The 115,343-nt window shown below is 60.1% G+C and carries 105 protein-coding genes and 5 pseudogenes (2 of these 110 running past the window's edge); 51 read left to right on the plus strand and 59 right to left on the minus strand.

What is annotated here, in order from left to right; translation table 11 throughout:
* Nucleotides 1-15, minus strand: the start of a protein-coding gene (locus ACD590_RS25660; RefSeq protein ID WP_032990309.1) for an alpha/beta hydrolase. It extends 864 nt beyond the left edge of the window; 15 of the gene's 879 nt are visible here — the first part of the coding sequence; its start codon is at nt 13-15; its stop codon lies off the left edge, out of view.
* A gap of 200 nt (nt 16-215) precedes the next feature.
* Between ACD590_RS25660 and ACD590_RS25665 the strand changes: the two genes are divergently transcribed.
* Nucleotides 216-1,157: a LysR family transcriptional regulator gene (locus ACD590_RS25665; RefSeq protein WP_018516899.1), complete on the plus strand. Its 942-nt coding sequence runs from the start codon at nt 216-218 to the stop codon at nt 1,155-1,157.
* A gap of 95 nt (nt 1,158-1,252) precedes the next feature.
* Here the strand turns inward: ACD590_RS25665 and ACD590_RS25670 are convergent, their stop codons facing one another.
* The 9 genes from ACD590_RS25670 to ACD590_RS25710 form a co-directional block, all read right to left on the minus strand.
* The gene (locus tag ACD590_RS25670) at nt 1,253-4,279 is read right to left on the minus strand and encodes an alpha-mannosidase (protein WP_018516900.1); all 3,027 of its coding nucleotides are present in this window, start codon (nt 4,277-4,279) and stop codon (nt 1,253-1,255) included.
* Between the two features lie 336 nt (nt 4,280-4,615).
* Entirely contained in the window at nt 4,616-4,960 is a 345-nt protein-coding gene (locus ACD590_RS25675) for a hypothetical protein (RefSeq protein WP_018516901.1), read from the minus strand.
* 22 nt (nt 4,961-4,982) lie between these two features.
* Nucleotides 4,983-5,462, minus strand: a complete 480-nt coding sequence (locus tag ACD590_RS25680) for a hypothetical protein (RefSeq protein WP_018516902.1) — start codon at nt 5,460-5,462, stop codon at nt 4,983-4,985.
* Between the two features lie 15 nt (nt 5,463-5,477).
* On the minus strand, nt 5,478-6,689 hold the full coding sequence (locus ACD590_RS25685; protein ID WP_018516903.1) for a hypothetical protein: 1,212 nt from the start codon (nt 6,687-6,689) through the stop codon (nt 5,478-5,480).
* A 57-nt stretch (nt 6,690-6,746) separates the two neighbouring features.
* Nucleotides 6,747-7,445 carry a TfuA-like protein gene (locus ACD590_RS25690; RefSeq protein ID WP_245275427.1) on the minus strand — a complete coding sequence of 233 codons (699 nt, stop codon included), beginning with the start codon at nt 7,443-7,445 and terminating at the stop codon, nt 6,747-6,749.
* A gap of 52 nt (nt 7,446-7,497) precedes the next feature.
* A complete protein-coding gene (locus ACD590_RS25695) occupies nt 7,498-8,652 on the minus strand; it encodes a YcaO-like family protein (protein ID WP_026242341.1) in 1,155 nt (384 codons plus the stop codon).
* Nucleotides 8,653-8,674: 22 nt separating this feature from the next.
* Nucleotides 8,675-11,665: an ATP-binding protein gene (locus tag ACD590_RS25700; RefSeq protein WP_439003663.1), complete on the minus strand. Its 2,991-nt coding sequence runs from the start codon at nt 11,663-11,665 to the stop codon at nt 8,675-8,677.
* 493 nt (nt 11,666-12,158) lie between these two features.
* Entirely contained in the window at nt 12,159-12,731 is a 573-nt protein-coding gene (locus tag ACD590_RS25705; protein WP_439003664.1) for a GntR family transcriptional regulator, read from the minus strand.
* Between the two features lie 42 nt (nt 12,732-12,773).
* Entirely contained in the window at nt 12,774-13,097 is a 324-nt protein-coding gene (locus ACD590_RS25710) for a hypothetical protein (RefSeq protein ID WP_018516908.1), read from the minus strand.
* 149 nt (nt 13,098-13,246) lie between these two features.
* Between ACD590_RS25710 and ACD590_RS25715 the strand changes: the two genes are divergently transcribed.
* On the plus strand, nt 13,247-14,386 hold the full coding sequence (locus tag ACD590_RS25715) for an ROK family transcriptional regulator (RefSeq protein WP_018516909.1): 1,140 nt from the start codon (nt 13,247-13,249) through the stop codon (nt 14,384-14,386).
* Between the two features lie 8 nt (nt 14,387-14,394).
* Here the strand turns inward: ACD590_RS25715 and ACD590_RS25720 are convergent, their stop codons facing one another.
* Nucleotides 14,395-15,441 carry a Gfo/Idh/MocA family protein gene (locus tag ACD590_RS25720; RefSeq protein WP_018245499.1) on the minus strand — a complete coding sequence of 349 codons (1,047 nt, stop codon included), beginning with the start codon at nt 15,439-15,441 and terminating at the stop codon, nt 14,395-14,397.
* Between the two features lie 394 nt (nt 15,442-15,835).
* Here ACD590_RS25720 and ACD590_RS25725 point away from each other — a divergent pair, with 394 nt between their 5' ends.
* The 6 genes from ACD590_RS25725 (at nt 15,836) to ACD590_RS25750 (ending at nt 22,334) form a co-directional block, all read left to right on the plus strand.
* Nucleotides 15,836-17,134, plus strand: coding sequence for an extracellular solute-binding protein (locus ACD590_RS25725; RefSeq protein WP_026188676.1), 1,299 nt, complete (start codon nt 15,836-15,838; stop codon nt 17,132-17,134).
* Between the two features lie 171 nt (nt 17,135-17,305).
* Nucleotides 17,306-18,235, plus strand: a complete 930-nt coding sequence (locus ACD590_RS25730; RefSeq protein ID WP_018245497.1) for a carbohydrate ABC transporter permease — start codon at nt 17,306-17,308, stop codon at nt 18,233-18,235.
* The gene (locus tag ACD590_RS25735) at nt 18,232-19,074 is read left to right on the plus strand and encodes a carbohydrate ABC transporter permease (RefSeq protein ID WP_018245496.1); all 843 of its coding nucleotides are present in this window, start codon (nt 18,232-18,234) and stop codon (nt 19,072-19,074) included. The genes ACD590_RS25730 and ACD590_RS25735 overlap by 4 nt, the downstream gene beginning before the upstream one ends.
* Before the next feature lie 34 nt (nt 19,075-19,108).
* Nucleotides 19,109-20,347, plus strand: a complete 1,239-nt coding sequence (locus ACD590_RS25740) for an ROK family transcriptional regulator (protein WP_018245495.1) — start codon at nt 19,109-19,111, stop codon at nt 20,345-20,347.
* 48 nt (nt 20,348-20,395) lie between these two features.
* Nucleotides 20,396-21,250 carry a sugar phosphate isomerase/epimerase family protein gene (locus ACD590_RS25745; protein WP_018516912.1) on the plus strand — a complete coding sequence of 285 codons (855 nt, stop codon included), beginning with the start codon at nt 20,396-20,398 and terminating at the stop codon, nt 21,248-21,250.
* Nucleotides 21,251-21,272: 22 nt separating this feature from the next.
* Nucleotides 21,273-22,334 (plus strand): ABC transporter ATP-binding protein, encoded by a 1,062-nt coding sequence (locus ACD590_RS25750; RefSeq protein WP_018516913.1) that lies wholly within the window; start codon nt 21,273-21,275, stop codon nt 22,332-22,334.
* Nucleotides 22,335-22,442: 108 nt separating this feature from the next.
* Here ACD590_RS25750 and ACD590_RS25755 read toward each other — a convergent pair whose 3' ends face one another.
* The 3 genes from ACD590_RS25755 to ACD590_RS25765 all read right to left on the minus strand — a co-directional run bounded on the left by ACD590_RS25755 (nt 22,443) and on the right by ACD590_RS25765 (nt 26,092).
* Nucleotides 22,443-24,248, minus strand: a complete 1,806-nt coding sequence (locus ACD590_RS25755; RefSeq protein ID WP_018245492.1) for a methyl-accepting chemotaxis protein — start codon at nt 24,246-24,248, stop codon at nt 22,443-22,445.
* 10 nt (nt 24,249-24,258) lie between these two features.
* A complete protein-coding gene (locus ACD590_RS25760) occupies nt 24,259-25,245 on the minus strand; it encodes a cytochrome-c peroxidase (protein ID WP_018245491.1) in 987 nt (328 codons plus the stop codon).
* Nucleotides 25,246-25,618: 373 nt separating this feature from the next.
* A complete protein-coding gene (locus ACD590_RS25765) occupies nt 25,619-26,092 on the minus strand; it encodes a ProQ/FINO family protein (RefSeq protein ID WP_018245490.1) in 474 nt (157 codons plus the stop codon).
* 276 nt (nt 26,093-26,368) lie between these two features.
* Here ACD590_RS25765 and panC point away from each other — a divergent pair, with 276 nt between their 5' ends.
* Both panC and panB read left to right on the plus strand, forming a co-directional pair.
* The gene (gene panC, locus ACD590_RS25770; protein WP_018245489.1) at nt 26,369-27,280 is read left to right on the plus strand and encodes a pantoate--beta-alanine ligase; all 912 of its coding nucleotides are present in this window, start codon (nt 26,369-26,371) and stop codon (nt 27,278-27,280) included.
* Nucleotides 27,277-28,098 carry a 3-methyl-2-oxobutanoate hydroxymethyltransferase gene (panB, locus tag ACD590_RS25775; RefSeq protein ID WP_018245488.1) on the plus strand — a complete coding sequence of 274 codons (822 nt, stop codon included), beginning with the start codon at nt 27,277-27,279 and terminating at the stop codon, nt 28,096-28,098. Before panC ends, panB begins: the two co-directional genes overlap by 4 nt.
* A gap of 21 nt (nt 28,099-28,119) precedes the next feature.
* Here panB and ACD590_RS25780 read toward each other — a convergent pair whose 3' ends face one another.
* Nucleotides 28,120-29,034, minus strand: a complete 915-nt coding sequence (locus ACD590_RS25780; protein ID WP_018245487.1) for a hydrogen peroxide-inducible genes activator — start codon at nt 29,032-29,034, stop codon at nt 28,120-28,122.
* Between the two features lie 146 nt (nt 29,035-29,180).
* Here ACD590_RS25780 and katG point away from each other — a divergent pair, with 146 nt between their 5' ends.
* Nucleotides 29,181-31,367 carry a catalase/peroxidase HPI gene (katG, locus tag ACD590_RS25785; RefSeq protein ID WP_018245486.1) on the plus strand — a complete coding sequence of 729 codons (2,187 nt, stop codon included), beginning with the start codon at nt 29,181-29,183 and terminating at the stop codon, nt 31,365-31,367.
* Between the two features lie 65 nt (nt 31,368-31,432).
* Here katG and ACD590_RS25790 read toward each other — a convergent pair whose 3' ends face one another.
* The 4 genes and pseudogenes from ACD590_RS25790 to ACD590_RS25805 all read right to left on the minus strand — a co-directional run bounded on the left by ACD590_RS25790 (nt 31,433) and on the right by ACD590_RS25805 (nt 33,455).
* Nucleotides 31,433-31,843 (minus strand): type II toxin-antitoxin system VapC family toxin, encoded by a 411-nt coding sequence (locus tag ACD590_RS25790; protein WP_112907771.1) that lies wholly within the window; start codon nt 31,841-31,843, stop codon nt 31,433-31,435.
* Nucleotides 31,840-32,088 (minus strand): annotated as a pseudogene (locus ACD590_RS25795) (antitoxin); the annotation flags it as partial. The gene ACD590_RS25790 and the pseudogene ACD590_RS25795, both read right to left, overlap by 4 nt.
* 141 nt (nt 32,089-32,229) lie before the next feature.
* A complete protein-coding gene (locus ACD590_RS25800) occupies nt 32,230-32,787 on the minus strand; it encodes a DUF3299 domain-containing protein (protein ID WP_018516917.1) in 558 nt (185 codons plus the stop codon).
* Nucleotides 32,788-32,996: 209 nt separating this feature from the next.
* Entirely contained in the window at nt 32,997-33,455 is a 459-nt protein-coding gene (locus ACD590_RS25805) for an SgcJ/EcaC family oxidoreductase (RefSeq protein ID WP_018516918.1), read from the minus strand.
* Between the two features lie 192 nt (nt 33,456-33,647).
* On the opposite strand from ACD590_RS25805, the pseudogene ACD590_RS25810 reads away from it, so the two are divergent.
* The 6 genes and pseudogenes from ACD590_RS25810 to ACD590_RS25835 form a co-directional block, all read left to right on the plus strand.
* A pseudogene (locus ACD590_RS25810) lies at nt 33,648-34,568 on the plus strand (sensor histidine kinase); the annotation flags it as partial.
* Nucleotides 34,569-34,684: 116 nt separating this feature from the next.
* The gene (locus ACD590_RS25815) at nt 34,685-35,098 is read left to right on the plus strand and encodes a LuxR C-terminal-related transcriptional regulator (protein ID WP_439003665.1); all 414 of its coding nucleotides are present in this window, start codon (nt 34,685-34,687) and stop codon (nt 35,096-35,098) included.
* Nucleotides 35,095-36,009, plus strand: coding sequence for a CHASE3 domain-containing protein (locus ACD590_RS25820; protein ID WP_439003666.1), 915 nt, complete (start codon nt 35,095-35,097; stop codon nt 36,007-36,009). Before ACD590_RS25815 ends, ACD590_RS25820 begins: the two co-directional genes overlap by 4 nt.
* 12 nt (nt 36,010-36,021) lie before the next feature.
* Nucleotides 36,022-36,285, plus strand: a pseudogene (locus tag ACD590_RS25825) (PAS domain-containing protein); the annotation flags it as partial.
* Nucleotides 36,286-36,294: 9 nt separating this feature from the next.
* Complete coding sequence (locus tag ACD590_RS25830; protein WP_439004046.1) at nt 36,295-37,059, plus strand: sensor histidine kinase; 765 nt, start codon at nt 36,295-36,297, stop codon at nt 37,057-37,059.
* A 66-nt stretch (nt 37,060-37,125) separates the two neighbouring features.
* Complete coding sequence (locus ACD590_RS25835) at nt 37,126-37,593, plus strand: response regulator (protein WP_018245479.1); 468 nt, start codon at nt 37,126-37,128, stop codon at nt 37,591-37,593.
* Nucleotides 37,594-37,755: 162 nt separating this feature from the next.
* Here ACD590_RS25835 and ACD590_RS25840 read toward each other — a convergent pair whose 3' ends face one another.
* Nucleotides 37,756-38,223 (minus strand): nuclear transport factor 2 family protein, encoded by a 468-nt coding sequence (locus ACD590_RS25840; RefSeq protein ID WP_018245478.1) that lies wholly within the window; start codon nt 38,221-38,223, stop codon nt 37,756-37,758.
* A 146-nt stretch (nt 38,224-38,369) separates the two neighbouring features.
* Between ACD590_RS25840 and ACD590_RS25845 the strand changes: the two genes are divergently transcribed.
* Nucleotides 38,370-38,738, plus strand: coding sequence for a winged helix-turn-helix transcriptional regulator (locus ACD590_RS25845; protein ID WP_018245477.1), 369 nt, complete (start codon nt 38,370-38,372; stop codon nt 38,736-38,738).
* 13 nt (nt 38,739-38,751) lie between these two features.
* Here ACD590_RS25845 and ACD590_RS25850 read toward each other — a convergent pair whose 3' ends face one another.
* Nucleotides 38,752-39,726, minus strand: a complete 975-nt coding sequence (locus ACD590_RS25850; RefSeq protein WP_026242343.1) for a zinc-dependent alcohol dehydrogenase family protein — start codon at nt 39,724-39,726, stop codon at nt 38,752-38,754.
* 53 nt (nt 39,727-39,779) lie between these two features.
* On the opposite strand from ACD590_RS25850, the gene ACD590_RS25855 reads away from it, so the two are divergent.
* From ACD590_RS25855 to ACD590_RS25870, 4 genes are all read left to right on the plus strand, one after another.
* A complete protein-coding gene (locus ACD590_RS25855; RefSeq protein ID WP_018516923.1) occupies nt 39,780-40,196 on the plus strand; it encodes an acyl-CoA thioesterase in 417 nt (138 codons plus the stop codon).
* 29 nt (nt 40,197-40,225) lie between these two features.
* The gene (locus ACD590_RS25860) at nt 40,226-41,755 is read left to right on the plus strand and encodes a class I adenylate-forming enzyme family protein (RefSeq protein WP_439003667.1); all 1,530 of its coding nucleotides are present in this window, start codon (nt 40,226-40,228) and stop codon (nt 41,753-41,755) included.
* Entirely contained in the window at nt 41,733-42,935 is a 1,203-nt protein-coding gene (locus ACD590_RS25865; protein WP_018245473.1) for a thiolase family protein, read from the plus strand. The genes ACD590_RS25860 and ACD590_RS25865 overlap by 23 nt, the downstream gene beginning before the upstream one ends.
* Nucleotides 42,936-43,086: 151 nt before the next feature.
* Complete coding sequence (locus ACD590_RS25870; protein ID WP_018245472.1) at nt 43,087-43,836, plus strand: sensor histidine kinase; 750 nt, start codon at nt 43,087-43,089, stop codon at nt 43,834-43,836.
* 75 nt (nt 43,837-43,911) lie between these two features.
* On the opposite strand, the gene ACD590_RS25875 is transcribed toward ACD590_RS25870, so the two are convergent.
* Complete coding sequence (locus ACD590_RS25875) at nt 43,912-44,370, minus strand: carboxymuconolactone decarboxylase family protein (RefSeq protein WP_018245471.1); 459 nt, start codon at nt 44,368-44,370, stop codon at nt 43,912-43,914.
* 359 nt (nt 44,371-44,729) lie between these two features.
* Here ACD590_RS25875 and ACD590_RS25880 point away from each other — a divergent pair, with 359 nt between their 5' ends.
* Together ACD590_RS25880 and ACD590_RS25885 are read left to right on the plus strand one after the other, a co-directional pair.
* The gene (locus ACD590_RS25880; RefSeq protein ID WP_018516925.1) at nt 44,730-45,494 is read left to right on the plus strand and encodes an SDR family oxidoreductase; all 765 of its coding nucleotides are present in this window, start codon (nt 44,730-44,732) and stop codon (nt 45,492-45,494) included.
* A gap of 46 nt (nt 45,495-45,540) precedes the next feature.
* The gene (locus ACD590_RS25885) at nt 45,541-45,954 is read left to right on the plus strand and encodes a cupin domain-containing protein (protein WP_018245469.1); all 414 of its coding nucleotides are present in this window, start codon (nt 45,541-45,543) and stop codon (nt 45,952-45,954) included.
* Nucleotides 45,955-46,003: 49 nt separating this feature from the next.
* On the opposite strand, the gene ACD590_RS25890 is transcribed toward ACD590_RS25885, so the two are convergent.
* From ACD590_RS25890 to oiaX, 17 genes and pseudogenes are all read right to left on the minus strand, one after another.
* A complete protein-coding gene (locus ACD590_RS25890; protein WP_018444596.1) occupies nt 46,004-47,287 on the minus strand; it encodes a cystathionine gamma-synthase family protein in 1,284 nt (427 codons plus the stop codon).
* A gap of 73 nt (nt 47,288-47,360) precedes the next feature.
* Nucleotides 47,361-48,440, minus strand: coding sequence for a YihY/virulence factor BrkB family protein (locus tag ACD590_RS25895; protein WP_018516926.1), 1,080 nt, complete (start codon nt 48,438-48,440; stop codon nt 47,361-47,363).
* A 3,440-nt stretch (nt 48,441-51,880) separates the two neighbouring features.
* Nucleotides 51,881-52,792 carry a protein-L-isoaspartate O-methyltransferase family protein gene (locus ACD590_RS25900; protein ID WP_439003668.1) on the minus strand — a complete coding sequence of 304 codons (912 nt, stop codon included), beginning with the start codon at nt 52,790-52,792 and terminating at the stop codon, nt 51,881-51,883.
* A 282-nt stretch (nt 52,793-53,074) separates the two neighbouring features.
* The gene (locus ACD590_RS25905; protein WP_112907766.1) at nt 53,075-53,584 is read right to left on the minus strand and encodes a GNAT family N-acetyltransferase; all 510 of its coding nucleotides are present in this window, start codon (nt 53,582-53,584) and stop codon (nt 53,075-53,077) included.
* Between the two features lie 297 nt (nt 53,585-53,881).
* Nucleotides 53,882-54,054: pseudogene (locus ACD590_RS25910) on the minus strand (IS5/IS1182 family transposase); the annotation flags it as partial.
* A gap of 46 nt (nt 54,055-54,100) precedes the next feature.
* Nucleotides 54,101-54,868, minus strand: coding sequence for an SDR family NAD(P)-dependent oxidoreductase (locus ACD590_RS25915; protein WP_018245461.1), 768 nt, complete (start codon nt 54,866-54,868; stop codon nt 54,101-54,103).
* Between the two features lie 306 nt (nt 54,869-55,174).
* Nucleotides 55,175-55,819, minus strand: a complete 645-nt coding sequence (gene dhaL / locus ACD590_RS25920; RefSeq protein ID WP_439003669.1) for a dihydroxyacetone kinase subunit DhaL — start codon at nt 55,817-55,819, stop codon at nt 55,175-55,177.
* A 3-nt stretch (nt 55,820-55,822) separates the two neighbouring features.
* Nucleotides 55,823-56,827, minus strand: a complete 1,005-nt coding sequence (locus tag ACD590_RS25925) for a dihydroxyacetone kinase subunit DhaK (RefSeq protein ID WP_018516931.1) — start codon at nt 56,825-56,827, stop codon at nt 55,823-55,825.
* Nucleotides 56,828-56,884: 57 nt separating this feature from the next.
* Nucleotides 56,885-58,768 (minus strand): D-apionate lactonase, encoded by a 1,884-nt coding sequence (gene apnL / locus ACD590_RS25930; protein WP_439003670.1) that lies wholly within the window; start codon nt 58,766-58,768, stop codon nt 56,885-56,887.
* Nucleotides 58,765-59,799, minus strand: a complete 1,035-nt coding sequence (locus ACD590_RS25935; RefSeq protein WP_439003671.1) for a Gfo/Idh/MocA family protein — start codon at nt 59,797-59,799, stop codon at nt 58,765-58,767. Before ACD590_RS25935 ends, apnL begins: the two co-directional genes overlap by 4 nt.
* Nucleotide 59,800: 1 nt before the next feature.
* A complete protein-coding gene (locus ACD590_RS25940) occupies nt 59,801-60,865 on the minus strand; it encodes an ABC transporter permease (RefSeq protein WP_018516933.1) in 1,065 nt (354 codons plus the stop codon).
* Complete coding sequence (locus ACD590_RS25945; RefSeq protein WP_439003672.1) at nt 60,862-62,412, minus strand: sugar ABC transporter ATP-binding protein; 1,551 nt, start codon at nt 62,410-62,412, stop codon at nt 60,862-60,864. The genes ACD590_RS25940 and ACD590_RS25945 overlap by 4 nt, the downstream gene beginning before the upstream one ends.
* Complete coding sequence (locus ACD590_RS25950; RefSeq protein WP_439003673.1) at nt 62,409-63,053, minus strand: DUF2291 family protein; 645 nt, start codon at nt 63,051-63,053, stop codon at nt 62,409-62,411. The genes ACD590_RS25945 and ACD590_RS25950 overlap by 4 nt, the downstream gene beginning before the upstream one ends.
* Nucleotides 63,054-63,126: 73 nt before the next feature.
* Entirely contained in the window at nt 63,127-64,068 is a 942-nt protein-coding gene (locus tag ACD590_RS25955) for a D-ribose ABC transporter substrate-binding protein (RefSeq protein ID WP_439003674.1), read from the minus strand.
* Between the two features lie 100 nt (nt 64,069-64,168).
* Entirely contained in the window at nt 64,169-64,996 is an 828-nt protein-coding gene (locus ACD590_RS25960; RefSeq protein WP_018516936.1) for a phosphogluconate dehydrogenase C-terminal domain-containing protein, read from the minus strand.
* Nucleotides 64,997-65,126: 130 nt separating this feature from the next.
* Nucleotides 65,127-66,464 carry a four-carbon acid sugar kinase family protein gene (locus ACD590_RS25965; RefSeq protein ID WP_439003675.1) on the minus strand — a complete coding sequence of 446 codons (1,338 nt, stop codon included), beginning with the start codon at nt 66,462-66,464 and terminating at the stop codon, nt 65,127-65,129.
* Nucleotides 66,465-66,469: 5 nt separating this feature from the next.
* A complete protein-coding gene (gene oiaX / locus ACD590_RS25970) occupies nt 66,470-67,726 on the minus strand; it encodes a 3-oxo-isoapionate-4-phosphate decarboxylase OiaX (protein ID WP_283186873.1) in 1,257 nt (418 codons plus the stop codon).
* A 176-nt stretch (nt 67,727-67,902) separates the two neighbouring features.
* Here oiaX and ACD590_RS25975 point away from each other — a divergent pair, with 176 nt between their 5' ends.
* From ACD590_RS25975 to ACD590_RS26060, 18 genes are all read left to right on the plus strand, one after another.
* The gene (locus ACD590_RS25975; protein WP_018245449.1) at nt 67,903-68,607 is read left to right on the plus strand and encodes a transcriptional regulator NanR; all 705 of its coding nucleotides are present in this window, start codon (nt 67,903-67,905) and stop codon (nt 68,605-68,607) included.
* Nucleotides 68,608-68,770: 163 nt separating this feature from the next.
* Nucleotides 68,771-69,091, plus strand: a complete 321-nt coding sequence (locus ACD590_RS25980; RefSeq protein WP_018245448.1) for a hypothetical protein — start codon at nt 68,771-68,773, stop codon at nt 69,089-69,091.
* Nucleotides 69,092-69,280: 189 nt separating this feature from the next.
* Nucleotides 69,281-70,039 (plus strand): FadR/GntR family transcriptional regulator, encoded by a 759-nt coding sequence (locus ACD590_RS25985; protein ID WP_018245447.1) that lies wholly within the window; start codon nt 69,281-69,283, stop codon nt 70,037-70,039.
* 23 nt (nt 70,040-70,062) lie between these two features.
* Complete coding sequence (locus ACD590_RS25990) at nt 70,063-71,037, plus strand: sialic acid TRAP transporter substrate-binding protein SiaP (protein ID WP_018245446.1); 975 nt, start codon at nt 70,063-70,065, stop codon at nt 71,035-71,037.
* Nucleotides 71,038-71,154: 117 nt separating this feature from the next.
* Nucleotides 71,155-71,727: a TRAP transporter small permease gene (locus ACD590_RS25995; RefSeq protein WP_018245445.1), complete on the plus strand. Its 573-nt coding sequence runs from the start codon at nt 71,155-71,157 to the stop codon at nt 71,725-71,727.
* Nucleotides 71,728-71,731: 4 nt separating this feature from the next.
* On the plus strand, nt 71,732-73,138 hold the full coding sequence (locus ACD590_RS26000; RefSeq protein ID WP_439020989.1) for a TRAP transporter large permease: 1,407 nt from the start codon (nt 71,732-71,734) through the stop codon (nt 73,136-73,138).
* Between the two features lie 11 nt (nt 73,139-73,149).
* On the plus strand, nt 73,150-74,184 hold the full coding sequence (locus ACD590_RS26005; protein ID WP_439003676.1) for an L-idonate 5-dehydrogenase: 1,035 nt from the start codon (nt 73,150-73,152) through the stop codon (nt 74,182-74,184).
* A gap of 433 nt (nt 74,185-74,617) precedes the next feature.
* Nucleotides 74,618-75,811, plus strand: a complete 1,194-nt coding sequence (locus ACD590_RS26010; protein ID WP_439003677.1) for an ABC transporter substrate-binding protein — start codon at nt 74,618-74,620, stop codon at nt 75,809-75,811.
* Between the two features lie 21 nt (nt 75,812-75,832).
* A complete protein-coding gene (locus ACD590_RS26015; RefSeq protein WP_018245441.1) occupies nt 75,833-76,705 on the plus strand; it encodes a branched-chain amino acid ABC transporter permease in 873 nt (290 codons plus the stop codon).
* Nucleotides 76,706-76,748: 43 nt separating this feature from the next.
* The gene (locus tag ACD590_RS26020; RefSeq protein WP_247265434.1) at nt 76,749-77,735 is read left to right on the plus strand and encodes a branched-chain amino acid ABC transporter permease; all 987 of its coding nucleotides are present in this window, start codon (nt 76,749-76,751) and stop codon (nt 77,733-77,735) included.
* Nucleotides 77,732-78,505 carry an ABC transporter ATP-binding protein gene (locus tag ACD590_RS26025; protein ID WP_439003678.1) on the plus strand — a complete coding sequence of 258 codons (774 nt, stop codon included), beginning with the start codon at nt 77,732-77,734 and terminating at the stop codon, nt 78,503-78,505. Before ACD590_RS26020 ends, ACD590_RS26025 begins: the two co-directional genes overlap by 4 nt.
* Nucleotides 78,495-79,238 (plus strand): branched-chain amino acid ABC transporter ATP-binding protein, encoded by a 744-nt coding sequence (locus ACD590_RS26030; protein ID WP_439003679.1) that lies wholly within the window; start codon nt 78,495-78,497, stop codon nt 79,236-79,238. The genes ACD590_RS26025 and ACD590_RS26030 overlap by 11 nt, the downstream gene beginning before the upstream one ends.
* 34 nt (nt 79,239-79,272) lie before the next feature.
* Nucleotides 79,273-80,481 (plus strand): aspartate transaminase, encoded by a 1,209-nt coding sequence (locus tag ACD590_RS26035; protein WP_439003680.1) that lies wholly within the window; start codon nt 79,273-79,275, stop codon nt 80,479-80,481.
* Between the two features lie 78 nt (nt 80,482-80,559).
* The gene (nac, locus tag ACD590_RS26040) at nt 80,560-81,498 is read left to right on the plus strand and encodes a nitrogen assimilation transcriptional regulator NAC (RefSeq protein ID WP_018444568.1); all 939 of its coding nucleotides are present in this window, start codon (nt 80,560-80,562) and stop codon (nt 81,496-81,498) included.
* Between the two features lie 193 nt (nt 81,499-81,691).
* Nucleotides 81,692-83,755, plus strand: coding sequence for a hydantoinase/oxoprolinase family protein (locus ACD590_RS26045; RefSeq protein WP_439003681.1), 2,064 nt, complete (start codon nt 81,692-81,694; stop codon nt 83,753-83,755).
* A gap of 11 nt (nt 83,756-83,766) precedes the next feature.
* The gene (locus ACD590_RS26050) at nt 83,767-85,443 is read left to right on the plus strand and encodes a hydantoinase B/oxoprolinase family protein (protein WP_439003682.1); all 1,677 of its coding nucleotides are present in this window, start codon (nt 83,767-83,769) and stop codon (nt 85,441-85,443) included.
* 9 nt (nt 85,444-85,452) lie between these two features.
* Nucleotides 85,453-86,256 carry an SDR family oxidoreductase gene (locus ACD590_RS26055; RefSeq protein WP_439003683.1) on the plus strand — a complete coding sequence of 268 codons (804 nt, stop codon included), beginning with the start codon at nt 85,453-85,455 and terminating at the stop codon, nt 86,254-86,256.
* A 16-nt stretch (nt 86,257-86,272) separates the two neighbouring features.
* Nucleotides 86,273-86,974, plus strand: a complete 702-nt coding sequence (locus ACD590_RS26060) for an HpcH/HpaI aldolase family protein (protein ID WP_439003684.1) — start codon at nt 86,273-86,275, stop codon at nt 86,972-86,974.
* Between the two features lie 161 nt (nt 86,975-87,135).
* Here the strand turns inward: ACD590_RS26060 and ACD590_RS26065 are convergent, their stop codons facing one another.
* The 9 genes from ACD590_RS26065 to ACD590_RS26105 all read right to left on the minus strand — a co-directional run bounded on the left by ACD590_RS26065 (nt 87,136) and on the right by ACD590_RS26105 (nt 97,702).
* A complete protein-coding gene (locus tag ACD590_RS26065) occupies nt 87,136-88,791 on the minus strand; it encodes an alpha-keto acid decarboxylase family protein (protein ID WP_439003685.1) in 1,656 nt (551 codons plus the stop codon).
* 35 nt (nt 88,792-88,826) lie between these two features.
* Nucleotides 88,827-89,651 (minus strand): MBL fold metallo-hydrolase, encoded by an 825-nt coding sequence (locus ACD590_RS26070; RefSeq protein WP_439003686.1) that lies wholly within the window; start codon nt 89,649-89,651, stop codon nt 88,827-88,829.
* A 138-nt stretch (nt 89,652-89,789) separates the two neighbouring features.
* On the minus strand, nt 89,790-90,806 hold the full coding sequence (locus ACD590_RS26075; protein ID WP_439003687.1) for a sugar phosphate isomerase/epimerase family protein: 1,017 nt from the start codon (nt 90,804-90,806) through the stop codon (nt 89,790-89,792).
* 129 nt (nt 90,807-90,935) lie between these two features.
* Nucleotides 90,936-91,874 carry a myo-inosose-2 dehydratase gene (iolE, locus tag ACD590_RS26080; RefSeq protein WP_439003688.1) on the minus strand — a complete coding sequence of 313 codons (939 nt, stop codon included), beginning with the start codon at nt 91,872-91,874 and terminating at the stop codon, nt 90,936-90,938.
* Nucleotides 91,875-91,918: 44 nt separating this feature from the next.
* Nucleotides 91,919-92,401, minus strand: a complete 483-nt coding sequence (locus tag ACD590_RS26085; RefSeq protein ID WP_247265095.1) for a hypothetical protein — start codon at nt 92,399-92,401, stop codon at nt 91,919-91,921.
* Nucleotides 92,398-93,516 (minus strand): ferritin-like domain-containing protein, encoded by a 1,119-nt coding sequence (locus ACD590_RS26090; protein WP_439003689.1) that lies wholly within the window; start codon nt 93,514-93,516, stop codon nt 92,398-92,400. The genes ACD590_RS26085 and ACD590_RS26090 overlap by 4 nt, the downstream gene beginning before the upstream one ends.
* Nucleotides 93,517-93,616: 100 nt before the next feature.
* Complete coding sequence (locus ACD590_RS26095) at nt 93,617-95,488, minus strand: GMC oxidoreductase (RefSeq protein WP_439003690.1); 1,872 nt, start codon at nt 95,486-95,488, stop codon at nt 93,617-93,619.
* A 97-nt stretch (nt 95,489-95,585) separates the two neighbouring features.
* A complete protein-coding gene (locus ACD590_RS26100) occupies nt 95,586-97,019 on the minus strand; it encodes a glycoside hydrolase family 15 protein (RefSeq protein WP_439003691.1) in 1,434 nt (477 codons plus the stop codon).
* Between the two features lie 338 nt (nt 97,020-97,357).
* Nucleotides 97,358-97,702: a helix-turn-helix domain-containing protein gene (locus ACD590_RS26105; RefSeq protein WP_018245423.1), complete on the minus strand. Its 345-nt coding sequence runs from the start codon at nt 97,700-97,702 to the stop codon at nt 97,358-97,360.
* A gap of 182 nt (nt 97,703-97,884) precedes the next feature.
* On the opposite strand from ACD590_RS26105, the gene ACD590_RS26110 reads away from it, so the two are divergent.
* Both ACD590_RS26110 and ACD590_RS26115 read left to right on the plus strand, forming a co-directional pair.
* Nucleotides 97,885-98,523 carry an acyl-homoserine-lactone synthase gene (locus tag ACD590_RS26110; protein WP_018245422.1) on the plus strand — a complete coding sequence of 213 codons (639 nt, stop codon included), beginning with the start codon at nt 97,885-97,887 and terminating at the stop codon, nt 98,521-98,523.
* A 163-nt stretch (nt 98,524-98,686) separates the two neighbouring features.
* Entirely contained in the window at nt 98,687-99,412 is a 726-nt protein-coding gene (locus ACD590_RS26115; RefSeq protein ID WP_018245421.1) for a helix-turn-helix transcriptional regulator, read from the plus strand.
* 16 nt (nt 99,413-99,428) lie between these two features.
* On the opposite strand, the gene ACD590_RS26120 is transcribed toward ACD590_RS26115, so the two are convergent.
* Nucleotides 99,429-99,893, minus strand: a complete 465-nt coding sequence (locus ACD590_RS26120; protein WP_003550368.1) for an Lrp/AsnC family transcriptional regulator — start codon at nt 99,891-99,893, stop codon at nt 99,429-99,431.
* Nucleotides 99,894-100,019: 126 nt separating this feature from the next.
* Between ACD590_RS26120 and alr the strand changes: the two genes are divergently transcribed.
* The 3 genes from alr (at nt 100,020) to ACD590_RS26135 (ending at nt 103,536) form a co-directional block, all read left to right on the plus strand.
* Nucleotides 100,020-101,153 (plus strand): alanine racemase, encoded by a 1,134-nt coding sequence (gene alr, locus ACD590_RS26125; RefSeq protein WP_112907754.1) that lies wholly within the window; start codon nt 100,020-100,022, stop codon nt 101,151-101,153.
* Nucleotides 101,154-101,182: 29 nt separating this feature from the next.
* The gene (locus ACD590_RS26130; RefSeq protein WP_112907753.1) at nt 101,183-102,433 is read left to right on the plus strand and encodes a D-amino acid dehydrogenase; all 1,251 of its coding nucleotides are present in this window, start codon (nt 101,183-101,185) and stop codon (nt 102,431-102,433) included.
* Between the two features lie 83 nt (nt 102,434-102,516).
* Complete coding sequence (locus ACD590_RS26135) at nt 102,517-103,536, plus strand: helix-turn-helix transcriptional regulator (protein WP_112907752.1); 1,020 nt, start codon at nt 102,517-102,519, stop codon at nt 103,534-103,536.
* A 21-nt stretch (nt 103,537-103,557) separates the two neighbouring features.
* Here ACD590_RS26135 and ACD590_RS26140 read toward each other — a convergent pair whose 3' ends face one another.
* The 3 genes from ACD590_RS26140 to ACD590_RS26150 are packed head-to-tail and all read right to left on the minus strand — an operon-like array spanning nt 103,558 to nt 107,170.
* Nucleotides 103,558-104,718, minus strand: coding sequence for a M20 aminoacylase family protein (locus ACD590_RS26140; RefSeq protein WP_439003692.1), 1,161 nt, complete (start codon nt 104,716-104,718; stop codon nt 103,558-103,560).
* Nucleotides 104,715-105,962, minus strand: a complete 1,248-nt coding sequence (locus ACD590_RS26145) for a Zn-dependent hydrolase (RefSeq protein WP_439003693.1) — start codon at nt 105,960-105,962, stop codon at nt 104,715-104,717. Before ACD590_RS26145 ends, ACD590_RS26140 begins: the two co-directional genes overlap by 4 nt.
* Entirely contained in the window at nt 105,959-107,170 is a 1,212-nt protein-coding gene (locus ACD590_RS26150; RefSeq protein WP_439003694.1) for a diaminopropionate ammonia-lyase, read from the minus strand. Before ACD590_RS26150 ends, ACD590_RS26145 begins: the two co-directional genes overlap by 4 nt.
* Before the next feature lie 105 nt (nt 107,171-107,275).
* Here ACD590_RS26150 and ACD590_RS26155 point away from each other — a divergent pair, with 105 nt between their 5' ends.
* A complete protein-coding gene (locus ACD590_RS26155) occupies nt 107,276-107,758 on the plus strand; it encodes an Lrp/AsnC family transcriptional regulator (protein WP_283186889.1) in 483 nt (160 codons plus the stop codon).
* Nucleotides 107,759-107,799: 41 nt separating this feature from the next.
* Here ACD590_RS26155 and ACD590_RS26160 read toward each other — a convergent pair whose 3' ends face one another.
* Nucleotides 107,800-109,134, minus strand: a complete 1,335-nt coding sequence (locus tag ACD590_RS26160) for an aspartate aminotransferase family protein (RefSeq protein ID WP_439003695.1) — start codon at nt 109,132-109,134, stop codon at nt 107,800-107,802.
* A 143-nt stretch (nt 109,135-109,277) separates the two neighbouring features.
* Here ACD590_RS26160 and ACD590_RS26165 point away from each other — a divergent pair, with 143 nt between their 5' ends.
* Nucleotides 109,278-109,826 carry a cupin domain-containing protein gene (locus ACD590_RS26165; protein ID WP_018245416.1) on the plus strand — a complete coding sequence of 183 codons (549 nt, stop codon included), beginning with the start codon at nt 109,278-109,280 and terminating at the stop codon, nt 109,824-109,826.
* Here the strand turns inward: ACD590_RS26165 and ACD590_RS26170 are convergent.
* The 5 genes and pseudogenes from ACD590_RS26170 to ACD590_RS26190 all read right to left on the minus strand — a co-directional run.
* A complete protein-coding gene (locus ACD590_RS26170) occupies nt 109,823-110,605 on the minus strand; it encodes a pyrroline-5-carboxylate reductase (RefSeq protein ID WP_439003696.1) in 783 nt (260 codons plus the stop codon). The genes ACD590_RS26165 and ACD590_RS26170 overlap by 4 nt on opposite strands.
* A gap of 216 nt (nt 110,606-110,821) precedes the next feature.
* The gene (locus ACD590_RS26175; RefSeq protein ID WP_018245414.1) at nt 110,822-111,403 is read right to left on the minus strand and encodes a TadE/TadG family type IV pilus assembly protein; all 582 of its coding nucleotides are present in this window, start codon (nt 111,401-111,403) and stop codon (nt 110,822-110,824) included.
* 1 nt (nt 111,404) lies between these two features.
* Nucleotides 111,405-111,935 (minus strand): TadE/TadG family type IV pilus assembly protein, encoded by a 531-nt coding sequence (locus ACD590_RS26180; protein ID WP_018245413.1) that lies wholly within the window; start codon nt 111,933-111,935, stop codon nt 111,405-111,407.
* Entirely contained in the window at nt 111,932-113,293 is a 1,362-nt protein-coding gene (locus tag ACD590_RS26185; protein ID WP_439004047.1) for a TadE/TadG family type IV pilus assembly protein, read from the minus strand. Before ACD590_RS26185 ends, ACD590_RS26180 begins: the two co-directional genes overlap by 4 nt.
* A 320-nt stretch (nt 113,294-113,613) precedes the next feature.
* Nucleotides 113,614-113,798 (minus strand): annotated as a pseudogene (locus ACD590_RS26190) (DUF892 family protein); the annotation flags it as partial.
* 181 nt (nt 113,799-113,979) lie between these two features.
* Between ACD590_RS26190 and ACD590_RS26195 the strand changes: the two are divergent.
* Nucleotides 113,980-114,393, plus strand: coding sequence for a hypothetical protein (locus ACD590_RS26195; protein ID WP_439003697.1), 414 nt, complete (start codon nt 113,980-113,982; stop codon nt 114,391-114,393).
* A gap of 66 nt (nt 114,394-114,459) precedes the next feature.
* Nucleotides 114,460-114,705 carry a hypothetical protein gene (locus ACD590_RS26200; protein WP_018245410.1) on the plus strand — a complete coding sequence of 82 codons (246 nt, stop codon included), beginning with the start codon at nt 114,460-114,462 and terminating at the stop codon, nt 114,703-114,705.
* Nucleotides 114,706-115,040: 335 nt separating this feature from the next.
* On the opposite strand, the gene ACD590_RS26205 is transcribed toward ACD590_RS26200, so the two are convergent.
* Nucleotides 115,041-115,343, minus strand: partial view of a hypothetical protein gene (locus tag ACD590_RS26205; protein ID WP_018245409.1) — the 3' portion only. The gene runs 51 nt beyond the window's last position; the window shows 303 of its 354 coding nt (coding positions 52-354); its start codon lies beyond the right edge, outside the window; the stop codon is at nt 115,041-115,043.

Consider the following 115,343-nt stretch of genomic DNA (forward strand, 5'->3'; position numbering starts at 1 on the left):
TGCATAGTCCCGCATGCGTTCACTCCTTTGATATTGCCAGACGCCGTCCGAATAGGCGGCAATCGAGATCACCCGACCGCTGCGGCTGCAGGCGAAGGATTAGGCCTCGAAAAGCGCCTAGCATCGTGAGACAGAGGATATTTCCTACGCAATATTGATCAATGGTGGCCTGTGGACGTACATAAAGGACAAGATATCTCTAATCGGGTGTTATTGTGGACAGTCTCGCAAGCGTTGTCGCCTTCGTCCACGCCGTCGAACAGCAGAGCTACGTCGCAGCCGCCAGGGTTGGCGGAGTTTCGCCGTCTGCGATCGGAAAGGCAGTGGCGCGTCTCGAAAGCCGGCTGGGCGTGCGGCTCTTCAATCGGACAACGCGCAGTATCAGCCTGACTGAGGAAGGAGCGGTCCTCTACGAGCGCTACAAACGCATCATCGACGACATGGATGACGCAGAGGCCACAATCTCACGAAGCCGGGAACGTCCAAGGGGACGCCTTCGCGTCAGCGTACCGCATATCGTCGGGCATCACCTTCTCATGCCGCTTCTGCCCATTTTTGCCGAGCAATTTCCGGAGATCGAACTGGACATCGATTTCGAAGACAAGGTCACAGACCTGGTCGCAGAGGGCCTGGATGTCGTCGTTCGGAGTGGTGAGCTTGCCGATGCTCGATTGATCGCCCGCCATCTTGGCGACCAGCATTTCGTCGTTTGCGGAAGTCCCGATTATTTCAAGCGCCATGGGCAACCGCAGACGCCTGATGACCTCTCCCAACATGCTTGCATTCACTTCAAATACCCATCCAGCGGCCGGCTCGCGCCGTGGGCATTCCGCTCACCATACGATCGGCTAATTTTGCCAAGAAGCCTTACATTCAACAATACGGACGCAGGGCTGCGGGCAGCACGGGACGCTTTGGGGCTCGCGCATCTGCCTGTCTACGTCGCAGAACCCCATATGCGAACCGGAAGTTTGGTCCCCGTCCTGACCTCCTTCATGGTGCCGTACGGCTCGCTCTCGCTCGTCTGGGCGTCCAATCGTCAGCTTTCACCAAAAGTCCGCGCTTTCGTGGATTTTGTAGTTGCGAACTTTGCCGCCCGACCCGACGCTTTTCGACCGCTGGATGCGGCTGGCGGCTCATCCAATTCTGGGGGATAGCGGCCGCTTTCAGAAGCGCCCGCCAGTTCTTCAAATCATGGCGCGACATGCTTGCCATAGGCCATTTGATTCCCGGCACGTATGGCGGTTAGGCGTCAGGCATATTTCAGCTTCCAGGTCCGGATTTCGAACGGCATGATGTCGGCAGGTCCCTTCCGCTCCATCGGCTCTTCGAGAATGTTCAGCGGTTGCGATGCTGCCCATCCGGAAGGTAGACCGAGGGAGAGGTTGCCGCGCCGGCCAGCTGGTTCGTAAAGGCGCAGGATGAGACCATCGCCTTCTTCCGCCGGCTTCAGGCCTGAGAACGCGACAGGGATGCCGTTGACCACAAGCGGCGCGAAGGTGCCGGTGGAGAGGCCGCTGGCCTCAGCAGCGACGAGCGGTTGATTGAGATCGATCGCCTCGTCGAGGACGCCGCCTTCATGCCAGGTGCCTTCATGCGGCATCAGCGCATAGGTAAAGCTCTGCTCGCCTTCATCGGCCAGCGGATCCGGATAGATCGGACCGCGCACGAGGCTCATGCCGATCACATTGCCGCGGGCGCTATGACCGTATTTGGCATTGTTGAGCAGTGCGACCCCGAAGCCCGGCTCGGTGATATCGACGAAGCGGTGCGCGACGGCCTCGAACATCGCCTGTTCCCAGGACGTATTCGTGTGCGTTGCCCGCTCGACGATGCCGAAGGCGCATTCGAACGTTGCCTTCCGGGCCAATGCGGCGACCGGGTTCAGCGTGCGCAGAAGGGTGCGGCGGTCATGCCAGTCGATCGTCGTTTCGATGTCGAGGCGCCTGGCGTTGGCCGTCAGCACATAGGTCTGCGTGACGCTCGAATTCCGGTAGCGGTAGACGACGCGGATCGCCGCTCGGTGCGGCCCTTCTTCAACGAGCGTGATGCTTTCCGGGGCATCGAGGCGGACGGCCTTTTCGGCATAATCCGCATCGATGTCCCAGGCGTCCCAGTTGCGCGGCTTGTCGCCCGGATAGACCCAGAGCTGATTTGCCGAGCCGTCGACCGCTTCCCGGCCCGTGGCCTTATGGATGAGGCTCACGACCGCCCCGTCCTTGCCGATGGCGACCGAGAGGTGCTCGTTTTCGAGATGGCCGGGGCCGGCCTTCAGCCCACTCGCGGGCTTGAGCGTGCCCTTGTCGAAGACCGCGACGGACAGGGGGGCGACGACATCGGCGGCCGAGACGACCGTGCCGTCGGAGAGCGTTGCGCTGAGCGGTCTGGCCGCAAGAGACGGATTGACGACGACGAGGGCATCGCCAACCCCGCCCTTCGGCAGCTTGGCCGACAGCGCCTGCAATGCCCTCGCCTGCTCGATCTTGGCACGGTCGATGACGCCGCCCAGTTCCTGCTCCGCATCCTGATAGACTTCACGGATGCTCGAGCCCGGCAGAATGTCATGAAATTCGTTCTTCAGCACGACGCGCCAATCGGCTTCGAGGCTCTGGGGCTTGTCTGCTCCAAGCATGTGCCCAAGCGAAGCGATGGCTTCGGCGGTGATCAGCGCACGTTCGGCCTGGCGGTGCTTGCGCTTGACGCCGCTTTGCGACGTCAGCGTGGCGCGGTGCAGTTCGAGATAGATTTCGCCATCCCACACCGGAAGGCTCTTTTCCCCCGCGGTGCGGTGCGCCTGCTCGTAATAGCTTTTGACGGTGCCCCAGCGTGCCTGCGGGATCGCCGGGAAATCGCGCAACTGCACTTCGCGCTCCACCATCTCGGGCGTGACGCCGCCGCCGCCGTCGCCATAACCGACGGCCAGAAGCGAGGTATCGTGCTGCGTCTTGCCGCGGAAATTCTTCCACGTCGGCACGTAGCAATCGGGTTGCACGAAGCCGTTATAACCCTGCATCGGATTGTCGAACGTATGGGTCAGCACCTGGCTGCCGTCGAGGCCCTTCCACCAGAAGAGATCGGAGGGAATATGATTGGTCTCGCTCCAGTTGACCTTGATGGTGAAGAAACTGTCGATACCGCCCTGTCTCAGGATCTGCGGCAGCGCGCCTGAAAAGCCGAAGCAATCCGGCAGCCAGCAGACCGTATGGCGCGTGCCGAAGGTCTTCTCGAAATAGCGCTGGCCATAGAGAACCTGACGGGCGAGACTTTCGCCGGTCGGCATGTTCGTGTCGGGCTCGACCCACATGCCGCCGACGGTTTCCCACTTTCCTTCCGCGACCTTGTTCTTGATGCGCTCGAGAAGGTCCGGGTCTTCCTCTTCCATCTGCGCGTAATAATGGGCGGTCGATTGATTGAAGCGGAAATCGTCGGAGCGCTCCATCAGCGAGAGCGCCGTATTGAAGGTGCGCCGCATTTTCCGACGCGTCTCGCGATAGGGCCAAAGCCAGGCAAGATCGATATGCGCATGGCCCGTCAGCAGCAGTTCTCCGTTCGGCGGAAAGCGCTTCTGCAGCTCCTTCAGCCGCGCCGTCAGAGCCTCGAAGGCCGCGGCTGCCGAAGCGCTTTGCTCTTCCGTGAGGCCTGCCGGATTAGCTTCAAGCTCCGGCAGTTCCCAGATTTTCTGCTGCATGACGGCGCCGGATGTGCGGGAGATATAAGCCGCCGTATCCGACGGCCAATCGAGACTGCGCAGCGCATGCTCGGCGGCATCCATCAGATGCGGAACGACTTCATGTTCACCCAGCGCATCGATTGCCTCGGCAACCTGCTTCAACAGAAGGTGCAGGCGGTGAGCCGGGCCATCGAGCCAGATAAAGCGGGACTTGTTGAGCCGCGGAGCGCGATTGGGTTCGCCGAATGGAAAGCGGGCGACGGTTTCCGTTGCGATCGAAAAGCGGCGACCCCTCAGCGGGAATTCCTGATGATAGGGATCGAGGCCGAATGTTTCGGTCTCACCGCCGGGGTAGCTCAGCGTAATCAGGCTCTCGCCGCCGAGATCGAGCTGCAGGCGAATGTCTGCGAGAGGCCACGCCTCCGGCGCTTCAGCGGTCGCGGCAAAATGCACCACCCCCTGGCGGTGCGGCCAATCCTGCTGAAGCGCGATCGGCTCGCCCTCGAAAGTCCAGCCGTCGATCACAGCACTTTGTCGATCCCGCCAATGAGCCAACTCGGCAATGCGAACTTTGAGACGATCGAGGCGCTGGGCAATGGTCAGAGGCATGGCTTATCCTGTTGAAAATCGACGGCTGACAATTTTGTCGTCATGCTTTGGGGCCGGGGTCATGGTTTGGGGGAGATGAAGATGGCGCGACCGACATCGCGATTGCCCGGCCCCTCCTCCAAGCGGGCTTGCAGAGTCTTAGATTAAGTAACTTTGATTTGGCGTCAAGCCCGGAAGAAGTGAACCGCGCCTGCGAATAGATCAAGCCGATCAACTCGCCCTTTCTAGGACCCTTGTAGTGCGGCAAACGTGGCCACGGAGCTTAGGTCACATGGAATTCAGAACTCGTGATGCGACGCTTTACGAGAGCCTATCCCCAGGGGTCATTTATACGTCTCATTTCAACTGACCGGCCAATTGCGGGAGCTCTTTTTCTAAGAGGTTCATTGACTTATCGAAATCCTCTTGGGCGACCGCCGCTCTGAGGCGCGGAAAATAAACGCTGTTTGAGATCCCATCGATCACGACGAAATCGTAGGGTATCATATAGGACTCTACGACTCGGGCCGACGAAAGCTCCAACTTTCCTTCGCCGCCGACCGTTGTAATGGTGCGGGCTATCATTGAACCCTTCGTGGCACTTGGTTCGGGCGATAGTTTATTCTCCTCATCGTAGGCGTCCTTGAGAACGATCTGGTTTGCGAAATCCTGAGTAAACTTAATGTTTACGACGCGCGGCATGGCTTTGCTCCTGACTAATTGACTAGTCGCGTGTTAGACGGCTGTCACGATGTGCCATACTCTGAGTGATGGCATATGAATTCGGAGATCTCTTACCGGGTAACTGAGAGTCTAAAATGAGTGACTGTGCGTCACCGAGTTTGGTCGATATCTCAAGAATCTTCGAGGATGCAGTAATGCGCCACATTTGGTAGCCGGTGCCGAATCCGCATCCCACGGCTTCCCTCGCAGTTGAGTCCGTTACCAGAAATACTCGCGCTGAATCCATACGATAGCAGTGACTGTCGAAAGAGTATCCGTACGCAAGCACGACCGATGCGGTAATGCCGACTGTGCTGACAATTTTTAGTTCAAGGTCAGTGGCGATCCCGAGACCAACATCGAAATGCGCACTGGTTTCATTCCCTTTATCGTCGCGAGGATTTATTTCGACACCGTACAAGATAATCTCATTAGCTATATAACGTTTTTTAGAAGGTGCTGGGACATACTCGTCTGTCATTTCCAAGTCTCCCTGTTAATCGATTATTCTACGCCACCTCATGCAGTCCTCGATTTGTTGGATGAAGCTTTGGCCGCGACCGCTGTAACTGGCTTCAACAAATGTAAGCGCTGCTGATTCAAACGTGACTGTGTCAGGCTCCAGCAGGTGCCATGAATGCGTGAGGCCCTCACCAATGATATCCCGCGCCTCCTGCAGTGCAGCTTTGTAGGCAAAGTGCTTCAATTCGTATGACGCGCTCGATCGCTTTAGGCCTTCATAAAGTAAGGCTGGCTCCAGTTGCTGACGAAGGTTGCTGAAGCGCCGAGGATCGAGATCCGAGAGGCCACGTTCAAAAAGCAGCGTTTGGTAAACCTCGATCAGACTGTCGAAAAGCCCCGCAGCAAAAGGTTTTGATCGATCATGAGCCTCATCGCTAACGTCACCCATTCGCAACGAATTGTTGAACGACCGGATCTGCCTTTCGTCGCTCAGTTCGGCAAATCGATCTAGCTCGTTATGGATCAACAAGTTCCCACCGGTGCGCCGAAGAATTCGATCGAGGGCAGTGTCGAACTGCAGCAAGCCAAGGAGAGATATAAAATCGGCTATCGCCTCATGATACGCGAAGAAGTCACAGCCTCGTCCGTCCCCTTCGAGGATTCCGAGTTCGCTTAGGAGAACAAGATGGCCCATCTCATGAGCGATGGAGTCGAAATTTAACCCGAAGCAAGATGTCTGTCGGTTTGGAGCGCTCTCGCCGAGTTCAAGAAATCCGAAACCCGACTGCGCATTGTCCCAGCCCACGATATGAGGCACGATTTCAAGGCGCTGCAAATCCGGCTCGAAGAACCAGTTTATGCTTCGCCCGATGTATCCTTCGCAGACGTCAAGAACTCTCCGCGCACAAGCGTAACTATGTGCCGAGAGAAACCCCGGGGACCCGGGCGTGATGTGGTCAAAGTGACCGTCCGGACCCGGCTCTACAGGTGGTCGCAAAAGGCCGCGATAAGGCGGCAGGAACGGAAGAGCGTACGGACGCTTCGGCTCGACCGGCTCCACCACGTACATGCGATGATCGGAAGGTCCAGCGAGAATTGGTCCTGCTGAAGCGCCAATCCACACAACTTCGGGCTTTTCATATCCTGGTATAAAAGGCGCTTGTGGGAAGACAAGGAAGCGGGTTCCGAGAGCCGCTTGTGTAGCGACGCCACGCCCAGAGCCCTGCGGATGTATGATGGCATCCAATGCTCGCCCCCCATCGCTCAATTACCTAGACTTAAGCGATGGGCAACTATACCAGTACTAGGATGCGCACGGCAAGATATGATCGAAGAGATTGTAGTAATCCATATCGAGGGCGAAAGCTTCCGTAATTTGAAAATTGCTTTGGATTTCAGGCTGAGATCGGTGTGTGCCGAGGGAGATTAATTGCAGAAGGCTCTCTGCGTCGCTCTTCTTCTGTTTCACGACGCCGGACCGAAGCCACGTGGAGAGTGATCCAAGTTTACTGTACTTCGTGTCCTTTCGGGTCGCCGCCGCCAAGATCTTGCTGAAGCTTCTATCTCGGAAATGTATTGACCGGGCCGATGTTTCCAGCAGCCTGCGAAGCTGCTCAGAAATGATGCCGTTCCGTTCTGCGCTCTTTAGCGTCAACCTAATATCAATGAGGGCTTCGCCCAAGGCTTGGGACCCTAATTCAGGAGGAGCCATTGGCACGGTGACGTCAGCATCGTCGGCAAGTGGGTTGCGACGGTAGTACCGATAGATCAGTCCGTGACCGACCATTCCTTGAGGAGCGAGTTCGGCAGCCCTTAGGGCGCCGATGCTTGAAGCTCCGTACATGCGGACGCCCCGAGACATTGCCCAGATAATTTCCTTATGACGAATAGCAGGAGCCTGTCCGAACACACCGTCAATCAGTGCGATGGCAGATGGTGCGTACTTGGCAACAGCACGAACGACATCTCCACTCCCAACTGGAGGAAGAAAGATGGCGTCCAAGTGGTTCCGACCTTCGGCAGCGCTAAGTGTGGGCCCGGAGAATACGACCACATCATTGCGCATAGTAGATCTCTGGGTTCGTTTCCAAGGGTGGTGCGACAACTCGAACGACGTGGAGTGGCACCTCATCGTCGGTATATAGCATAACAAGTGCTACTGCTCTCGCGCCTGCGAGCTGCATTGCCTTCAGAACATGCTGAAACGTGCGGTCGTGATTGACGGGAGGTTCTTGCCAGGTGATAAGTCGACCTCCTGATGCGAGCCGTTTACGCCAAGCGGTCAACTCTGTAGCATCTGCGTTCCCATATAGTTCTGTCCTAATATCCTCTCGGGCTGCTGATATGACACCGAGCCGCGATTGGCATGCTTCCAACAACGCCTTGGTGAGTGCGCGGTCGTGGCTAAGGTCGCACCCAAAGCCTTCGCCAGGCAAAGGCGCGAAAGAAGCTCTATCGGACCCCTCCATTATTTGGCACCAGTACACAGGTAGTTCGTGAGGCGCGGGGATCTGCCAGATACCAACTGTAAAACCAACTGCGTTGAGCTTCTCGAGGATCTCGCCCGCGCTGCCTGAAGTAACTGACCTGCTCGCGACCTGATATCGGTCAAAGAAATGAGGGGTTCTCATAGCTTTGCAGCGAGCGTGCCGCTCCAGAATTTCAAGGCAAGCATGTATGGTAGCTTGGCGGACGCTGGTGCCGGCGGCAAGGCCGGTCGTATCTCTAGGCATCCATCGCGGGTGAGGCGAGGGGAACGTATACGTGGTGTCAACCAGCGCCAATGGAACTGACAATCGGTTTCCACTAAGAAGATCAACTCCCGCGATCCACGAAAGCGGCTCGATACTGTCTCCGGCGTCGAGGTACGACCAGAGCATGTTTTTGTTCAGCTCGGAAAAGGGTGCAGTGGTCACGATGTCGGAACTAATGCGCTCCGATGCCCAACCCTCCAGCGACTCCATCAGGGCGGAAATCGCTGCTAGCGGAAAGGTTAGCCCTTTGCCTTGATTGACCGACACCGACAAAGATTCGGGTCGCACTACCTGGACAACGGGTATCCTGATCCAATCCAACTCTGTCACCGAACCTAGTCGGGTTATTCCATACTGGTGCTTGCGGGCGAGAATGCGCTGAACCGTCTGCCATGGATCGTGAAACTCCAAAGGCCCACCATCTAGGACGCTTTCAAGGACTGATACGTGTTGCAAGATCCCCTCAGATTTTCTTGGACTATGGTTTGATCATCCTATCCATATCAGTCTTAGCCCGTCCAAGAAGCCAAGCCGCACCCTGTCCTTCGGCTATCCGGATTGCGTTTGCCAAGTCCTTTTTGATCGACGACGGTCGTTCGCTTAGGACACGCCTCAGCTTCGCGCTGTGCCTGTACAACTCGGGGAGCCAAAACAGTTGGCCGCTACTACGACCGACATCGACAGCATTTTGCAAGGTTTGCAGCGCTTCATCATTTCGGCCAAGCCGGTGGAGCACTTGGGCATGCATGTCGCTGTGCATGGAGAGATTGTCATCAGTGCCCAGTTGTTGCTGGAGTTGAAGGGCGTCTCCGAACCGCTTTCCGCCAATTCCGTCGGAAGATGTCATCAATTCCGCCCATCCGCAGTACATGTTGGCCCGTGCTTGACTTGCTGCCAGGCCGTGTTCTTCAGCCAGCGACAACATCTCCTCCCCTAAGGCGTGGACGTCATCGTACCTGCCTTGGCATCGACGAAGTACGATCGCGTAATAAAGCCCATGAACCATACTCCCAACGTGTTCAGTCGAGTCAGCCCAATCCAAGCACTCTTGAATTGCTGCTTCGCTGGCGTCAACTTCATTGAGAAGCAGGTAAGAGAGAGCACTTTCGCCCAATCCACATACCTTGGCGTCGTGTCCGCCGAAAAAGGCTCGATTTCGGACGGCTCGGTAAGAATCGTATAGCTCAAGGCCCTTCGCGACGCAGTCGAGACAGAAGTTGTGTTCACCTGCGTGAAAGCTGGTCGCCCACCCGCAGTGATACGACTGAAGCTTTGTTTCCTCGTCCTCGACAGATTGCATGTCTTCGACAAGGATCCGTGCCCGAGATTGTTGAGTCTGAATCTTTGGCGCTGTGAACCACCACCCCCAATACAACGGGAAATGCCTCTCCCGAACGGCAGAAGGTTGTTTTCGCAGGAGCTGCGTCGCTCGCGAATAGATCCGTCGCGCAACTTCGGAGCCTTCTCCTTCGAGCGCAGTTGCAACTACGCCCTGGAGCTTCAGCAGGTTCAACGTGAGGTCAGTGCGATCGGCTTCCCGCGAAGATATGCTACTCATCACTTCGGCGCAGAGTGTGAGGGAAACGTTGGCCTCATGCATTGCGGACCGAAGGACGCTTGCTTCAGCCGCTGCCAATGCGAACCTCGCGGCGGCAACGTGTAGGCCAGCTTCGGCGCACTGCCAGGCAGCTATTGCTGCAGGCAAGCTGGGGGTTCGCTCCTGAATCAGTAAGTCTGCAATCCGCCGGTGTATTCGCCGTCGATCGCTCTTCAGAAGACTTCCGTACGCAGCTTCCTGCATTAGAACATGGCGAAACTGATAGGTGCGGGGAGCCGTAGGCAAGGGTTCGATAATGCCTTGTGAAAGCAGTCTCTCGATGTGGACATCAACAGCTTGACGGCTTGTTTCCTCAAGAAGATACGTGAGCAGCGGGATGCTGAATTCACGACCTATTACGCTAGCAAATTGGGCAACCTTTCGAGCGGGGCCGGTTGACGCCAGTCTTGCGGACAGCAGATCGTTTAGCGAGGTGACGCCACCATCGAGTAGCAGCCCTTTCCATTCCGACGAAACTTTCCCAAGTGGGTGTCGCCCCCGGAAGAAATCGGTCAATTCCTCAGCATAGAGGGGCATCCCATCGCATTGGCCTAGAATGAAATCAGACAAACCTGGAGGGGGACGTTCACCCCAGATGGATTCCACCAGATCCCGAATTGCAGTCGGAGCCAAGCCCGTGAGTTCTATTTCGGTTGTGGCCGCCAATGACCTCCGTATTCGGGAAGTTTGTAATATCAGCACCGGGAGCTCGTGAGCCAACGAACCAAGGCGATCCATCAACTCGACCGTCATCCCATCGGCCCAATGAACGTCCTCAAATACGAGGAGCGTAGGGGTAACAACACTGGCATTGCACGTCAACAGATGAGCGGCGGCTTCGATCACCTCCTGTCGAAATGCCCGACCGGAAAGATCCGTCGTACGGATCTGGCCGGGGTTGCTTGATTTTTGCTCGGCTGTGAACGAAAGGATCGTTGCGGCGGAAGCCTCACTTAGCTCTCTGCCGGTTGTTCGGAGAGCCTTTAAAAAAGCTATCGCGTTTCCATCCCTCAGAATGGATGTTCCCACGACGGCCTCAAGAAAGGCAACGAACGGGTGCAATGGTTGGCTTTCCAAGCGTCTGTTGCACTGAAACACCACACTATCATGCTGGGTCTTCGCCAATCGATTTGCGAATTCCCGCATCAGTTTCGACTTGCCTATACCCGCTTCACCGACTAGCGCTATTGCGCTTCCGTTACCCCCGCAGGCCGCTTCCCAAGCTTTCGAGAGTGCCGTCAACTCCTTTTCCCGGCCCCTAATGGGCCTGTTGAGGTCTTGAGGCAGCGCCCCTCCAGGTGGCTTCTCCAATCGGCCTTGGGGTCGCCAAAGACCAATCGGTTCGTCAAAACCTTTGAGTTTGGCTTCTCTCGACAAGCTGTATTGAAATTTACTGCGCGTCAGTTGGAAAGTGGACTCGGCGACGAGCGCCGAATTCGGATCGGCCTCTGCCTGCAGGCGGGCGGCCAGAATTGGCGCCGTTCCTATAATTTCATTGCCTTCAGAGGAAAACACGACGAGGCTCGTCGCAACACCGATGCGCAACTTGAATACCAGTCGGGACTTCGCTTTGGATTTGGCGGCAAGCTCGATCAGTTCCAGCGATGACTGAACTGCGCTTTCTGCAGCATCTTCGGCTTGTTCGGGATATCCAAAAAAGCAGCAGCCACCGTCTCCAAGGCGCTGATGAAGAAAGCCGCCATGCTTTTTTATGATGGCCTCAGCGTTTTGATGCAGGGCGGTAACAGAACGGAAGAACTGTTCCGGCTCGCTCTTCAATAGAAGCTCTGTCGATCCAACTATATCATAGAACAGGGCAGTGACTTGCCGTCGCTCGCCTGAAAACCGAAATCGTGCGTCGCGGGTCTTCATGATGGATCGCCCAGCATCAGAGAAGCCATGCAAGGACAGCCGATTTGTGGCTTTTATGCAAGCTTTAAGTGGATCTACTCAATTATCAATTGAGCGGGCGCAGCGCCCGGAATGGCGGATACATATGGCGACAGGTGCGGGAACGGTCATCGATGCAGCTTCTACATTCTCGATGGCTGGTCACATCAAGAGACACTTGACGCGCGTATTCAACATCCAAACGTCATCAGGGTCCGCAGGCGCGATGCGCTGGGTCAAGCAGCAGCCTGCTGGGCTCAGATGCACGGCATAACCATGCTAATGATCGACGGCCTGCTGTCGGACGAAACGGTTGGACCGGATCCTGTCGCCTCTGCACTCTCCACTTTTCTTGAAGGATTGGCGCGATGAAGGCGTAACGTCAGAAGCATCCTGACCACCTGCAGGTTAGGTTTTTGCATTATATTGTTCGAGAAATCTCCGCCGGGACTGCTCGATGTGATGTTTCGTTGCTTTATATGCCGCCGCAGAATTTCTTCGGGACAAGGCTTTGATAATACCAGCGTGTTCTTTGTTGACGTCCTTGGTCGCGCTTGGCAAGTAAAAACAACCGGAACAAATGCACGTGCGTATGCAGCCTGGTTAGCGCGTCGTGAACCAGTTCGTTTTTGCTGGCCGAAGAGATGAAGTTGTGCAACTGCCCATCGCTCCGTGCGAAGTCGAGGAACTTTCCCCTGAGATCGCGGCTCTCGATCGCCTGCATCGAATGATCGATCGCGTTCAGCGTCTCTATCGCTTCATCGTCGAGGTTTCCCGCCGCGTGTTCCGCTGCATAGGGTTCCAGCAGTAATCGCATGTCGAACAGCTTTTCCACCTGACTAAGATCGAGTTGTCTTGCCGCGCTGTAGCCCACCAAATGGGTTTTCACGACAAGTCCTTGCGCTTCCAATCTCGAGAGCGCCTCCCTTATCGGTGTGTGCGACACGCCGATTTCCTTGACGAGATTGTCGATGAAGATGCGGCTTCCCGGCGGAATGCTTAGCGACTTCAGCTGTGGGTAGAGGTAGTTATAGACCTCATCCGCCAAAGCGGCCGCTTTGCACCGCTATTCGGATTTTCGGCTGCGTTGTTATTTATCATTGAAGCCCCTTGACTGTATTGGCCACTGTCGGGTCTGACACACCATTGTGGGCTTTCTGAAGTCCACCTGCCGAGCCTTTACCGCAACATAAACGATGACGACGAGGAACAGGATCGCGAACAGGCCTTCTCCGACACCGCTCGTAGGTCTGCTCATTTCGATCTGCCCAAGGGCGATAAGTGAGAGGTAGATGAAAGGGAGCGCCATGACGCCAAGGAACGTGAAGAGGCATCTAACGCTCCCTCGCAGTACGAGAATTGGCTGGGCGGCGTTTGGGTCGCGGCCGGCGGCGGGAGAATGTTCATCAGTCATCGGTTGAATTCAACTCTCTACGCAAGTGATTCCGAGCACATCTTAACTGTGTAGAGCCGCGGCCCTTCGTTAAAAGCATCTACTGGAAAATCGTTACGAACACCTGCAAGCGTGATACAGAACCGAATAGTGCTCTAGGAAAGACGGTCATGCGGTATCTTCGATCAGGGCCGCGTCGGCTTCAAGCCCAGGACATGGGCGCCCCGCGCGCCAAAACAGTCGGTCTGAGGTCGGGCGAGATCGCCGACCGGAATATTCGCGTCATTCTGGAAGCCATCCGCCGCCACGGCCCGCTGACCCGGATGGAGCTTGGCCGGCATTGCGGCCTTACCGGCCCCGGCATTACCAATATTCTCCGCCGACTGGCCGAGGAAAAGCTTGTCACCTCCAACCGCCGCAATGGCCTTGGCGGAGGCGCCACCGCTACCGAGTTTGCCTTGCGCCCGGAAGGTGCTTTCTCGATCGGCGTCAAGCTTCGCCAAAGGCGTGGCGAGGCCGTGCTCATCGATCTGAGTGGTCAGGTCCATGACCGGGTCTATATCGAGCTGGACCCCGCAGACAAAGTCGGCCTCGTGCATGCGGCGGTCAGGGATATGGTCGACCGTCATGCCTCATTGCCGATCATCGGCCTTGGCATCGCCGCCAACGACTGGACGCAGGATCAAAGCGATCAGATCGCCGCGATGTCGACGATCGCGCGTCCTTATGTCGAGAACGAGTGTACGGCGAGCCTTCTCGCCGAACGCACGATCGGCAGCTCCGGCAGGGAAGGCGGACTTGCGATGATCATTATCGACGACGACGTTCAGGCCGGCTTTCTCATTCGCGGTATTCCCTATTCCGGCGTGCATGGTCGGGCAGGCAGCATCGGCGAAATGCTGACCGGCCCGGATAATGTCCAGCTAAACACCGTCGTCGGTTTCGAATCCCTGCGATCGCGGATCGGCGACCAGGACTTCACCCGCCTGTTGCAGGGGGAAGAATTCCCCTCGTCGTCACTGTCGCAATGGATACGGGAGGCCGCTGGTCATCTGCTCGACCCGATCATCGCCATGGCTGGATTCCTCGCTCCGAGCGTCGTCATGATCGGGAGCGATTTGCCACAGGGTGTGATCGAAGCGCTGATCCATCAGCTTTCCATCGAGCGGCGCGACACCTCGACGAGGCCCTTGCTGACGCCCTGGATTTCGCCGATGAAACCCGCGAGCTTCAGTGGCGGCGGCGTTGCGCTCGGTGCAGCCCTCCTGCCCTTCCTCAACACTTTGCTGCTGCCGCCTGCTTCGGCCTGATGGCCGGCTCAGCCGAGTGCTTCATCGGCGTGGCTAAGATCGGAAGCCAGCGCCTTGTCCAGGACTTTCTGGATATTGGCCGCCCGCCGGAATGATGGTTCCTGCGTCTTTCCCGCCCGCACGGCCTGGACGAAACGCTGGTAGTTGGTCTCGACCGGATCGAAGGGAACGTCACGCCAGGTCGCCGTGTGCACGTCTTCTCCAAGGCAGGCGCGAAGTGTCGATTTACCGGTATCGTAGATCATCTCGATCGAGCCGGTTTCGCCATAGACCCTGAGGCGCAGCTGATCCATCTGTCCGGCCGCCGTGCGCGTCGCCTGGATCGTCCCGATCGCCCCATTGGTGAAATCGACATTCATCGTAAAGCTGTCATTCGCATCAAGATCATATTCGCCGATCTTGTGGCCCGGCGCCTTGTCGAAGGTCTTCAGCCGCGCGAAGACATGGGCAACGTCAAGCCCTGAACCGTAGGACGCAAAATCGACGATGTGAATTCCGATATCGCCGAGCGCGCCGTTGGATCCATGCTTCTTGCTCAGCCGCCACAGCCATTTGCTTTCGCTCTTCCAGTCGCCCCAATGACGACCGACCAGCCAGCTTTGCAGATGCGACGCCTCGACATGGCGCACTTGCCCGATTTCGCCGGCGAGCACCATCTGCCGGCCTTTCTGGAGAGCCGGCGAGTTGCGATAGGTGAAATTGACCATGCCGACCTTGCCCGATCGCTCGATGGCTTCGGTCATCTCCATGGCCTTGATCGCATCGGTGGCGAGCGGTTTTTCGCAGAAGACGTGCTTGCCGGCTGCGATCGCCTGCAGCGTCGTCGGGTGGTGAATGCGGTCCGGCGTGACGTTTGCCACTGCGTCGAATTCGCCCCAGGCGAGAGCTTCCTCAAGGGTCGTGAAATGGTTGGCGATGCCATGTTCGGTGCAAAAGGCCGCGAGCCTTTCCGGGACGATATCGACGCCGCCCACGACACTGACGCCTTCGATCGCCTTGAACTTGGCGGCATGCTGGTTGGCCATTCCGCCGGTACCGAGAATGAGTAAACGCATCTTATCCTCCCCTAGCGCATCCTATCGGACGCGGGTGTGTCAGAGCTGAGCTCCGGCGTGCAGCCGGGCAAAATCGCACTCCTGCCATCGCGGCCATCCGCGATCGGCTTCTCTCTGTTTCAGGAAAACTGCGGTCGATGCGCCGTGCGCCCGACAGGACGCTCCATCACGTTAATGGCGCGGATCCTTTTCCGAAAATCGATCTCGATTTTCGGAAATTATGCACTAGCTGCTGTTGATTGTCGCCAGCATCTCAACCTCCCAGGTTCTGGCCTCCCAAGCTGTGGCTTGACATCAAATCAAAGTAACTTAATCTAATTAATGCAGCACGGAAATGAGGAGAGGTCAACCGACCGCCAGGCTGTATCCGTTCAAAATGGGGAGGAGACCCATCATGAAGAGCGCCACCATCAGCGTATTTGCGCTGAGCACCATGTTATTTTCAGCATCTACTTCATTTGCCCAGGAACTTGCCACGAAGGACAGGATTGGCCTTGCCGATGCGCCAAAATCCCTCGTCGTCCGTTTGACGAACGACAGTCCCAACAATTCGGATCCGGCGATCGCCGAGGGCTATCAGAAGCTCTTCGTCGATTTCATCAAGAAGCATCCGGACTGGAAATTGCAGATGCAATTCATGTCCTCTGACATCGGTACGGAACAGGCCAAGATGCTGGAGCAGGCCAAGGCCGGCAACGCGCCTGATTGCGCCGCTGTCGACTCCTTCGTCCTCTCGCAGTTCATGGTCAATCACGTGCTTGCGGACTTCACGCCGTATTTTTCGAAGGAGGAAGTGGATGACCTGTTCCCCTTCATCCGCAGCGGCATCACGGATAAGGACCAGACGGTCCGCGCCTGGTGGTGGGATACGGACCTTCGTGTGCTCTACCGCAACAAGTCGATCGTTGCGGATGCGCCGCAGACATGGGACGACCTGAAAAAGGCCGCGCTCGCCTCCACCAAGGAAGGCATGGAAGGCGTTCTCTTCAATGGCGGGCGCTGGGAAGGGACGACGTTCGACTGGCTCGCGAATTATTGGGCGCTCGGCGGCAAGCTCGTCGACGACTCGGGCAAGCCAGTATTCGGCGAAGGCGAGAACAAGGAGAAATTCCTGAAGGCGCTGAATTATTTCAAGGATCTCGTCGATTCCGGCGCCGCGCCCAAGCGCGTCAGCACGATCGCGAATTACGACGATATGAATGCAGCGGCCGCTGCGGCGACGACAGCTCTCTTCATCGGCGGCAACTGGCAATATGCGCAGCTGAAGGCCACGCTCGACGAAGACGAGTTCAACAACTGGACCTTCTCGCCGATTCCCGGTCCCAGTGCCGATCAGCGCTCGACCGGCACCGGCGGCTGGACGATCGCCTCCTTCAGCAAGGACAAGGACAAGGTCGAGATGTGTGCCAACCTCGCCCGCGAGGTCTATATGGGCCCGGCAAACGCGCTGCAGCAGCAGTTGCCGACCAGGAAATCGCTGTTCGACAAATATGAGGTCTTCTCCACCGAAGCCAACAAGACCTTCGCCAAGGCTCTGGTCGACGGACAGGCGCGCCCTGGTGTGCCGATCTATCCCGAAATCTCCAACCAGATCCAGATCATGATGGGCGACGTGCTCTCGGGGACCAAAAAGCCGGAAGACGCCTTGGATGCCGCCTTCAACGCGGCGCTGGAGGCGTACAAGCGTCTCTAGTGCTTCCGACCGTGACGGCGCCTGCCTGCCAGGCGCCGTCGACCTACGGCGCGCGCCTTTTAATACGCGCAAAGGACGCTGTAACACTTTGAACCTACGCATTCTGCTTTCCGAAAGTCGATTCCGATTTTCGGGCCGATGCGCAAGCCAAACCCGGACAGAGAAGCTTTAATGAGCCCCATCGCCATCGAGGCTGTCAGCCCGCCTCAAAGCAGATCGTTCATGCGCCGTTTTGCCGGCGCGCCCCTGCCCTGGATCATGCCCGTGATCATCGTCATCGGCATCTTCTACCTTTATCCCGTCATCGACGTTTTCAGACTTTCATTCACCAACGCCACGCTGATCGGCGACAATCAGGATTATACGCTGGGGTCGATCACCAATGCGTTGAGCTCGCCGCAGCTGCCCGACATTTTATGGGCGACCCTGATCTTTGTCGGCGGCAGTGTCATCGGTCAGCAGATTTTAGGTCTTGCGGTGGCTGTCGTGGTCATCCGCGGTGAAAAGCGCGGCTTGTTCGGCACCACCATCCTCAGAACGACGGCGCTGGTTGCCTGGGTCGTGCCCGGAATTGCCGGCGGCATCATCTGGCAGATGCTCTTTTCCGAAGCGCCTTATGGCGCGCTGAACAGCATTCTGAGGCTGATGCACATGCCGACCGTCGCCTGGCTCTCGGACCCTGCTATTGCGCCGTGGTCCACCCTCATCTCCAACATATGGCGCGGCACCGCATTTTCGATGGTCGTCATGTATGCGGCGCTGAAGTCGATCGATCCCTCGCTCTATGAAGCGGCCGAGGTCGACGGCGCGACGGCATCGCAGCAGTTTTTCTTCGTTACCCTTCCGCAGCTGCGTGCGGCGATCCTGGTCAATATGATCCTCATCACGATCCAGACGGTGAATACCTTCGATGCGATCATCACGCTGACGGGCGGCGGTCCGGGGCGTGCGACCGAGGTCATCTCACTCTACGTCTTCAATATCGTCTTTAGAAACTACGACCTGTCCGGCGGCAGCGTGCTCTCCGTGCTCATGCTGATCATCAGCCTCGGGCTCGCCTTCGTCTATGCGTCGTTCCTGCCGAAGGAGGAAGAGCAATGAGCGGACGGACCGGAACGCGGCTCGGCGATGCCATGAGCTATCTCTTCATGCTGGTGATGTTCGTGTTCTTCGCCGGCCCCCTCACCTATCTCCTGTCGATGGCGATGCGTGACAAGCGCGAGATCTATCGCGGCGCGGCGCGATATATTCCAAACAATCCCACCATCGATAACTTCATCACGGTTTTGAACAACAGCTACTTTCCGATCTATCTCTGGAATGGTCTCAAGCTTGCCGCCCTCAGTGGGCTGGGCGTCCTGATCGTCGCACTGCCAGCGGCTTACGCCTTTTCCCGATTTCAATTCCGGGGCAAGGGCCTGTCGATGATGGGGCTGCTTCTCTTCCAGATGATCTCGCCGCTCGTCATCATGGTGCCGCTCTATCGCTACATGAACCGTCTCGGCCTGCTGGATACGCATTTTGCCGTCGTCATGGTCTACATCGCGCTGGGCGTTCCGCTGGCGACCTGGCTGTTGAAGAGCACGGTCGACGGCATCCCGCGCAGCCTCGACGAAGCGGCCATGATCGACGGCTGCAACAGGTTTTCCGTCTTCTGGCGCATCGTTCTGCCATTGTCGGCGCCGGGCATAGCCTCGGTCTTCATCATCACGGTGATCGCCGGCTGGTCGCAATTTCTGGTGCCGTTTCTGTTGCTCACGAAAAATGATCTGATGCCGATCGGCGTCGGCATCTTTAACTTCCGCGGCATGCAAACCGACTCGTCCATCCAACTGCTTGCCGCCGCCTGCCTGATCGCGGTCGTTCCGGCGATCGTCGCCTTCCTGTCGCTCCAGCGGCTGATCCTCGGTGCGATGACCAGCGGCGCAGTCAAGGGATGAGCGGTCAGTCTATGCGCAAGGAAGGATTTCGAGCATGAACCAGACACTCGGCGCCAGGCTGTCCCCGGATCTGACCGGCGCCAATGTCGAAGATGCTGGCGAGCACAACAGGGCGGTCGTTCTGCGCTGCATTCATCGCCAGGCGCCGATTTCGCGCGCCGAAATCGCCAGGCGGACGGGTTTTACCAAACCGGCAATCGCCCGGATCGTCGATCGCCTGCTGGACGAGGGGCTGATCATGGAAGCCCGCCGGCGGCACGGGTTGCGAGGCCAGCCGGCAATCGAACTCGAAATCAATCCGGATGCCTGTTTTGCCATCGGAATCAACATCGATCGCGACCATCTGACGATCCTGGCCGTCGATGCCGTCGGCAATGTCCGCGCCCGCGTGCATCACGAGAAACGTTTCATCCTGCCGGCGGAATTCCTGCAGCTAACGGCCGATGCGATTTCGCATTTCCAGCGCAGCCGGCTCATTGACGACGCGCGCCTCGCCGGCATCGGTCTAGCGATGCCGGATTGGCTTGGCGAGATTTCGCTCCTCGGCAAGCCCAAGACCTATCAGGAATGGACAGCATTCGATGTGCGCGCAGCATTGGAAAACCTGACGCAGCACCCCGTCTTCATCGAAAACGAAGCCAATGCCGCCGCCCTTGCCGAACTCGACTATGGACTGGGTGCCGAAAGCAGCAGCTTCTTCTACATCGCCATCAATCCATGCCCGGGTGGTGGCCTCGTGCTCGATGGCAACGGTCATCGTGGCGCCATGGGCCTCAGCGGCGAAATCGGCTGGCTTCCGATTGCCGACGGCGGGGACGGGAAGGCCCATAAGGTCCAGCTTCTCGGCGAGATATTCTCGCTGTTCTTCCTCTATGATTTCCTCGCGCAGCACGGCGTCGAGGTGAGTGTTCCGCACGATCTCCTGACGTTGGATGCGCATGGCAGGCGCCTCGTGTCGCAATGGCTGAAGGAAATGAGCGCGCATCTGGCAGTCGCAGTCAAGCATATCGGCATGATCGTCGACCCAGACGCCGTCCTCGTCGGCGGCAGACTGCCGATCCGCATCGTCGACGAATTGCTGCGCTACGTGCACGAGCATCTCGATGCCGAGGACACCAGCCTTCCCTCGCTTCATCGCGCCTCGCTCGGAGAGGATGCCTCGGCCATGGGAGCGGCGGCCATGCCGATGGCAGCAGCCCTGATGCTCGCATCGGCGGACGCTGCTCAACGCACACGTTCGCCGCTCAAGAATATGGACCGCCTGAACAGTTGAAACGGCCAGCAAGGCCCCACGGATTTTGGTGAAGACGGGAGGATTTTGGTGAAGATCGGCTTTTACACCTCGACATTCAACGATCGCCCCCTGGAGGAAGTGGTGGATTTCGCCGCATCGGCAGGTTTCGACGCAATCGAGATCGATGTCGGCGGCCATATCAAGACGCCCGATCGGGTGGAGGCAGCCGTCGCGCTCGCACGCAGCCGCGACCTCTTCGTGTCGTCGATCACCTATTTCGGCAATCAGCTCGATGCTGACCGCGCAAAGCGTGAGGCGCTTCGGGCGAAGACCGCCGAATTTGCCGGCGCGATCGGTGAAGCGGGTGTCCCAATCTTTGTGATCTTCCCAGGCCGGGACGACACTGCAAGCGACGAAGCCAACTATGATGACTTCGCCGATTTCGCCAACGGCCTGATCGCGCAGACGCAGTCCTATGGCCTGACCTTCGCAATCGAGAACTGGCCGGGTCCGAAGGACAATTTCATCGGAACGACGCCGAGAGGGTGGCGGGAGCTTTTTCAAAGAATCAGCGATCCCCGCTTCGGGCTGGAATTCGACCCCTCCCACCTCATTCGCATTGGCGTCGATCCCTACCAGGCGATGGCGACGGTGAAGGATCGCATTGCCATCCTTCACGCCAAGGACACGGCAATCGATCCGGAGAGGCTGCAGGCTGTCGGCTATCACGGCAAGGGCTGGTGGCAATACAAGCTGCCGGGGCTCGGCCAGATCGATTGGCCGAGGTTCCTGCGCCAGGCTCGCGGGGCTGGCTTCGACGGCACGTTGTCGATCGAACATGAGGATGCCGCCTATGGCTGGCCGGGCAAGGACTTAGCCGCTCGCAAAGACGGCGAGCGCCTCGGCCTCGATTATTTGAGAAATGTCCTGAGCGGACTTTGATAGCGATTTCGGGAGGACTGTTATGGCCCATGTTTCGGTCAACAATGCGCGCAAGGATTATGGCGCGTTCAAAGCCATCAAAGGCGTATCGGTCGACATTGGCGACGGCGAGTTCGTCGTTCTGGTCGGCCCCTCTGGCTGCGGCAAATCCACGCTTTTGAGGATGATTGCCGGCCTGGAGGGCATTACCTCGGGGCAGATCCAGATCGGCAAGCATATCGTCAACGAGCTTGCGCCCAAGGATCGGGACATCGCCATGGTGTTCCAGAATTACGCACTCTACCCGCATATGACCGTTGCAAAGAACATGGGCTTTTCGCTGCGGCTGAAACGAATGCCGCGGACGGAGATCGATCAGCGGGTGGGCAACGCCGCGAAGATTCTCGGCCTCGAAAGTCTCCTGGAGAGATATCCGAAGCAGCTTTCTGGCGGCCAGAGACAGCGCGTGGCGATGGGCCGGGCAATCGTCCGCGACCCGGCCGTCTTTCTCTTCGACGAACCCCTGTCGAACCTCGATGCCAAGCTCAGGGTGCAGATGCGCTCGGAGATCAAGGAACTGCATCAACGGCTGCAGACGACGACCATCTATGTCACCCACGATCAGATCGAAGCCATGACCATGGCCGACAAGATCGTCGTCATGAAGGACGGTCTGATCGAGCAGTCGGGTTCTCCGTTGGAATTGTACGATCGTCCGAACAACCTTTTCGTCGCCGGATTCATAGGCTCGCCGGCGATGAATTTCATCAGTGGCCACATGACGGAAGATGGATTTCGAACCGCCGATGGCCTGCTCCTGCCGAGCGAGCGCCGTCCGCCTGAAGCCGTGACCTACGGCATTCGTCCCGAGCATCTCCGGTTGGACCCGGGCGGCATCGAGGTCACAACGGTGGTCGTAGAGCCCACGGGTTCGGAAACGCTGCTCATCGCCCGGTTGGGAACGCAGACGCTCACTTGCGTCTTCAGGGACCGGATCAGGGCAGCCCCCGGCGAGGTGCTGAGGATTGCGCCAATCCACGATGCGGTTCATCTGTTTGCCGGAGACGAGCAGCGGATCACATCAGGCGAAGCTCCGTTGAACTGACCCGGCCGATTGCCCCCTCCCCTTCGGCCGGCGCCAGCCGGGGGCGCGTTTTCCGCGCCCCCGGCCCCGAAACTCTCAGTCCTTCACGGTCGGTTTTCCGCGCTCGGTTCAGGCTGCGTCGCGATACGTTCGGGTGTCGGGCTGTGTCCTGCCCAATTCGAACTGCGTAACCAGTTCGCGCAGGCGCTCGGCCTCGCTGGCGAGCGTGATGCTGGCGGCTGTGGTTTCCTCCACCATCGAAGCGTTCTGCTGGGTCACCTGGTCGAGCTGGCCCATTGCCGAATTGACCTCCGACAGGTTCGTCGCCTGTTCGCGCGCCGAGGCCGCCAGCGCTTCCATGCGCTGATTGATATCGGCAATGAAGCGGCCGATATCGCCAAGCGCTGCGCCGGTGTGGCTGACCAGTTCAACGCCGCTGGCGACGTTGGCGGATGCCCGCCCGATCAGGTCCTTGATCTCTTTGGCGGCTTGGGCCGAGCGTTGCGCAAGTTCGCGCACTTCCTGGGCGACAACGGCGAAACCTTTGCCGGCTTCGCCGGCCCGGGCGGCCTCCACACCGGCATTGAGCGCCAACAAATTGGTCTGGAAGGCAATCTGATCGATGACGCCGATGATGTTGTTGATCTGCTTGGAGGATTCCTGGATCTGATCCATGGCCTCGACTGTCTGGGCCACCACCTTGCCCGAAGCCATGGCGCTGCGGTTGGCGTCGTCGGCGACGCTGCGAGCCTCTTTGGCGATCTCGAAAGCTTCCGTGACCTTGGCGGTAACGGCGTTCAGCGCCGCGGCGGTCTGTTCGAGCGTCGCCGCCTGCCGTTCGGTGCGGCCGGAGAGTTCGTTGGAGCCGTTGCTGATTTCGCGAGTGCCTGAATTGATGATCGAAACGCTTTCGGAAACGGAAAGAAGCGTATCGCCGAGTTGCTTGACGGAGGCGTTGAAATCATGCCTCAGCGGCTCGAATTCCGGCGCGAACGCATCCGCCAGCTTGAAGGCGAGATCGCCCTGGGCGAGCCGCTTCAGGCCGGCGGCAAGGCCTGAGGTGGCGACCGTCAGCCGTTCCGCCGCGCTCAGCTCCGCCTGCTCCTGGTCCGCCAGCCGGTTTGCTTCCGCCAGGCGACGGTTCTCCTCGGCCTCGCTTTCGAGTTGTCCGCGGGCGATGGCATTCTGACGGAAGACTTCCACCGAACCGGCCATCAGGCCGATTTCGTCGCGACGCCCCGCATAGGGGATCACCTTATCCGTCTCACCGGCTGCGAGTTCCTGCATGGATTGGGTGATGCGCTGGATCGGGCGCGACACATGCCGGGCGATGGCGATGAGAATGCCGAGGCCAACGATCGCGGCAATGGCCCCCAATGCCAGTTCGATTTCGATCTTCGATTCCAGCGCGCTGCCGGCGGCAGCGACGCTCTCGGTTGCTATTTTGTCGACGATCGTATTGACGGCGGCAATGCCGGTAAGGATCGCCTGCTGCGAGCGCGCCAGCTTCTCGGCCGTCGGGACTTCGTCCGCCTGCTGCAGCCCGAGACTGATCCTGACGTCCTTTTCCCAGGCATCATGGGCCTGGCGGAGCGACCGGACGCCCTCGGTCAGTGAACCGGCGAGATCGACGCTGCCAAGCTTATCGAGCGACTGCACCAGCGCGCCGTTGCTCTCTTCGAACCCGGCCTTGATCTCGGCCGCCGGGACGAAGTTCGTCATCGACAGCACCCGGTCCACCACGGAAGTGGCTTCCTTGAACTGCTGTTCGATATGGGCCGAGGCTATCTTGGCGTTCACCGCCTCCTGCACCACCGCAGCGACCTGGGTCTGGCCGAGGATCGCCTGGTAGCCGATCAGGAATGCGCTGCCGAAGCCGACGACGATCGTGACCACCATCGGAGCGAGAATCTGCATGCGTATGGAGAGTTTCATTGCCTGCACCTCAGTTCGGCAGCGTCGGCAGGGGGATGTCTTGCTTTTCGGCTGTCAGAGTTCCCAAGAACGCGATCAGATCTTTGTTCTCCTGGTCCGTCAGCAGGAAGGGAGACATCGCCCGATCAAGGGACGGACGGCTGACGCCGCCGCTTTCATAATGGACGATCACCTCGTCCATGCTCTTCAGGCTGCCGTCATGCATATAGGGGCCACGGTAGAGCGTGTTGCGCAGGCCGGGCGTCTTGAAGGCATATTTGTTGTCAGGGCTGCTCGCATCGATCTTGTAGCGGCCGATATCGTCGCTCGGCAAGCCGATGTCATGGAACTTGTTGTCGGTGAAGTTCCAGCCTGTGTGGCAGGAGGAACAGCCGGCGGCGCCGGTGAACAGCTCGAAGCCCCGTTTGGCGCTGTCGGAGACCGCCTTCTCGTCGCCGTCCACCCAGCGGTCGAAGGGCGACCAGTTGGAAACCACTGTCCGCTCATAGGTGGCGATCGCCGTCAGCATCGTCTCCTTGGTGACGCCCTTGTCAGGGAATACCTCGTCGAACCACTTCTTGTAATCAGGTATGCCCTGCATTTCGGTCACGGCGGTGTCGAGCTTGCCGTTCATTTCTGCGGCAGCCGTAATCGGACCTGCCGCTTGCTCCTCCAGGTTCGGCGCGCGGCCATCCCAGAAGAAGGGCGAGACCCAGGCAACATTCAGGACCGTCGGCGCCTGGCGCGCGAGCGCGGTATTGGCCGCGCCGATCGGCGTCGTCACCGGTGTCTCGAAGCCGAAGGAAGGGTTATGACAGCTGGCGCAGGTCATGTTCTTGTTGCCGGAAAGCCGCGGGTCGAAGAACAGCATCTTGCCGAGCGTCGCCAGTTGAGGGGAGTAGGCCGTCACGCCCTCGAAAGGGACTGTCAGCGGCCGCTTATACGCGGAAAGATCGGCGGCCGCGCCAGGCTGGACGACGGCCAATGCGAGTAAGGAGGCTGCAATCAGGAAACGCATCGTTCTAGCAAGTCCGAACTTGGTTCTGGATTATGCTAAAATTAGCGTCATTACGTTAAATCTATGTAAAGCAATCAATACCTGAGTTACACACGAAAGTTTGGGGGCCAACGTGACGCTCGCGGATATTGATCGCCCCGAAAGACAATATCATGCTCCAACTATTGCCCTTCAGAATGACGACCACGGTTCCGGCCTTGCTTGGCGCACTCAGGAACGAGCCGAGCAAATGTCGAGATATGAGGCTTTGAGGAGATCGACCAGCTGGAGCCAGCGAAACGATCTATGCAAACTGGAAAAGTTCTCCGCACCATCACGCGGCAAACTGCAAACGACTTCAAGGTAGCTTGTTTGAGCAAACCTCATCCCCGCTCTAGCTGACGGCGCTTCTCTTGCCGAGGAGGGCTGCGCGGATCTGTTCGCTTTTGCTCAACGAGGGAGGAGGAACCGGTGGTGTCGGCTCTGGCGCGTCTGTCTTACCGGTGGTCTGCTTGACGCTCAGGAAGCGTTTTTGCGCGACCATCCGGTCTTCGGACGACAGTGGTTCGACGGGTTCGCCGTCAAGGCCGTGGCGCATGGAATCGGGCTGGGCGCTGGCAAAATAGTAGCGCCGGCAGTGGACATAGGCAGCGGTCGCCCGCCGCAGCGTCGTGACGCCGGCATCGGGCTTCAGGAGCGGTCGGAGTTCATTGAAAAGGCCGACGGCAAAAGGGAGGACCGGATCTCCCGCCTTGGCCGGAAGGACGCCGACTGGCCGGATCAGCAACGTGCTGATCGCGTTTGCCTTCTCCACGTCGAGCTCGGTTGCCGCAATCGGTCCGCGGCTGATCTTCCAGGGCTTGTCCATGCGTCCTCCATGTAACGTCCATAGCGACCGACTGTGATAGTATCTTGACGGACAGGGTGAGCAACGGAAGTCGCACATCGTCGGTTCCACTGCAAGCCTGCGAACGCAGCGCGGGAGCCCTGTGGCGAAATGCCGTTTCCCAGAGCTAATGGAGCCTGGTGTCGTCGGCTGCCATTTGCATCTAATCGTTTTTATCGAGAAATATGCATTGACCTGCCACATCGATTACACTTCATATCCGCGCCCAAGATGGAGTGACCGACCGGGGGAGGATATATGCGGGTTTTCTCGAGCATTGACGAGCTGCGCCATACGCTCGATGCGCTGAGGCGGCAGGGTCGGACCGTCGGCCTCGTCCCGACGATGGGCTATCTCCACGCCGGTCATATGGAGCTCGTCTCGCGCGCTCGCGCCGAAAACGACATCGTCGTCGTCTCGATTTTCGTCAATCCGCTGCAGTTCGGCCCGGCGGAAGACCTCAGCAAATATCCGCGCGATCTGGAGCGCGATGCCACCATGCTGAGGCAAGCCGGCGTCAATTTCCTCTTTTCGCCCGGCGTTGAGGATATGTATCCTCGCCCGATGCTTGCTGTCGTCGACGTTCCCGATCTCGGCCGCGAACTCGAAGGGGCGGTCCGGCCCGGACATTTTGCCGGCGTCGCCACTGTCGTCTGCAAGCTTTTCAACATCGTCCAGCCGCAGACCGCCTATTTCGGAGAAAAGGATTACCAACAGGTCGTCATCATCAAGCGCATGGTGGACGATCTGGCCGTGCCGGTGCGCGTGATATCCGTGCCGACGGTCAGGGATAGCGACGGCCTCGCATTGTCGTCGCGCAACGTCTATCTCAGCGAGGCGGAGCGGCGTGCCGCGGTGATTGTCCCCCAGACCCTTGACGAGGCGGAGCGCCTGGTCGCCGGCGGCCTTGCCGATCCGGCGGAACTCGAGGCAAAGCTCACGGCATTTCTTAGTCGCGAACCTCTGGCAAAGCCCGAGGTCGTCGCCGTCAGGGATGCCTCAACGCTGCAGCCGGTCACGTCGATCGCAGAGCCTGTCGTCGTGGCGCTTTTCGTTCGGGTCGGCTCGACACGGCTTCTGGACAACAGGGTTGTTGTCGACAACCGAGTTGCCGGGGGCAACCGGGTTATCGGCGGGCGGGGCTTGCCGGGAAAGGGAGTGACCAGATGAGCGCGGCCGGAATTCAGAAGCGCCTGACACCAGCGCGCATTTCAGCCATGAAGGGCGGCAAGCCGATCGTCTGCCTGACCGCCTATACGACGCCCATGGCGCGGCTGCTTGACGAACATTGCGACCTCTTGCTGGTCGGGGATTCGCTCGGCATGGTGCTCTATGGCATGGAGTCCACCATCGGCGTCACGCTCGACATGATGATCGCCCACGGCAAGGCGGTGATGCGCGGCGTCGACAAGGCCTGCGTCGTTGTCGACATGCCGTTCGGCACCTACCAGGAATCGAAGGAGATCGCCTTCCGCAACGCTGTCCGCATCCTGCAGGAAACCGGCTGCGATGCCATCAAGCTCGAGGGCGGCGAGGAGATGGCCGAGACCATCGCCTTTCTGACCAAGCGCGGGGTCCCGGTCATGGGGCATATCGGTCTGATGCCGCAGCAGGTCCAAACCGCTGGCGGCTATCGTTCGGTCGGTCATTCCGAACACGAGACGTCGAAGATCCGGCGCGACGCTCATGCCATCGGCGGCTCTGGCGCCTTTGCCGTCGTCATCGAGGGCACGGTGGAGCCGCTCGCCCGCGAGGTGACCGGCGCCATGCACATCCCGACCATCGGTATCGGCGCCTCCTCCGCCTGCGACGGTCAGGTTCTGGTCTCCGACGACATTCTGGGGCTCTTCAACGATTTCATCCCGCGTTTCGTCAAGCGCTACGACGAACTCGGCAAGAGGATTTCGGCCGCCGCCGCCGCTTATGCCGGCGAGGTCCGGTCGCGACAGTTTCCGGCAGCGGAGCACACCTTCAAACGGCGGTCCTGAGACGAGGCGATACCAGGTCCATCACCGCGCGACATACTGTTCGCGCATGCTGTCGGCTGATCGGCGAACCGCCTCTGAAACCTGCACGAGCTGTTTGGCCATGGGCGTCGAATGGCGCCAAATCATTCCGATCGTTCGCGACGGCTGCGGAGACTGGAAGCGCGAAATCGAAACATGCGCCGAGCGCGTTTCGAGAGGAACAGCCATCTCCGGAATCAGGGTGATGCCAATACCGGCGCTGACCATCTGAACCAGAGTGGATAAAGAGCTGCCTTCCATGACTTCCCGGGGGCGGGCCGGCCCTATCTTGCAGAACGACAAGGCCTGATCGCGAAAGCAATGGCCTTCCTCAAGCAGCAGCAACCGCATTTCGCGCAGCGCCTCGCGTTCGGGCACCGGCTTGCCCTCGTCTTCGGGCCGCCGGACCAGCACGAACTCTTCCTTGAAGAGCTCGTGCTCGGTCAGGGAGGGTTCGGACACGGGCAAAGCAACGATTGCAGTGTCCAGCTGGCCTTGCGCCAACTCCTGAACCAGCTTCGACGTCTGCGTCTCACGCACCTCGATCTGGATACCGGCAAAGCTCCTGTTCAGATCGTTGATGATCGCTGGCAACAGATAGGGTGCAATCGTTGGGATGATGCCGATGCGCAGCCGCGTCAGGAAGGGATCGCGCGAGGTCCGCGCCAGCTCCGCCAACTCATCCACGCCACGCAGTATATCGCGGATCCTGAGAGCCACGGTCTGACCGAAGGCGGTCAGCTTCACCTCACGCGCATTACGCTCGAAAAGCTCACCGCCCAACTCTTGCTCAAGTTCTTTGATTTGCATTGACAATGCCGGCTGGGAGATCGCACAGGCGTCGGCAGCGCGTCGGAAGCGGCCATCTCTGGCCAGGGCTTCAAAATAACGTAGCTGTTTCAGGGTAAGGTTCTTCATAACCTCAGCTTATCGCAACGATCAGTAAATCCAACTTAAAATTATGACGCGCTTCCGATATGAAGACTGCCACAAGGGGAGAGTGGGGCGTAAGCTCGGCTCATCTTTTTTACGCGCAGACAGATCAAGCAACGAAGGAGACGATCATGGACAATCCCACTGACAGCGCAGGCAAATGTCCTGTTGCCCACGGCAATACGCCTCGCAGCCGATCGAATCGCGACTGGTGGCCGGACCAGCTGAATGTGCAGATTCTTCACCACAATTCCGGCCGCGCCGACCCGCTCGGGCAAGCCTTCGACTATGCCGAGGAGTTCAAAAAGCTCGATCTCGACGGCCTGAAGAAGGATCTTCACGCGCTGATGACGGATTCACAGGATTGGTGGCCGGCCGATTTCGGTCATTACGGCGGCCTGTTCATCCGCATGGCCTGGCACAGCGCCGGCACCTACCGCATCACCGACGGTCGCGGCGGCGCCGGCCAGGGCCAGCAGCGTTTCGCGCCGCTCAACAGCTGGCCTGACAATGCCAACCTCGACAAGGCCCGCCGCCTGCTCTGGCCGATCAAGCAGAAATACGGCAACCGCATCTCCTGGGCTGACCTTCTGATCCTCACCGGCAACGTCGCGCTCGAATCCATGGGCTTCAAGACCTTTGGTTTCGCCGGCGGCCGCGCCGACGTCTGGGAGCCTGAGGAACTGTTCTGGGGCCCTGAGGGAACCTGGCTGGGCGATGAGCGCTACAGCGGCGAACGCGAGCTGGCAGAGCCGCTCGGCGCCGTGCAGATGGGCCTCATCTATGTCAACCCCGAAGGCCCGAACGGCAATTCCGATCCGCTGGCTTCCGCCCGCGACATCCGCGAAACCTTCGCTCGCATGGCGATGAACGACGAAGAGACCGTGGCGCTGATCGCCGGCGGCCACACCTTCGGCAAGACGCATGGCGCCGGCGACCCGTCCCTGATCGGCGCCGAGCCGGAAGGCGGCGCAATCGAGGACCAGGGTCTCGGCTGGAAGAGCTCGTTCGGCACCGGCGTCGGCAAGGATGCCATCACCGCCGGCCTCGAAGTCACCTGGTCGCAGACACCGACCAAGTGGAGCAACTACTTCTTCGAAAACCTCTTCGCCTTCGAATGGGAACTGACGACGAGCCCGGCCGGCGCGAAGCAGTGGCAGGCCAAAAATGCCGAAGCCTCCATTCCGGATGCCTACGACGCCTCGAAGAGGCACCTGCCGACCATGCTGACGAGCGATCTCGCGCTGCGTTTCGATCCGACCTACGAGAAGATCTCGCGCCACTTCCTCGAAAATCCCGGCGAGTTCGCCGACGCTTTCGCCCGCGCCTGGTTCAAGCTGACCCACCGCGACATGGGACCGAAGGTGCGCTATCTCGGCCCGGAAGTTCCGGCCGAAGACCTGATCTGGCAGGATGTGATCCCGGCCGTCGACCATCCGCTCGTCGACGACAAGGACATTGCCGAACTGAAGGAAAAGGTTCTCGCCACCGGCCTTACCGTGCAGGAACTGGTCTCGACCGCCTGGGCGTCGGCGTCGACCTTCCGCGGCTCCGACAAGCGCGGCGGCGCCAATGGCGCGCGCGTCCGTCTTGCCCCGCAGAAGGACTGGGACGCCAATCAGCCCGCCCAGCTCGCCAAGGTGCTCGGCGTTCTCGAAGGCATCCAGAAGGACTTCAACGCCGCCCAGACCGGGGCCAAGAAGATCTCGCTGGCCGACCTGATCGTTCTCGCCGGTGCTGCCGGTGTCGAGAAGGCGGCAGCGGCCGGCGGCAACGCCGTCAGCGTGCCCTTCACGCCGGGCCGCATGGATGCTTCCGAAGCCCAGACCGACGCGCATTCCTTCGCAGCGCTCGAGCCGCGTATCGACGGCTTCCGCAATTACGTGAACGGCAAGCGCCATCAGTTCATGAAGCCGGAAGAAGCGCTCGTCGACCGCGCCCAGTTGCTGACGCTGACCGGACCTGAAATGACCGCCCTCGTCGGCGGCCTGCGCGTGCTGAAGGCCGGCGCCCCCGAGCACGGCGTCTTCACCTCGCGTCCCGAGACGCTGACGAACGACTTCTTCGTCAACCTGCTCGACATGGGCACGCAGTGGGTTCCTGTCGCCGGCAAGGAAGGCGTCTATGAAGGCCGCGACCGCAAGACCGGCGCTGCCAAGTGGACCGGCACCCGCGTTGACCTGATCTTCGGCTCGCACTCGCAGCTTCGCGCCTTCGCCGAAGTCTACGGCCAGGCCGACGCCAAGGGGAAGTTCGTCAAGGACTTCGTCGCCGCCTGGAACAAGGTCATGAACGCCGACCGCTTCGACCTCGTCTGATCGGCAGCATTTTACCCGGGCGCAGTTTCGGCTGCGCCCGGGCATTTTTTCATCGGAGGCGGGATCTATCGCCCGACCGTCCAGTCCTCGACAAGCAGACCATCGACGCGGCGGAATACCCCGACATTGTTGGTGACGAGAACCAGATCCCGGGTCCTCGCCTGAGCGGCGATCAGAACATCATAGGGGCCGATCGGCGTTCCCTTTGCCGCCAATGCGGCACGGATCTCCCCAGCGGCCAACGCATCCTCCTGCTCGAAGCCGACGACTGAGAAATCCGCCACGAACAGGCGCAGGGTTTCGAGATTGTAGGAAGTTTTCGTGCTTTTATAGGCGCCATGATAGAGCTCGTGCATCACCACGGTCGACAGCCCGATCGATCTCTCGTCGCTGTCGATCACGCGCTTCAGCAGTATTTCGGATTTTCTGCCGATCAGGGCGATTAGCGCATTGGTGTCGATAAGATGTGTGATCACTTGAACAGGTCCTGAAGATCAGGCCTGTCCTGCCCCTCCGGCTGCTCCCGCCCTTCCGCCATGAAATCGTCGCTGAGGCCGCGCTCCAAGGCGCTATGCAACGATGCCCACCGCATGCCGCGATCGGCCCGTGGCCGAAGGATCACAGCATCGCCCTCCCGCGTCACCTCCACCTGGTCGACGTCGAAGCGGAATTCCTTCGGCGGCCGGACGGCTTGCGAATTGCCGGATTGAAAGACACGCGCTTATTGCGGCATAGGGACTCCTCCGCAGTTTGTATATATGCCGTTGTATACACGCGACTGGCGGGAGTGATGCAAGAAGCCGTCTCTGCGCCTTCGAACGGATTTAGATTTTAGGCCGAACAGGCCTAAAATCATCCTGTTCTAGCGAGGCAGAATGCCGAAAGGCGAAAGTGACAGCAGATCGGGATCAGTCGTCGCCGTTACTGTCGCTACCTGGGCATGGCTTATGCTGTAGCCGTAGGTGAGGACGCGGTCACCGTCGATCATGAAGAATTGCGCCTGATCCAGGCCGGGTCGCAGGTTACCCGTCACGGTGACACTCTCGTACATTCTTGCCAGGTGCAATGGCTCTTCCGGAACGACACGAACCAGTTGGTTGGGTGGAGGAGACGGCATGTGACTGCAGGCTCCGGCCCAAGGCACGAGCATGAATTCGTAGACAAGATCGCCGTCCTGGTCGATCGGCAGAACGAAGCCCGTCAATTCGATCGGATGTTCCTCGCCATGCCAGGCGAGTGTTTCGCCCTGTGGGCCGCTTACCGCCTTGCCCGACAGCGGCACTGTCGCTTTGGGCTGATCGGCCGGCCGTAAAGCGCTCCAGAAGATAGGCTGTGCGGCAGCGAAGGCGTTAGAAATTGGCCATGCGGAACCAAATGCCAGCGCCGCGAACGTCAGGAGGAAAGGTTTGTCTTTCATCATTGCATCTCCACCGGGCCGGCCGCTTCGACCACCTTGCCGCTGCAGTGAGGATGCTACTCTCGATCCGGTTCGGCCGTCAAAGCTTCCGGCGCGCTCGGCAGAGGCCCGAGCATGACGAAAGAGACGTTGGCGTGCTTCGTCAGCAGTCAGGAGACCCCGCGTGGGGTGAACACGGGGTCTCCCTGCCGGACCAACAGAACGATGGGGCCTTACTTCTCCGGCATCATCGAAGAGTGGTGCGAGGTGATCAGCCAATTCCCGTCCTTGAACTCATAGGTATAGGTGTAGCGGGCCGGAACCTTCGAGCCGTCCTTCAGGCTGAAGGTGTAAGTGCCGACGTCGACGGCCCAGTTACATCCGATCTGGATGTCGCGGCTGTCGATGTGGCCTTTGGGCTCGTTCGCCAGGAAATGCTCGAAATAGTCGATCCGCTCCGCCTGCGTCAGACGAGGTTTGTCCGACAAGGTCGCGAGAAGCACGGAGTCCTCACTGTAGTTCTTGGCGACCTCCTGGGGGCTCAGCGTCGCGAGCGAGGTATTCCAGCGGTCGAAGAGCTTGGCGATTTCCGGCTCGCTTGTCGGCGCACAGGTTGCGATTTCGGTAGCCGCCGCGGCCGACTGGACCTGTACGAAACCGAGAACGAGGGCGGCAGCAATGATGGTACGCATTTTGACTTTCCTATGTGGCGGTTCCGGCGGACATCGCATCGGTCAACCGCATGACCAGCAATTTAAGTATCCTGTGCTGCCGCCTCATCTGCCGGGTGGCTTCGATCCGATCTGCCGAACGGCATAGATGACATTCCCGCCGGAATGACTATCGTGCCGGCGTCATTCATCTTCGGAGCAGTCCTGTTCGGCATGGAGCACAATACAAGTCCAACGCACTCGCCAAACGTTGCAGAACTGCGGGCTCTTTACCGGGCCGCGGAAGCGCGGGCGGCTCGTCTGCGTTTCATCATCGAAGTGCAGAACCTGCTCGATGCCGCGGCATTCGAAACGGCTGCCCTGGACGCTCTGTCCCGGCTTGCAGACTTCGCGGGAGCATCGCTTGCCAGGCTCGTTTTTCCGTCGTTCCAGGGAAAAGTACCCGTGCAGCTGTCGGTGGGTAAGTCAACGATCCCGGAAAGCGATAACATCTTGTTTGCCTCGCAAGCCGGCTCCGATCTCTGCCTGACGATCATCGGATCGTCAAAAGCGCGCGCCATCGATGCCGACGACCGGCAGACATTGGAGGTGGTGGCGGGGCAGCTCGCCGACGCCTACAATCTTAACCGGCAGGCGGCGGAAAATCAGGCGCTTCTCGGCGATCTCCAGCGGCAGCGCAGTGAGCTCGCGGCCCTTGTCGCGCAGCTGATCCAGGCGCAGGAGCAGGAGCGGCAGCGAGTGGCGCTCGATCTTCATGACGGCTCGGCGCAACTTGCAGCAGGCCTCAGCTATCGGCTGCAGGACCTTGCGGCCCGCATTGGCGACGCGCACGCCCTGAAACCCGAGATCGACCAGCTCGCCGCGCTCGCGCGCCATTCCGTTGCCGATCTCAGGGCGGCCATCGCCGACCTTCGCCCGCCCGAGCTCGATGATCTCGGCGTCGCCGCGGCCCTGCGCACGCGTCTGGATGCGATCGATGATCTCGAGGTGATCGCCGATCTCGATGCCGCCGCCGATCGCTGGCCGGCATCGACGGGAATCATCTTCTATCGTGTCGCGCAGGAAGCGATCACCAATGTCATCAAGCACGCCGAGGGGAGCCGGCTGGTCGTCCGTCTCTTCGAGGATGGCGCGGGCGAAGCGCATCTCGAAGTGATCGATGATGGCAAAGGCATCGGCGAGCTGCGCCATCCCTGGGACGTGCGCGACGGCGTGGAAGCGGTGGAGGCCTGTACGCTGCAATCATCACGATGCATGACAGCCTCGACTACCTGGAAGCGGCGATCGAGGCCGGCGCTACGGGCTACCTGCTCAAGGACGCCAGCCGGGAAGACATTCTCCGCACGATCCGGCGGGTCCTTCAGGGTGATGCCTTCTTCGACGGTCCGCTCGTCGCAAAACTATTGCGCCGCGCCGCCACCAAGCCACAGACCAACAGCAGCGCATTGGAGACACTGACGATCCGGGAGCGCGAAGTCCTGTCGAAGGTGGCCGAGGGCCTGACCAACAAGGAGATCGCCAGGGCCCTGAAGATCTCGCCCGGTACCGTGAAGATCCACGTTGAGCGCATCATCGGCAAACTGGGCGCCGGAGACCGGACGCAGGCCGCGGTCATGGCCGTTCGCGGCGGGCTCGTCGAAGCATCGAAAGAGCAGCAACCATGACCGCGACAATGACCCCGACGGGGCGCCTGACGGCGTGGCGCTTTGCCGACCTTCCCCTTCGCGCGAAGGGTATCGTCATCATCACGGTGCCGCTGGCGCTGCTGCTTGCAGCCCTCGCCTCGGTCTTCGTGGCCGACCGGCAGAGCCGGATTGCCGAGGATCAGGTGCGGGTCACGCTCGAGATCCAGTCGGGCATTCAGGAGATCCATGCCTCGATCGCCGAAGCGGCGACCGCGATGCGGGGTTATCTGTTGACCGGCAGAACCGATTTTCTTGATCCCTTTAACCGGGCTGAGGAAAGACTGCCCGTCGTGCTCGACGAAGTCGGTCGCCGGTTGCGGGATGAAGAGCAAAAGAACCGTCTCGAACGCATCCGCACCCTCGTCGTCGCGAAGGTCGATCGTCTCCAACTCCTGAAACAGGCCGACATCCTGCGCGCCGGCGGACGCGAAGACCTTGCGGCCAAACTCATCGAGGGCAAGCAGGTACTCGACGTGCTGAGACAGGAAATCGACGCGATGAGCCGGCGGGAGGCGGATCTGCTCCACGCGAGGACCGAGGCCGCGGACCGGGTTCGCACTCTGTCCCGAAGCCTGATGATCGCTGCCGGTTTCCTTGGTTTTGCCGGAGCGCTCGTCGCCGTTTTCCTGTTTTCGGCAAGCATCGTCCGTCGGGTGCATGCCCTGAAAGCCCAAGCGCACCGACTGTCGCGGGGCGATGTCGTCAGCGTAGCGGATCCCTTCCGTGATGAACTCGGCAGTCTCGAACAGGCGCTCGAAGATGCAAGCGTGCTTTTGAAAAAGCGCGAGGCTGATCTGACAGAAAGCGAGGAGCGCTTCCGGCTATTGGTCGAGGGCGTCAGCGACTACGGTATTTTCGGGCTCGATACCACAGGGCGGGTTGTGAGCTGAAATGCCGGCGCGGAGAGGATCAGCGGCTATGCGGCCGAAGAGATCATCGGCCAGCATTTTTCCCGTTTCTATCCCGCCGAAACCAGGGACGCGTTGCCGGCAGAAGAGCTTTCCAGGGCGGCCCGCGGCGGACGGGCCGAGGCGGAAGGCTGGCGCATCCGCAAGGACGGCTCTCGGTTCTGGTCTCACGTCCTTGTGACTGCCCTGCATGATGAGGCGGGCCGCCTGCGCGGTTTTTCCAAAATCACGCGAGATATTACCGAGCGCAAGCAAATCGAAGAGGCCCTGCTTGCCGCCCGCGAGGATGCTGTTCGCGCGAGCAACGCCAAGAGCGAATTCCTGTCGCGGATGAGCCACGAGCTGCGCACGCCGTTGAATTCCGTCCTCGGCTTCGCACAGCTTCTGGAAATGGATGTCACCGATGCGGATTCCAGGGATAGCGTCGCCCAAATTTTAAGGGCCGGCAGACATCTGCTCAGCCTGATCGACGAGGTTCTCGACATGGCGAGGATCGAGGCCGGGCGCATGGATCTTGTCATCGAACCGCAACGCGTCGCCGATGTGATCGATGAAGCGGTGTCGCTTGCGAGGCCGCTCTGCGGCAAGCAGCAGATCCGCATAGAGGTTGTCGAGCCCGAGCGAGATCTGTCGGTCCTGGCTGACCGGCGGCGTCTCCTCCAGGTGTTCCTGAACCTTCTCTCAAATGCCGTGAAATACAATCGTCAACAGGGAAGCGTGACCGTGAGCCACCGCGAGATTGGCGGCGACACTATTCGGATCGAGGTCAATGATACGGGTCCCGGCATCCCGGCGGAACGCGTTTCCCGGCTCTTCACCCCATTCGATCGGCTGGGAGCAGAACGTATCGGTCAAGAAGGGACCGGTCTCGGGCTGGCGCTGTCGCGGCATCTGATCGATGCCATGGGCGGCGCGCTCGGCTTCAGCAATCGTCCGGAAGGTGGCGCCACCTTCCACGTCGATTTGCCGCGCCCGCCCGTGGCGACGCAGGAAACCCGAAGACGAGGCCTCTCCGTCGAAAGTCCGCCATAGAAGACGTCGCCTATGATTTGATTGCGCGCTGATATACTCCAACGCCTTTGACGAAACGTTTGGCCCATGACAGACCCCACCGACATCGTGCGACGATCGACGATCCTGATCGTCGACGACGAGCCCGCAAATGTTTCCCTGTTGGAACGCATTCTCAAACGCGAAGGCTTCAACGAACTCATCAGCACCACCGAGCCACGCGAGGCGTTGCGGCTCTTTCGCGAACATCCGGTGGATCTCGTTCTTCTCGACCTGATGATGCCCGATCTCGATGGCTTCGCTTTGCTGGAGACCTTCGCAAGGCTCATTCCTGAAAACAGCTATCTGCCGATCCTGGTTTTGACCGCCGATGCAACATTGCCGACGCGCCGACGGGCGCTTTCTCTTGGCGCGAAAGATTTTCTGACGAAACCGTTCGATGCGATCGAGGCCATCCTGCGCATCTTCAACCTTCTCGAAACCCGTATCCTGACCCTGGAGCTTGCCAAACACGGGCTGGCAACGCCGAAATCGGAGCGTCCCCGGATTGATTGACGGGATCGGTTGATGGCACCAGCCATCTTGGCGTATGGGCGTTAGGCCATCGGCAAATGTTGACCGAGCAGTGCGGCGGAAATCGCCAGCAACGAGAGAGACGGCTGAACCAGGCGCGCTGTGTCGATAATGGGGCCAGCGAGGCAGCCGGCCCCATCCAGCTCAGAACATGGTGTTCTTGTTTGCCGCCTCTTTCGGAACGGCCTGGATCACGTCCCAGTGTTCGACGATCTTGCCGTCCTTGACGCGGAAAATATCGACGATCGCCTGGCCGAGATCGCCTGCGCCGTTCGTCGCGTGTACATGCAGCCAGACCAGATCGCCATCGGCGGCGCTGCGGACGATCTCAGCCTTCGATTGGGCATTGTCCTTGAAGAAGCCGGCGAAGAAGGAAATCAAAGGCTTCTTCCCATCGGGAACTTGAGGATTGTGCTGCCTGTAGTCGTCGGCGACGACCGAGGCAGCCGCGATATCGTGCTTGTTGAAGAACCGGTCGTAGAACTCGACAACCAGCTTCCGGTTGGCTTCTTCGATCTTCAAATCCCGCGTGGCCGATTCAGCAAAAGCGCCGGCCGGCGCGGCGATGCCCGCCAAAATGACGAGTGCGAAAAGCGATTTCCCGAATGTCATGCATTAAGCTCCTTGGTATGGATCGGCGAGCTAGTCTAGAATACAGACTATGACGCTTGGTCTATGAAACCGCTGCATCTCAGGCAAGAAGGCAGTTTCTGGTGCCAAGGTCAGCCGGCGATGACCGAGAATTGCAGGAGAAAGCCGTGTCAGAGACGCATGACCCAAGACAACAGCCCGGCGCTGGATGCCCGATCAGAGGCGTGCTCGATCGCATCGGTGATCAATGGAGCCTGTTGACACTCGATGCGCTGGAAAACGAGAAAAAGCGCTTCAACGAACTGCTGCGTGAAATCGGAGACATCTCGAAGCAGATGCTGTCCAAGACGCTGAAGCATCTGGAGCAGGACGGCTTCGTGCGGCGCACCGTCTATCCGCAGGTTCCGCCTCGCGTGGAATATGAACTGACGGAGCTGGGGCGATCCTTCCTCATCCCCATGAAAGCCTTGGTCGGATGGGCCGAGCAGAACCATGCGGCAATCAGCATCGCTCGGCTACGGCACGAAAACGCCTAGCGGCGAAGCCCTGTCAGGCCAAGAGCACCTTGCCGCCCGTTCGGAAGGGAAGCGCGGACTGCAGGGCTTGCCTGACATTTTCCAAAGGAAACACCTCGCGCACCTCGGTCGCGATGACCTTCGAAACGATCTGCGCCGCAACCTCGGAATAGGCCTGTTGGACATCGCCCATGGTTTGCGAATGAACCCATTCCCGAAGGTGAAAATAGGAAAAGGAAATATCGGGATGGGACGCCCAGAATGAATTCGGGATGCTCTGCCCCGAGAGCAGACCGTAATGCACGAAACGTCCGCCCGGCCGCAGCGCACCGGCGAGGACTGCGGCGCGCGCTCCTCCGACGCAGTCGAGCACTGCGTCGAGCCCATGCCGGCCGGCGAGCCCGGCAACCAGATCGCTTTCGCTTTCTTCCCTATCGATGATGACAGCCTCGACCCGGCCGCGCAGGCGCTCAAGTGATCCTTCGCTGCGCACGATGGCGACCGGCTCCACCCCTGCGGCGTTGGCGAGATCGATCAATATCGCTCCGATCGAAGAGGCGGCGGCATTGACGGCGATGCGCATGCCCGGCCTCAGCCCGATCTTGGCATGCAGCATCAACCAGGCCGTCATCGGATTGACGTAGCTCGTCGCAGCCTCGAAGTCGGTGAGCTCGTCCGGAACACGCAGGCACCAGCCGGGATCGGTATCCTTGAATTCCTGCCAGCCGCCGGCGCTGCGCACCGGCAGCACGCGTGTTCCGGGGGAAAGCCCATGAACCTCTTCACCGCACTGTTCAATCACGCCGAACGTTTCGAAGCCCGGAATGAAGGGCAATGTGGTGCGTCCGCTATAGGCTCCTGATATGGTGATGATATCGGACGGATTGATCGCCCGCGCCAGCAGGCGCACCCTCACCTCATCGCGCCGCAGCGGCGGCAGCGCAGCCTGCTCGAGTTCGACGACATCCTGAGCCGGGCCGAATTTTCGCACGACCGCCTGATATTGCATTGCATCCCCCACACACTGCGGTTAGATCACCCCGTCGAATTTTCGGTGATCGAATGAGCGTTGACGACAGGCCTTTAGCATCGTTCCGGGTCTCGATGCGAGACATCGACATCTATGGTCATGTCCACAATTCCCGTTATCTCGACTATTGCGAGGATGCAGTCGTCGAGTTCCTGCGGCAACGGCAAATTCTCAGCCATTTCCGCCACACCTCTTCCGGCGTCGCCTACCACGTGAAGAAGGCGGAGATCACCTTTCACAGGCCCATCGACCTTGACGATGTTGTCGAGGCAAAGGTGGACGTGGAGAAAATCGGGCGCACGAGCCTGTCCTTTGCGATCGAACTCTTTCGCCAGCGCGATGGCGCCCATTGCGCATCGGCGCATTTCGTCTGGGTCTGCGTCGGCCTCTCCGACAGCCGCCCGACGCCGATTCCCGAAACGACCAGAGCCGCTCTGTCTCCGGGCTGACGGCCGATCATTCAAACCCGCGGGTGTCCATGCCGATCCATGTGCAGCTTCTTCGACATGCAACGGAGACACCGGACAAGCCGGCGCTGGTGATCGACGGGCGTTCGCTCAGCTATGGCGAGCTCTATGTCCGCGCCAAGGCAATTTATCGCTTTCTCCAAGATCTCCCTCGCTCGAACCGCCGCACGCTCGATCTGCCCGGTGTGGAGAAGCTTGCCGCTCTCAGCCTTGGCAACCATATCGCCTTTGCCGAGTATTTTGCGGCGGCCACCGCCTACCCAAATGCCTGCGCGGTCGTCGACCCGATGATGCCGGCGGAAAGAATCGAACGCATAATCGAGCGGCTGGTGCCTGACGTTTTGATTGTCGACGACGATGCTGGACCAAGCGCCGAAATTGCCCGAAGACTTGGCATTCCCGTCATCGCTGCCGGAGCGGAGGCTTTCGACCTCGCCTCGACGCAAGGTGCAGCCGAGCTGCCGGTCGATGCCGATAAGATCTTTCTGATCGGCTTCACGTCGGGGACCACTGCCGAGCCGAAAGCCTATTGTCGCTCGCGCGAGCAATGGCGCCGGAGCCTCGATCGCGGACGCGTCGTTTTCGAGCTCGAAGACGCCCCCTCGACAATGTGCCCGGGAGCCTTGGCTCATGGCCTGGCGCTTTATGCGCTGGTCGAAGCTCTTGATGCCGGGGCAACCTTCCATTCAGTCCGGAAATGGGAGCCTAGTGCGGTCGCACGCGCCCTCTTCTCGGAAGGGATCGAACGGCTGGTCGCCGTTCCCACCCATATAGCCGGGATTGCCAGGGCCTGGACGGGTGAACCGGCCCTGGCCTCCCTGCGTGATGTCCTCACTGCCGGCGCAAAGCTCGATGTCAACGGTGTCGAATCCATGCGCCGCCTGTTTCCGAAGGCGCGCATCCGGGAATATTACGGCGCATCCGAGATTGGTTTCATGACCGTCTCGACCCTCGCGGGCGGCGAGATCGATTTTCCGATCGACCGGGTCGGACGAGCCTATCCCGGCGTGGAAATCTCCATTCGCGACCCCGATGAAAAGGATGTCGGGATCGATGTGGCGGGAACCATATTCGTCAGCAGCGACCTGATCGCGGATGGATATCTCTGGGGCGATGACGGTCAGGCCTTCCGGGTCACACAAGCCGGAGCGACGGTTGGAGATCTCGGCGAACTCGATGCCAATGGCATGCTGCGGGTGATCGGCAGGGCGGGCGGCATGATGATATCAGGCGGCAACAACGTTTATCCCGCCGAAGTCGAGAGTGCGCTCAAGGCCTGCCCCGGTGTAGAGGATGCCGTTGTCTTCGGGCTGCCGGACGCCTATTTCGGCCAACGGATCGTCGCCGTTGTCTCGGGAGAGACGATGGACCCGAAAATCCTGGCCGATCATTGCGCGCAGATGCTCGGGAAGTACAAGATCCCCAAGCAATTCTACCATATAAGGTCCTGGCCGATGACGAGCAGCGGGAAAATCTCGAGGGGGCAAGTGGAGCGGGCCGTGGTTTCTGGAGACGATCTTGTCCTACGCCTTTCAGCCTGACGAGGATTGGCAGCCAGTCGTGGTTGCCGCCTACCGGTCGCCGATCGGCCGGGCTTTCGGATCGCTTGCGACTGTCGCGGCGGAAGACCTGCTTGCGCCGATCATTCATCGGATCCTTTCCGAAACGGGAATTGCCCCCGACACCATAGACGACGTTCTGGTGGGCAACGCCGCAGGTGGCGGTGGAAACATCGCGCGGCTGGCAGCCCTCACCGCAGGTCTGCCCATGGCGGTTCCGGGCGTGACTATCGATCGGCAATGCGGCTCGGGTCTGGAAGCGATCATCACCGCAGCCCGTCTGATCCAGGCGAAAGGCGGGTCGTGCTTTCTGGCCGGCGGCGTGGAGAGTGTCAGCACCGCGCCATGGCGCGTCGAAAGACCAAAGGCGAATGGGATGCCGCCGCGATTTTACGGGCGCGCCCGGTTTTCGCCTGAAACGATCGGCGATCCGGAAATGGGAATTGCCGCCGAAAACGTCGCGCGGCAGTTCGGCATAACGCGCCAGAGACAGGATGAATTCGCCCTGCGCAGCCACCGGCTCGCCGTGCAGGCGGCCGAGGCGGGCATCTTTCGGCCCGAGATCGTTGAAATTCCCACCAGCCATGGTCAGATCGAACGGGACGAATGCCCACGTGCCTCCACATCCCTCCCGGCGCTCGCAAACCTCCGGCCGGTCTTCCTGGCCGATGGTTCGGTGACAGCAGGCAATGCCTGCCCGCTGAACGACGGCGCCTGCCTGGTACTTGTCATGAGCCGCGCAATGGCGAGAAGCATGGGCATCGAAAAGGGCCTTGCCTTCATCGATAGCGCCGCTGCCGGTGTGGATCCCAATCTGCTTGGTATCGGGCCGGTCGCCTCGACCAGGAAGCTGCTGCAGCGTCAGTCCGGGCTCTCGCTCTCCGACATCGATGCCATCGAATTCAACGAGGCCTTCGCGGCCCAGGTTCTGGCATCGCTGGATCAGCTCGATATTCCTGCCGATACGATCAACAGGAACGGCGGAGCGATTGCCTTGGGCCACCCGTTCGGGGCGTCCGGCGCAATCCTCGTTACCCGACTATACAGCCAGCTGATCCGCGACCTCAGCGGATGGGCGCCGGGCGCGACCGGCCTGGCCATGATCGGTATCGGCGGAGGCATTGGGCTGACCGCCATGTTCGAGGCTACCCAGCTTTCCTGACCAAAATAGGGTAACGGCATCCGGCGCGCGACCATACGACGGTATTGCTTTCCCTCACCCTTGAACCAATCGACTACAACCCCGCTCGCGTCATAGCCTCCATTTGCTCGGGAACGACATGTCTGTTGCTGGAGCGGATGAGGAGCAAAGCATGTCGCAGTCAGATACCAACATCCTCGCTGATGAAGCTTACTTTTCCCACACTCGACCGGATGCGATTGCCTTCGATGCAAATTCTGCCGACGGCATATTCGGCGTCGTCCACGATCTGGGCAATCTGATCCAGGTCGCCACCTCCGCGCTGAACATGATTTCACGCAGTCCGGACATCGAGATGGCCCCTACCCTCCTGCCGATCTTCGCCAGTGCCAGGATTTCGCTTCAGCGTGCAGGAACGCTCGTTCAGCAGACGATGCGCCTTGCGAGCGACGGCAATGCCGCCGCCGAGCCGGTCGACATCAGGGCTTGCCTGATGGAGATCGAAGCCCTGGCCAAAGCGACCTGGGATCGCAATATCGCGTTCGAGATATATGCCAGCGAGACGCTTCCGATCTTCCGATGCAGCCGCGTAGGGCTGCAAAGCGCCATTATGAACCTCCTGCTCAACGCGCGCGACGCCATGCCGGATGGCGGCGTGATTTCAATCATAGCCACCTCCATCGACGACGAACGCGCCGCAGCCGGGATCGAATTGCGGATTTCGGACAATGGTCTCGGGATGACAGAAGATGTGCTACGCAGGGCGAGCGATCCGTTCTTCACGACGAAAGCATCGGGGCTTGGCGGCCTCGGATTGCCGATGGTGAATCGATTCGTTCGGGAAGCACGGGGCCATCTCCGTCTGGAAAGCGAGCTCGGCCGAGGCACGGTGGTGACACTGCGATTGCCCGTCGAAGGCTGAGGCCCAGCAATCCCGGGCCAAATTCATGGCATAGCCGGGCGAAGCTTTTCGCCAGGCTCATTCCTAACGCAGCTGTCAGGCGGCGGCGCGTTTGTGATCTGCCGGATGCTGAAGCCGAAAGCCGATCGCCAGCCTGTTCCAGGCGTTGATCATCGCAACACCGATCGAAAGGGCCACGAGCTCGTCATCCGCGAAGTTGGCGTGTGCCTCTTCATAAACATCATCCGGCGCATGGCTTTTCGCGATCTGAGTGAGAGCCTCGGCCCAGGCGAGTGCGGCCCGCTCCCGAGTGGTGAAAAGCTGCGACTCCCGCCACGCGTTCAGAAGCAGCAGCCGGTCATCCGTTTCGCCGAGCTTCAGCGCGTCCTGGCGGTGCATGTGCAGGCAGTGAGCGCATCCGTTCATCTGGGAAACGCGCACCTTGACGAGTTCGAGCAACTTCGGATCGAAGCTTTTGGCAATCCAGCCTTCAACGGCCACGAGGCCGTCGATGCCGCTGTTCTTATGGGCCATGAAGTTCAGACGCTTGATCATTCTTATCTCCATCGTGAGAGCATTGATGACGCAAGCCTCGGCTTGCAGGCAGTGAATACGCCTTGCCTTCCGGGTCGACCATCTGCCCCAACGGTTTATCAAGCCGATGCCTGTTGACGTCATGTTCCGCCATTTCGGCCAGCTGGCCTACTGCGTTGGCATAGGGTGACAGCGACCGAGGAAGAATAGTTTGGGACCGCGATCCGGCGCATCCTCCTGCCCATCGGTTACCGGCCGCACCGGCGACGGTCCCTATGAAGTCGCTTCGCTCATTGGGGACGCGGTGGGCATGCCGAGCAGTTGCCTGCTCACCTTCAGGTCACCAGAGGACATCCTCGTAAAGGACAAGGAGACTAAACATGAAAATCGTCGTTATCGGCGGCACTGGCCTCATCGGCTCCAAGACCGTGGAAAGATTGCGTAACAAGGGGCACGAGGTGTTGGCGGCTTCGCCGAACTCGGGTGTGGACACGATTACCGGCAAAGGCCTGGCGGAAGCGCTCGCTGGAGCACAGGTGGTGCTCGATCTCGCAAACTCACCCTCGTTCGAGGACAAGGCCGTCCTGGAATTCTTCCAGACGTCGGGCCGCAATCTGCTCAAGGCAGGGGCTGCCGCCGGCGTCAAGCATCACATCGCGCTGTCGATTGTCGGCATGGAGCGGCTGCAGGGCAGTGGCTACATGCGCGCCAAGATGGCCCAGGAAGAGCTGATCAAGACTTCCGGCATACCCTACACCATCGTGCACTCCACCCAGTTCCATGAATTCATGGCTGGCATCGCCCAGTCGGGTACCGTCGGCCAGACCGTGCATCTGTCGCCGGCTTATGTGCAGCCGATCGCCTCGGACGACGTCGCCGACGTCATGGCCGAGGTGGCGCTCGGCACGCCTCTGAACGGCACGATCGAGATCGGCGGGCCCGAGAAAGTCCGCCTCACCGAAATCGTGACGCGTCTCTTCAAGGCGACGAATGATCCGCGGCAAGTGGTGGCGGATCCGCATGCCCGCTACTTCGGCGTGGAGCTCGAGGATAATTCGCTCGTGACCGGCGCCAAGGCGCGGCTTGGCCAGATCCGCTTTGACGATTGGCTGAGCCGGCAGCCGCCCCAGAAGAAGAGCGCCTGACACCGGGCGCCAAGCGACCCATTCCCATCAACTGAGGAGACCAGACATGCTCAAAAAAATGATCTCGGCAGCAGCGCTTGCGATTGTCCTTGCCGCCGGCACTCAGGCTTATGCCGCAGGCGGCGACGCGAAGGTTCGCGTCGTTTTCGACCAGAAGCTTCCCAATGTTCCCGGCAAGAGCATGCGGGCGGTGCTCGTCGAATATGCACCGGGCGGGTCGTCGCCCGGCCATACCCACCCGGCCTCGGCCTTCATCTATGCGACCGTTCTCGAAGGGGCGATCACCAGCAAGGTGAATGACGGGCCGGAGAAGGTCTATAAAGCAGGCGAAAGCTTTCCCGAATTTCCGGGCGATCATCACGCCGTCAGCAAAAACGCCAGCAAGACAAAGCCGGCGCGCCTGCTTGCGGTCTTCGTGCTGAATACCGACGAGACGGAACTGACGACCGACGACAAGTGACGTGACCCACGATGCCCGGCACCGCCGGGCATCGATTTCTCCCGCCGCATCAGGCGCCCTGCAGCGCCAGTTCCAGATCCGCCACCAGATCATCCGGATGTTCGATGCCGATCGACAGCCGGATCGTCGATTCCAGAACGCCGATCCGCTCCCGGATATCGGCGGGCACGCCGGAATGCGTCATGGTTGCCGGGTGGCTTGCGAGCGACTCCGTGCCCCCGAGGCTGACCGCGAGCTTGAAGATCTGCAGCGCGTTCAGGAATTTGAACGAGGCGGGCTGACCGCCGCGGATGTCGAAAGAGAAGGTGGAGCCCGCGCCGCTGCATTGCGCGATGAAGGTCCGGCCGGCCGGCGATTCCGGATCGTGGTAGGGCAGGTAGTGAACCTTCTCGACCTTCGGGTGATCTCGCAGAAAGTCTGCAACGGCCCGCGCATTGCTGTTGGCCCGCTCCATGCGAAGCTGCAGCGTTTCCAGCGAACGGCCGAGCATCCAGCAGGAATGTGGATCGAGCTGCGTGCCGATCGCGCCGCGCAGGGCCTTGATCTGCTTGATCACCGCCTTGCGACCAAGAACGGCGCCGGCGATCAGGTCCGAATGACCACCGACATATTTGGTCAGCGAATAGAGCGAGATATCGGCGCCGTGCTCGATCGGCCGCTGGAAGACCGGTCCGAGCAGGGTGTTGTCGCAGACAATGATCGGCATATGGCCCTGTCTTGCACCAATCATGTCGGCCACGCGTCGGATCATCGCGACATCGACCAGACTGTTGGTCGGATTGGCAGGCGTCTCGATCAGGATGACGGAGACGCGGCCCTTGGCCATCGCCTCTTCCGCCGCCTTTTGCACCGATCCTTCGCTGACGCCGTCGGCAAATCCAATGGCGGCGACGCTGAAGTTCAGAAAGGTCTTGGCCAGCAATGTTTCGGTTCCCCCGTAGAGCGGCTGCGAATGCAGGATCGCATCCCCCGGCCGGACGAAGGCGAGCAGAGTCGTGGCTATCGCCGCCATGCCGGATGAAAACAGCACGCCGCTTTCCGTCCGTTCGTAGACGGCCAGCCTGTCTTCGACGATCTCGCTGTTTGGATGGTTGAAGCGCGAGTAGACGAGGCCGGCCCCCTTCCCCTCGGGCGGCTCGCGGCGGCCCGACACGTAATCAAAGAAGTCGCGGCCATCCTCGGCTGTATTGAAAACGAAGGTGGAGGTGAGAAACACCGGTGGCTTGACCGCCCCTTCCGAGAGTTCGGGATCGTAGCCGTAGTTCAGCATCTGCGTCTCGGGATGCAGCGCATGATTGCCGATATGGGTTTTGGAAGGATGCGGGGCGGTCATCAACGTCTCCTGTGTCGGGACTGCAGAAATGGCAGAATACATCAAAACCATATGAGAGGAGCAATCATCGCGGTCAGCTTATGGTCTTGCCCAGAGTGTCGGCGACATAGGCCCCGCGCGATCCCATCGGCAGCGGCGCTCCCGTCGTCGTGTCCTTCGCGGTCTGATGCTCCAGTTCGGCGTTCAGCTCGCCTCCGATGATGAGAATGACGACCGAAAGCCAGATCCAGATGAGGAAGCCGATCAGTGCGCCGAGTGTGCCGTATGTCGCGTTGTAATTGGCGAAATGATCCAGATAGTAGGAGAAGCCGAGAGACATGGCGGTCCAGGCGACCGTGGTCAGAGCCGCGCCCCACGTCATCCACCGGAGTTTGGCAGGCTCCCGGCTGGGGCCGAAGCGATAGACTGATGTAACGGCCACAGCGACGACCAGCAGAAGCAGCGGCCATCGCATGAGAAGGGCCATGTGCTCCTTGAATTGATCGAGCCAGAGATAGGAGAGGACAACAGGCATGACCCCGACGAGCGCCACCATGACAATTGTCAAAAGCATTGCGCACAAGGTGAAGCAAAGGCCGATCAGGTTCAACCGGACAAGCCCCCGCTTCTCCTCTTCCTCATAGGCGACGTTCATAGCGTCGAAGATCGCCAGCGTGCCGCTATGCGTGCTCCAGAGGGCGATGCCGAGACCGACAAAAAAGGTGATGCCGAGCGTAGCGTCGCGACGATCGACGAGTTCCTTGATCTGGTCGGCAAGAAGATCGAACGCGCCTGATGGCAGAAGGCCAGCCAATTCGCGAAGATGTTCGGATATGGTGGTCGGATCTGCAACCAGCCCGTAGAGTGATACCAAAGCCGCCATGGCTGGGAACAGCGCCAGCAGCAGATAGAAGGTCACGCCCGCGGCAATCAGCGTGACCCGGTCGGCGAGGACCTCGTGGAAGACGCGCCAGAACACGTCGCGAAGGCCGCTGAAGGGAATAGCCTCGGGCGTGCTAGCGCTGCGGCCATGATCGTCACCCGCGTGACCGACATCCGCAGATGGGGCAGCCGACCTGCGCTCCGTCGCCTGCATCAAGACAAATGCGCCGATCGCTGCGGCCATGATTGTCGCCGCAATGGGGAATTTCTTGAGGTGAAGCACATCTGGCATGAGGATGTTCTCCGATCTGGTGCGGAGATAACGCGGGGTTCCGCTAAAGGATGCAAGCCGTTGCTTTCCTGCGGACATTTAAGCAGGGGCGAGGTCAGCAGGTTCCCGCGGTCCGGGTCAGGCGGCAGGGATTGGAGGTGATTGAGGGGACGTCAAGTCGCGCAGCCACTGCGCTCGGTACCGCCTAAGCAACGGATCTTAAGTCGTTTTAGAAATTATAACGCATTGATATTACTGCAATCACCTCCGGCTGCGGAAGTGAAATCGGCCTTTAGTTCCTTTGCTGCGTTGTGCTGATTCTTTTCGCAAGTCTACCGATGGGGCGGCTTGAGGGCCACGAGACCGGTAGATCGGGGCGCAGCTCCGATCGAGAGCGCGACTTGGACTGAATCCCACTGCCGTCCGATGCCGGCGACCGCGACGCGCTGTGCAGCAAGCCCGACAAAACAATAGCGCCGGTGACAATGGCCTGCAATAGCCGTCTGCGTTATCAACGGCCAAATGCAAGGCGGACCCCTGCGAGCTGATTGCTTTCGCTCGGCGCGCCGCATGGCAAAGCGTCGTCGCGACCTAGATGGTGACCTGCCCGCGGACGCGATCTCGATGGCGACGGCGGTTGCTTGATAGCGTGTCGGCAATCGGCAGAACGCGCATCGACCAAGTCGCCACGCGAAAGGAACTGCGTGGCAATGTGGCGGGGACTTAATGCGCGCGTTGCTCGCGACGTCGGCCAGCTCGCAGCCTGGCGCTATGTGCCATCGGCGGCCCCTCCCCGACCGTCACTGGAGGCGCTGCTCGGGCAGTACATTGCTGGCCATCTCGCGCATCGCTTTTGGAGGCAGGGGATCATCTGCCGGCATATCGGCCGGGATTAACGCAGGTCTTCCATATTGCCAGAGAGCGAGGATCTGCGCGTCATCAAATGGCGTGCATCGAAGGTGGGCGCCGCCCTATCTGTGGCGGCGCGCCATGGCGTCACGGCCGGCTATCCCAGGCAAGGCGAACTCGATGCTGCCTGCCCCCACATGCGCTCGGCTCGCCACCGCAAGCAATTGGCGATCGTTGTCGCTGGGGCATGTGCGCTGACGGACGGTCGGCCGATATCAGCGATCGCCCGTTTGGACAACGAGTTGATACGTCGGAAAGCCTTGGCATTGAGCTCCCGATCCCGTCGGCAGCCCCTCCCCTGTCGCGTGAACTTTCCGCTCGATCACGTGGAAAGTCGGATGCGACGACGTTCCGTCGGTCGGCCATCGCATGGAAGGTGCAGCTTCAATGACGGCAGGACAGTCGATCCTCCAGTCTTCCCTCAGGGGAATCCAGGAACCCCCGTAGGCCAGTTATCGCCCGATCATGCCGTTGTCCGCGGACAACCGGTTGATCAGCCCGGCAGCTGTCAGGTCGTTTGCACATGAGTTGGTACCCGCGGCAATTGGTTTGCGCAGTCGGGAAAATATGCCCGATATCGCGCTACTGATGGACGCTGTGACCTAGCGGCACTGTGGCCGCCTCGGTGGCTCTGCCTGGTGTCGTAGAGCAGCCGTTTCCTGCGCCTCGCCGAGCAGGCGTGGAGGTATTCGGCCCCAGTGCTTCCGAAGAGCCCTGTCGCGTCTGCCGACAGGATCTCGATCCCGGAAGCTGCTGCCGGTTTGATGAAGTGCAGAATGCCACCCATTCGAGAGCCTGCGGCGCTGCGGCTTCACTCTCCGAATGGGATCCGCGACCGGGATGGCAGGGCGCCGCCGCGGCGTCATTGTCGCCGCTTTTTACGTCTAGTCGAAGAGGCGGCAATCGAGGTCGCCCGTCGCGCGGCGTGTTAGGCTGTTTGGCTCATGGCGATGCTTCGGTCCGAGCAGATCGGTGGGCGGCGGCTCCGTCATTCGGACCCCTGCGGCGCGTCTTGGGAGAAGCTGGAGATGGGCGGCACGTGAGGGCTGCCAATCTGGCGTCCTATGAGCCCGAGCTGCATCCAAGGCTCGTCCGTCCAAGCTATATCGATTTGTCCTCTTTCCTGGGGCTTTTGTGGCCGGGGGCCGAAGCTTCGAATGATGCAGCGGATGGCTGAGTGCCGACGGCAGGATCGCCATATGCCGGAGCGGATAGTTGGATGTCGTCGCCGTTGTTGGTCGTCGGTGCGGATCGGCGAGCTTGGCGATCGCCATGTTCGATATCTCGGCCAATTCGGCGGTCGGTCGGGTGGAGACATGCGAGGCCACGCCCTTGAGCGGACGAAGGGCTAGGCGAGGCAGCTCCATTGCGCATTGTCGTCGACCATTGCGAACCTCTGTTCTCACGTCTGGATGCTGGCCAACCAGCGGTGCGATGCCCGATGCTCTCATCTAGCAATTCGGGGTGGGGCAGGTCAGCCGGCTGAAGGCCGGAGAACCACGTCCGCCCAGGTCGCTGCTCGGCAAGTTGTCCGCGGACAACGCCACTCCCAGCGCTGATCGCGTGAGAGAAGGCCGTACCCGCCTGGCACCTCCTCTGCGAAATCCGCGCAATCGTCAGGCTTGAATTTGCCGCATTGCGACATTACCTCGTGACGGACCGAAGCGCTTTCCCCTCCTAGCCGCTTCGGTCCGACGGACAGCACTTCTCCTCCCAGGCTGTCGGTCACTATCGAAGCCCGGCGCATCTCTCCCGCGCCGGGCTTTTGCCATTCTGGCAACCTGCCGTCGGAAAGGCAGCGCATCCTCACTTTCCATTCGTGCCGATCCGGCCTCGCGATATGTGTCGAGGTCGAGGAGGCTTGGGCCGGCGATGGGATGTCTGCGTCGCCGGTTTATGCCGCGACCGCCGCATCGACTCCAGCAGAAGAGCCGCGCGTGGTTGTCTCGCGAGACCGCTTGTGAACAAGCCGGGCGCCAAGAGCGCCACGACCGACGATGGCGCGGTCGCCACCGCTTGCTGGCATCTGCCTCCGGTCTGCGCGGCGCCTTCTAGGAGGAAGCGCCGAATGCCTTGGTCATGTCGTTCCAGTCTATTAGAGCGGATCAAGTCAAATGCTGGTGCACCATATCTGACGCACGCCGGCCGCTGCCCTTCATTACGCCGTCGGCACCCAATCCGGTCTCGATCTCAGTCGGTATGCGGTGGCTCGGATCCTTGCCGCGCGCTTGCTGAATTCGAGAGAGGATGGATGGTGATTTCCGCAGCCGGCCCTCCAGCACCGGGCAGGGAAGGGTGCCGGTGGGGTCTGGACTAACCCTCGAGATCGCGAGATCCGAGGCCGGCGCTCTGAGCGTGTTGCCGCCTGTGCCTTACGCCGGGTGCTTGAGAGTTGCGCCGTCATCGTGGTCAGAAGTGCGGCTAGCTGATCGCGCCGGTCGAAAGAAGAATGGTGTCGAGGACGTCAAGCTCTTCGATGCCGCCGCGCGCCTCATTGCTTTCGTTCCCTATAGAGATAGGCCTCTCAGTCTTGCGGAACCGGCGCGGATTCCTCAGACGTCGTCATAGCAGAGCGCCCATTGGTCGCCGATATGCCAGCAGCGCCCTATCCGCGGGTCCGTCTTCCAGAGCAGGCTCTTGACGAACTCGATGCCGCCGCGTCTGAAGGCGGCGGTCAGCGCCTCGATCTCGTTATCGTCGATTGACAATCCACCGTTGGCGCAGACGAAATAGGCTACGCCGATCCAACGCGCCGCAAATCCGCCCTCGCCGCGCACGATACGAAGTGCGGCGCCATGGGACGCATGACGGCCGCCTTTCGACGGTCGGTCCTGGCGCGGCACGCCGAGCGGCAGCACCAGACGCCCTCCAGGCCGCAGTCTTTCGATCCAGGGTTCAGCAGGCCGCGCGACGGCGAAATTCACATAGATCGCATCCACTTCTTGCTGCGGCCATTGACTTCCGTCGGCGTTGATGACGCTGACATTGGCTCGATCCGCAAGCGCTGCTTGAGCGTGGGCGGCCAGATCCGGATCCATCTCGACGGCATAGACATGACCAGAAGCGCCGACCAACTCTGCGAGAATGGCGCTATAGTAGCCGGTGCCTGCACCGATATGGGCGATACGGTCGCCGATTTGTACGTCCAGCTCTGCCAGGAGCCGGGCATGCAGTGAGGGGCTACCGTTGTTGACACCCTTGTCGGACTGCAGGGCGAAGAGCACGTCCTGATAGGCCAGAACCACGTCGGAGGAGGGGAGGGGGCGATATCCGCCGCCTAGATTGGCGATCTGCCATGGCGGCGGACCGAGAAATTTTTCGCGCGGGACGGTGGCAAAGGCAGCTTCGATCCGCGGGTTCGTCGTGGCGGCGGTTGCCACCACCTGATGGGCGTAAGCGCGGCGGACCACCGCCAATTCGTCGGCCGTGAACATCGCAGTCGGCATGGGCAAATCTCCGGGCATGGCTTTGACCTGTTCCCTTTTTACGTCTTTGCGGCTCCAAATCCATCTCTATCCCGGTTCCTGATCCTTATGGATGGTGGATAGCCTTACTTGACAAGGAAGCCTATGACGGAAGGTAAGTGTTATTTAGCTTCCATGTAGGAAAAGTACGGTGTCACTTCATGGGGTTAATGTTCCGCAGGCTGCATAATTTAGCTTCTTCGCCGCACATCAAAGTGTGGCCTGCAAAGAGGCGGCATCGGCCCTTGGATGCCAAGCACTCCCCAGCGCCATCGACACGCTTCAGGCGTCGGGTATCCTGTGGCGCCCGGTGTCTACTCTAAAACGCTTCTTGATCCTGTCGACGGGTGCTCCGTCCTGAAGCGGAACCTGGACCAGTCGATCATAGGTCTCGAAGCCCATCTTTGCGTAATAGCCAAGGCCGCTGACGTTGTCGGCGCGAATGGTGGCATTAATGAATTCGAGCCCGAGCTCTTCCGCTGCCGCTCGGGTTGCGGGAAAAAGTGCGCTGCCGACGCCTGCGGTCCGTGGGTTCATGCGGGCAAAGGTCGCAATGTCGGCGAAGCCTTTTGGCGGATCGCCGTATAAGCTCAGCGACTGAAAACCGACGAGCGACTGATCGTGCTCTGCGACATGGCAGGTAAGAGGAAACTCGCCATCGATGAACCAGTCCGAGAACTCGGCAGCCGAAAGCGGTGTCTCGAGTGCGGTTGTTCCGCCGGCCCGGATGATCTCGTTCAGGAGACTGCTCAGCTCCTCCGCGTCAGCAGAAACGGCCCTTCGAATGTGCATGTCCTGGCTACCTCGTCTCCGACCAACAGCCTATTGGCAAGAGTAGAGAGTACAAGTCACCATGTCGTCTGCAAGGGCAAATTCCGTTCAGCGTTCAACGAACCTGCTTTACGCGCGTGGTGTTCAGGCACTCAAAAGCTTTTGCGTCTTTCGGTCGAAGAAATGAACCTTGGCGGTTTCGAAAGAAGACTTCGCCCGTTGTTCTGGTGCCGAGCGAGGCCCATTGCAGATAGGAACTGGCGCGATGAGCTACGGCGTGGACTCATTACCGCGTAGCCAAATTCGGATTCATGGGAGTTAGACGAACGCCAGATAGTTGGCCGCGAGTTTGGCGTATCTGGTCGCGACACGCCTACATTGCTTAATTTTGTTGAAGAACCGTTCGATCCGTTGCGTGCGCGATAGAGATAGGGGCTGAAGCAGATCGGGTCTTTGCGATTTCGTTTCGGCGGAATGTTCGCCCATGCTCCTTGCTGGCGAGCCAGCTCTCTAATCCAAACGGTGTGACACGTTAGCTTAGATGCGTCGCGTGAAGGCGCCGTCAACCACCAGATTGGCGCCGGTGACGTAGCTCGCCGCTGGGCTCGCCGTGAATGCGACGACGTTGGCGATCTCCTCGGGCCTCGCCATGCGGCCCATCGGGATCATGGCAACCGCATTACGAAAATCTTCGGGTTGCTCGCTCTTGATCCGATCCCAGGCACCACCGTCAAAGAACGTCGAACCGGGGCTGACGACATTGGCTCGGATACCCTTGGGCGCGACGGTCCGGGCGAGCGACTTGATGTAAAAGTGCAGCGCAGCCTTTATGGCGCCATAGGACACCTCTGTGTAAGCATTGAGTTCTGAATCCTCGACTCCCCCAATCGAGCCAATGGCGACGATGCTCCCCGCTCGGGATCGCTCAAGGTGCGGCATAACCGCCTCAACTGCCGTCACAGTGTGGATCAGATCGACGTCGAAGGCTGACTGGAACGCCTCGATACTCAGGCCGAAAGATAGGGCGCTGGCATTTGCCACCAAAATGTCGACACCGCCAAGCGCCGCCGCAGCGCTTTCAACCCAGCTCCGAAGTGCCGCTGGGTCTTTGACGTCCACCGACCGGCCCCAGGCCTTGCCTCCCTTGGATTCTAGGGCCTTGACCGCGTCCTCAACGGCGTCGCCGCTGCGGGCACAAATCGCGACGTCGGCTCCCTCCAACGCAAGACGCTCAGCGATGGCAAGCCCAATCCCCCGAGTCGAGCCGGTTACCAGTGCCTTTTTGCCAGTGAGCTGCAGATCCATTTCATGGGCTCCTCTAGTCCGACATCCATTGGAAATACCGCTTTGTGAGGTTAGGTATGTTCCCTGCAGGCAAACGCGGCAAGACCGGATCGGCATGATGATCATATCAACGTCAGGATGCCATGATCGGTGATGCCTTCAGTTTTGGTGATCTCGGCTGGCAAGCCGGCAGCCGCAAGCCTGCTTGATCGGCAATTCCGCTTTTGGCACATAGCATCGTCTCGCTGCTACGCAGCAACGTGTCGGCCATTGGGGCATAGCGGACTCTGTCAGGCTATCAGTCCAGCAGATTTATGAGTTCACGGCCTAACCATCGTGATGCTGAGCAAATTTGGCCATGGCGGAGATGATGATGACGGCGGACGCGGCGCCAGGATCGATGTGCCCGATCACGCGGTCCCCCAATCGCGAAGCCCGTCCCTTGGCCGCCGTCATGTTGCTGGTCGCTTCACAGCCTGCCCGCGCTGCCCGCTCCGCTGCCTCGAAGCATTGGGGGAGGGGCTTTCCCGACTGCCGGGCATCGAGTGCTGCGTCGGCTGCGGGCTTCCAGGCGTCAACCATCGTCTTTTCTCCGGGTTCGGCCTTTCCGCGTTCCTGGATTCCCTGCGCCATTGCCGCAAAGACGCTGAGGAAGTCGTCATCGCTCAATGTCTGCTTGCCTTTGGCGGCCGCTCCGGCGCGCATGAAGGCCGTGGCATATAGCGGGCCGGACGAAGCGCCGACCGCATTCAGGAATGCCTTTGCCGCGACGTTGAATGCGGTTGTCGGGGCAATCCCGGCGTCAAGTTCGCCGACCGCTTTCGCCGCGGCCTGGCAGCCCGCATCCATGGCAAGGCCGTGATCCCCATCGCCAATGGCACCGTCCAGTTCGCAAAGATGATCCCGTTCCGCCGCAATATCCTCGGCAATCCCGGCAAACAAGCGCTGCAGATCTTCGGTCGTAAACGTCATCGATTACCTCGCAAACATCGCGCAATCACAGGGGTGGTCGATCAATCGCTGAAGCTCGTCGTCAAGATGCATGACCGTGATCGACGCGCCGGCCATTTCGAGCGAGGTGCAGTAATTCCCGACGAGCGACGTATGGAGGATGAGCCCGGCATCGTCGAGCCGGGACTTCACGCGCCGCATCATGATGTAGAGTTCCATCATCGGGGTCGAGCCCAGCGAATTGACGAGTACCGCGACACGATCGCCCCGGTCTGCGTTCATTTCGCGAAGAATGCTGTCCATGAGTTCGTCCGTCACCGCGTCGGCCGGCCTCAGCGGCTCGCGCGCCACGCCAGGCTCCCCGTGGATGCCCATTCCGATCTCCATCTCCCCTTCGCCGATCAGGAAGTTCGGCCGGAGGGTCTGGGGCAGCGAACATGGGGAAAGCGCGACACCCATCGTATAGGTTCGCGCATTGGCATGGCGGGCGGCGCGCTCGACATCGTCAAACGAGTAGAGAAGATCGCACGCTGCGCCGGCGGCCTTGAAGATGAAGACGTTACCCGCCACGCCCCGTCGTCTATCCCTTTGATCGGGAGGAGCAGACGCCACGTCATCCGTGGTCAGGACGGTGCGTACCTCGATCTCGTCAAGTGCCAGCATCTCGGCTGCCATGTCGAAGTTCATCACGTCGCCGGCATAATTGCCATACATGAACAGCACACCGGCGCCGCCGTCGACTGCCATGGCGCAGGCGACAATCGGATCGGGCGGCGGCGACGCGAAGACGTTGCCGATTGCGGCCGCGTCTGCAAGCCCCTTGCCGACGAACCCCAGAAATGTCGGTTCGTGCCCGGAGCCACCACCGATGACCAATCCGACCTTGCCCTTGCGCGGCCCGTTTCTGGCGACGATCGCGCGGGGCATGTCCTCTACCGCGTAGAGATGGCGCGGATGGGCCGCCAGGACCCCCTGCAGCATCTCATCGACGGCATCGGCGCCGGAATTGATAAGCTTCTTCGTCTTCACATCGATCCTCCCGAGAGCGAGTTCCCGATCGCATAGATGCAGCAGCACCGCTGGAGGTCAATCCGCCAGCACGTCGCGCTGCAGCGGCAAGACGGTGACAGCCAATGGGGCAAGCAGCAGATCCCCGCTTGAGTCCTTGCCGGTCGGCCCGCATGCGCTGCAATCGACCTTTCTCTCTTTGCTCGTCAGATTGACGACGTACAGCCTGGCGCCTGTAGTATCCCTTGCAACGAAAGACAGGACCTCAGAGGGTGAGGAGGAGACGCATTCCTGCCAGGATGCACCAGTCAAAGCGGAGAGTGTCCGTATGGTGTTGAACAGCGAGCGCCGGCCGCCTTGTTCGGTCGGTTCCGCCGGACCGGCGATCAAACCGAACGGACCGGTCAGGGCCGATAGCGTCAGGCATTCCAGATCGGCATCCAGCACCCGTATCGCGTAACCGAATGCAAAAGCCTCCGCGAAGCGTCCATTGTGGCGTGGGTCGCGGTTGGCCATGGGTATGCGAGAGCCGGACGGATTGTCCATCGTGCGGCTGCCATAGGGATTTTGCCGCATCGGGATCGTCGACGGGCCGATGCGGTAGGGCTTGTCGCCGTAGATCGCACGCACAGACCGGGTGATGAAGGGCAGGGCTTCCAATGTCTGCATGACGCTGAGATCGTCGGCCGCATGCACGATCGGGTTGGTGCAGTGGCTGACGAAGTCGAGCTGTCCATCCGGGACGCGCTTCCGGTTGAGCTCGGTGAAATAGCTCAGCATGCCGCCGCCAATGCGAATGCCGGGAAAGGCAGCGCGAGCGGCGGTATAGACTTCATCCAAAGGCGGGCAATCTGGCCAGGTGCTGCCGGGCGGCGTCGACTGCCGGTCGACCGAAGGCGAGATCATGATCGCATCGGGCTTGAATTCCGCCAGCTGCATTTGGCGGGCGATCTCGGCGGTCTCGCTTGACGGCGATAATTTGCAGGGAAGGGCAATCTCCAGCGTCGAGCGGCCGCGATGGACCGTCGCGATTGCTGCGAACCGCCTGAGCGCGTCGACGCCGTGCCCGGCACTCGGGTCGAAATGGAAGAGGAGTTCCTGAGGAGCGATCTCCGTCAGGACGGACTTTGCCAAGAGGGTCGCATCGGCCTCTTCGGGTGTAATGATCACGCCGATATCCGGCATGGTGCCAGTGCGCGCACCGAGCTCGAGTTTTATGGCGTCGACTGACAGCCCAGCCGAAGGTTCCCGTGTGGCACCGTTGATATCCCTGATAACAAGCGACGTCTTTTGACGGACAGGCTGATTGGCGGCAATCTGGTAGGGCCAGGGCAGGGCGAGCGGCCTGACATATGTCTTATAGGATGCGTCCGACCAGTTCCTTTGATCTTCCATTTCAAAGGTGTCGCCCTCCATCCGGCATTCCGCCTGAACGTCAGGCATGACCAGGTGGGTGATGGCTCGCATGTCCTTGAACGGCTGCCAGGGCTCAATGAGATCGGGAAACCGTGTTGCCACGACCTCGCCGTCGACATGCTCGACCGTCGCCGGTGAACCTGCCAAACCGACGATCGGGTGCAGAATGCAGAAGCCGCAGCGGTTGGTCTCGAAGCCGGTCGAGGCGATGGCCTCAGCCTCGAAGTCGAGCCGGTCCGCACTTGCGGTGATGCGAACGTCAATGACAAGCCTCGTATCGCCGGGTCCCTCGCAGCGGGCGAGATAGGCGACCTCGAAGCGATCGTCACTCTGCTCGATCCGGAGATCGCTGATTTCAGGGCTGTAGGTGCCCCAGTCCCGGTCGCGAACGAGATAGGAAATCGCACGCAGCACCTCGGTCCCGTTGTAGCGGATGGTGCGGAGGTTGCCGTTGGCGAGATCGGCTTCCAGTTTTCCCGCTCTCAGCCGAACCGGCGGCGTTTCGACGAGGCGAGTGCCGTAGAGCTGGAACGCATCGACCGTCATCGCAGCATCGCTCCGACATCGATCGTCTGTCCTCTCGCCGCACTGTCATAGGCGGCCTCGACGAGCGCAAAAGTTTTCAGATTGTCAGCCCCTGACGTCGAGTGTTCCGCGCCGCGTTCCAACTGATCGACCCAATGCTGCTGGATCGCATAGACGCTCTCCTGGATGTTGTGCCAGGGCCGCGAGGCCCATGACAACAGCTTCGGGGACACGTCCGTGGTCGTGGTGCCCTTGGCGCTGGTGACTTCGAGGCCGTAACCCTGGGTCAGGCGGATCGTGCCTTCCGAACCGTCGAGCTCGATCAAGGTCTCGGGGAATGGCTCCGTGGAAAGCTTGGTGGCGTAGCTGACGTCGACGACCGATGTGGCGCCGTTTTCGTGATCGAGGAGAATGGTCGCGACATCCTCGCCCTTGATGATGGGATTGACCCGCTTGGTGCGGGCCGTGAGCGATCGAACGTCGCCAAGGATATAGCGGGCGATATCGAGCGTATGGATGCCAAGGTCTTCAATGATGAACCGTTCGCCCTCGGCGAGATAGGGCTGACCGGAAAAGACGTCGTAGGCCGAACGGAAGGAGAAACGGCCCCAGAAGGGCGTGCCGATGGCATCGGCCTCCAGCGTCTTCCGCACCGCCTGGATCGGCGTCTGCCAGCGAAAGTTCTCGTGCACCATTAGCGGTATGCCGGCATTGCGGCACGCCTCGACCATCGCCTTCGCATCCGACAAGGTCTTGGCGAACGGCTTCTGGCAGATGGCCGGCACCTTGTTCGCGGCCGCCATTTCGACGAGGGTACGGTGACTTTGGACGGTCGTGGCAATGTCGACGAAATCAAAACCGCCATCGGCGAACAACGCCTCGGCATCGCCATAGCGGCGATTGATGCCGAACTGATCGCCGACGAGCTTCAGCCGCTCTGGGTCGCGATCGCAGATCGCGACAATGCCGGCACCTCGAACGTCATTCCAGGCATGCATCTGGTTGATCGCAAAGAAGCCGCAACCGATCAAAGCTCCTTTTAATTCCGTCATCTCAACCTGCCTTTGCCATCTGCATGAGGGTAACGCGCTGCTGCAGGCGGCGTTGCGCCTGGTCGACGACGACGGCAATGATGATGACGAGGCCCTTGATGACCATCTGCCAGAAGGAGGAAACGCCCATCATCACCAATCCGTCGGAGAGGATGCCGATGACGAAGGCTCCAATGATCGTGCCGCCGATCGTGCCGCGGCCGCCCGACATCGAGGTGCCGCCGAGCACGGCTGCGGCGATCGCATTGAGTTCGAAGCTTTCGCCGGTTGCCGGATGGGCTGCCATCAGTTCGGAGGAGATGACGACGCCGACGATGGCCGCGCAAAGTCCGGAGAACATGTAGACGAAGATCTTGACGACATCGACCCGGATACCCGACATGCGCGCAGCCCGCTCATTGCCGCCGACGGCGAAGATGTGACGACCGATCGGTGTCGAGCGGGCGACATAGGCGGCCAGCAGCGCAAGCACGATCAGAATCCAGATCGACACCGGCAGGCCGAGAATGCGTCCCGCGCCGAAGAAATCGAAGCCGGTCGTTGCATATTCAGGGCGGCCGACAAGATTCGGAAAGGTCTGGCCGTCCGATGACAGCAGGGCGAGACCGCGGGCGATATAGAGCGTACCAAGCGTGGCGATGAAGGGCGCGACGTTGAGCTTGGTGATCAGCAGACCGTTGATCAGACCGATGAGCAGGCCGATCGACAGGGTGATCAGCACGATCTCGAAAAGGTTGAAAAAGATGGTGTAGCCAATCGGCAATTCGATGCCGTAAAGGATCAGACCGCCCGCGACCATGCCGCAAAGACCGACGATCGATCCGACCGAGAGATCGATGCCGCCGGTGATGATGACGAAGGTCATGCCCATCGCCAGGAACGCGTTCAGCGCCACATGCTTCGACATCAGGATCATGTTCGCCGTCGAGGTGAAGTTCGGTGCGAAGATCGCAAAGAAGATGATGACGGCAAATAGCGCGATGAAGGTCCTGAGCTTCATCAGCGTCAGAAGCACGGAGCCGTTGGCGCCTTTCGGCGTGAGAATAGTTGATGTAGCCGCCATCATGACGCGAGTTTCCCTTGATGTCCGTGTCCCTTGGCAGAAGCCGCAATGATGGCTTCTTCGGTGGCCTCGTTCCGGTCGAAGACGGCGACCAGCTGGCCGTTGCTCAAAACCGCGATGCGATCGGAAAGCGCCATGACCTCTTCGAGGTCGGAAGTCGAAAACAGAATGGCAAGCCCGTTTGCCGCCAGCCGCCGCATGGTGCGGAAGACATCGGCCTTGGCGCCGACATCGATGCCGCGGCTCGGTTCATCCATCAGAAGCACCTTCGGATTGGTCATCAACGCCTTACCGATGACGACCTTCTGCTGATTGCCCCCTGACATCGAGGTCACCTCGAAATCCGGGTTCGGTGCCTTGATCGAGAGATCGCGGATCGCATCACGAATGGCATTCTTCTCCGCACGCCTGTCGATATGGAAGAGCCGGGTGAAGCGGCCAAGGCTCGCCAGCGTCAGGTTGGAGGCAATCGAGAGCACCTGGACCAGACCTTCCCGCTGCCGGTCTTCCGGAATGAGCGCAAGGCCGCGGCGGATACGTCGCGTGGTGTCGCGGGCGCGAACCTGCTTGCCGTCGATGAAGATCTTGCCGGTCGAGTGCGTGTGACGCCCGATCACGCATTCGAAGAATTCGCTGCGTCCCGCACCCATCAGGCCATAGATGCCGAGGATTTCGCCTGCCTTGACCGACAGGGAGACATCGTTGACCGAGAGCCCGCCCGTCGGCCGCGGCAGGCTGATGTTTTCGGCACGAAAGACCTCAACTCCGATGGCGTGATTCACGGATTTTGCAAAATCCTTGGCATCCGAGCCGATCATCGAACGCACGATCCAGCGTGTGTCGATGTCGCGGACCATGGCCTCGCCGGTGATCTGGCCGTCTCGCAGCACCGTGATGTAGTCGCCGATCCGCATCAGCTCTTCGAGCCGGTGCGAGATATAGACGATCGCCACACCCTGGGCCTTCAGTTCCGCGATCACCTTGAACAGGATCTCGACCTCGGCCGCCGAAAGAGCCGAGGTCGGCTCGTCCATGATCAGGATCCGGGCATTCAACGACATCGCCTTGGCGATCTCGACGAGCTGCTGCTGGCCGATCGGCAAATCCTCGACCATCGTATCGGCCTCGATGCCGGCATCGAGACGCTTCAAAAACGCATTGGCCTTTTGGACCTGCGCCTTGTGATCGATGCCGAGGATACCGCGGGTGATTTCGCGCCTGGCGAAGATGTTCTCGGCAACCGACATGTTTGCGAATAGATTGAGCTCCTGGAAGATCATCCCGATGCCGTGCGCCTGCGCATCGGCAGGGCTGTCGAAGGATACGGGCACGCCATCCAGGATGATGCGGCCGAGCGTCGGACGCTCGACACCGGCGATGATCTTCATCAGCGTCGATTTGCCTGCGCCGTTTTCGCCGACAAGGACGTTCACTGCGCCGCGACGCAGCTCAAGATTGGCGCGCTTGACGGCGACGATACCCGAATAGACCTTCGACACGTCGTCGAGGCGCAGGATGACATCGTCCTTTTGTGTCTCTCCTGTGGTCATGAGCCCACCTTCAGTTCCGAAGGTGTGACGAGCGGAAGCTCGCCGCTTTTCGGCAGCGGAAAGGCGCCGATCGCGGTCACCGTCTTGCCGACCAGACCTTCTCGCGGGACGGCCGACAGAAAGGCCGTATTGGCCTTTTCGTTGAAGGCCTTGCCGAACTGCGCCCACTCGATCTGGTTCTTGAATTCGTTGAAATTGACGAAGTCCAGCGTATCGCGCAGCGCCGTGCCGCGGAGCGCCGGCCCGATCTGGATCTTGGCATCGGCCTTGCCGTCGCCATCGGCGTCGACATCGAGCGTTGCCGCGCGCGAAGCCGTATCGGCTGCAATCACCTTGCCGGTGATCTTCACCGCATAGGTCCATGGCGAGCTGCTCTGCTTGCGGGGATTGCCGTATTTCTCGCCCGCGGCATCGGGGCTGGAGGCGGAAAGCTGCATGACGTCTTTGAGGTCGCCGGCGCGCTTTTCGAAATAGGGGACTGCCTCGGACTGCCAGATCGCCTCGACCTTTGCATTCGGGTCGAAGGCGGTCTTGGCCGCTGCCGCCGCCTTTTCCTCAGCCGTCGGGGTCTTGATGATCTTGCAACCGGGCAAGGCTGCTGCCACGACGGCAGCGAGCAGGGCGCCCTTCATTCTCAACATGCTTTAAACCTCGACGTCTTGCGAAAAGCATTGCAGAGGGCGCAGCGCTGCGCCCTTCGCAATTCGCGGCTGATCAGTTCGTCAGGGCGAAGGTTTCGAGCTTGCCGGAGTTGTCGGCGTTGATAAGAACGCAATCCATCAACTGCTTCTCTTCCTTTGGCGTCGTCTTGTTCTTGATGTAGGCGTCGGCCTGTTCTACCGCGAGCTGAGCCTGCGCATAGGCCGGCTGCAGCACTGTCGCCTTGATGCCGCCCGACTTGATGGAGTCGCGCACGTCGTTGGAGCCATCGAAGCCGACGACGATCACGTCCTTGCGGCCGGCCGCCTGCAGCGCTGCGATTGCGCCCATTGCCATGGTGTCGTTCCCTGAAATGACGCCCTTGATGTCGGGATTTGCCTGGAGGATGGTTTCCATCTTCGAATAGGCTTCCGTCTGGCTCCAGTTGGCCGACTGCTTGGCGACGGACTTCAGGTCCGGGTAGTCGTCGATGACCTCGTGATAGCCTTGCGAGCGGATGCCGGCATTGGTGTCGGACTCCTTGCCCACCAGCTCGACGTAATTGCCCTTCTCGCCCATCAGCTTGACGAATTCCTGCGCCCCGAGCTGGGCGCCCTGGTAGTTGTTCGAGACGATCTGGGCAACGGCAACGCCGGTCGCGTTGATTTCGCGGTCGATCAGGAAGGAGGGGATGCCCGCATCCTTTGCCTTCTTGACGGCCGCAACGGAGGCGTCGGCTCCGGCATTGTCGAGAATGATCGCCTTGGCGCCTCGCCCGATCGCCGTGTCGATCATTTCCGACTGCTTGTTGGCGTCGTCGTCATGCGTCATGAGCAGCGTCTCGTAACCCAGTTCCTTCGCCTTGGCTTCAGCGCCGACGGCTTCGGCCTTGAAGAAGGGATTGTCATGCGCCGGCGTGATGATGGCGATGAGATCGGCCGAAAAGGCCGGAAGAGCCGTACCAAGCGCGAGGGCGCCGGCAAAAGCTGCAAGTGTCAGTCTGCGCGTCAGTTTCATATTTTCCTCCCTGTTGTGAATGAAGCCCCGACTCCCCGGAGCGGCTAACCCCGTCTCCTCGGGGCAGTTGAAGGGGGAGGGCTCGCCTCCCCATGCCGGTTCAGGTGATGCGCCGGATGCTTTCGGCGATCTCCTGCGGTTCGAATACCTTTTTCCAGTCGTCGCGCATCAGCGCCGGGATGCCGAACTCGATCGCCTTGTTGCAGGCATCCGAGAACACGCCGTCGACTTCCTTGAAGATGACCGCGCCGAGCACGTTCATATGGCCGAGCAGGAAGTCGCGGGCGGCCTGTTCAGGCACGCCGCGTGCCACGCATTCGTCCATGGCCTGCCGCATGACGACGAGCAGCGATGCGCAGACGGTTTCCGACAAACCCGGTTCGAGCATGGCAAGCTGGTCGACCGTGACCCGGTGCGAGCGCATGACCGGAGCCCAGATGAGTTTGGCGATTTCCTCGCCAAGCGCATAGGCGCTCTCGGGACCCTGCATGAGCGCCGAGACGATGTGCTGCTTGGCGAACAGGCCGCCGAAATGGTCCTTCTTGGCCTGCATCTCCGTCTCGTCGTTGAAGATCGGCGGATGGCAGGGATGAGTGACGAAGTAGGTAAGATCGTCGCGCTTCGGCAGGTGGCCGGCAAAGGGAGCCGCTGCGTCCAGCGCGATCACCATCGTGCCTGATGTGAGCTTATCGGCGATGCCTGCCGCCACTTTGCCGATCGCCGTATCCGGCACGGCAAGGATCACCACATCGGCGCCATCGAGTGCGGCATCGACGGGTAAGCAATCAAGGCCGAGATCATTCTTCAAACGGGCCTTGCCTGCGTCGCTCACCTCGACATGGCGCACCTCGAAACGCGAGCCTTTGAGGTTTTTGGCAAGCCGGTATCCCATTTTTCCGCCTGCGCCGAAGAGGGCAATCTTAGTCATGTTTTCCTCACCTGTTCCGTTTTTGATAGGATCACATACTGGTATGATGAGTCAATCACCATATCACTACTTAATTGTTGGAATCACTTTTTCCGCGATCGCACATTTCTGCCGATGCCGGAGGAAACCATCAGTGCTTCCTCCCCTCACGGATCTGGACGAAATAGCCGTCCGTCCCGACCTGGCCGCCTTTGAGCGCAATCTGCAGGCCGTTGGTCGGCTGATAGTCGCCATGCGCCAGGCAAAGCGGAGAACCCGGCGTCTGGGGAAGCGGAAGAAGCGTCGTCAGCGCGTCGATCTTCAACTGCCTGAGTGCGTGACTGGACGTGTCGCCGCCGGCGACGACCGCACGCGAAAGCCCTTCGTTCTCGATCAGCCGACGCAAGATCGTGCCGAGCGCGCTCCCGAGCCGGTGACGCGCACCTGGAAGCTTGTCGATGTCGGTGCCGCGGTCTGCGGATGGTCCAAGCGCCGTGTAAAGAATGACGCTCTTGCCTTGCCGGAGCCTCTCGGTTCCCGCCTCTACCGCAGCACTCACCGCGCCCTCGCCTTGCTCCGAGACCAGTGCAAGCGGATCGAGCGCGATACTCTCGAAGCCGTTCTCGACAGCCGTCCGGATCTGGCGCTCGGTCGTCGGCGATACGCTGCCCGACACGACGGCGAGGCGGTCGGCCGGGCCGATATCGGGAAACTCGGCTTTGCTTTCGCCGATGAAGCCGCTCCGCCGCCATGCGCTGAGCAGGGCATATTCGACCCCCGAGGAGCCGGCGACGAAGCTTCCCGAACGGCTGGCGACACGAAGCAACTGCCGACCCGCGGCCTCCTGCGTCGCTTCGGAGTCGACATCGATGAGCAGGATCCCCTCGGAACCCGACGCCAGACCGTCGATACGCGCATCGGCGTCAGCCGCGGTGATCGTGATAAGATCGGCGACCAGGACGGGAAGGAGGGTTTGCTTCGACAAGTGAACGGCAAGGTCCGCCTCGTCCATCGGGGTCACCGGATGACGGCTCATGACAGGATGGCGATCGATGCGAAAGACCCGGCCCTGGTAAGCGGCAAAGAGGTTGCCGAATGCCGTGTAGCGCTTCAGTTGCGGCGCGCCGACGATAACCGGCACGACGGATTGCCCGAAGACCGAGCGGCCTATTTCGATCGCCTTGCCGATATTGCCGATCTCGGGGCTGGAATCGAAGGTCGAGCAGACCTTGTAGTGGCAGATGGCGGCGCCAAGCGAATTCAGCCATTCGAATGCGCGCGTAAGGTGCTCTCCCATCCATCCGGGCGTCTCGCTGCGGCTTGTCCCGGCAATGCCGATTGCCCGGCAATCGCTAAAGCGCGCGAGCAGTTCCGGCGTGGGAACATCGAGGAAGAGCACGGTCGACACACCGTTCGATGCCAGGGCCTCCATGACATCGGTGGAACCGGTAAAGTCATCGCCGTAATAGCTGACGAGAAGTTCATTCATTGCAGTCACGCGCCCTTGCCGTCGCTGAATTTTGCAATCGAGGCGGCGAGCTCTGGGTGATCTTTTGCGTAGACCTCCAGGGGTATGTCTGCGACTGCTGCCTGCCATGCCTGCTGCACAGCGCGAACGCCGGCCGCCGGGCCATGGGGGTGGCTGACGATGCCGCCGCCGCAGAGATAGAGAAGATCGACGGTCCGGCCGGTCCGCTGATAGGTCTCCGGCGCCTGCCCTCCCCACTGGCCCGAACCGGCAACCGGAAGCGGGCAATCGGTGGCATTAAACAGTGGCGTGCTGACGGCCTTGAAGGATGAGACGAAGCTGTCGTCGGGCTCCCAATATTTGACCCTGATGCCGTTGATCTGGAATTGGTCGACGCCCAACAGCCGCCAGAACTGCTGGTAGACCTTGAAATCCATGCCGGCGCCTGGGTCGCGCGTCAGCACGTCCCAACCGTTTCGATGCGCGTGCAGCACCAAATTGGAGCGCTTGCGCAGATAGCTCATGCCGCCGAAGCCGATCGAGTTGATGTTGACGACGGCGCAGTTGCCGCCGGCCTTGGCGACGATATCGTGGTTGCGCATCATCTCGTCGGGGTCGGCATGCGAGATGCCGAAGGCATACATGACCTTCTTGCCGGTCTTCTGCTCGTGATCGAGAATGCGCGGCATGATCGCCGCAACGCGGTCTCTGAGCGGCGAATAGGCCGGGCTCATCAGTTTTTCGTCATCCTTGATGAAGTCCACGCCGGATGAGATCAACTCGCCGACGAGTTCCGCCGTCTCGTGCGGCCTGAGGCCAAGCGCCGGCTTGACGATCGTTCCGATGATGGGGCGATCTTCGACGCCGGTGAGGCGGCGGCTTCCAGGGATGCCGAACTGCGGTCCGGGATGCGCGCTTTTGAAGGCGTCGGGCAGCTTCATGTCGACGATGCGGATGCCGGTCATGCCCTTGATGGAATAAACGCCGCCGATCGCAATGGTCATCAGTGCCGAAAGATCGGTCCCGATCGCCTCCAACGGAAAGGCAATGTCGACATCGGCCCGATTGAGCCGTGTGCCGGGGGCGACCTCCGGCCAGGTCGGATGACGCGCATCTTCGAGCGGGCGGATCGCCAGCACGCGGGCGGCAACACGCGATTTCAGCTCTTCGGTTTCACCGGGTACGGGCACGAAGGTGCCGGTCGACTGGTCGCTCGCGATCTTTTCCGCCATCGCCTCGACGCTGCCGGGCGTTTCGATACGATAGGTCAGGGTAGTCATCATGAAATGGACGGTTGCTCCTCTCGCCGCCAGATAGCCTTGGCGTTAACTCATGATCTGGTATAATGAGTATCCCAACTTATGGAAAGTAGAATCTTCGGATCCGCAATTTCCGCCGGCAGCTTTGTTCTCGACCCGGAAAACTGTTAGGAGGAAATATTTTGAGCCAGCGAGATGTGATGACACAGCCCCTCGAACAAATCGTCCGCCGGAAACTCTCTGACGAAGTGTTTGATCGACTTGAGCGAATGATCACGTCGGGCGAGCTTCAGCCTGGCGACGAAATGCCCTCCGAGCGCGTGCTGATGGAACGCTTCGGCGTCGGCCGGCCGGCGATCAGGGAGGCCATGCAGTCCCTTGCCAACAAGGGTCTCGTCAACATTTCGCACGGTGAGCGGGCGAAGGTCCTCAGGCTGACGGCAAAATCGATATTCCGGCAGGTCGATCTCACCGCCAAGATCATGCTGTCGCAATCCTCGGATTCGTTGGAATACCTCAAGAGCGCCCGCATCTTCTTCGAGCGGGGCATGGCGCGCGAGGCCGCGCAGCGGGCCTCCGCAAATGATATCGCCGACCTCAGGAACATCATCGAACGCCAGCGAATGTCGCTTGGACGGGCTGAAGAGTTCATCGACGCGGACATGGAATTCCACACCCGCATCGCGCAGATATCAGGCAACCCGATCTACGTCGCCGTCAGCGAAGCGATGCTTGCCTGGTTGAAGGAATATCATACCGAGATGCTGATCTGGACCGGCAAGGAAAAGTTCACGCTCGCCGAACACGACGAAATCGTCGACCGCCTTGAAGCAAACGACGTGGATGGCTCGGAAACGGCACTTCTCAAGCATCTCGAGCGATCGCGAGCGCTTTACGCTAAGTAGTGTCGCGGCTCCATCGTTGGTCTCCTGATCCCATCTCAGCGTTGATCCTCGGTCGCGCCCGCGGCTCCTGAAGCTATGGCATATTTGTAAGCAGCAACTGCGGAACAATGACGCGCCGGCGAGGTTCTGAATAATCACGCAAAGATCCTAAGGAGGACATCAGATGCGTATGAAACTCGTAGCAGCTTCGCTTCTTTCTATCGGCATGGCGACGTCTGCCTTCGCCCAATCCAATCCGGCACCGGCCGGCGCCACGATCGATAAAAACCAGGCCGATCAGGGTGGCGGTGCAAGCGGCAATATGAAGGCCAAAAAGCCGATGGCGACCGATACCACCACGACGGGCTCCACGACCACCGGCACAAAGAAAACCGACAGGACCAAGTGCCCCAATCCGGTCAACAACTCCAACAATCTTCAGACGCAGGGTGGCACGAGCAATGCCACGCCGATGGATGAGGCTTGCGCGGCACATAATAACTGATCGGCCCCTTCGCAATGAACCCCGCCACGGCGGGGTTTTTTCTTGCCCGGCTCAGCCAGAAATGTGAACTCTCCTTTTAAGTTTATGCGGCGGATTGACGCACAACTTCTGTGGTGATACCTGTACCTCAATTGGTCAGGCCAGTTGACCAGTGTGCGCGCTTGAGGAGAGCTCGCCGGGGAGGCCACGATGTTTTCGCCTGTTGAATCACGCCGTCTTTATAGACAGGTCGCGGATCAGATTCGCTTGATGATCGCTAGCGGTGAGCTTGCCGTCGGCCAGCGGCTGCCGGCTGAGCGCGATCTTGCGGAACAACTCTCGGTCTCACGCCCGACCGTCCGCGAGGCGCTGATCGTCCTGGAGGTCGAAGGCCTCGTCAACATCCGCATGGGATCGGGCATCTATGTGGTGCGCCAGCATGCAGCGACCGTCGCCGGGGCCGAGCGCGAGCCGGTGGAGGGGCCTTTCGAACTGCTGCAGGCGCGAGCCCTCATCGAATGCGCCATCGCCGAAGAAGCTGCAGGCCGCGCCAAGCCGGACGATATTGCTCTGCTCGATGAAACGCTGACGCGCATGGGTGGTGTGGTCAACGATGCAATCGCAGTGCTCGATGCCGATCGCGCCTTCCACACCGGCATTGCCGCCATCGTCGGCAATGCGACATTGATCCGCGTGACGGGCGAGATGTTCGACATGCGCATGACCCCATATTTCGCGAAGCTCGCCAGCCACTTCGAGGGGCCCACGACATGGCGCAGCGCCTTGGACGAGCATCGGGCCATTCGCGACGCGATCGCTGCCGGCGATGCCGCCGGCGCCAAGGCGGCCATGCGCGCCCATCTCACAATGTCGCAGAAGAGGTTTTCCGAGAGCTTCGGGGAGGAGTTTTCGGGGGAAGAGGAGCGCGGACGCAACAAGCGGCCGTCGAAAGGAACGACCAAGACTTAACCCAAGCTCGGGAGGAGAGAGCAATGAAAAGCAGACTGGCAACGATACTTTGCACCGCAGCCGCGATCATGGCGAGTAGCGCGATCGCGCAGGCCCAGACAGTGCTGAAATGGGCGCATGTCTATGAAACGTCCGAGCCCTTCCACACGGATTCCGTCTGGGCCGCAGAAGAGATTAACAAGCGCACCGACGGGCGCTACAAGATCGAGGTCTATCCTGCATCGCAGCTCGGCAAGGAAGCCGACATCAACCAGGGCCTCAAGCTCGGGACCGTCGACATCATCATCTCGGGATCGAGCTTTGCGGCACGCGACTACAAGCCGATCGGCGTGACTTACTTCCCCTATATTTTCCGCGGTCCCGATCACCTGATCGCCTACACCAAGAGCGATGTCTTCAAGCGTCTTGCCAAAGGCTATGAAGACAAGACGGGCAACCACATCGCTGCGGTCAGCTATTACGGCACGCGCCATACGACATCAAACAAGCCGATTGCCAAATGCGCGGATATGCAAGGCTTGAAGATCCGCGTGCCTGACGTTCCGGCCTATCTCGCCATGCCGCGCGCCTGCGGTGCCAACACGACGCCGATCGCCTTTGCCGAAGTCTATCTCGCTTTGCAGAACGGCACGGTCGAGGCACAGGAAAACCCGCTGACGACAATCGAGGCGAAGAAGTTCTACGAAGTCCAGAAGAACATCATCCTCACCGGCCACATCGTCGATCACCTCAACACCGTGATCTCGAAGACGCGGTGGGCGAGCCTTTCCGACGAGGACAAGAAGATCTTCGGCGAGGTCATGCAGGAGGCCGCCGAGCGCACCAGCAAGACGATCGCCGGCAAGGAAAACGGTCTTATTGCGACCTTCAAGGAAAAAGGCCTGAACGTCGCCGAGGTCGACAAGGCCGATTTCGAAAAGGCCGTGATGGAAAAGGTCAAGTTCGAGGATTTCGGCTACGAGAAGGCCGATTGGGAAGCAATCCGCGCGATCCAGTAAAACTCGCGGCGCGGCGCCTTAGAGCGCCGCGCGTCTTTCAGACGCGCAAGGACGCTGTAACACTTTGGTTGCTGCAGGCGCCGCGCTCCTTCATTCCGAACTGGAACAGGGCCGATCATGTCGCAAGAAATTCATACGCAAATCACGGCCGAAGAAATCGGTCACGAGTTCGAAGGGCACGCTCCGACCGCAAACGTCTCGGACTACGCCATTGAAGACTGGATCACGCTGATCGTCTTCTGGCTGATGGCGGGTTGCGTGTTCCTGCAGTTCTTCACGCGTTATGTGCTGAACGACAGCTACGCATGGACCGAGGAAATCGCGATCAATTGTCTGATCGGCGTCGTCTTTCTCGGTTCCGTCATGTGCGTGCGCACGTCGCGGCATATCCAGGTGGATGTGTTCTATCACTATATGCCTGCAGGCCTGGCGCGCGTGCTCGCCACTTTTGTCGATATCGTCCGCATCGGCTTCTTCGCCTATGGCTGCCATCTGATGTGGCGCTACGTCGACATCGTGGCGGACGAGCAGATGGTCACCATCGATCTGCCGCGCAACATCGTCTTCTACGCCGTTCTCGTCGCCTTCGCGCTGATGCTGATCCGCGCAGTCGTCGTCTTCATCGCCAATATGCGCCGCGGCTACTCCGTTCTGGAGCGCCCCGAAGAATTCCAGACCGTAGAGGGTTGATCCGATGCTACTTCTTCTTGGCTCGTTTCTGGTGCTGATGCTGGTCGGGGTGCCCGTTGCCATCTCGATGGCCGTCGCATCCGTGCTTTATATCGTCCTTTATGGCGTCGCGCCCGACATCATCGTCGCCCAGCGCATGATTGCCGGTGTCGAAAGCTTCCCGTTGCTCGCCGTGCCCTTCTTCATCCTCGCGGGCAACCTGATGAACTCGGCCGGCGTCACCGGCCGCATCTATTCCTTTGCCGTTGCTCTCGTCGGCTGGATGAAGGGCGGTCTCGCGCAAGTCAACATCATCGGTTCTGTCATCTTCTCCGGCATGTCCGGCACGGCGCTTGCCGATGCGGCCGGTATCGGCACGATCGAGATCAAGGCGATGAAGGATCACGGCTATCCGGTCGAGGCAGCGGTCGGCGTGACGGCGGCTTCGGCAACGCTCGGTCCGATCTTCCCGCCGCCGCTGCCTTTCGTGATCTACGGCATGATGGCGAACGTCTCGATCGGCGCTCTTTTCATGGCGGGCATCCTGCCCGGCGTCGTCATGACGCTGCTGATGATGATCACTGTCGCCGCCTTCGCCTATTGGAAGCGTTGGGGCTCGGACGCGCCGTTCGATGTGAGACAGCTGCTGTCGGCGGGGATGGAAATCGTCGTCGTCCTGGCAGTGCCGCTGGCCATCTATCTGCTGATGCAGGCGGGCGTATCGATGAATGTTGCGGCGGGCATTGCCCTTGCCCTGCTTCTTGCCCTCGATTGGTATTTCCGCTTCTCCGCCGTCATGGCGCTGATGACGCCCGTCATCCTGATCGGCGGCATGACGATGGGCTGGTTCACGCCGACGGAGGCCGCCGTCGCAGCCGTCCTCTGGTCCCTGTTCCTCGGTCTGGTGCGTTACCGTACGATGACACCCTCGACGCTCGCCAAGGCAAGTTTTGATACGATCGAGACGACGGCATCCGTTCTCTTCATCGTCACCGCGGCATCGGTCTTTGCATGGCTGCTGACGGTGAGCCAGGCGGCGCAGCTGCTGTCCGATGCGATCCTGTCGATCACCAACAATAAATGGGTTTTCCTGATCCTCGTGAACTTGCTGATGCTCTTCGTCGGATGCTTCCTGGACACGATCGCGGCCATTACCATCCTCGTGCCGATCCTTCTGCCGATCGTCCTGAAATTCGGGATCGATCCCGTCCAGTTCGGTCTCATCATGACGCTGAACCTGATGATCGGCCTGCTGCACCCGCCGCTCGGCATGGTGCTTTTCGTGTTGTCGAGGGTCGCGAAACTATCCGTCGAACGCACGACCATGGCGATCCTGCCCTGGCTGGTGCCGCTCTTCCTGGCACTGATCCTGATCACCTTCGTCCCGGCCATATCGCTCTGGCTGCCGCAGCAGCTTGGACTGTTGAGATAAGGATGGACACGATGCGGACACGTCTGGCACGGCTTTACCAAAAGGGCGATCTCAGGATCGAGACCGATACGGTTGCGGCCCCTGGTCTCGGCGAGGTGCTTCTCAAAATGGCGGCCGCAGGGATTTGCGGCTCCGACCTGCATTATTATCAGGATGGCGGCTTCGGGCCGGTCCGGGTTCGCGAGCCGATTATACCCGGCCACGAGGCCTCGGGGACCGTGAGCCAAGCGGGCGAAGGCGTCGATCTGAAGGCTGGGACGCTAATGGCGGTCAATCCCAGCCAACCCTGCGGGCATTGCGAATACTGTGAGAAAAACATGCCGATCCACTGCCTGGAAATGCGCTTCATGGGCAGCGCGATGCGCCTGCCGCATGAGCAGGGCATGTTCCGGGAATGGTTGGTGGTGCCGGCCAAGCAGTGCTTTGATGTTGGAGCAGCGACAACGGCAGCGGAAGCGGCTTGCAGCGAGCCGCTATCCGTTTGCCTGCACGCGGCATCGCGCGCAGGGGATATCACAGGCAAACGCGTGCTGGTCACCGGCGCCGGCCCGATCGGCGCCCTGATGGTTGCCGTCGCCTCCTATCATGGCGCAAGCGAGATCGTGGTGACCGATCTCGCGGATGCGGCGCTCACCAGGGCCGAAGCGATGGGCGCCAGCCGCACCATCAATGTTTCCAAAAATGCCCAGGCGCTTGCGGAATACGAGGCGGGAAAGGGCTATTTCGACCTCGTCTTCGAATGCTCGGCCGCCGCTCCGGCCATCCGCGGCGCGATTGCCGCGATCAGACCACGCGGAACGATCGTGCAGGTCGGCGTCACAGGAGACGTCCCGATCCCTCTCAACGCCATCGTTGGCAAGGAGCTTCAACTCCACGGAACGCAGCGCTTCCACGAGGAATTCGCGACCGCCGTCGAGCTGATCTCCAGCCGCAAGATCGATGTGCGTCCAATCATCAGCCACAGCCTGCCGCTCGAAGAAGCCGACGCCGCCTTCATCCTCGCCGGCGACCGCGCGGCCGCCTGCAAGGTGCAACTGACCTTTTAAAACGCGTCGTGGAACTCACACCTCTGCTCGGCGGGCGATGAGCAATCGAATCCGCTCGGCCGACGCGTCTACGCGCACCTGGCTGCCCCGACGGCATTGCCGCCGCAGCCTTTCACGACGATCGGAGCAAAGATCCACCTCGCCTATCGCGAGTGGAGTGCAGGATCCGAGTGACGAGGGACGACATCACCATTATATCACCCGACGGCTCATCCGGCTGGACGGTGAGCCGTTCCCGCAATGCCGAATCGATCGGTTCGCTATAAATAAACGCTATAGCGGCAGAGTGGAGTTGTGTTGGCCAGCAACGCTTTCCTGAACCTACTGTGACGGTGTCAGCGCTGGGCTGACGCAACAAGAACCGCGGAAAGCGGTCAGGACTACGCTGGGCCATATGCCCAAGCGTTTGCACCCGAGAACATGGAGTGGGAACATGAAACTTACCGTAAGCCGCAGAGCACTTTTCATTTCTACTGCAGTCCTTTCGCTGTCGGCTGCCGTTTCCGGCCTGCCAGCGATCGCGCTGGCAGCGGACGGGACGATCAAACTCGGACTTGTTGCGCCGATGAGCGGTCCGAATGCGCGCTACGGCGCATTTTCGATGCATGGAGCCGAACTCGCCGTCAAAGACATCAATGATGCCGGCGGCATCGATGGGATGAAGATCGAACTCCTCAACGCCGACAGCCAGGGCACGCCGGTCGAAGGCGTCTCGGCCGCCCGTCGTCTGATTGACCAGGATGGCGTCGACTTCATCATCGGCGATGTTTCCAGCTCGGTGACGCTCGCCATTCAGCCCGTCGCGGAAGATGCCGAAGTGCTTCTCCTGAATGCGGCGTCGTCCAATCCGAAGATCACCTACCAGGCCGGCGTCGGCGGCTTTAAGTGGACCTATCGCAACTATCCGACAGATGAGAACCGGGCGCTGATCGTCGCCAAATATGCTGCAGAGCAGCGCGGTTTTACCAAGTTTGCGGTGCTCTCGGTCGACAGCGACTATGGCCGCTCGGCGATCACCTTCACGAAGAAATACCTGCCTGACTTCAAGGGAGAGATCCTCAGTGAAGACTACTACAAGGAAGGCGAAGTCGACTTCCGCAGCGTTCTCGCCAAGATCCGCGACAATGGCGCCCAGGCCATCATCATGTACGGCCTCGCCGATACGACGCCCATCATCGCCCGCCAGATGATCGAACTCGGAATAGCTGGCAAGGTCGCGCTGATCGGTAATGGCGAGTTCAACACGGAAAAGACCATCAAGTCAGCCCCTTCGGCGCTCGAAGGTGCCGTCGAGGCCGCCGCATGGCTTCCGCAGTTCGACTCGCCCGAAAGCAAGGCTTTCGTCGAGAAGTTCAGGGCCACCTACAACGAAGCCCCGAATAACCACGCTTACGTTCACTGGGATACCGTCAATCTCCTCGCAGCGGCGATCAAGCAGGCCGGCAGCGCGGATAAGGTGAAGGTTCGCGACGCACTCTCGAAGATCAAATATAAGAGCCCGGTTGGCGAAGTCACTTTCGACGACCACAACCAGGCCCGATTGCCGATGATCTTGCTGCAGATCGAGAACGGCAAGCCGAGCATCAAAGGTGCATATACCGCGGACATTCAATATCCTGCCAACTAATCTGCCGGGAGGAGTACGCCCATGCTCTCGACCATAGTTGAGCAATCTATGAATGGAATCGTCACTGGTTCCGTTTACGCAATCGTCGCCGTCGGCATGACCATGATTTTCGGCGTGCTGAGAGCCATCAACTTTGCTCACGGCGAGTACTACATGCTCGGCACGTTCGGAGCCTGGTTTGCGATCGACTATCTCGGCCTGTCCTACGAAGCCTCGATTGTCGTGGGGGTTCTTGCGACAATCGCCGTTGCCTATGTGGTCGGGCAACTCGTCATGCGCCGGATGGTCGGCGCGCCCGCGGAGTCGGGCGTGCTCGCCACCCTTGGCATCGCGCTGATCCTGCAGAACACCATCATTCTCGTCTTCGGCGGAGGCTACAAGTTCTTCGCCGGAGGCTATATCGAACCGGTTTCCATCCTGGGCTTCAGTCTGGCCCAGCAGCGCATTCTCATTCTCGTCGTCTGCCTGTTGGTGTTCATCGGCCTCGAACTGATGGTCAGCTACACCCGCCTCGGAATGGCGATGCGCGCCGTTTCCCAGAACGTCGAGTGCTGCAGCGTCGTTGGCATCGATGTGCCGCAGGTGGTGCTTCGAACCTTCATGCTGGGGGCGGCACTCGCCGCGCTTTCAGGTGTTCTGACAGCGCCGGTCAACGTCAGCGTGTATGGCGGCATGGGCGAACTGATCACGTTCAAGACGCTGCCGATCATTATCATGGGCGGTTTGGGGAATGTGCGCGGCACTTTCGTCGCGGCGATGATCCTCGGCGTTGCCGAGAGCCTGGTCGCCACCTATGTCGGCCTGCAATTCCGCGACACCGTCGGCTTCGCCACGCTGATCCTGATGCTGATGTGGCGACCGCATGGCCTCTTTTCGACGCAGGCGCGCTTCTAGCAGCTGCGCCCGCCGACCTTTCTCGAACGACCGAGGACTCGACATGTCTCTGACGGAAACCGCTCAACAGGCACGCAGGCGCGACCTTCGCATACCGCTCGCCGCAGTCCTGGTTGTCCTAGCACTCGCCGCGCCGTTCATCGGCAGCCGCTACATCACCCATTCCCTGATCATCGCCCTGATTTTCATGCTTCCGGCACATGGGCTCAATCTGCTCGTGGGGTATACCGGTCTTCTGTCATTGGCCCAGGCCGCGTTCTTCGGTATCGGTGCCTATACGGCAGGTCTTCTCGCCGTCACCTATGGAACGCCGTTCTACGTCAATCTCATCGCTGCTGGCGCTGTCTCAGGGGCCCTTGCCCTTCCGCTCGGCATTCCCGCCTTACGTCTGCGCTCGACGTCCTTTGTCATGTGTACCCTGGGTTTCGTGATTATTGGCCAGGCCATCGCCAAGAACTGGATCTCACTCACCCGCGGCGACATGGGACTATCGAGCATTCCAAAACCATACTTCGAGCTAGGCCCGCTTTCGTTCACGGTGTCCGGTACGACAAACTTCTACTATCTTGCCCTGATCATCGGGACCCTCGCCACCTTCGCCGTCTGGGCAATCGTCCGCTCGCCCGCCGGGCGCAACATGGTGGCGATCCGTGAGAACGAAACGCTCGCCGAATCTCTCGGCGTTCCCACATGGCACTACAAGCTGATTGTCTTCATGATCAGCGCGGTGTTCGCCGGGATCGGCGGCGGCCTCTACGCCTATTACCTGACGGTCGTCAGCCCGCTGACCTTCCAGATGTATTATTCGACCACGATGCTGATCATCGTGCTCGGAGGAGGGGCGGGCATGATTTCCGGCACCGTTTTTGGAAGCCTGCTCTTCGTCGGGCTGACGGAGGCGCTACGCATTACACCCGAACTGCGCATGATCGCCTATGGCGTCTGCCTTCTCGTCCTCGTCTTCTGGTTCAAGAAGGGCTGCGCGCCGCTCATCAATCGCTTCTGGAATGCGATCGGAGGCGCTAAATGACCAGTCATCTTCCCCTTCTCGAGATCAAGAACCTCAGCAAGTCCTATGGCGCGGTCAAGGCCGTCAACGATGTCAGCATTCACATCGACCGGGGAGAGATCGCGGGCCTGATCGGACCGAACGGTTCCGGCAAGTCGACCTTCTTCGATTGCAGCACCGGACTTGCAAAGCCGGACGCCGGCACGGTGATCCTTGATGGACAGGACATAACCGGCTGGTCCCTGAACCGCATCGCCAGGGAAGGCCGCATGCTGCGGTCTTTCCAGAAGACCGTGACTTTCAAGTCGCTCGATGTCGAGGAGAACCTGGTCATTGCCGGTCAGATGTTCACCTTCCCGTCCATTGCATCGACCTTCGGCCTCGGAAAGATGTCCCGCCAGCGCATCGATGGTCTCAGGGAGAGAGCCCGCGACCTGATCAAGATGGCGGGTCTCTGGGATGTGCGCCACCAGCCGGCGGGCAATCTGTCGGGCGGACAGCAGAAGCTCATCCAGTTCGCATCCATGCTGATGCCTGAACCGAAGCTCATCCTGCTGGACGAGCCGATGGCCGGGATCAATCCGAAGATCATCGAACGCGTCGTCGACACCATCCTCTATGCCAACAAGTCACTCGGCGTGAGCTTCCTGGTGATCGAACATAATATCGATGTCGTCACCAGCATCTGCCAGCGCGTCATCGTGCTCGACCAGGGAGCCAAGCTCGTCGAGGGCTTGCCGGGCGACATCATTCAGGATCAGCGCGTCAGGGAGGCCTATCTTGGTGGGTAATTCGAACCTTTCAATCCGCGACCTGCGTGCAGGTTACGGCAATCTGGACATCCTCAACGGCGTCGATCTCGACGTGCCCGCTGGACAGTTCGTGGCGCTTATGGGGCCGAACGGGGCGGGCAAGTCCACGCTTCTCAAGACGCTCTACGGCATGACGACCATCAAGCAGGGATGCATCGACTGGCGCGGCAAGAATATTGCGGGCTGGAAGTCGCGAGCCATTCTGGGCGAGGGGATTTCCTTCGTGCCTCAGGGGCGCTGCAACTTTCCTGTCATGACCGTCGACGAAAATCTTCAGATGGCGGCCTATACCCTCCGCGACGCCAAGGTGAAGGCTGACCGCGATTACGTCTACGACCTCTTTCCGATCCTCAAGAAACGCCGCGCGACACTCGCCGGCAATATGTCCGGCGGCGAGCAGCAGTTGCTCGAAGTGGCGATGGCGGTGCTGCAGCGGCCGAAGGCGCTGCTGGTCGACGAGCCGTCCGTCGGGCTGTCGCCGGCCGCGATCGGCATCGTCTTCGACGAGCTTCTTCGCCTTCATGCAGACGGCATGACGATCCTGCTCGTCGAGCAGAACACCAAGAAAGCCATGGAAGTGGCCCAGCGCGCGGTCATCCTGAGACTTGGCAAAGTCATCTGGGATGGCCTGCCGAAAGACATCACCCATGACGAACTCGGCGAACTGTTCCTGACCGGGAAGATGCGCGGCGAAGCCGAAGCCGTTCACTGACGCAATCCGCCTTTCCAGAAACGAGGAAATCCCAATGAGCACTTTCGTGCCTGCATCGCGTGTGTCCAGAATCAAGGTTTCGCCAAGCACGGCTGCGGCAGCCCGGGCTCGCGAACTGAAGGCGGCCGGTCGCGATATCGTCGATCTGACTGTCGGCGAGCCGGACTTCGACACGCCTGATAATATCAAGGCCGCGGCGCACGCGGCCATCGACAGGGGCGAAACGAAATATACCGCCGTCAACGGCACGCCGGCGCTGCGCAAGGCCATCATCGGCGATATCCAGCGCCGGCTCGGCCTCAGCTATGCGGACAACGAAATCTGCGTCGGCGGCGGCGCCAAGCAGATTCTGTTTCTGGCGCTGATGGCGAGCGTGGAAAACGATGCCGAGGTGATCATCCCCGCACCATACTGGGTTTCCTATCCCGATATGGTCATCGCCAACGAAGGCAAGCCGGTTATCGTCGAATGCCCGCGGGAAGCGGGCTTCAAGCTGACGCCGGAGGCTCTGGAAAAGGCGATCACGCCGAAGACCTTGTGGCTGGTCCTCAACGCGCCGTCCAATCCGACGGGCGCGGCATATGACAGGAGCGAACTCGAAGCCCTCGGCGAGGTGCTGCTGCGCCATCCCCATGTCCTCGTGCTCTCCGACGACATTTACGACCAGGTCTGGTTCAAGGACGAGCCGATGACGACGCTGGTTGCCGCCGTCCCGGAACTGAAGGAGCGCATTCTGCTCACCAACGGCGTCTCCAAGTCCTACGCCATGACCGGATGGCGTATCGGCTACGCGGCGGGTCCGGTCGCCTTGATCGCAGCCATCAACAAGCTGCAGTCGCAGATGTCGTCCTGCCCGTCGTCGGTCAGTCAGGCCGCAGCCGCCTATGCGCTGTCTTCGGATCAGTCATTCGTTTCGGAAAGCGTGAAGGTCTACAAAGAGCGCCGCGATTATGCGTGCTCACGGCTTAACGCCGTGCCTGGCCTCTCCTGCCTGGTGCCGGATGGGGCCTTCTATCTGTTTCCGAACTGCGCTGGTGTCATCGGCAAGAAGACGCCCGAAGGTAAGACAATCGAGACAGACCTCGATTTTGTGCTCTATCTGCTCGATGGCGTCGGGGTCGCGGCACTGCAGGGTGCCGCCTACGGAGTATCGCCTCATTTCCGCATCTCGATCGCAACGTCGATGGAGGCGATCACACAGGCATGCGATCGCATTGAGCGGGCCGTTGCCGGCCTGTATTGACTGCAAAGAAGCCGGTGGGCCTTGCGCCCCACCGGCCGCAGGCTTTACGTTTTTTCGTGAAACAAGAAGCCGGTGGCCATGAGCGTCGATTTCCGAAAATTGAAGAGCTTCGTCAAGATCGTCGATACGGGCAGCGTATCGCGAGCGGCAAGCCTTCTGCGGACGGCCCAGCCGGCGCTGTCGCAGCAGATTGCCGCTCTCGAGGCGCACTTCAAGCACAAGCTTCTCATCCGCAGCAATGTCGGCATTACGCCGACGGAGGCGGGGCTCATCCTCTATCGGCATGCGCAATTGATGTTGAAGCAGATCGAGCAGGCGCAGGTCGACATCGATCAGGCCGCCAAGTCGGTGGCGGGCCGCGTCTCGATCGGGCTTGCGACCTATTCCTCGTCAAGCGCCTTGTCGCTGCCGATCCTGAAGGAGATGAAAGCCAGGCATCCCCACATCGTCGTCCATATCAATGACAGTTTCGGCCAGATCCTGAGCGAACTGATCATGACAGGCAAGATGGATATGGCGCTGATCTATGCCGCCGCCCCGATCAAGGGCGTCACCCTGCAGCCATTGTTCCGCGAGGAAATGTTCCTCGTCTCGCCGCCGGGCATCCAACTACCCGGGGATAGCAGCGCGCCGCTTCCCCTCTCTGCCCTCCAGGACATCCCGCTGCTTCTTCCCAGCAAGGCACATCTGCTCCGGCGGTTGATCGACGACGCCTTGGCGAGAGCTCGGGCCACACCTGATGTCGTCTCGGAAATCGAATCCGTTCCGGCTCTGAGTGCGGCGGTCCTCGATGGGCTTGGATCGACCATTCTCCCGGCTTCGGTGGTCACGGAGACGGCGATCTTTTCAGGCGCACAGGTGAGGGCGCTGACGAAGCCGGTGATCGACGCGACCGTGTCGCTCTGCGTCGCCGATCATCTTCCCTTGTCGGAACCTGCCATCGCTGCACGGTCGGTTCTCCTCGATGTCGTGGGCAAGCTCATGAGCAGTCACCATCCCGGAATCAGGCCGGCCTAGCCGGCGGCCGATCCTCGCAACGGCAGTCTGACGGCACATCTCCGATCCGCCATAAGCAAACCCTATAGCGGCAGACTGTAGTTGTGTTAGCCAACGCGCCGGGCGTTCCCCTAACCTCCAAGCAGACACCGGGTCCGGGCATCGGATCCGCATAGCGGCGCCTGCCGCGCCGAACAGTCGCTTCGAGGACAACATGGCAAAACTGGCTTTCGACACGGGCGGTACCTTTACCGACTTCGCGCTCCTGGACGACAAGGGCGACCTTCACCTTCACAAGGTCCTGAGCACGCCGAAGAACCCGGCGGAAGCAGTCGTACAGGGTGTGTCCGAATTGCTGGAAAAATTCGCCGGCAACATCGCCATCGAGAACCTTCAGGTGCTGGGCGCCACCACCGTCGTCACCAACGCGGTCCTCGAGCGCAAGGGCGTCGAGACGGGCTTCGTCACCACCGACGGCTTTCAGGACATGCTGCGTATCCGCAACGAAGGACGCTACGACCTCTACGACCTGAACATCAAATATCCCGACCCGCTGGTTACCCGTGCAAACAGCTTCGGCGCCAAGGAGCGTATCGCAGCCGACGGTTCCGTCATGACCGAGCTCGAGGAAGAGACGGTGCGCGAAATCGCCGGACGCCTGAAGGAGAAGGGCATCCGCTCCGTCGCCGTCTGCCTTCTCCATGCCTACAAATATCCGCAGCACGAGCAGCGCGTCGCAGCGCTGCTGCGCGAAGAAGACCCCGATATCTTCGTCTCGCTCTCCTCCGAAGTCTGCCCTGAGATGCGCGAGTTCGATCGCGCCTCGACGACTGTTGTCAACGCCTATACCAGGCCGCAGATGGCCGGCCACGTCGCGCATCTGCAGCGTGAGTTCGCGGCAAAGGGCATCGATCGCCAGGTCCTCTGGATGACGTCCTCGGGCGGGCTGGTGCCGAGCCGGCGTGCTGCAGAACTGCCGGTACGCCTCATCGAGTCGGGTCCGGCGGCGGGCGCCGTGGCCGCTGCCGAGTTCGGCCGCACGGCGGGCGAGGCGAGCGTCTTGTCCTTCGATATGGGTGGCACGACCGCGAAGCTCTGCCTGATCCCGGACGGTGAGCCGAATGTCGGCACCGATCTCGAGGTCGCCCATTACCAGCGCTTTCGCAAGGGATCCGGTTTCCCGCTGAAGATCCAGTCGATCCAGATGATCGAGATCGGCGCGGGCGGCGGTTCGATCGCCGCCAAAAACCCTCTCGGCCTGCTCGACGTCGGCCCGCACTCCGCGGGCGCCATGCCCGGACCGGCGGCTTACCAGCGCGGCGGCACCCAGCCGACCGTCACGGATGCCGACATCCTGCTCGGATACATGGGCACCGAATCCTTCGTTGGCGGCTCGTTCAAAGTTTCCAAGGAAGCCGCCCACGAGGCGATGGCCAAACTTGCCGCCTCGCTCGAGGTTTCGGTCGAGCGCTGCGCATGGGGCATCCATGACCTCGTCAACGAATCCATGAGCAAGGCGGCCGCCATGCATGCGACCGATCTCGGCGTCGATCCCCGGTCGCTGCCCATGGTCGCGTTCGGCGGCGCCGGTCCGGTCCACGCCTATGGCATCGCCCGCAAGCTCGGCATTTCCCGCATCATCTGCCCGACCGGTGCAGGCGTGAGCTCGGCGATCGGCCTGTTGATCGCTCCGGTGGCAGTCGATCTTTCCGCGAGCCATCCGATGGTGCTCGACGCCTGGGATGTCGGCGCCATGAACCGCCTGCTGGACGAGCTTTCGGCCCAGGGCGCCGAAGTCGTGTCGGCAGCGGGCGTCCCTAAGGATACGATCAGCAACCGCTACACCGTCGACATGCGGCATGTCGGCCAGGGCCATGAAATCACCGTGGTTCTGCCTGACCGGACCCTGCCGAAGGAGGAATTCCTCAGTGAGCTCCGCGGCAATTTCTTCAAGCTATACCGCGAACTGTTTGGCCGTACCGTTGCCGCTCCGCTGGAGGTGATCACCTGGCGCCTGCGCGCCGGCGGCGAAAAGGATCAGGTCACGCGCCCGCACGAGACCGTCGTTGCCGACGCGAAGAAGGGCAGCCGCAAGGTCTACTTCCATGAGATCGGCGGCTTTGCCGAAACTGCGGTCTACGACCACTACAAGCTTCCCGTCGGCGAAGAGGTCAAGGGTCCGGCAATCGTCGAGCAGCGTGAATCGACTGCGGTCGTCGGCCCAAGCGGCGTCTTCCATGTGGATGCCCATGGCAACCTCGTGATCAACATTCACTAAGGGGTACTCAGATGTCGAAACCCGCCACCGATTTCAACGACCCGATCAACCTTCAGGTCATGTGGAACCGTCTGATCTTTATCGCAGACCAGGCTGACAACGTCCTCGGCAAGACGGCATTCTCGCCGATCGTCCGCGAGAACCACGATTACGTGACCGTCCTCCTGGACAGCAAGGGACGGGCGCTGGCGCAATGCACCTGGTCGATCCCGGTCTTCATCACCTCGCTCCCGGCGGCGGCCCAGAACTACTTCCTGCCGAAGTTCCCGGCAGACAAGCTCGAAGAGGGCGACGTGCTGGCGACCAACGATCCGGAGATCGGCACCGGCCATCTTCCCGATGTCACGATGATCACACCGATCTTCAAGAACGGCAAGGTCGTCGCCTATGCCGGGTCCATCGCCCATCTTCCCGATATCGGCGGCGCCCCTCTGCATTCGGAAGCGAGCGATATCTACGAAGAGGGCATCCGCTTCCCGATTATCAAGCTGCTGAAGGCCGGCGTTCCGAACCAGGACGTCTTCGACATCATCGAAGCGTCGGTCCGCCTTCCGACCGAAGTACGCGGCGATCTCGAGTCGATGATCGCTGCCAACAACGTCATGGGCCGCGAACTCGTCAAATTCCTGGACGAATACGGTCTTGACGATGTCGAAGGCCTGGCGACCGCCATCCATTCCCGCTCCGAAGCGCAGACCCGCAAGGCGATCCGGGAATGGCCGAACGGCAGCTACGCGGCCGAGGTTCTGCTTGATGGTTACGATGTCGACGTGACGCTGAAGGCTTCGGTGATCATCAAGGACGACTCGATCCATGTCGATTACACCGGCACCTCCGATCAGGTTCTGCACTCGATCAACTGCCGGACGAACTATCGCTATGCCCATTCGGTCTATGCTCTGAAGTGCCTGCTCGACCCCGAGACGCCGAATAACGAGGGCTGCATCGTTCCGATCACCGACGAGGCCCCGCTCGGCTGCATCCTCAATCCGCAGCACTGGACGGCGGGCAATTCGCGGAACCTGATCGGGCACGTCATTCCTTCGCTGATCTTCAAGGCGCTCGAAGGCGTCGTGCCCGAGAAGGTCATGGGCGACAGCGGCGGCGCGCCGATCTGGGCCGCCAATTGCGTCGGTCAGCGCAACGACGGCACGCAATATGGCTCCGTCCAGAATTTCCATGGCGGGCAGGGCGCGCGCGCGGAGCTTGATGGTCTGGACACGTTGAGCTTCCCCTCGAACTGCAAGGTAACGGCCATCGAGATGTTCGAGGTTGCCGTGCCCGTCCTGACGGAGCGGAAGGAACTGATCGCGGATTCGGGTGGAGCAGGCAAGCATCGCGGCGGTCTCGGCCAGCGTGTCGTGCTCCGCAACCTCGGCAAGAGCCCGATGAACATCTACCTCGCCTCCGAGCGTGTTCGCCATCCCTGCTTCGGCGTCGTCGAAGGGCAGAGCGGATCGGCCGGAAAGGTCACGAAGGACGGCAAGCCCCAGTTCCCGAAGGGCAAGGTGGTCCTGAAGACGGGCCAGCGTCTCGAGGTCGAGACGCCAGGCGGCGGCGGTTGGGGAGCTGCGAGCAATCGTTCGCGCGCACTCATCGAGCAGGATCTTTCCGAAAACCTGATCACGGCGAAGGCTGCGCGGGAAATTTACGGCTATTCTGGCCCAATCGCTGCTGCGGCCGAATAGGGGAAAGATATGGGACTTCTTCAAGGAAAAATCGCTCTGGTAACAGGAGCCGGCTCCGGGATCGGTCGCGAGACCGCCCTGCTGCTGGCAAAATACGGCGCCACCGTCGTGCTGACCGGGCGGCGGATCGAACCGCTGCGCGAGGTGGCGGCCTTGATCGAAGAGGCTAATGGCAAGGCCGTCGCGCGTGCGCTCGATATCGAGACGCGTGAAGAGATCTTTGCGGCCGTGACGTGGATCAAGGAGAGCGTCGGACCCGTCGACATCTTGGTGAACAATGCCGGCAGCGCAAGCAAGGTGCTGAACGCGCGTTTCTTGAGCGAGGCTGAGTGGACCTCCACCATCAACATCAACCTGACCGCCGTCTTCAACCTGACCCAGGCGGTCCTTCCGGACATGATCGCGAGCGGTGAGGGAACGATCATTACGGTCTCGTCGCTCGCCGTGATCAACCCCAACCTGCTCGGTGGCGCGGCCTACGGTGCGGCGAAGGCCGGCGTGAAGAACTTCATGACCTTCCTGCACAACACCTATCGCAATCAGGGGATCCGGGCGACGACGATCCTGCCCGGCGAGACGAATACGCCGATCATGGACAATCGCGCGCGGCCTCCTCTGGAGGAGGAACGTGCCATCATGATGGATCCTCATGACGTCGCCCGTGCGATCGTCCTCTGCGCCAGCCTGAACAAGAGCGCCGTGATCCCCGAGCTTCACATCTGCCCGACACTTATGCGGGACACGTCAGCGGATATCGAAATTGCGCGTTGGGTCGGAGCCCCGGCCGATACGCCGGATATGCCGAAAAGATAGAATTGGGAGGACATTGATGAACGGAGCCAAATTGCGCGCCCGGCTGTTGGCCGGCGAGGCAGTCACCATGTATACGCCGCACCACTCCTCGTCGGGCCTGGCAGCCCGGCTGGTGGAACTCGGCGCCGATTCCGTCTTCGTCGACTGCGAACACGGAACCTGGAGCTTCGACGATGTGCGCATGACTGCACAGATTGTCCGTTCTGTCGGCGGAGCGGCGATCGTTCGGCCGCATTCGCACGAACGCCCGATCATCATCAGGTATCTCAATGCGGGCGCTGACGGCATCATGGTCCCGATGGTGGACACGGCGGAGCAGGCTCGCGCCATCGTCGATGCCGTCCGTTACGCTCTTCCGTCCGACTTCGACAAGCGCCTGGTGGTGGCGATGATCGAGACGGTGGATGCCATCGACAATCTCGACGAGATGCTGAAGGTCGACGGCATCGACGTCTTCTTCATCGGACCTGGCGATCTCTCGCAGAATATGGGCTATCCGCCGGCTCCGCCCTTCGGCAAGCCGCGTCCCGAAGCGGTCATGGACAAGGTCTCGGTCGCCGTCGACAAGATCCGCGAAGCAGGCAGGGTTGCAGGCACGCTTGTTACCACCGATGAACTGCCTCATTGGCTGCAGAAGGGTGTTCAGTTCTTCTACATCCACACCGATCCCTTCCTGCGCCGCGGGATTGCCGGCATCAGACAGACAATCTCGCGATAGCAGGCGGAACTGGGTCACCATTTCTGAGGCATCTGCTGCACGGTTTCGCGCGACATGCTCTAAAGCATTTCCAGGAAAGGTGCGAAGCGGTTTTCCGTCCGGAATTGCGTAAAAACAAAAGGTTAGGGCGGTTCCGCGCTTCCGCCAAAAGCTGAACAGCTCTAGCTTGCTTTCCAGTTCGCATTATCGGGGATCGACCGCTGAGGCACGACGACCTGGATGATGGACGGACTGTTCAGGTTTTCTTTGGCCCCATTTATGGCTTCCGCCAGTTCGCCATAGGTGTCCACCTTCCAGCCTTGGCAGCCAAAAACCTCTGCCAACTTGCTGTAATTCCATCGGTGCAGGATGCATGAATTGTAGAACGGCTTGTTGCCATGGAAAACCGATGCATCGGCAAGCCATTGCTCCACGCCATAGATGCCGTTGTCCATCACGAAGATGATCGGGTTGAGATTGAAGCGGGTTTGTGTCGAGAGGCATTGAGCGGTCATCTGAAACCCGCCATCCCCGGCAAAGACCATCAGCCTCTGTCGATCTTGCTTCGCCAGCGAAACGCCGGTCGCGGCCGGGCCGATATAACCGATCGCCGAATAGGATGATTGTACGATGAAACCGCGGCGAGCACCCACTTCAAGAAGCAGGCTCCCGAAATAATTCAAACTCGCGTCGGCACCAACGATAGTATTTCCGTCGATCTGCTGCTGAATGAAATCGTAGAAGCCCTGATAGGTAATTTCGCCTGCCGGATTCACCACCGGCGCTTGCCGGGCTGTTTTCGCCGGAAGACTTTGGGCTTTGCACGTCAGCCTTTTGTCAATCAAGCCGTTGACGAGATCCGCCAGCGAAACCTCTGCGTTGAAGATCGTGCCATATTTCACTGTATCCCAGGAGGCGAATGCGGTTTTATCGAGATCGATAGGCCAGCCCAAATCATTGATATCAGTCAACCAGACGCCCAGCGCCAATACGAAGTCGGAGTCTTTGACCAAAGACTGGACATAGGGTGACGACGATTCGCCATCAAATACCCCGGCAAATTGGACATCGTCTTCCGATAGGATGGCCTTGCTCAAAAGCTCGGTCACATAGGGAATTTTGAGGTCCCGAATGAGCCGTTCCGCCTGGTCGTGAAGGCCAAACCGGTCGATCTCGACACCGATCCAGATCAGGGGTTTGGTGGCATTTTGCAATCTTTCGCTGATTTGCGCGATCGACTGATTGAGACTGCCCTCGTCGGATATGTCTGGCGCCGCTTTTAATGCATTCGACGGACGCATGCATTCCAGGTCCACCATATCCTCCAGCAACTCGATATAGACCGGACGTCTTTCCGTGATGCACTGCGTCAGCGCATAATCTATGAGCATAGGCGCAAGATGGGGGCTATCGATGCGGACGGCAGCGGCCGTTATGTATTCGAACACCTGAAGATCCGTTTCCCGCCCGCTGATGAAGTGATGCGAACTGTAGCCGGTTTGTTCGAATGTGAGCGTTTTCTTGATGCTTGGCGCACCGTTGATCAGAACGACCGGCACTTTCTCGACGTAAGATCCGGCGATCGCATTTGTTGCGCAAAGCGAGCCTGCGGAATAGGTAACGCAAAGCGCACCAATTCCTTTCAGTCTCGCATAGCCGTCAGCCGCATAACCGGCGTTCAGTTCATTTACCTCTTCGATGACCTGAATACCGCTTTCCTCGACATAACTGTTCACCCATTCGATCGAATAATCGCCCGCTACGGAAAACAGGTGCCCCAGGCCCAGCTCACGAAGTCTGTCGATCAGATATTGCCCAACCGTGTATGTATCGCCCATGACCAACGGCTCCCCTGTTGACGACAATTGACGTATTAAAACTCGCTCGCGTTATCGAATAAGCGCGGTATGTATATGTCGAATATTCCGGGGCATTTTCGTTCGGGAAATCTTTCCAGCATGAAGCGCTTGAAAGCATCATTGGTGAGTCCGTTGCCGGCGGCCTCCATGGCGACGGACAGATACTCTATATTTTTGGCAACCTCGTTCTTGTCAGCCGGAAAGCCGTGACCGGGAAGGAACAGGTCATAGTCGGACAGCAGCATACCCTGCAAAATCCCAATCCAATGCTCCATGTATTTCGTCAGATAAAGGTGCGTTCCGCTGTAGATCAGGTCTTGCGCAATAAAAACGCCGACGTCCGGAAGGCCGATGGTAAGAAGAAAATCGATCTCCGTATCAACGACTTCATCAAATATGTATTTGACTCCGTCGATGATTTCCGCGCCGGCGCGGACAGTTTTTTCGGGGATTACCAAGCTCTTCGGAGCGAGATTGCCCATTTTCCAATGGTCATTGACGGAATCTTGCCCGTGCTGCCTCAGGAACTCTTTCGTTTCCGACAATGCATAAATCGGAACGTCGCTGAATGCGGCTCCCAGGCCAAACCAGTGGTCGGGGTGCCTGTGCGACAGGTAGATCCGGTCGATCTCCTTGCCGATACTGTTGGCATACTCCCTGAATTGCAGCGCATAGGGAACGAGGAATTGCCCATCGACAAGAACAAGTTTGTTCCTGCTTTCGATTATGTGCGTTGCATTGGCGATGTTGTCATCGGTGAAAGCTGAAATGAAAGTATGAATACGGACATCGCCTGCTCGCCTGACGATTTTAATGGGATCCGGCAATTGCGTGACCATAGGTATCTCCCTGTTTGAAAGGTCGTTTGCTGAGGTTTGACGTTCACCGGGCACGGCGGAGATGTGGCTCCCCAGCATTACTGGCCAACATTCCCGGGTTGTTCCAACATGTGCGCCCGAGCGCCATCACGGATGAGATCAACGGCCGCGGGACGCGATCTTTTCCTCCAATGTCTTCAGGGCGGCGCGCGCAACGTCGTAGGCGCTGTCGACGCCCGCTTCCGGCGCGTCCTCACCGGGCCGCCAGAAGCGTCTGCGCGTCATTCTCATCGAGCTCTCAAAGGGTGGAATCGCATTAAAGACTTCGACGAGATAGGGGCCGGAATAGACCAGCTCGATTTCGTCCAGCATAATCTCCCAGGGAATCCAGCTATCTCTAACAGCGCCCCGGTCCGGCGCTGATATATGAACGTAATTCAGCCGGCTCTGCTGTACGGCACGGGCGACATTTTTCCTGAAGATTGCCGGCCCCTGGCTTTCCATCACGACCTGGGCTGTATCGATCGTGACGCCACAGACCGGAATGTCGGCGCTTTCGAGAAAATCCAGCGCTTCCGAGACCATGGTCGGCCCGGGCGTTTCCCAATTCTTGACGGGTTCGATGGCGAGCTTCACCCCTTTCCTCGCGGAATATTGCGCCAATTCCTGGAAGATGGAGGCCGCCGCCGCGTATCGTGGCTTCATCCAATCCTGAAGCGCATCGCTCCAGATCCCTTCACCGTCATCCGTCAGCGGAAAGATGCCATAGGGGTACAGGAACGGCCCTGACATGATCGTATTCTCCCCGCCCAGCACCGAGGTGATGTCGACGCGGGATTTGAGATAGGACAAAGCCTGCTTGCGCTGTTCCTCGTAAGGGGAGGTCGGATCGAAGGTTCGCGTGGTCCCTACATTGGTTGTGAACTTCACATCCCGGAAGCCCGCCTGATCGAACGCCCTCTTGAGGCTGATATAGCTTTCGACCTCGGTGTGATGACCGACATGGGCCGCTCCTGGGGCGATATGCACATCGAAGCCGGTGTAGCCGATCTCGGTCAGAGCTTTCAGATGCCTGACGAGAACCTGGGTATAGCCCGCGTCATTCGGCCTCAAGTCGGCTGTAAACATAAAGAAGCTGAAATATATATCTCGCCTGCGTGCCTCTTCCATCTTCATCGCTCCAGCTGTCGCTATCCAGTAATGCGTGGTTCAGGATGATGTCTCGCCCGCCATTGTCATGAGGCGAGATCCGTCTCCGCCTCCCGCACATCGCCATCCGGGCTGAAACAAACACTCCGCGCCGGGCTACCATCCAAGCAGCTTGCGCAGATATTCGCGGCCCATTTTCGCGTATTGCAGCGGATTGGCCTTAGCCGGGTCCTGCTCTGCTTCGACGCAGATCCAACCGGCGAAATCCGCCTCGGCCAACGCATCGAGGATTTCCGGAAAGCTCTCTATGGAGCCGTCGCCCGGGACGGTGAAGATCCCCGCCTCGATCCCTTGCTGGAAGGACAATCCTCCGGTGTGCATCTCCCTAACCACCTTGGCGCGAAAGTCTTTCAGGTGAACATGCTTGATGCGGTGGGCGTATTTTCTGGCCAGCGCCAGTGGATCGACACCGGCAGCCGCCTGGTGCGCGGTATCGAGAAGCATATTGACCAGGCGAGGATCCGTCTCGTCCATGAGCCGGTGGATCGCTTCCGTCTTCATCACCCCGGTCCCCAGATGCGGGTGATAGCAGAGCCGGCGGTTGCGAGCCCTGGCTTTATCTCCTGCCTCATGCAGGCCCTCGATCAGCTGCTTCCACTGGTCCTCGGAGAAATCGGGGCAATTCGGAAACAGGGCAACGGGGAGCGGATTGACCGCTCCGCCAAACTCGGCGACGACCAGATCGGCCCTGCGCGGATCGTCGCTGCCGCCTTCCATGGCTTCGAGGAAGTCGAGCTGAGCATCGACATTATCAAGCGTATGACGCTTCATCGCATTGATGGTGAAGTAGGTGCTCACCCAAGGCTCGGAAATCCGCAATCCCCTGAGTTCGAGGACAGGCCGCAATATTTTCGGATCGGTCGGATATTTATGGCCGACACCGCAGCCGACATAGCCGGCGAGTACCATTTCACTCAGAGCCTGCTCGTAGGGAATGCCGATGTCGATATTGATGAAATCGTCATTCCACCAGAGCGTGGGGATGACACCGAGCCAGACCTTGGCGGGCGTCAGTCGATGCAGATGTGTTGTCATGGCAATCATCCAGTTCTTTGAAGACAAGCGGAAATGGCGTCAGTTCAGGTTTTGGAATCGAGAGCCGCAAAAGCTGGAATTTTCGGTGGAAAGGCCCAGGAGCCGAAACCAGGCCCCTTGGCGCCTGCGGGGTGGGCTCCGATCGCCTTCCAGAGCAGACCCTCGACGTAGGCATCGGGAGAAACGACGAAGGTGGTATTCGCAGCCCTGGGGCCAAAGCGCTCCGTCCAGGCGGAGGACAACTCGAACCAGGTGCCGGAATACCAGAGCTTGATTAGCGCGCGGGCCACGTCTCCCAGCAATTCATTGCCCAGAATGGTCGTGCGCACTGCCTGGATACGGGCCTCACCTTCCGGCGGTGGCAGGGCGGCGAAAGCGGCCAGCAGCGCGTCGGCGATCTCGCCGCCGACCACCCTGTCGAGCGTAGCGAGATAGCGTTCCGCCAGGCCCGTTCCCAGAAGATCGAACTGGGAGAAGGCCGTCAATTCGACGGAAAGACCCAGAAATGCCTCGAAACGGTTGCTCATGCGTTCACCTCCGACTGCCGGGTGACGGCTGACTGTTTGATACCGCCGGGGATCTCATAAGTAGGGCTGCCGTTCTTGTCGGAATGTTTCGGCAGGGGATTGCGGATGAGTTCGAGGATCATGTTGCGAAATTCGAACATCATCGGAACGGCTTCCAGCAGCAGGCTCGGCTGACCGTTATAGGCACGCGTCAAAAGCTGGAGAAATTCGCCATAGCGCGTGTTGAAGACGATCGCCGCCTCACGCAGTTCCGAGCCTTCGTATATGTCCTTCACTTTCAGGTTCTCTTTTATGGGATAGGCGCCTTCCCAATCGACCTGTAACTGCGGACCTGTGGGGTGGCCGGGCTGGTCGCCCTTCTGGTAGTAGCGGCCTTTGACCAGTTCCTCGAAACGGTAGTAATGGGCCAGTTCGTGGTCGTCATCGTCGTAGATACCGCCACCGTCGCCTTCGCCCTGTTCAATGATGAGGTCGATGGCTTCCAAGGCGCTTTTGAGATCGGTCACGGGAAACAACTCGCCGCCGCCGGAGTAATAATATTCCGAGGTGATCTGGCGCGAATTGTCGCCGGTAAAGATGGTTGTGCCCGCCCCATGCGCTTCGGCTTCCAGGTATTTGATGCCCTCCGCGATAGTCGAGTAGAACTCACCGATACTGAAGAAATGGAGGTCCTCATGCCTCGGATGGCTGGCAAGCGCGGTGATATCAGGGGGAGTTTTGCGATATATCAGGCCCTTGCCGACGAGATGTTCAGGACGCTGGGCCGGCCGCTCGATTTTCAGGAAAGTCGCCAGCGCCTCACGGCTGAAAGCCTGGATGCTGACCTTGAAATCGGTCTCACCGTCCGGCAGGGCGGCGGGATAGCGGGCTACGAAGTCCGGCCTGACAAGATCCGGCGTGCCGCCGATGGCATTGAGAATATTGGCCGCAATGGTCAGATGCAGCATTTCTTCTACGACGATCACGCGCAGAACCTGGGTCGCATCCTTGTTGACGCCGGGCTTGATCGAGTAAAGCGCCGTCAGATACGGCGGAATCGTCGCATGTTCGAGCTGCATCGCCCGATAGAGAAACTCTTTCAGCTCGTCGAGCGTCTTAATGCTGTAGGAATACATGCTCAAGCTCCATGAAAGATAAGTTGGGTGCACAGATCGGCTTCGTGTCGCTTGCGTCGAGCCCATCGGTTCGTTCCGCGCAGCGGATGCCGGTCTTCATTCAATGCAGAGACTTCAGAATGTCGCGGCCGCTTCGGAAGCACATGGCGGCCAGCGTCAAGGTGACATTGGCCGTGCCGATCGTCGGCATGCTGCCGCCGCCCACGAGATAAAGGTTTTCGTGGTCCCAGCTGCGCTGGTTCTTGTCCACGACGGAATTGGTCTTCGTCGTTCCCATGATATGGGTGCCGGCCAGATGATTGCCGCCGCGGATCGCATAGCCTTGCCCCTCATAGGCCACATAGCCGAAATCGCTGGGGTCGTATTTGGTATGATCCTGCGCGCCCAGGCGCGTAAAGACGGTGCGCGCAAACTGGCGGCCATAGGCGGCACCCTTCATGGTATATTCCGGAACCGTGAAGGACAGGATGGGCCGCATGTTGCCCAGCGCATCGGTATATTGCGGATCCACCGCGATGCGGTTGCTTTCCACGGGCATGACCTCGATCATGAATGCCAGCAGTAACTGCCGCGAAACCTGGTCGATCATGCCGCGCCGAAGATCCGCCCCGTAGAGGTTGTGATCATCCACCAGTTCGAGAAGGTCGGAGGTCGGCGCACCCGTGGCCCAACCCCAACCGTCGTTATGGATATCGATGGCGAAGGCGGCCTGCCTTTCCCGGAAAGGGCCGTCCCGCAGGTCCACGATACCGCCCGTCGAACTGGTTCCGCGCATCGTGCCGCAGATTTCCGGCATCAGCGCCCAGTTCAGCAGATAGGCGTGGTCCATCAGATTGCGTCCGACAAGACCGCTGGTGCTGCGCAGGCCGGAGGCCAGCATGAGACGCGCCGTTTCGATCGCGCCTGCCGCAAGCACGAAAACCTTGCCCTTCACGGTGATGGTCTCGTGGGCCGGTGAGGCCGGGTCCTTGTAAATCTTCACCTCGAGAGAGCGGACTTTCCCGCTATCCGGATCGATGTTGACCTTCGATGCGACCGCCTGCGGCAACAGTTCGACAAGCTGCTCGCCCCTTTTCCCGTTTACCGCGAACGCCTTGGCAAGCGTTTTGCCGGAGTGGTAGCGCGCTTGCACGGGACAGAGCGGTACGCAGTTGGTGTTGCCCTGGCAGCGACCGCCCTCTTCGACCTGATGCGTATCGACTGCGCCGATGGGGCGGTAACCCTTCCCTCCGTCATAGGCCGGGTTCGGTATGCTGTTGCGCCCCTGCGGATAGGGCCTGACCTTCAGGGGATAGGTCTTGTTGTAAAGTTCGACACTGGTGCCTTCGATGCCCTTGTTGACCTGCTGATCCAGATAGGAAAGCGGCAGGCCGCGCATGGGAAAGACATAGTCGCCCGGGAAGGTCTGCCCCAGATATTGCTGATCTTCGACATTCGCCGATACGCCGATTTCCCGCTCGGCCAGGCGGTAATCATCCTCGACTTCCTCAAAGCTCAGCGGCCAGTCCAACCCTTGGCCGAAAATGGTGCGCGTCTTGAAATCCGAGCGAAGCAGGCGGGGCGTTTTCGCCTCCCAGTGCATGGTCGTTCCGCCGAAAATGCGGGTATATGTCGTATCGCTGACATAGGGGCCAGATTGAACGATATAGGTCGAGCTATTGGTTTCCCCCGCCTGCAGCTTGCGAAGCTGCGGGCTGCGGGGCATGGCCGCGTTGGCATTCAGCGGAAAGGGCGACTGGTTGTCCTTGGAGGCTGCCGAATAGAACGTCGTCAGCAGATTGTCATAGCCTGCCAGAGTGCTATTGGCACCGGTTCCGGCTTCAAGGATAAGGACACGCTTGCCCGCCTCCGCAGCCTGCTTGGCAATGATTGCTCCGGAAATGCCGCTGCCGACGATGACGAGATCGTAGTCGTCAGACGTAGCAACGGTCTTGGCATCGGCTTTTATCGCGGATTCGAGGGGAAAAAGCACGTTGGTCCTCCATTATTCCCGGAAAGCCCGCATCAGGCTTTGCGGATCATGCCGTTCTGGATTCAATCGAGATTTCAGGCCGGACGGCCTGAAATCGTCATGACCTCGCGCCGCGGGAGTTTCGGGGTTTGGACTTGGCAGCGGCCGGGGCGGCGGCGGAGCGGGCTCTGACTGCCGAGAGAAAGGAGGCGTAGCTCCAGGTCAGATTCCGGACGCTTTTCTCGTAGCCAACGGTTCCATCGAACTGTTCGCTGAGTTCATAGTGATCACTGTGATAGACGATGGCGCGCAGCATGCCGTCGGACGAAGCCCGCAAGGCAGCTGACGCGTCGGCGGCGCTGCTGGATGCGCCAAGCCCCAGTTCCGCGAAGAAGGGTTCGGAGAATTGATCGAGGGGAATGGCGCCGCTGGCCGCGATGGCATTGGCAAGCCGATATTGAAACTCGGCGAAGTTGGCGGTGCACAGAGCCCAGGGATGCCCGCCGACCACCGGAGCCGCCACATCGCCATCGTAATGGTCGCCTGGATAGCGCCCGAAGAGTGGTCCGAGCCCTTTGGCCGCGTCGGCGCCATTGATCGGGTAATAGTTCGAAGACGAAGGATCGGCCCACTGGCGCCGCAGGATGGCCGCCGTTGCCAGAAGCTTGGTGTCGGTCGGCTCGATCCCGCCATAGCAGACCGAAGAGACGATATCGATGTTCGCGTCGTAACCGGCTTGCTCCGCGGCATCCAGAATGCTCACATAGAGCTGCCCGTTCCAGTGGGCGGCTAGCTGGTTTTCCAGCCATGAGATGGCATCGGCCACCCCGGCAGGCACGGCAATGCCGATCGTGTTTGTGGAAATTTCCCGGAAAAAGCGCAGCTGTACGGCTCTTGCGAAAAAGGAATAGCCCTCATATTCCTCCCAGAGATTTGTGGTCTTGTTCTGGTAAACTTCGAGAAGATAAGAGAGGTTTGTCTCGACCAATTGTTTGGCGATCGTCTGCGTGGCGCCATCCAGCTGATCGAACAGGGTCAGGATTGCAATCGACTGAATAGCCGGCCCGTCATTCTGCTCCGACCACGGACGAACCTCGCCGGTGATGGTGAAGCAGGCGTGGCCAAGTGTGACGGTCGCGGAATTCTTCGCATTCGCCTGGCAGAGCGCGGCGAAGTTCACGTAGTCGACCAGGCTCGGCAAAACCCCGCCCGGAACGGGCAGCAAGCTGGCAAGTGCGATCTCGATGGCCGTGATGGCCCCGTCGCGGACCCAGTTGAAAACATAGTCCTGGTCGACACCCGGCGTGTTCGCTGGATAGGAGGGTGCGGCGATGACGCAGCCGGGGGCCGAAAAGACGCCGGGCGATGCCGGATCCTCGATGACATAGCCATCGCTTGTGATGTTGCGCATCATCAGAAGAGAAAAATAGCGCGACAATGCAACCAGATCGGTCTGCGCGAAGGCAGGCCGCGGTTTGACTGCAGGCGCAGCGGCGCCGATATGGGCCGGGTTCGCCCCTGTCATGGACTGACTCCAAAGCGCAACTGTCATTGACTGACTCCAAAATCGGTTGAGACTTGTTGGGACCAGATCGAGGAAATATTCCGGATCCGGATGGGAGAAATATTGCGGCCGAATGGGTGGCGATGCGCTTTTTCGATAATTTCCGGGCAGCGTATTTATAGTTTCACGTCAAAAGCCGACGCCAACGACCCTTCTGCGTTGAGAGTGAAAACAAGGTCTCTGCGGCGGCGAGGGCAGGGCGGGGGCTGGCCGTCCTGTTGTGTCGCCGTTGAAGCTTTAACTAGAAAGATCGTCGACGATTTGCTTTTTAGCAACCTAAACGTGTTGATCTCAGGTCAAAAAATCTCACAGAATTGCGCTTGGCGTTACGGGTGCTCCGGAGGGATGGATTCGACCAGCCCGGCGAGATTGGACCGCGTTGCCGCAGACCGGTTGCGCAACGCCAGAACCATTTGCAATTCCGTGGCGGAGATCGCGCTGTTCCTATGCCAGTCCATGGTGCCTCGCCCGAGCAGCAGCCAGTCGAGGGAGACATCCAGCAGGTCGGCGAGCGCGCAGGCGCTTTCCAGCGAGGTATGGCCACCATTTTGCCAGCGTGAGACGGCGGCGACGGACACGTCTAGTTCGGCCGCCAGGGCGTGAACTTTCCGGAATTTGCCCCGGGATATCGCCTCTCGAATACGTTTGCCGCGTGCCATGTCGTGGGTCATCAAGAATCCTCCCGTTGGTTGCGTTAAAATTGGCAATTACCAAGAGCTTTCGATCGACGAACATCAGAAACTTCTTATGAAAGGGGAAGGCAAAGTGAAGCACCGGTCAACCTGGTGAAATATCCAGATTGCTCCCGGTCGACCTCCTGTTGTGAAACGTCAGCACATCAGGAGGGACGGATATGTTGCGGATACTCACCAAAGACATGCTCGAGACCGATCGACGTGCTTTCGATGAAATGTTCCGGGCACGCGCCGCCGTATTTCGCGATCGGCTAGGATGGCAGGTCGATGTCCGGGACCAGTGGGAAAGGGACCGATACGACGAGGCGGAGGATCCCGTCTATCTCGTCACGCAGCGGCCTTCCGGCACGCTGACGGGTTCGCTGCGCCTGCTGCCGACCACAGGAGCGACGATGCTCAAAAGCGAGTTCCGGCATTTCTTCGATCAGCCTATCGACGTCGATAGCCCGACGACCTGGGAATGTACCCGCTTTTGCATTCATCCGCTTGCCGGACAGATAGACCAATCGCGCACGGTCGCCACCGAACTGCTCTCAGGGCTTTGCGATCTTGCGTTCGACACGGGTATCGAAAGCATCGTCGGCGTCTATGATGTCGCAATGGTCGGGGTGTATCGCAGGATCGGCTGGAGGCCGACGCCGCTTGCCCGATCCCGGCCCGAGATCGGCAAGCTGTATGTCGGGCTATGGGACGTGACGGCGGACAATTGTCGGACACTTCGGGCCAACCTGTCTCGACTTCTGGAGCAAGCCTCTCCCAATCCTGCCAGAGCTCTCGCCGATAGCGGCATGCGGTAAACGTCGTCGCTGTTCTGCCGCCCAGCAGTGGGATCGGTCTCGCCAGCTCTTTAACCTGTTCTTCATATCGCGCCATGGTTGCCATAAAATATGCTGTTCTCGGCAACCGCGAAATGTTACCACTGCGAGCAGTCAGGAAAACACGCAACCACGAGTCCATCTCATGCTGAGCAGTTCTCGTTTTTTCTACAGTTTGGATCGAATTTCCGCATCGCCGACATTGCGGGATCTCGAAACGACGCTGGACGAAGTCCGCCACATCTATGCGATATCGCACATGGTTCTGCATGTGACCCGCTCCTCGGGGGCGACGGCCAGCAATCCATTGCTGATGCTGACCTACCCGCCCGAGTGGGTGAAGCAATATCTTGAGCGGGACTACTTCAGCATCGATCCCGTCGTGCGCCTCGGCCGGCGCGGCTTCCTGCCCGTGGAATGGTCTGCGTCTAAATGGGATTCAGGCCAGGCATATGGCTTCTTCAAGGAGGCTATGGCCTTCGGTGTCGGCCGGCAAGGCGTTACCCTGCCGGTGCGGGGACCTCACGGGGAGCGATCGCTGTTTACGGTGACCTCCAATCACCCGGACGCCTACTGGCGACAGTTCCGCATGGACAGCATGCGCGACCTCCAGTTTCTCGCCCACCATCTCCACGACAGGGCGATGGTTCTGTCGGGGATGAGAAAAATAACCGATTTTCCGCAATTGTCGCGCCGCGAACTGCAATGTCTTGAGATGACGGCCAATGGCTTGCTCGCGAAGCAGATTTGCGCCCGCCTGTCCATTTCGGTAAGCGCGGTGCAGCTCTATCTCGCCTCGGCGCGGCGGAAGTTGACCGTCGCCACGACAAGCGAAGCGGTCGCCAAGGCCACGGCGCTCGAATTGATATAGGCTTGGTGATCGCGGCTCAGCGCCTGCCCCTCGTGCGCGTCGCCAGAACATTGCGGATCGAGAAGCTGGAATGAATCCTGAGGACGCCGGGCAAGGTCGAAAGGATCTCTTTGTGGATCCGCTCGAACTCGCCCGCATTAGCAACCTCCACCCGCAGCAGGTAGTCCGAGCCACCCGTCATCAGAAAACATTCCCGGATCTCGGGATGCCGGCGGACCGCCGCCTCGAGGCGATCGAGATAGTCCTCCGTCTGCCGCTCTAGGGTGATGTTGATGATCACGGCGATCATCTCATCTGCATTGCCGGTGTCGACCAGCACCGTATAGCCGCGGATCACGCCTGATTTTTCCATGATCTTGATGCGCCTGAGGCAGGCCGATGGAGAGAGGCCGATCTCGGCGGCGAGCTTGGCGTTGCTCATGCGCGCATCGAGGCGCAGCAGTCTCAGGATATTGCGATCGATGGCGTCGAGAGCGGGCATGAAAGATCGTTCCAAATTTTCGTTGATTATGCGGTTAATAAGCAAATCACACAATAATCGACTGCTGAATGATAGGCAATTTCGCTCATTATTTCATAAACTCCTTGAAATCGAAAAGGGGTGGACATGGATAGCGATATTTTGGCTTCCCGCACACGCATCGCTACGACCGCGCAGGGAGCCACGGGCTATCTGACGATCGATCTTGCCGCCCTCGGCCGCAACTATCGCAAGCTGGTATCGATGCTGGCGCCGGTCCGTGCGGGCGCCGTCGTCAAGGCCGATGCCTATGGCCTCGGCGCCGAGCGGGTCGCGAGAAGGCTCTATGGCGAAGGTTGCAGGCATTTCTTCGTCGCCCAATTTGTCGAGGCCGTGAGGCTCCGGCCGGCCCTTGCGCCGGGCGCCCAGATTTTCGTGCTGAATGGCTTGCAGCCGGGCAACGAGATCGCCTGCGCCGAGATGGGCATCGTCCCGGTTCTCAATTCGCTGGCGCAGTGGCGGCAATGGTCGGCGGCTGCGCGCATTTTGAATCGCTGCCTGCCGGCCGTCCTGCAGTTCGACACAGGCATGTCGCGTCTCGGTTTTCCCAGGGAAGAGCGAGCAGAGCTGGCGGCAGCTCTTCGCGATGGCACCAATGTCGAAATCCTGTTCATCATGAGCCATCTGGCGTCGGCCGATGACATGGACAGCGAACAGAACGGCGAGCAGTTTGCCGAGATGTCCCGTATCGCCGACGAATTTCCGGGCTTTGATATTTCCTTCGCCAATTCCGGCGGCGTTTTCCTGGGCGAGGCCTATCACGGCGTGCTCGCTCGCCCCGGCATTGCGCTTTATGGCGGCGCTCCGAACGCCGGCGAGAAGAACCCGATGGAGCCGGTCGTCAGCCTTGATGTCGCCGTCGTGCAGACGCGCAGCGTGCCGGCGGGTGCTAAGGTCGGCTATGGCGGCGCGCATGTCACGCAACGGGAAACGCGTCTCGCCACCATTGCCGCCGGCTATGCAGATGGCCTGCCGCGGAGCCTCAGCGACTGCGGCGCCGTCTATTTCAACGGCATTCGCCTGCCGATCGTCGGCCGCGTGTCGATGGACAGCGCGACCGTCGACATATCAGCGCTGCCCGAAGGCGCTCTGACCTTCGGTAGCCTTGTCGAAGTACTCGGCCGCCATCAGACGCTCGAGGACATTGCCCGCGACGCCGGCACCATTTCTTACGAAATCCTAACCGGCCTGGGCGATCGTTATCACAGGCAATATCGCTAAGAGCCGGCGGCTCCATCATTGGGAACATCATGAAGGTCATCGTTCTAGGAGCCGGCATCGTCGGCGTCACATCCGCTTATCAACTGGCCAAGGCCGGCCATGACGTCACCGTCGTTGACCGGCAGTCGGGTCCGGCGCTGGAGACGAGCTTTGCCAACGCCGGGGAAGTCTCCTTCGGCTATTGCTCGCCATGGGCAGCGCCCGGCATTCCTATGAAGGCCATGAAGTGGCTGTTCATGAAGCATGCGCCGCTCATCCTGCGCCCGAAGTTAGACATGGCCATGCTCTCCTGGATGGCAAGGATGCTGTCGAACTGCACCTCCGAGCGCTATGCGATCAACAAAAGCCGCATGCTGCGCCTCGCCGATTACAGCCGCATCGCGCTCGCCGAACTTCGCGCGGAGACCGGCATCGTCTATGACGAACGCATGCAGGGAACCCTGCAGCTGTTCCGCACGCAGCAGCAGCTCGAGGCCTCGGCAAAGGATGTCAAAGCGCTGGCTGCCGACGGCATTCCCTATGAGGTGCTGGACCGAGACGGCTGTGTCCGCTTCGAACCGGCGCTCAGGCACGTGCGCGACAAGATTGTCGGCGGTCTGCTGACGCCGAAGGACGAAACAGGCGACTGCTTCAAGTTCACCAATGCGCTGGCTGCCAAGGCCGCGGCGCTCGGCGTCCGCTTCGCTTACGGGACGACCATCAAGGCGCTGGATGTTGAAGCCGGCCGGGTGCGTGGGGTCATCACCGATCGTGAGCGGATGAGCGCGGAGGCGGTGGTGGTCGCCCTCGGCAGCTATTCGCCGCTGCTGCTCAAGCCGCTCGGCATCCGGCTGCCGGTCTATCCCGTCAAGGGCTATTCGCTCACCATCCCGATCACCGATGCGTCGCGCGCGCCGGAATCGACTGTCATGGACGAGACCTACAAGATCGCGATCACCCGGCTCGGCGACCGCATCCGCGTCGGCGGCATGGCTGAAATATCAGGCTATACCAACGATCTCGGCCTGGCCCGCCGCAGCACGCTGGAACATTCGGTTACCGATCTCTTCCCCGGCGGCGATATTTCCAAGGCCTCCTTCTGGTCCGGCCTGCGGCCAATGACGCCTGATGGCACACCGGTCATCGGCCCGACAAAAGTCGCCGGCCTCTTTCTCAATACTGGCCACGGCACACTTGGCTGGACCATGAGCACCGGTTCGGCGCGGCTCATCGGCGACCTCGTCAGCGGCCGCCAGCCGGAAATCGACGCGAGGGATCTCGCAATCAGCCGCTACGTCTGAAACCGCCCGGGTAACGCAAAACAAGATGAGCATGATCGCGCAAATCCATTATCACTTGTGTACATCGTCTTTAGAGGTCCCGAATGTCGGTTAATTCTCATATCCAGAACAATGGCGGCCTCACCCGACAGCTGGCGGCGCAGAACATGTCGTTTCGGGAAACGGCGCACAGCGGAACAGACCCGGACGAGCTCTCAGAGATATTGTCGACACCAAACTCCCCGATCAAGGTTTCGGCGGAAGGCAATATGCCCATAGCATTCCGCTGCAATTTCATCTCCGTCGGAGAGGTAGCAGTTGCCGACTGCACCTATGAAGGCACGGTTCTCGTCAGGCGGGAGGCGCCCTGCGACAGGATGATCGTTTTTCTGCCGATGGAGGGAAACGCATGCTTCGACGGCATGAGGGAGCAAATATATTCGGTTCCCGCTCGTGGCACGATCCTTGAAGCAGGTCGTGCCACAGGTGCTCGCCTGTTTGGCCCCCGCCGTCATTTCGGCCTGTTCATCGATCAGGCAAAGATCATCAGCCACCTCACGCAGATGTTCGAGCGAACGATCAGCGGCGATATCGATTTTCATCCTCACATCGATCTGACGGCCGGCCCCGGGCTTGTATTGCAGCAGCTTGTCTCGAGCCTCCATCGCGGCCTTAGCGGCAACGGGCCGCTGCAACGGTCGCCGCTGGCCGTCGGCTCGCTCTTCGACGCGGCGATCTACCTGCTTCTGGAAAGCTGCCCCAATCGCTATTCGAACCAGCTTGCGCTCCCTGCTCCGGCACCAGCCCCACGCCATGTGAAATGGGCGATCGACTTCATGCAGGAACACATCGCCGAGCCGATTTCGCTCAACGATATCGCGATGGCCGCCAAGGTAAGCGTTCGCACTCTGCAACAGGGTTTTCGGCAGTTCAGGGATACGACCCCGATGGCCTACCTGCATGAACTTCGCATGGCCGCGGCCCATCGCGATTTGCTCGCGTCTGACGCGAAGCAAGGCATTGCCGACGTCGCGCTCAGATGGGGCTTTACGCATCTGGGGCGATTTGCAGCCGAATACAGGAAGCGCTTCGGCCAGCTGCCGTCACAGACCTTGAAGCGCTGAGCGTTCACCCGGTCTCACAGATCAGCCTGTCTGGAGCCGTCGACGAACAATCCCTGCGTGGAAGTTTGCTCCATGCGAGAGGCCGGCGTCGTTGAAGTCATAGGTCGGGTTATGGAGCGGCGGCGAGTGCTCGCCATTGCCCAGGAATACGAAACAGCCCGGCACCCGCGAGAGGAACTGCGCGAAGTCTTCGGATCCGGTCATCGGCTTGCGTGCAATGATGACATTCGAAGCACCGTAGAGATCGCGTGCCACAGTCAGGGCCTCGTCCGTCAAGACAGGGTCGTTCATGAGAGGCACGAATTCCCTGGTGTAGACGACATCGGCCTTGACGTTGTAGGTCATGGCCGTGCCCTCAGCGATCAGACGCATCTGCTTCTCGATCGTCTCGCTGATCTCCGAACGGAAGCTGCGGGCATCGCCCAGAATGCGGGCGAGGCCAGGGAGCGCATTCCTCGTGCCGTCGGTGATCAGTTCCGTGACGGACACGACGCCGATATCGGCCGGATCCAGCCGCCTGGAGACGATGGTCTGCAGGTTGGTCACGAGCGCGCAGGCCGCGACGAGCACCTCGTTGCCCCAGTGCGGTCGTGCGGCATGGCCGCCGACGCCCGTTAGCGTAATCTCGAAATTGTCCTCGGCCGACATGATCTCGTCAGGACGCGTTTGGAAGCTGCCGACGCCGATCCCCGGCATGTTGTGGATGCCGTAAATTTCGTCGAACGGGAATCTTTCGAAGAGCCCGTTGGCGATCATCGCCAGCGCGCCTTTGCCCCATTCTTCGGCCGGTTGGAAGATGAAGTGCACGGTGCCGTCGAAACCGCCTTCACCGGCCAGGATCTTTGCTGCGCCGAGCAGCATCGTGGTGTGGCCGTCGTGACCGCAGGCATGCATGATGCCCGGATTTTGAGACCGGTGCGGGATGTTCGTCTGTTCGTTGATCCGCAGGGCATCCATATCGGCGCGCAGGGCAACGGCGCGATTGCCGCTGCCACGCTTCAGCGTTGCGACGACTCCGGTGCCACCGACGCCCTCGACGACCTCGTCGAGCCCGAATTCCCGCAGCTTGGCGGCGACGAAGGCCGACGTCCGCTGCTCCTCGAAGCCGAACTCGGGGTGAGTGTGAAGATCGTGTCTCCACGCCGTCATTTCCGCATGAAGCGCGTGCCTGTCGATGGTCATGCCGGCAATCCTTCCGTGGCAAGCCGGCGTACGACGTCAAGCAGGATATTCGTGCCTGCGACGAGATCGTCGTCGGCGGTATATTCCTTGGGATTATGGCTGATGCCGCCGATGCTCGGCACGAAGATCATCGCCGACGGGGCGATCCTGGCGATCATCTGCGCATCGTGGCCGGCCCCGGAGGTCATCCGCCGGCAGGCGAGACCGCGGTCCCGCGCCGCCTTTTCGACCAGCCGCACGATCCTCTGATCGAACTTCACAGGCTCGAACCTGGCAAGCCTTTCCATCGATACGCCGACCTGCTCTTCGGCCGATACCCTGTCCAGGAATGTTGCGAGCGCGGCTTCCTCTTCCTTCAGCCGATCCTCGTCCGGGTCGCGGAGATCGACCGTGAACGTCGCCCGCGATGGGATCACATTGATGACATCAGGTTCGAACCGCATGCAGCCGACCGTCGCGACCGTCGGCGTGTTCGATGCGTTCGCCCGGTCGCGCAGGAAGGTGACGACCCGTGCGGCGGCATGGCCCGCGTCTCGGCGCATCGAGATCGGCGTCGTTCCGGCATGATTGGCGTCCCCCATTATAACAACTCTCTGCCAGGAAATGCCTTGCAGATGTTCAACGGCGCCGACGGGAATGCCCTCGCGTTCGAGGATCGGCCCCTGCTCGATATGCAGCTCGATATAGGCATGCGGTCTGAGGAACCCCGGTTGATGCTCGCCGGCATAGCCTATCCGCTCGAGTTCGTCGCCGAGCATCGTTCCATCGGTGCCGATGGTGGCAAGCGCCGTATCGACATCCAGGCCGCCCGCATAGACCAGAGATCCCATCATGTCGGGTGCGTAGCGCACGCCCTCCTCGTTCGTGAAGGCCGCAACGGCGATCGGACGAGATGGCGTCAAGCCTTCTGCCTTAAGCGTTTCGATCACTTCAAGTCCGGAAAGGGTGCCGTAGCAGCCGTCGTAAATGCCGGCGCCGATGACCGTGTCGATATGCGAGCCAAGCATGAGGGGCGCGTTGTCGGTCACGCTATCGGGCTTCCAGATGCCGAAGATATTGCCGATGCGATCGACGGCGACCTCAAGTCCTGCGCCTTCGATCCAGGCGACGAACCGGTCGCGGCCGAGCTTCTCGGTATCGGAAGCCGCCAGCCGGATCAGCCGGCCGTCGGCATCTCGGCCGATCTCGCCGAGCGTCCGGATCCGGCCGAGCAGACGCGCCGCATCGATCGATTGTCCGGTCATGTCAGCGCTCCTTCCCGGTTCTTGGCAGCGACGGCGGCGGGCGGCAGTCCGACGATCTCTTGATATTTGCCCGGATCGGTCGCGCCTTCCGTATTCACCACGAAGATACGGGAGCGGCCGTCGATCGACAGGGCTGCTCTGAGTGCCGGGTCGGCAACGGCCTTCATGGCCCCTGCGAGGCCGACACCGCCGCTTTCGCCGGCGACGACCGCGGGATCACCGGAGACCGGGTGGGCAAGGCGCTTCATGATATCGGTTGCATCTGCCTCGTCCACCGTCATGAAGGCGTCGGCGGCGCGGGAGAGAACCCGCCAAGCGACGAGAGAGGGTTCGTAACATTCGAGCATGGCCATGACGGTCGGTTCGCCATGGGCGATCGTGACCGGACGTCCGGCGCGCGCCGTCTCGAACAGGCATGCAGCGCGGGCGGGATCGACGACCGTGAAGAGGGGACGACGTTCGCCGAGTGCAATTGCCAGGTGGCCGGCCACCGCTGCGGCAATTCCCCCGACGCCGGACTGGATGAACACATGGGTCGGCGGCTCCGGCATCTGGCTGAGAGCTTCCCTGACGAGGGCGGTATAGCCTTGCATCACCAGACCGGGGATCCGCTCATAGCCCGTCCAGGACGTATCCGAAACGATGATCCAGCCGTTCGCCTCGGCCACGCGGGCCGCCTCCCGGACGGAGTCGTCATAGGTTCCCTGGACACGGATCATCTTGGCGCCGAGGCGGGCGATGGCGGCGACGCGTTCGTCGCTGACGCCTGAGTGTACGAAGATAGCGGCGCGCGCACCGACCAGCTGCGCGCCTTGGGCCACCGAACGGCCATGGTTGCCGTCGGTCGCGCAGGCGACCGTCATCGCCTGCGCGACGGCGCTGGTATCAGGCGAATGCAGCTCCGCCATGTCGACGACGCGGCCGAGCCGCTGCTCGGCCTGTTCGAGGACAAGGCGGATCACCGCATAGGCTCCCCCGAGCGCCTTGAAACTTCCAAGCCCGAGGCGATGGCCTTCGTCCTTGACGTGGATCGCGGCGACGCCGATTTCGCTCGCCAATCCGGGCAAATCCACGAGCGGCGTTTCCCTATGGTCCTTCCGGGAAGCGAGGTGGCGTTCCACCTCCATAGCGGCGGAGGCGTCGAGCGTTTTCTCATCTCTCGAGTCAAGTGCCAGACGATAGTCCGCTGTGGTGTTCAAAAGAAACATCGCGCACCTTTATGTGTGGTTTCGCTGAACTCTATTGCAGCACATACGAAAAAGGCGCTGATATTTGACCGTTCATTTGCAATTTTGTTTCATTGGAGCATCGATTTGCGCAACCCCGTTCACCAGCCGCATCTCGACGATTTCGACCGGAAGATCCTCGCAATTCTCCAGCGGGACAATATGACCCCGCAGCGAACGATCGGCGATGCGGTGAACCTTTCCGCGCCGGCCGTTCAGCGACGGATCAAGCGCATGCGGGAGGAGGGGGTCATCCAGGCGGATGTTTCGATCATCGAGCCGCAGGCGGTTGGACAATCCATCACGATCTTCGTCGAGGTGGAGGTCATCAGCGAAACCGCCGAGCAGATCGAGCAGGCAAAGAGTGAGTTCGCGGCCGCAGCCGAAATCCAGCAATGTTACTACGTCACCGGCGAAGCTGATTTCATTCTGGTCATCATCGTGCCGTCGATGGCCGACTACGAGGCTCTGACGCGCAGGCTGTTCTTCGGCAACAACAACGTCAAACGCTTCCGGACCTTCGTCGCGATGGATCGGGTCAAGGTCGGGCTTGGCGTGCCAGTGGGATAGGAGGATGCGGCGGCTGGTTTACCGCCGCATCGGGAGCGGGCCTATGCGGCGCGCTTCAGCGCATCACCGAGTGTCGAAACAATCGTGTCGATCTGGGTTTTCTCGATAATGAGCGGGGGGGAGAGGGCGATAATGTCGCCGGTCACCCGGATCAGCAGGCCCTTGTTGAAGCAGTCGACGAAGATTTCGTAGGCGCGGGTTCCCGGCGCGCCGTCACGAGGAGCCAGTTCGACTGCGCCGACCAGTCCGAGATTGCGGATGTCGACGACATGAGGCAGGCCTTTCAGTGAATGGAGCGCGTCCTGCCAGTACTCGGCCAAATCGGCTGCGCGGGTCAGCAGGCCTTCCTCCTCGTAGATCTCCAGAGTAGCGAGCCCGGCGGCGCAGGCGACCGGATGGCCGGAATAGGTGTAGCCATGGAAGAGTTCGATCGCGTTATCAGGTCCGACCATCAGCCCGTCATAGACCTTGCGGCTGGCAAAGACCGCGCCCATCGGGATCGTGCCGTTGGTGATGCCTTTTGCCGTGGTGATCAGGTCGGGCACGACGCCGAAGTAGTCGGTCGCGAAAGGGGTGCCGAGACGCCCGAAGCCGGTGATGACCTCGTCGAATATCAGCAGAACGCCGTGCTTGTCTGCAGTCGCGCGCAGCTTTTCCAGATAGCCCTTCGCAGGCAGAACGACGCCTGCCGATCCCGACATCGGCTCGACGATGACGGCTGCGATGGTTTCGGCGCCGTGCAGCTGCACCAGGCGCTCGAGATCGTCCGCCAGCTCCACGCCGTGAGGGGGAAGGCCCTTTGAAAATGCATTGCGCCCAATGTCGAGCGTATGGCGCATATGGTCGGCCGGTATTTGCGGGAAGACCCGCCGGTTGTTGACGAGACCGCCGACGGAAATGCCGCCGAACCCGACGCCATGATATCCCTTCTCACGCCCGATGATCCGCGTGCGGGTGCCCTGGCCGATCGCCCGCTGATAGGCGATGGCGATCTTGAGCGCCGTATCGACCGATTCCGAACCTGAGCCGGTGAAGAAGATCCTGTCGAGCTTGGCTTGCGGGCCGCCCGGCGCGTTCGCAGCCAGCTTCGAGGCGAAGTCGAAGGCGATCGGATGCCCCATCTGAAAGGTCGGCGCATAATCCAGCGTTGCAAGCTGTCGTTCGACGGCTTGGGCGATCTTCTTGCGGCCGTGGCCGGCATTGCAGCACCAGAGGCCGGCCGTGCCGTCAAGCACCTGATTTCCATCGATGTCGGTGTAATACATGCCCTCTGCGGCTGCCAGAAGGCGCGGCGTGGCCTTGAATTGCCGGTTCGCGGTGAACGGCATCCAGAAATTTTCGAGTACGGGCGCGTTCGTTTTGCTGATCTGGTCCATCCTGACCTCCTTTGGGATGGCGCCGAGAATGGTAATTTCTCCGTTTCAAACAAGTCCTTTTCTTTGTCTGTGCAAGCCATTGAAATCCAATGAATGGAAAGGTATGATTTTGGATATTCTGGACAACACAAACGAACCGCATCATGTCAGTCGATATCGGCAACCGCCTTCGCCATCTCCGCATCGCCCATAAGCTTTCCCAGCGCGAGCTCGCCAAGCGCACCGGAGTGCCCAATTCGACGATCTCGCTGATCGAATCGAACGCCTCCAATCCCTCGGTCGGGGCCTTGAAGCGAATTCTAGACGGCATCCCCATCGGCCTGGCGGAGTTCTTCGCCTTCGAGCCCGAGCGTCCAAGGAAGGCCTTTTATGCGGCCGAGGAACTGGTGGAGATCGGCAAGGGCGCCATCTCCTACAGGCAGGTTGGGGAAAACCTGTTCGGGCGCAGCTTGCAAATCCTCAAGGAATGCTACCAGCCGGGCGCCGACACCGGAAAGGTTCCCCTTGTTCACGAGGGCGAAGAGGGCGGGATCGTGCTCTCGGGAAGGCTCGAGGTGACGGTCGATGACGAGCGGCGGATCCTCGGGCCGGGTGACGCCTACTATTTCGAAAGCAGGCGCCCTCATCGCTTCCGCTGCGTCGGACCGGTGCCCTGCGAGGTCATCAGCGCCTGTACGCCGCCGACTTTCTAGTTCTTGCCCTCGATGCGGGCAAGCACGCCGTCGAGTGCAGCGGTCAGTGCGGCAAGGCCGCCCTTCTTCTCGAAGTCTGAGAAGACCTGCTCGTTCAGTCCGCCCTTGGTCGCGAATTCGCGGCTCAGCGCGCTGAACGGTTCGTTGCCGGGGCTGTTCGCTTTCTGCGCGAGGCTTGCAAAGAGCGGGGCAATGTAGGCCTGTCCCTTCGCCTTTTCGAGGCCGCTTCTTTCCAGCCAGACGGCAACCTGCTCCATGATGACGAAATAGGTCGACATCATTGCGCTCGCTGCCGCGAGAAGATCATATTCCTTCCTCGACTGGCATTGGACAGCCGTTCCGAGCGCATCGAAAAGCGCTGCGACGGCGGTATCGGGCGGATAGATGGCAGTGACGCCTTGCCGGCCGGCGACGAAGGGCAGGGGAATCGCCTGCACCAGATGCACGTCGGCGCCGATCCATTCGGAGAGGGCCTGGCGCTCCGTCGCCGCAACGAGACTGACGACCATTTGGCCATCCCTGAACGATAGCGCGCGCACGACCTCCTCGGCGACCTGCGGCCGTATCGCCAGGAACACCATGTCGCTGCGTTCGACGACGTCCTGATTGTCCTTGGCAATTCTGACGGCGGTGAATTCGTCTGCCAGCGTCGCGGCGATGTGAGCGCTTCGTGGAGACACGTGAATCTCGGAGGCATAGGCCGGCTCAGTGAGAAGCCCGCGAACCATCGCTTCGGTAATCGCGCCGGTTCCGACGAATCCGATGCTGTCGATTTTCATTTGACTACTCCGCAGCCCGCAGCCGGCCCAACGCGACATCACTACGCCAAACCAGATTGCCTCCAACACGACGAAGGCAGAGTTTGCCGTCTTCACCCAACTCCCCCCACGACTATGCACCCAGCAAGCTTTAGGTCAATGCCGTCCGCCGTAGCTGTGTGGCGGATGTTGGGAACGATCGGCCCGCAGAGGACGAAATCCGACAGACTCTGGAGCTTACTTGTAAGTGATCTTGTCGCCGACCCTCGGGCGATTGAAGTAATGGCGATCGAAGCTGTAGCCATTCTGTCCGGTGAAGTTTGAAAAGAACGCCGAGACCGGCGTCGTCAATGTGTACTGCACCCTGGTCAGCACCACCTGTACGCCGTCATCCTGGATCTCCGAAGGGACCTCGATCGTGCTCGCCGTGCCGGAGTTCAGTGCGGAGGTGTTGAGTGCTGCAGACCAGTTGACCGTGGCGCTGCCGCTCTTGGCGATATCGTCCACCGCGACGGTGATCGTGAGCCCTGTCGTCTCATAGGGCTGCAGGATGAAGCTGGCGCCGGAGAGAAGCTTGGCGACATCGGACTTCGTCCAGGAGCCCTGCTGTGAAATCATGTCGCCTGTGGAAGAGGCGATCTCGTCGATCTTTCGGCTGACCGTGAGCGCATGGCCGAGATCGACGGTGCCGAACAGGAGCATCACCAGGATCGGCAGCACCAGCGCGAATTCCACGCCCGAAGCCGCCGACCGGTCGCGCATGAGATGACGGGCGCGGGATTGGGCGAGGCGGAAAAGGGACTGGCTCCGTTTCATCATGTCAGAAAGGCTCGTTGCGGAAGAGAACGGAAGATCCGAGTAGGTAGCGGCCGTCGGAAAGCTTGGCGCTCGACAGGCTGAAAAAATTGACGACGGCTGTCCATGGCAGGAACGTCTGAACCAGGATGTAGTCGCTGCCCTTGCCGATATCATAGGTCTCGGTCACAGTGAGATTGCCGCTGTCATCGATGGGGTCCGTGCTGGCGGCGGACGAGAGGTCGGAAAGCACGATCACCTTGACCAGGAGACCGCTGGAGCAGCTGAACGAGAGAAGCATGTCGTTGCAAATCCTGGCTTTGAAATCGGCCAGCGTAATCTTCGAAGATGCAACCTCGCCGGTGCGGATCATCCGGGAGATCTTGTGAACCGAAGCGTCCAGCGCCGAGTTGACGAAGAACATCAGCGACACTTCGATAATGCCGAAAATCATGATGAAGAGCGGCAGAGCCAGGATCGCAAATTCGATCGCAGCGACCCCTTTGCGATCGCCAAGCAGCCGGCGCAGCGATGCGAAGCGTTTCCCTCGTCTCATTGGGTCAGCCGGACGGATGCGAGATATTGGGTGAATAGCGCCGACAGGCCTGCCGTGATCTCGGCCGACGACGAGGCTGAGAGGAACAAGCTCTTGGACGATGCGCAGTCGGAAAGCGCATAGGGGATGTAGTCGCGCCTTGTGATGCTGGTCGACACGCCGCTTTGCATGGTACCACCATAGGTGCCCTTCCAGTTGGCGCTTGCCATGGTCGAGCCCACAGTGGCGTTGTAGCCCCAATCCGAAGTGAGCGGGAGGTATTCGGTGTAGAGAACCGCCATGGTGGCGGACTGGTTTTTGACGTAGGCGCACCAGTCCGGATTGAGAGGCGCCACCTTGTTCCAGTATGCCCCGGAGATTGCCTTGTTGTTCGACCATGTCACCTTGTCGGTCACCCATTCGCGCTGCGACTGGACGCCGTCCGTCAGCAAGAGAACCAGCTTGAGCGGCGAGTTTGAGGAGGTTCCGTCCCCGCCGGTCCCGACCTTCTGCTTGAGCGTTGCAAGCGACACGTCAAAATAGGTGGCTGCCTTCGAGGTCGCGCTGGTGAGGCCGTAGCTTGAGGTTGTGAGGCGGTTGCGCGCCGTGTCCGTGCTCAGCGTCGGGGCGAGAACTTCCGTGAGGGTATCGCCGAGGCTGTATAGTCCCACCTTGATGCGTTGATGATTGCTGTCGGACGTGTCGATCAAGGCAAGCACGTCCTTGACGGCGTCACCGGCGACATCGGCGCGCAGCTTTATATTCTTGGCCGTGCTGTATTCGTAATTATTGGCGTATTTCGTCTTGCCGACAGTGTGCGCATCGCCCGTGTGGCAGGCGAACTGGCAGCCGATGCCGGAATACATGGTCGACTGGCCGGCCGTTGTTGCTGCCAGAAGCATCGACGGCGATGTGTCGATGACGATGTAGACATTGAGATAGGAGGTGGCCGGCCCCTTGACGGCGCTTGCCACGCTGACGTCAACAGTGTCGATGTTGGCGATCTTCATCAGCGTCGTCGGAACCGTGCCGCTCGCCGTCGCCGTGATCTTATGGTTTGACGTATCGATGTCGATGTCGCCAAGCGCATAGCTGTTTTCGACCTGCGCGTGGAACCAGTCGGAAACCTTTTGCTTGAGAGCGACGGCGTCGTCGGTATCGATCTCTTTGACTGCGGCGATCAAGGCCGTGTCCAGGTCGCTCTGCATCCTCTGGCGGACATTGTAGGTACGAATGTAGTCAAAGCTCGCGCCGACTGCGACGATCATCGGCACCAGAGTGAGGGCAACGACGATCGCGACATTGCCGCCCCTGTCCCTTCCGAGACCGCGAAGGGTTTTGAAGACACGATCAGCTGAATATGAGAGACCCGAGAGCAAAAAGACCACCGTCAATAAGTCATACTAATGTGCAAGAAGTATCAAAATTGCTTAAGTCTTTGTTAATTCCTGTGTTTTCCGATGGAATGCGGACTGCAGAGGCAATGTTTCGTGCGCAAATTGTATATGTCTGCGAATTTTGGATAGCCGTGGAATGACATAACTCTCATTCATGATTGCGCGGATCCGCATGCGTGAGTGAAGCCGGAAGCGGGACACCCCCGGCGCCATCCGCGACTTGGCGGGTTCGTTCGACAGAATGAGCTATCCAATCATGGAGATCAGCGCCTTGGCGGCAGTTTTCTGCTCTTTCTCGGGCTGAAGACCTGCACAAGACCTTCGATCTGGCCTTGGGTTTCGTCGCGCTGCAGCAGGAAGCCTGCCTTGCCCTCGTCCGACAGGGCGGTGCGCCATCTTCGGTAGGACCTTCAGGATTTGATTTCCGCGAAATAGATGGGCTTCAGGTATCAAGGAAAAGTTCGTTGGGAGTTTTCGTGGTTGCCAACTTGCCTCCTGTTACTGGCCAATGAAGCCGCCCAGCGCGGCAACAGTTCACTTTCTCAGACTACGCCGAACTGGTCGGGAAGCTCACGTAACGCTCGCTTCGTCGGACACTTTGCAAAGGGCTTGCCCTCCTAGGGCGCAACTCCATTTTTACCCGAGAACCAAATGCCAGGAGGACAACCATGCCACCTCGCAAGTCCGCTAAATCTGTTACGCTCGAAGCCGCCGGCCTGAAAATCGGCAGCCCGGTACTAAAGGGCATCGTGAATACTGCGACGGGAGAAGTCGGCGCCGCTGTCCAGCCCGCTTATGATCCTGGCGAAGAATTCGCAGCCGTTCGCAAGCAGCTCGAAACGTTGCAGAAGCAGGTGTCGGATGCTGCCCAGTCTATCAAGAGTGGCGCGCGGAAAGCTGCCAGGCAGACAGAGGCGACGGTGAAGTTGTATCCTGTTTCGACGATGATTGCGGTCGCAGCCGCCGTCGGGGCGATCGCCTTCGCAATAGCAGGGTCCCGCTCGGCGCCGCCCCGCTCGCGTTACGACCGCGCGCTCGACGAGATGCGCGATCTTTACGACAGGGTACGAGATCGGATCTAGGTCGTTTCGGGATTGCGAATAAGGTGATTCTCCGCCACGCTTGACCTGCAAGCGAGGGGAAAACGCATGCTCGACATGATCATCAAGAATAGTCTCGAGGTCGTTGATCGCACCGAACGCGTGATTGATGCGGCGAGGCGACTTCTGGGAGCAGGACTCGACGAGGTCGAAGCCTATCGGCTTCACGTTGAAATCGAAAAGTTGACGGACGTCGTCTTTGTCATGGACGAGGCTGCCCGGCTTCTGCGACGGACCTTCGAGCTTCGGCCAGAAATTGCCCGCTACGCCATGGTGAATTGGACGATCCACTGAGGGTTGAACCCCTCGGATGAGGGCAGGAACAGGCGCGCCTCACGCGGGTGAGGTGCCCCCGCAAGCCTTCGTTTTTCTGTTCAGTCGGGCGCCGCCTTTATGCAATTGGAACGCCTCCCCAACGGCAGGATTCTTTCCCTTTATGAGGAAGACGGGCGCCTGAGATGGCTGGATTGCCATCCGATCAAACGGTGCCTCGGCAGGAAAGGGATGATCCATCGCCTTCCATTCTTCAGCTGGCATCGATCGACCGCCACCATGGGTCGCTACAGGCGTGCGCTGATATCTTGAGCGACGGACATGTGGCGACAAAAAACGTCACTTAAATCCGTCATTCATCCGGCTCCGAATGAGCTCAGTTTCTCCAGAAGCGCTTGTGAAATCTCGAACTGGCGCGCCGTTCCACGACCCATCGAGTTCTTCACGATCGTCTCGTCGAGCATCCCCCGTTTCACCAAGAGATCTACCGTCTCCTTGACGCCGGTGCGTGTCAGAGCGGTAATTTCCATGATACTGGAAAGGGTTAACTTCTGGTGTGCCTGGTTCATGCTGTAGAGGACAGTCATCATGCCGACCTGTTTCAGCCTTGCCTGAGGGGTCTCGTCTTCGAGGGGATGATCGAGGATTTCGTGCAGGAT

The organism is Rhizobium sp. 862_C5_N1_2, from assembly GCF_051811205.1.
Taxonomy (GTDB): domain Bacteria; phylum Pseudomonadota; class Alphaproteobacteria; order Rhizobiales; family Rhizobiaceae; genus Rhizobium; species Rhizobium leguminosarum.

Bases quoted from the DNA above. Each gene is read 5' to 3' on its own strand.
- ACD590_RS26055 (WP_439003683.1), top strand. From the start codon at position 85,453: ATGGGACTTCTTCAAGGAAAAATCGCTCTGGTAACAGGAGCCGGCTCC.
- ACD590_RS26195 (WP_439003697.1), top strand. From the start codon at position 113,980: ATGCCACCTCGCAAGTCCGCTAAATCTGTTACGCTCGAAGCCGCCGGC.
- ACD590_RS26120 (WP_003550368.1), bottom strand. From the start codon at position 99,893: ATGCCCGCTCTCGACGCCATCGATCGCAATATCCTGAGACTGCTGCGC.
- ACD590_RS25880 (WP_018516925.1), top strand. From the start codon at position 44,730: ATGAAAATCGTCGTTATCGGCGGCACTGGCCTCATCGGCTCCAAGACC.
- ACD590_RS26150 (WP_439003694.1), bottom strand. From the start codon at position 107,170: ATGTTTCTTTTGAACACCACAGCGGACTATCGTCTGGCACTTGACTCG.
- ACD590_RS25945 (WP_439003672.1), bottom strand. From the start codon at position 62,412: ATGACCACAGGAGAGACACAAAAGGACGATGTCATCCTGCGCCTCGAC.
- ACD590_RS26085 (WP_247265095.1), bottom strand. From the start codon at position 92,401: ATGAGCAACCGTTTCGAGGCATTTCTGGGTCTTTCCGTCGAATTGACG.
- ACD590_RS25840 (WP_018245478.1), bottom strand. From the start codon at position 38,223: ATGACATTCGGGAAATCGCTTTTCGCACTCGTCATTTTGGCGGGCATC.
- ACD590_RS26115 (WP_018245421.1), top strand. From the start codon at position 98,687: ATGCTGAGCAGTTCTCGTTTTTTCTACAGTTTGGATCGAATTTCCGCA.
- nac (WP_018444568.1), top strand. From the start codon at position 80,560: ATGAGCGTCGATTTCCGAAAATTGAAGAGCTTCGTCAAGATCGTCGAT.
- ACD590_RS25940 (WP_018516933.1), bottom strand. From the start codon at position 60,865: ATGATGGCGGCTACATCAACTATTCTCACGCCGAAAGGCGCCAACGGC.
- ACD590_RS25990 (WP_018245446.1), top strand. From the start codon at position 70,063: ATGAAAAGCAGACTGGCAACGATACTTTGCACCGCAGCCGCGATCATG.
- ACD590_RS26045 (WP_439003681.1), top strand. From the start codon at position 81,692: ATGGCAAAACTGGCTTTCGACACGGGCGGTACCTTTACCGACTTCGCG.
- ACD590_RS25900 (WP_439003668.1), bottom strand. From the start codon at position 52,792: ATGCCCGGAGATTTGCCCATGCCGACTGCGATGTTCACGGCCGACGAA.
- ACD590_RS26105 (WP_018245423.1), bottom strand. From the start codon at position 97,702: ATGACCCACGACATGGCACGCGGCAAACGTATTCGAGAGGCGATATCC.
- katG (WP_018245486.1), top strand. From the start codon at position 29,181: ATGGACAATCCCACTGACAGCGCAGGCAAATGTCCTGTTGCCCACGGC.
- ACD590_RS25740 (WP_018245495.1), top strand. From the start codon at position 19,109: ATGAACCAGACACTCGGCGCCAGGCTGTCCCCGGATCTGACCGGCGCC.
- ACD590_RS25815 (WP_439003665.1), top strand. From the start codon at position 34,685: ATGCATGACAGCCTCGACTACCTGGAAGCGGCGATCGAGGCCGGCGCT.
- ACD590_RS25720 (WP_018245499.1), bottom strand. From the start codon at position 15,441: ATGCGTTTACTCATTCTCGGTACCGGCGGAATGGCCAACCAGCATGCC.
- ACD590_RS25735 (WP_018245496.1), top strand. From the start codon at position 18,232: ATGAGCGGACGGACCGGAACGCGGCTCGGCGATGCCATGAGCTATCTC.
- ACD590_RS26025 (WP_439003678.1), top strand. From the start codon at position 77,732: ATGACCAGTCATCTTCCCCTTCTCGAGATCAAGAACCTCAGCAAGTCC.
- ACD590_RS25715 (WP_018516909.1), top strand. From the start codon at position 13,247: ATGCGGTATCTTCGATCAGGGCCGCGTCGGCTTCAAGCCCAGGACATG.
- ACD590_RS25680 (WP_018516902.1), bottom strand. From the start codon at position 5,462: ATGACAGACGAGTATGTCCCAGCACCTTCTAAAAAACGTTATATAGCT.
- ACD590_RS25800 (WP_018516917.1), bottom strand. From the start codon at position 32,787: ATGATGAAAGACAAACCTTTCCTCCTGACGTTCGCGGCGCTGGCATTT.
- ACD590_RS25820 (WP_439003666.1), top strand. From the start codon at position 35,095: ATGACCGCGACAATGACCCCGACGGGGCGCCTGACGGCGTGGCGCTTT.
- ACD590_RS25935 (WP_439003671.1), bottom strand. From the start codon at position 59,799: ATGACGGAATTAAAAGGAGCTTTGATCGGTTGCGGCTTCTTTGCGATC.
- ACD590_RS25780 (WP_018245487.1), bottom strand. From the start codon at position 29,034: ATGAAGAACCTTACCCTGAAACAGCTACGTTATTTTGAAGCCCTGGCC.
- ACD590_RS25835 (WP_018245479.1), top strand. From the start codon at position 37,126: ATGACAGACCCCACCGACATCGTGCGACGATCGACGATCCTGATCGTC.
- ACD590_RS26015 (WP_018245441.1), top strand. From the start codon at position 75,833: ATGCTCTCGACCATAGTTGAGCAATCTATGAATGGAATCGTCACTGGT.
- ACD590_RS26170 (WP_439003696.1), bottom strand. From the start codon at position 110,605: ATGAAAATCGACAGCATCGGATTCGTCGGAACCGGCGCGATTACCGAA.
- ACD590_RS26035 (WP_439003680.1), top strand. From the start codon at position 79,273: ATGAGCACTTTCGTGCCTGCATCGCGTGTGTCCAGAATCAAGGTTTCG.
- ACD590_RS26110 (WP_018245422.1), top strand. From the start codon at position 97,885: ATGTTGCGGATACTCACCAAAGACATGCTCGAGACCGATCGACGTGCT.
- ACD590_RS26020 (WP_247265434.1), top strand. From the start codon at position 76,749: ATGTCTCTGACGGAAACCGCTCAACAGGCACGCAGGCGCGACCTTCGC.
- ACD590_RS25855 (WP_018516923.1), top strand. From the start codon at position 39,780: ATGAGCGTTGACGACAGGCCTTTAGCATCGTTCCGGGTCTCGATGCGA.
- ACD590_RS25710 (WP_018516908.1), bottom strand. From the start codon at position 13,097: ATGACTGATGAACATTCTCCCGCCGCCGGCCGCGACCCAAACGCCGCC.
- ACD590_RS25860 (WP_439003667.1), top strand. From the start codon at position 40,226: ATGCCGATCCATGTGCAGCTTCTTCGACATGCAACGGAGACACCGGAC.
- ACD590_RS25975 (WP_018245449.1), top strand. From the start codon at position 67,903: ATGACACAGCCCCTCGAACAAATCGTCCGCCGGAAACTCTCTGACGAA.
- dhaL (WP_439003669.1), bottom strand. From the start codon at position 55,819: ATGACGTTTACGACCGAAGATCTGCAGCGCTTGTTTGCCGGGATTGCC.
- ACD590_RS25765 (WP_018245490.1), bottom strand. From the start codon at position 26,092: ATGGACAAGCCCTGGAAGATCAGCCGCGGACCGATTGCGGCAACCGAG.
- ACD590_RS26070 (WP_439003686.1), bottom strand. From the start codon at position 89,651: ATGGTCACGCAATTGCCGGATCCCATTAAAATCGTCAGGCGAGCAGGC.
- ACD590_RS25805 (WP_018516918.1), bottom strand. From the start codon at position 33,455: ATGCGTACCATCATTGCTGCCGCCCTCGTTCTCGGTTTCGTACAGGTC.
- ACD590_RS25885 (WP_018245469.1), top strand. From the start codon at position 45,541: ATGCTCAAAAAAATGATCTCGGCAGCAGCGCTTGCGATTGTCCTTGCC.
- ACD590_RS25875 (WP_018245471.1), bottom strand. From the start codon at position 44,370: ATGATCAAGCGTCTGAACTTCATGGCCCATAAGAACAGCGGCATCGAC.
- ACD590_RS25905 (WP_112907766.1), bottom strand. From the start codon at position 53,584: ATGCACATTCGAAGGGCCGTTTCTGCTGACGCGGAGGAGCTGAGCAGT.
- ACD590_RS25870 (WP_018245472.1), top strand. From the start codon at position 43,087: ATGTCGCAGTCAGATACCAACATCCTCGCTGATGAAGCTTACTTTTCC.
- ACD590_RS26100 (WP_439003691.1), bottom strand. From the start codon at position 97,019: ATGACAGTTGCGCTTTGGAGTCAGTCCATGACAGGGGCGAACCCGGCC.
- ACD590_RS25960 (WP_018516936.1), bottom strand. From the start codon at position 64,996: ATGACTAAGATTGCCCTCTTCGGCGCAGGCGGAAAAATGGGATACCGG.
- oiaX (WP_283186873.1), bottom strand. From the start codon at position 67,726: ATGATGACTACCCTGACCTATCGTATCGAAACGCCCGGCAGCGTCGAG.
- apnL (WP_439003670.1), bottom strand. From the start codon at position 58,768: ATGACGGTCGATGCGTTCCAGCTCTACGGCACTCGCCTCGTCGAAACG.
- ACD590_RS26090 (WP_439003689.1), bottom strand. From the start codon at position 93,516: ATGTATTCCTACAGCATTAAGACGCTCGACGAGCTGAAAGAGTTTCTC.
- ACD590_RS25950 (WP_439003673.1), bottom strand. From the start codon at position 63,053: ATGTTGAGAATGAAGGGCGCCCTGCTCGCTGCCGTCGTGGCAGCAGCC.
- ACD590_RS26145 (WP_439003693.1), bottom strand. From the start codon at position 105,962: ATGACCGGACAATCGATCGATGCGGCGCGTCTGCTCGGCCGGATCCGG.
- ACD590_RS25980 (WP_018245448.1), top strand. From the start codon at position 68,771: ATGCGTATGAAACTCGTAGCAGCTTCGCTTCTTTCTATCGGCATGGCG.
- iolE (WP_439003688.1), bottom strand. From the start codon at position 91,874: ATGACAACACATCTGCATCGACTGACGCCCGCCAAGGTCTGGCTCGGT.
- ACD590_RS25850 (WP_026242343.1), bottom strand. From the start codon at position 39,726: ATGCAATATCAGGCGGTCGTGCGAAAATTCGGCCCGGCTCAGGATGTC.
- alr (WP_112907754.1), top strand. From the start codon at position 100,020: ATGGATAGCGATATTTTGGCTTCCCGCACACGCATCGCTACGACCGCG.
- ACD590_RS26200 (WP_018245410.1), top strand. From the start codon at position 114,460: ATGCTCGACATGATCATCAAGAATAGTCTCGAGGTCGTTGATCGCACC.
- ACD590_RS25700 (WP_439003663.1), bottom strand. From the start codon at position 11,665: ATGAAGACCCGCGACGCACGATTTCGGTTTTCAGGCGAGCGACGGCAA.
- ACD590_RS25730 (WP_018245497.1), top strand. From the start codon at position 17,306: ATGAGCCCCATCGCCATCGAGGCTGTCAGCCCGCCTCAAAGCAGATCG.
- ACD590_RS26180 (WP_018245413.1), bottom strand. From the start codon at position 111,935: ATGAGACGAGGGAAACGCTTCGCATCGCTGCGCCGGCTGCTTGGCGAT.
- ACD590_RS25760 (WP_018245491.1), bottom strand. From the start codon at position 25,245: ATGCGTTTCCTGATTGCAGCCTCCTTACTCGCATTGGCCGTCGTCCAG.
- ACD590_RS26010 (WP_439003677.1), top strand. From the start codon at position 74,618: ATGAAACTTACCGTAAGCCGCAGAGCACTTTTCATTTCTACTGCAGTC.
- ACD590_RS26065 (WP_439003685.1), bottom strand. From the start codon at position 88,791: ATGGGCGATACATACACGGTTGGGCAATATCTGATCGACAGACTTCGT.
- ACD590_RS25985 (WP_018245447.1), top strand. From the start codon at position 69,281: ATGTTTTCGCCTGTTGAATCACGCCGTCTTTATAGACAGGTCGCGGAT.
- ACD590_RS26165 (WP_018245416.1), top strand. From the start codon at position 109,278: ATGTCAGTCGATATCGGCAACCGCCTTCGCCATCTCCGCATCGCCCAT.
- ACD590_RS25995 (WP_018245445.1), top strand. From the start codon at position 71,155: ATGTCGCAAGAAATTCATACGCAAATCACGGCCGAAGAAATCGGTCAC.
- ACD590_RS25725 (WP_026188676.1), top strand. From the start codon at position 15,836: ATGAAGAGCGCCACCATCAGCGTATTTGCGCTGAGCACCATGTTATTT.
- ACD590_RS26130 (WP_112907753.1), top strand. From the start codon at position 101,183: ATGAAGGTCATCGTTCTAGGAGCCGGCATCGTCGGCGTCACATCCGCT.
- ACD590_RS25915 (WP_018245461.1), bottom strand. From the start codon at position 54,868: ATGGATCTGCAGCTCACTGGCAAAAAGGCACTGGTAACCGGCTCGACT.
- ACD590_RS25755 (WP_018245492.1), bottom strand. From the start codon at position 24,248: ATGAAACTCTCCATACGCATGCAGATTCTCGCTCCGATGGTGGTCACG.
- ACD590_RS26175 (WP_018245414.1), bottom strand. From the start codon at position 111,403: ATGATGAAACGGAGCCAGTCCCTTTTCCGCCTCGCCCAATCCCGCGCC.
- panC (WP_018245489.1), top strand. From the start codon at position 26,369: ATGCGGGTTTTCTCGAGCATTGACGAGCTGCGCCATACGCTCGATGCG.
- ACD590_RS26135 (WP_112907752.1), top strand. From the start codon at position 102,517: ATGTCGGTTAATTCTCATATCCAGAACAATGGCGGCCTCACCCGACAG.
- ACD590_RS26005 (WP_439003676.1), top strand. From the start codon at position 73,150: ATGCGGACACGTCTGGCACGGCTTTACCAAAAGGGCGATCTCAGGATC.
- ACD590_RS26050 (WP_439003682.1), top strand. From the start codon at position 83,767: ATGTCGAAACCCGCCACCGATTTCAACGACCCGATCAACCTTCAGGTC.
- ACD590_RS26160 (WP_439003695.1), bottom strand. From the start codon at position 109,134: ATGGACCAGATCAGCAAAACGAACGCGCCCGTACTCGAAAATTTCTGG.
- ACD590_RS25670 (WP_018516900.1), bottom strand. From the start codon at position 4,279: ATGCCTCTGACCATTGCCCAGCGCCTCGATCGTCTCAAAGTTCGCATT.
- ACD590_RS25955 (WP_439003674.1), bottom strand. From the start codon at position 64,068: ATGAAACTGACGCGCAGACTGACACTTGCAGCTTTTGCCGGCGCCCTC.
- ACD590_RS25750 (WP_018516913.1), top strand. From the start codon at position 21,273: ATGGCCCATGTTTCGGTCAACAATGCGCGCAAGGATTATGGCGCGTTC.
- ACD590_RS25895 (WP_018516926.1), bottom strand. From the start codon at position 48,440: ATGCCAGATGTGCTTCACCTCAAGAAATTCCCCATTGCGGCGACAATC.
- ACD590_RS26075 (WP_439003687.1), bottom strand. From the start codon at position 90,806: ATGAAGATGGAAGAGGCACGCAGGCGAGATATATATTTCAGCTTCTTT.
- ACD590_RS26140 (WP_439003692.1), bottom strand. From the start codon at position 104,718: ATGACCATCGACAGGCACGCGCTTCATGCGGAAATGACGGCGTGGAGA.
- panB (WP_018245488.1), top strand. From the start codon at position 27,277: ATGAGCGCGGCCGGAATTCAGAAGCGCCTGACACCAGCGCGCATTTCA.
- ACD590_RS25965 (WP_439003675.1), bottom strand. From the start codon at position 66,464: ATGAATGAACTTCTCGTCAGCTATTACGGCGATGACTTTACCGGTTCC.
- ACD590_RS26000 (WP_439020989.1), top strand. From the start codon at position 71,732: ATGCTACTTCTTCTTGGCTCGTTTCTGGTGCTGATGCTGGTCGGGGTG.
- ACD590_RS26060 (WP_439003684.1), top strand. From the start codon at position 86,273: ATGAACGGAGCCAAATTGCGCGCCCGGCTGTTGGCCGGCGAGGCAGTC.
- ACD590_RS25890 (WP_018444596.1), bottom strand. From the start codon at position 47,287: ATGACCGCCCCGCATCCTTCCAAAACCCATATCGGCAATCATGCGCTG.
- ACD590_RS25675 (WP_018516901.1), bottom strand. From the start codon at position 4,960: ATGCCGCGCGTCGTAAACATTAAGTTTACTCAGGATTTCGCAAACCAG.